Source organism: Snodgrassella sp., from assembly GCF_024103505.1.
GTDB classification, from domain to species: Bacteria; Pseudomonadota; Gammaproteobacteria; order Burkholderiales; family Neisseriaceae; genus Snodgrassella; species Snodgrassella communis.
In genome coordinates, this window is sequence record NZ_JAGGIJ010000002.1 from 1 (window position 1) to 115343 (window position 115343).

Genomic DNA, 115343 nt, shown 5'->3' on the forward strand with positions numbered 1-115343 from the left:
CGAATAACCCGAATAACCCGAATAACCCGAATAACCCGAATAACCCGAATAACCCGAATAACCCAGAAAATGGTCATCATTCATCAAAACCGAAACCTACTTACCGCAAAGAGGTTCCTCTGTATGCTGCTGTTGCTGCGCAACTCCGGCAAACCGATATCATCATGCTGAGCAATATGCACCAAAGAATTGGCATCACACCAACAGCAGATGAACGCATGAGCTGGGGACACATCATTTCCGGTCGAACCGATATGCGGCAAGACGGCACTCCTGATGCTCATTCCACCGGCAACTATGCCGGCGTACAACTGGGCAGCGATATCTGGCACAATCAAGGCTGGCGAATCGGCGGTTATCTAGGTTATATCTACAGTGATATGAATGTTGATGGCTTTGCCAGCGGCATATATGGCAAAGTAGGCAAAAACACATCAAAATCCTACTTCCTCGGAGCCTATAGTAATTATGTTTACGCCAACGGAGCCTATCTTGATATCGTCCTACAAGGCGCACATCATCATGTCGACATCAAACCCAATGGTAATCACAACAGCACCCAGAAAGGCCATGGTTTCACCGCATCAATCGAAACAGGAAAACCATTCACCCTCAGCAACAGCAACTGGGAAATAGAACCACAAGCACAAATAGTGCATCAGTGGCTAAATCTAAACAACACCGACATCAGCGGACGCACCAGCGTCAGCCACAATCATAATAACGCGTGGCTGTTCAGACTAGGTGGCCGCATACAAGGCAACTATCAACTTAACCAAGGAATCTTGCATCCTTATATCCGTGTTAACGTGTTCTACTCACCTGATGGTGCAGACCAAACCACCTACAGCACCAATATCGCAGCAACAACATTGCATTCCGGTGCTGCACACACCAGTACAGAACTGGCTATAGGTGCCACCTATAACATTAATGAGAGAATAAAAATGTACAGCGAAATCGGTCACACCTGGTCCAACGGCGGTAATGCACGAATAAAAGCACCGCTAAGCGGTTCTGTGGGATTGAAAGTTAACTGGTAACCAAGCAAACACACACCATCAAGGTCAAATCCATCAGCAAGGATTTGGCCTTTTACCACTTAACCACACAACCAGAAATACCAAATATATTGAATTATTTAACAACAATTACCCCGTTAAAAACATATTAACTCAGTACCCGAGAATAATTAAACCAACTTAAACTCCCCAAAACAAACTTTAAAACACAAACAGAAAATACCGAATACAAGCCATCATGACTGCTTGCCACCTTCTGCGTAAAAATACATTGCAACAAACAGAGGAAATCACCATGTATCAGCCCCATGAATACCCAACCCGCACAGCAATGAACACCGCACTTGCTGCCGCCATCAGCAACAACCTGCAACAAGCCATTGCCCAGCGCGCTCAAGCATCACTGGCACTTTCCGGAGGGCCTGCTGTTATAGAATTGCTCCAGATATTAAGCCACACAACCCTGCCATGGGAAAAAATCCATATCACCCTAGTAGATGAACGTTGGGTAGACAAAGAGCATGAAGACAGCAACGAACGTCTAATGCGTACGCACTTATTGCAGAATCAGGCCAAAAATGCTCATTTCATCAGCCTGAAAACCATAGCCGATACCCCCGGCGACAGCATCGATGAAATCCACACCCGATTACAGCAAGCCCTGCCCTTACCAATAGATGTACTGGTATTAGGAATGGGTGAAGATGGCCACACAGCATCACTGTTCCCTCATGCAGAAAACCTCAGCAAAGGACTGGATATGCATTCCAACAGAATGGTTATTGATATGCAGCCTCTCACTGCCCCGCATAAGCGTATTTCATTAACCCTACCGGTTATTCTCAATAGTCGTCACCTATATCTCCAGCTAGTAGGAAAAAAACAGCAACAAGTATTTCAGCAGGCATTAGCCGGCAACGATACAGATCAAATGCCCATCCGAGCTGTATTACAGCAGCAACCAAAAATACAGATTTATCTGGCACAATAAAAATGCGCCAGCAAGGCTGGCGCAATACATAAAACCAAATCTACTTTTACCATGAATAACGGTAATTCAGATTAATGCCGAATTTCTGTTCAGTTTTCTGACCATTGGCATAATTAAGCTTAAAATCAGCATGATTATTGTGATCAAAATCCACCCCCAGACCAGCTTCATACAAACCACTGTTACCCGCACCGGCAATACGCAGATTTTCATCATCAACAACAGCATGACCCAGACCACTTTTATCATGCAGCCAATATGCACCTACATAAGGATTCAAACTTACCTTATTCAAAGCAAATGAAGTTTTAACTGCGGCTCCCAGCTTACTGCGATAAAAAGTAGTACTGTTGGTATACTCATCGCCAGATAAGCGTCCAACCGTCATCCCGAACTTCGGCGTAACCACCCACTTATCAGCCAGACTGAAATCCTTGCCTAACTGAGCACTCAGACTATTCGCGTGCCATGTCGCATTATCCATCTTACTGGCAGACGTTTTCAAATGACTGTATCGGTAAGCCGCATCTGCGAACCAACCGCCGGCATTCTGCCAACCAGCATAAATACCAGTAGTTACCGCTTTCAGATTACCGTCTTTATAATTGCCATTAAAATCCACACTTGAATGCCCCTGTCCCACAAAAGCACCCAGATACGTCTGATTATTCTCACCATCACCCAATGGCAAAACATGATCATAACCTAATTGCAAACTATAAGACTTCTGCTTGAAGCCTGCCGTAGCCAGACCATCACTGGTGCCCGTACTATCAAAATGATCATGAGCATAATTACTGTCCAGCCACAAATTATTATTACTACCCCGAGGCTGCGATTTCAGACTAGCGAGGCGCGCATTCAACGGTTCCTGTAGCTGATACACAAACTGATTGGCAGCCTGACGCATACTGATCAAAGAATTGGCAAAATCACTGATTTCATAATCAGATCCATGGGCACCACCAGAAGACACTGCGCCCTTATCATTGCTTAAAACCCATTTATTATCACCGTCCTGATGGAAGAAATAACGGTATTTACCCGCATCTACATAATCTTGCACCATACTAAATGAGCCATCACCACCATTGGATTCTACCAGCGTTATTTTTCCATTCGGCGTTTTTGGTCGTTTACGGCTATCAGCTACACTGATCTTATGCTCTCCATGTACCTTACCTTCAATCACAATCTTATCCGCCTGCTGATCAGCCAGACTAGAATTCAGATTAAACAAACCATTACTGCCACTCAGATCACCATGAATCGTCAGCGTTTTAAATTGACCACCTTTACTAAAAGAAATACTAGAATCGTGAATATTCAGCTCATCCAGCTCACTATTGCCATTAATCAGCCAGGAAGAACCATTCTTCAGATTAAATATTAATTTTGGCGCCGGACGTAACTCCACATATGTCCGTCCTGCAAGTTCAGAATGATCTGCTGTTAATACCAGTGGTTCTTGCGCTGCAACACCAGCATCCGCCAGAGCATCATCCTCAACACTATCATCATTAAAATTACGATGATCATTTACACCCACCAAAGCATCTCTGGCAATCAAACTACTATCTTTAATATTAAAAACGTTTTTATCTCTTACATCGTCTTCAAAGCCTTGACTGCTAATTACACTAATACCATAACCAGCATTAATCGTACTATTATCTACATTGATCTTACCGCCACTATCAATCACAAAGCCAACACTATTCTTATGGCTTAGATTGATTGAAGTATTCCTGATATTCGCCTTCCCCTGTTCAAATGAATCTACGCCCACATTCCACTCACCACTCCCCTGAATATCCACACGATCCAGATTCAATGTACCCTTAAATTGAACTTGACCCGCACTAGAAAGATAGCTGTCTTTACCTAAAGTTATTTTATGGTCATGTGCATCTAGTATCCCCCCATAAACATCATAAGCCTCAGAAACAGGTGCATTAATAATAAAGTCAGCCTGAGAATCAACATGCCCCTCATCTAATCCGATACCAGTAATATTATTATCAGATTCTTTCGGGCCTCCTTTTAGCGTAAACTGCACTCCTTTGGGAATAATAACCTCAATAGGGTCTTCTCCTCCCGCGGATGATCCAATGCCAACACCTGTAAAACCAACACGTTCTTCCTTATCCTTTTCATAACCTGGCCTCTCTAAAAAAGACAGATCCAATATAATATTTGTTCCCGGAGTAAATTCGGCTTTAATAGGAAGGGGATTTTGTGCATTAAAATCATTGCCAATTTTAAACAAAGAACTATCCCAGCCTTCTTGAAATTCTGCAGGAGTAGGCACCGCATTCTGATATTGCCCAGCAGCAATCTTCACATCACTGCCCAAAGCTGTACCCGCCCCGATATCACACCCATTCCAGTCAGTGCAAGTAGTAGCAGCCAAACTATAAGCGGACAATGATCCTAAAACAACCAATAATATCGTTTTAATTTTTGCAGGAGGAGAAATAAATTTCATAATAATCAACCAAATAAAAATAATAACAAATAGTATAATGCATTTTTACAATAACGTACATATATTTCTCAATCAATGTACTAATTTTACAATAACTTATGCACAAACATCATATATTATTATGTTGTATATCACCCTTTTAAATATTTAAATAGAATCATGTTATTTAATGCCTTATAGGGTCTTTTAGTGTTATCAATCGTTAGCCCTTCCTTAGTTACACTCATTATTTTTTCAGATTGCTAAAAGGTATGACTCAAATAATTCTGTGCGTTATATATAATTAAATAATTAAATCGTTCAATATAACTGTTTTGATATGAGCTATCTAATTTAATATAATTAATAGCTATACCGTGTGATTTTGCCCAGTAGATGAACGCTTTTCCGGTAGACACCAGCTTATAATTTATCCATACTTTGAACTAGATTCTTCAATTTTAGAGGTCGACACCAAATTCTAATTAAAGTATTATTAATTATCTAAACAGTCACCAAATTCCAAACAAAACATTCTAAATAAAAAATTATTTTTTAATTTTTTCTATTACAATCTACTTTAATATTAAAATTACTAATAATTAAATTCTTAAAATTATAAGCTTAGATATGTACCTATAAGCAAGATGTCATGATAGCAAATAACAGAATCTTTTTCCTGTTAACTTTTCTAACCCCATCATTAGTAATTCGTCAATAAAATTACTTTTTTATCATATTATAACATATAAACTTTTTATCCAATCATATATTAAATTTATGCCAAATAATTTTAATAGAATAGATAAGGAACTAAATATATGAATATTTTATGTGTGAAAAATCTTGATAAGTCGTTAGAGGCCATAGGTTAAACTAATGAATACTATGAATATCCTTGCTTGATATTAGAGCATTCTGCTAAAGAGTGTCCTAGCACTCATTCCGATTGTCGTATTTTGATGCTTTATCTTTCGCCTTCTCAGTTTGAGTGTATTGGTATTTTTTGATTTAGATTCAGATGTAAAGTTCTTAAATATAAATAGCAGTAAGTAAACTTTAACTAAATTTTCTTACTAATTCGAACCATTTAGATTAGCTAAATTCGCATTATATGACAACTTTACTAATGAATATTGTTTTAATAATAAACCCAAAAATATTATGAATTTATTCATTTGTTTTATACATGATTCAGAATAAGTTAATAAAAAAATTTGTTTAGGACTTGCCCCCCCTTGGAGAACTATAAATAAATTATTGGACAATAGAAAAAACTGAATCAATTACAATATCACAAACCTTTATCTATATTAGTAATAATACAATTTAGAAAGCAAGTATGCAAATAAGACTTAATCTATATATTGTTAATTTAAAAAAACAATAAAATTTAAAACATTTAGGATTTGACATTAATACTATGTTTAATATAATAAATAACTATTCATCTACATGATGATTTTTTGATAAGCACTAACACATATATTTAATGGATTATGAACATCATTGTTACAGGAGGAGCCGGTTTTATCGGTTCGGCCGTTATAAGATATCTTATTAATAATACCCCACATCAAGTATTCAATATTGATAAACTAACTTATGCAAGCAATATAGAATCTCTGGATTCTATAGTTAAAAGCCCACGCTATCATTTTGCCAAAACAGATATCGTAAATCGAAATGAACTATCTTCAATCTTTCAAAATTTTCAACCTAATGCTATCATACATTTAGCAGCAGAATCTCATGTGGATCGGTCATTAATCAATCCAGAAGAATTTATTCAAACTAATATAATTGGCACATTTCAACTACTTCAGCAGAGTTACCAGTACTGGTCAAAACTAGATAAAACAGAAAAAAAATTTTTTCGGTTTCTACATATTTCAACAGATGAAGTTTTTGGAGATATGTATGAATCAAAAAAATTATTTAGCGAAAATTGCCAATATTTACCGAGTTCTCCGTATTCAGCAAGTAAAGCTAGTGCTGATCATCTTGTACGTGCGTGGAATCGAAGCTATGGTTTACCAACTCTCATTACAAATAGTAGCAATAATTATGGACCTTATCAACACCCAGAAAAATTTATACCAAAAATCATAATCAATGCTCTATCAGGGTTATCAATTCCTGTATATGGTAATGGGCAACAGATACGAGACTGGCTATATGTAGAAGATCATGTGCACGCTATATATAAAGTGCTTACCACGGCCACTATAGGACAAAGTTATAACATTGGTGCTGGTAACCAAATTAAAAATATTGATATAGTATATACTATATGCCAATTATTAGAAGAGTTAGCTCCCAAAAAGCCTTCTAACATAAAAAATTATGTTGATCTTATTTCATATATAAAAGATCGACCTGGACATGATAAATGCTATGGTATAAATAATAATAAAATAACAAAAGAACTGCACTGGAAACCACAAGAAAGTTTCAATACGGGACTATATAAGACAGTTCTGTGGTATCTAGATTACATAAAAAAGTATAATCACGCATTTAAAAGTATGTAAAATGAAAGTTAGAGAAACATATATTAAAGATTTACTCATTTTAAGGCCTGAAATCCATAAAGATGAGCGAGGTTGGTTTATGGAAAGTTTCAACCAAAATGCATTTAATCATATATTAAAAAATTTTGGCCACAAACCTCAAAATTTTGTTCAGGATAATCATTCATTATCGAATAAAGGAGTATTAAGAGGTCTTCATTATCAAAAATTTCCTTATGGGCAAGGTAAACTTATCCGAGTAATACAAGGAAAAGTATGGGACGTTGCAGTCGATATCAGACCAAATTCACCAACATTTAAAAAATGGGTTGGGATAGAAATAAGTGGCACGAATCAAGTTCAATTCTGGATTCCTCCTGGATTCGCGCATGGATTCATAGCATTAGAAGATAACACACATTTGGTTTATAAAGTAACAGAATATTACAAACCAGAGTTTGAAGAAATCATTAAGTGGAACGATTCTGAGCTTGCTATAGATTGGCCAGTAATAAATCAAGAATCAATTACACTTTCTATCAAAGACAGAAATGCTTAAATATATAATTCCTTTATATAAGCATTTAATCACTATTAAAAAGTCAATTTTATTTAATTTATGCTATTTTACATATTATTAATTTGTGCAAACACCATAAAATTAGTACAAGATTTAAGTACAAAATTACGCAGCAGGCATGAGTATTTCATAGTCACGTGGTGCCATATTATTTAATGCTTCATGAGGTCTTTCAGTATTATAAATGGTTAGCCATTCTTCGGTTACCTTTCTTGCTTGTTCTAGATTATTAAATAAATATAAATCCAATATTTCCGTGCGATAGGTACGATTAAATCGTTCAATATACCCGTTTTGATATGGACTGCCGGGGTTGATGTAATCTATAGTTATACCATGTGATTTTGCCCAATTAGTAAACGTGTTTCCAGTGAATTCCGGTCCATTATCTACTCGTATTTTTAGTGGATAACCATGATATTCGGCCAGTTTATCCAGATAACGGGTAATCCTGCCAGCTGGTAAACTGACCGCAATATCAATGCCTAGCGCCTCACGATTAAAGTCATCTATCACATTGAAAGTTCTAAAGCGTCGTTGATTGCGACTGCCGTCACTCATAAAATCCATTGACCCGCATTCACCTTGTTTATTGGGTACTGATAGCCTTTCCGGGCTTCGTGGTGGAATACGCTGTTTACGCTTTACCCTGAGATTAAGCTTCAATTCACAATACACCCGATACACACGTTTATGATTCCATTTATAGCCGAGCTTTCTGATGCGATTAAAACACTTGGGAAAGCCCCAGCGTAAATGCTTATCGGTGATCGCACTGAGTACCGACCTAATCACTGAATCATCCGGTAACTTGGGCTGATAATAGTAAGCACAGCGGCTTAAGCCAACAATAGCGCAGCTCATAGCAATAGTAACAAAATGATTTTCTTGTAACTCCAAAGCCCATGCTTTACGTGCCTTGGTAGGCACTATAGCTTTTTTATGATTTCCTCCTGAAGCTGAGATTTTAAACTGAGCTCAGCAAACATCTGCTTAAGCTTGCGGTTTTCAGCCTCCAGCTCCTTTAAACGTTTGATATCGGAGGTTTCCATACCACCGTATTTTTCCCGCCATTTATAGAAAGTCGAATTGCCGATGCCATATTTACGGCAAAGTTCTTTGACAGGAATACCGGCTTCAGCTTCTTTTAAAATAGCTACGATCTGATGTTCAGTCATTTTTTTCATGTATAAATCTTCTGTGGGTTAATAAAGAGAATTTTCTACTTTCACACTGTACTATTTTAGAGGATAGGGCTAATATATAAGTTACATTTAAAATGTATCATTCTTGTAGGCCATTAGACATTAATGATACAATCTTAGCTTTAATTTATTTGGTACTATTAACTTGTATGTTTGATATTATTTCATATGTTTTTGTAAATCAAACCAAACTACTTAAAAATAAAGGATAAGTAGATGGAACTTCAAAATAGACAAACAATAAACATATTTTTATCATCTGATGACAATTATGCCAAATACATACCCGTATTACTCGAATCTATTTATTGCACTGCATCGACAGACTATAATTATAAAGTAACTATTGCTGATGCAAATATATCTGATAACACGAAAGATTCAATAGCGAATAGTTCTAAGGATTATTCAAACTTCATAATTAGTTATGTTGACATAAATAATATTGTAAAAAAATACAAAGATTTATTTGTTACTTTTGCTCATTTTACTGTCTCTACTTATATTCGATTTTTTATACCAGATATTTTATCAGATGTTAGTAAAGCTATATATCTTGATATTGACTTATTAGTTAATTCAGATATATCCAAATTATATGAAATAAATATTGATAATTATATCGTTGCTGCAGCTGTTGATGCATGCTATGCACGAGAGCTTTATTTTAATAAAAATAACGCAATATCTTATTCAGAAAAAATTCTTGGCTTACCTAGAGGTGTACCAGAATTCAATGCCGGTGTATTGTTAATCAATTTAAATAAATGGAGAGAAGAGAATATAACCCAAAAATGTATTGAGAAACTGGCCGATATTGGTAGACCAAGGGTACTAGATCAATGTATTTTAAACGCTGTAATTAAGCAGGATTATATTTATAAGTTACCCGTTGAATGGAATTATGTATGGCATGCTCAGCTAGAAGGATTAAAGCCAATAACTAAATCAAGCTTTTTTAATGAGGTCATAAAAGAATATAATGATAAAATTAATCAAATTAAAATTATTCATTATACATCAAGCGTTAAACCATGGAATATATATAGTTCACATAAAAATATACCTGTAATTAGGTATTTAGCAGAGAACTGGTGGAAAATGGCTTCTAAAACAGGCGTTTTTACTCAATTATTGGCCTCAAACCAAAGTTTTAATAACATGCAAGACAAAAAAGTAAATCTAAATTGTATTAAAAGAATATATATTTGTAATTTAAGAATTTTCAAAATCAAATATTCAGAAAATTGTAAAATATATTATTTATTTAATATGCCAATCTTGAGAATTAAAACCTTTTATTAAAAAAATTAATTAAAATTAAAATATCTAGCAAATTCAGTTTATCAAAATTGAATTTGCACCATCATTAAAATATTATATTAATTAATATAATATTTTTTAGGTTGCTAAATTTTTTAAATAGGGCTTGATTATAATAAAATAAGAAGTATTATAATTCAAGCTCTATAGCTTGAATTTTTGTTTGTTGCTTAAGTAAATGCAATTTTCTACTTAACTAATATTTATTTATTTTAAAATAAATAATAAATTTTAACTATTATATATATTCCATAAGTAGAAATTTTCTCTATTAATCCACACTATAGAGGATTCAAACACAAAAATAACTGAACATTAAATTGTATCAATTCTAGAAAAAGCTGAAGCCAGTATTGCAATTAAGAAACTTTACCGAAAATACGATAATATAGGTAACTTGGCTTTATATATAGCAAGAAAAAACGATAGGATGGAATCCTCGGGTAACGAATGCATAAAGACATTGGAAACTGAAAATCATAAGCTCAAGCATATATATGTTTTCTGGGTTAAATTTAAAATCTCAGCTTCAGGAGGAAATTATCAAAAGCTTAAGTACATAATCAAGTCACATAAAGCTTAGACATTGATACTACAGATCACTTTTTCAATGGAATTTCTGTTATTGGCTTAAGCCACTGTACTTACCATTATCAATCGAAGTTTTAGTGTAAATTCGCATAGATAGTACAAAATTGATGTAGAAAATCAAACTGCTTGTTTTAGTGTTTAATACTCAATCTGAATCATATTATTTAATGCTTCATGAGTTCTTTTGGTGTTATAAATGTTAGCTATTCTGCAATTACTTTCATTTCTTACTTCAAGTTATTAAATAGATGTAAATCCAATACTTTTGTGCGATAAGTACAATTAAATCGTTCAGTATACCTGTTTTGATATAGGCTTGGTTGAATATAATCTATGGTTATATCATGTAACTTTGCCCAATAAGTGAATGTATTTCCGATGAATCCCGCTCCATTATCCACTCGTATTTTGAGTGGATAACCATAATATTCAGCCAGTTTATCCAGATAACGTGATCCTGCTAGTTGGCAAACTGACTGCAATATCACTGCCTCATGATTAAAGTCATCGATGACATTAAAGGTTCTAAACCGACGTTGATTGCAACTGCTGTCACTCATAAAATCTATTAACCAACATTCATCTTGTTTGCTAGGTGTTGATAGCCTTTTTGGGGTTCGTGGAGGAATACGCTGTTTACGCTTTACCCTGACATTAAGCTTTAATTAACAATATACTTGACAAACCCGTTTATGGTTCCATTTATAGCCGAGATTTCTGATGCGATTAAAACATTCGGGAAAGCCACAGCGTAAATGATGCCTATTAGTAATAGTACTGAATACCGACATAATTACTGAATCATCCGGTAACTTAAATTGATAATCGTAGGCAAAGTGGCTTAAACCACCAATAGAGCAATTTATTGTAAAGTAACAGGATGACTTTCTTGTAACTCCACAGCCCAGGCTTTACGCTCCTTGGTAGGCACTAGAGTTTTTTTATGATTCTCTCTCCTGAAGCTGGGATTTTAAACTCAGTTCAGCAAACATCAACTTAAGCTTACGATTTTCAGCTTCCAGTTCCTTTAAACATTTAATATCCGAGGTTTCCATACTACCGTATTTTGTCACGCCATTTATAGAAAGTTGAATTCCCCATGCCATATTTACGGCAGAGCTCTTTGACGGGGTACCGGTTTTGGTTTCTTTATAGATAGGGCTAATACATAAACTGCGCTCTGATGTTCAGTCATTTTTTCATGTTTAAATCCTCTGTGGGTCAATAAAGAGGATTTTTTACTTTTATGCTGTACTATTTTAAGAGATAGTTACAACAGGATGATTTAATGATTATTTGAGTAGTAAGTGCTATCATTATCAAGCATTTATACTAGAGCCTTCTTAAGGCTTTAATCGCATCCAAAAACTCGGCTATAAATGTAATTATAAACGTATTTATCGAGTATATGGCTAATTAAAACTTAATCTCAGAGTAAGGCGTAAAAACGTCTTCCTCCATAAGATTTAGAAAAGTTATTAGTCCCGAATAAGTTTGCTGAATGGCTATCAATGGATTTCATATGTGGCAGCAGGCAAAATAAACACCATCTTAAAAAATTTTAACGTATCAAAAGACTTTAATCATGAGGCATTAGGTATTGATATTGCAGTCAGTTTACCAGTGTAGGCAGAATTACCTTGTTAATAGGATAAACTAGCCAAATATCGTGATTTTCCATTAAAAATACGAGAGGATAATAAACCGAGACTAATCGGAAATGGAATCACTATCACTATTTGGGCAAAATTACATGATATCATTATAGACTATCTTAAACCAAACAACCCATAATTCCATACTCTAGTTTGGCTCTAGTAATATGGTATTTATAATCGATTTGTAGAATTTTCATATTGCGTAGCACTTACCACAAAATTTAATTCTTTATCTTCATCTCACTTATGATTCAATATATTTTTTAATTTATATACTTATTTTAGCCATGTTGCATATTATATAAAGTAGCGTAACGCCCTTTTAGCCGTAATAGATCATTGTGCTTCCCTTGCTCAACAATTTGACCATCATGCATCACAATAATATTATCAGCTTTTTCAATAGTAGAAAGTCTATGAGCAATTATAATTGTGGTTCGATTTTGCATTAACAAATCTAGTGCAGATTGGACAAGGCGTTCAGATTCAGCATCTAGAGCACTGGTGGCTTCATCTAGAATTAATATTGGAGCATTTTTTAATATTGCTCGGGCAATTGCTATACGTTGACGCTGCCCACCAGACAGTTTCATTCCCATATCACCTATCATAGTTTCTAAGCCATCTGGCATTTTTTCAATAAACTGCCATGCATTAGCTGCTTTTGCGGCTTGTATTATTTGTTCTTCTGTGGCATTAGGAAAACCATATTTTATATTGTTAGCTATATTATCATTAAATAAAATTACATCTTGGCTTACAAGAGCCATTTTAGAACGAAGGCTATTAAGTTCATAATTTTGAACATCAATCCCACCAATTTTTAAACTGCCAGTCGTCACATCAAAAAATCGAGGAATGAGATTAACGGTAGAAGTTTTACCACATCCAGACTCTCCAACCAAAGCAACAGCAGTACCCTGTTTGACAACAAGATTTATATGATTTATAGCATTTTTTTCAGTCCCAGAATATTTTAATACAACATTTTGGAATTCAATATCACCAGGTTCATCAGGCATTATTCTGATTCCTTTATTTTCTTCTTCGCGTAGTTTAAGGAATGAAAAAACACCGGTTGCAGCAATGATACCACCTTGAAGCACAGAATTAACGTTAGTAATTCTCTTTAGCGGATCAAACATCATCAGCATTGCTGTTAAAAAAGACATAAAATCGCCAGCAGAAAAACCAGCATGGGCAGCACGTTGGGCAGCAACATATAAAATAATTGATAATGAAGTAGCGATAAGTAATTGTGTTGAAGCACTAGCAATAGAAGTATAAGACTGACGACGTACAGCAATATGGCGAAGATCTTTGTTAATCTTTTCAAAACGAGCTGTTTCATACTTTTGACCACCATATATCCGCACTACACGGGTGCCATCAACAGCCTCAGTTAAGATTTGTATAACTTCTCCCATGCCACTTTGTGCTTTTGAGGCTAAGCGTCGAATACGACCATTAATATTTCTTACTAACAACGCTATTAAAGGTATCGTAGCGAAAGTAATTAAAGTCAATTGCCAATCCAGCCAAAACAACCAACACAATAAACCTATTACAGTTACTCCATCTTTTGCAATTATTGTAATAACATCGAAACCAGCTCCTGTAATATTTCTCGCATCATTGGTAATACGGGAAACCATGTGTCCACGACTGTTTTCACTATAATACTTTACCGGCAGTAACATCATTTTTGCGAATAAATCACGCTGAATATGCTGCACCATAATATTAGAAATATATGCACTAGTATATTCATTTATATAGTTTGCGGTGCCACGTAAGATAAACAAACCAACAATTTCTAGAGGAATCCACTTCATTGCCTCAATATTCTTTTCTACAAACCCATTATCAATAATAGGCTTTAATAAAGCAGCAAACCAAGGCCCAGATACCCCGACAGCAATCATGGCAAGAACTGAAATGAAAAAATAACCCAGTAATCCACGCATATATGGGTATAGATTACGATACAATTCTTTTAAAGAATAAAAATCACTGTTTTTTTTCATCAAGTGCAATCAAGTTTGATTTAATACGATTTTAATTATAGATTAATCTATATTTAGAATGCTATTCTAGCAACTATTTAATAAATATTAATATTTGAAAATTAAATTTAAATTAGTCTAATTTCAACACTGATTATAAATTTATAATCGTATTCGTAAAGACTTTAATTTCGGTAATTTAGCTTTCATTTATTAATTCTGCTTATACATTATTTTCAACATTTATACTTTCTGTTTCATAAAACAAAATTCCATTTTTTAAAGCTCGAATTACAAAATTTTATTAAATTAATTTAAAAAGTATATTAAGCAACCTTATTTACAAATCATCTTGTAAATCGTGAATTTAAACTAATTTAAACATTTGCGCTATCAATTATCTGATCCTTGTATCATGCATGATATTATATATAGATTCTACACTTCTGACAATGGATTAAAAATAAAATGATTGAATTTCATGTATTTGCATGGTTATTGCTAATCATTATAGTATTGATGGCGTTTACAATTTGGTATTCACTCCATAATCTTAAACAATTACAAAACTGTCAGAATCAATTTAATCTTGTACAAAATAAGCTTAATGAGTGCCATATTCAATTAACTACAGCCAGAGCAGAAAATCAGCAAATTATTATTTTTAAGGAGAATAAAGAGAAGCTTGAGCAACAACTGCAATACTCAAATAACCATTTACAAGACATTACTAGTCGTTTTGCTGTTGCTCAGCAACAACTTCTTAATTGGCAACAACAAGAAAATGAATGGCGTTTACGTGAAGAAAAATATATGCAGGTTCAGGAGGAACTGAATCATGTCCGTGTAGAAAATAGTCGTCTGGCTTCACAGCTACAGCATGAACGTGAGGCATATGAAGAAAAACTAGTACTTTTAAATGAAGCTCGTACCAGTCTCAGTGACCAGTTTAAATCACTGGCTAATGATATTCTGGAAGAGAAGAGTAAACGCTTCAGTGAGCAGAATCAGGCCAGTCTTAGCCAATTGCTGAATCCTCTACACGAACGTATGCAAGGATTTAGTCAGCTGGTGCAAAATACCTATGAAAAAGAAGCTAAAGAGCGGACTACTCTGGAAACTGAGCTGAAACACTTACAGCAGTTGAATGCACAATTGCATTATGATGCCAAAGCACTTACTGATGCGTTGTCTGGCACCCAAAATAAGAATCAGGGTAACTGGGGCGAAATGATTCTGGAAAAGGTATTGGAAAATTCTGGTTTGCACAAGGGGCGGGAATATGTTTTACAGGCTTCTTCTACTGTTATTGATGAGTTTGGCCGCCAACGTCGCTTGCAACCGGATGTACTGGTAAATTTACCAGAAAATAAACAGATAGTTATTGATGCTAAAACATCGCTTACTGCTTATGTGCGCTATACTCAGGCAACTGATGCCAGCAGTGCTGACAAGGCTTTAGCCGCACACATTCAGTCGGTACGTCAGCACATCAAAGAGCTGTCGGCCAAATGCTATGATGAAATTGATGGGCTAAATACGCTGGATTTTGTGTTTATGTTTATTCCGGTTGAACCAGCCTATTTACTTGCGCTACAACAGGATAATCAGCTGTTTGATGACTGCTTTCAAAAGCGGATTATGCTGGTTGGACCCAGTACTTTACTGGCTACGCTACGTACAATTGCTCATATCTGGCGTAGTGAACAACAAAATCAGAATGCTTTGACTATCGCAAAGGAAGGCGGCAGGTTGTATGACAAGTTTGTTGGCTTTGTAAATACTCTGGAAGGTGTGGGTAAAAATCTGGATCAGGCACAAGGACAATTTCAGAAAGCCATGGGACAATTGGTAAGTGGTCGTGGAAATCTGGTGAGTAAAGCCAATAAATTGCGTCAACTGGGTGTGCAAAGCAGTAAAAATTTGCCTGAACACTATCAATGTCTGGAAGAGGACGAAGAAGAATTACCTGTGGCCACTACAGATTCTCTCTGATTAGACTCTCCCAATTCAATAGTTAATTATCTGTTGTACATCGATGACTTGGATAGCACCTGATGTAAGCCATGAGTACATGTTGCTTTATGTGATTTCAAACTGGCGTACAATAGCGAGTTCATTACTAGTCTGTTTTCTTTTTTAACAATTTGTGCCAATTGCATAAGAGCTGAGATTTATGCAGGTTTTTCGGGCATATGTGATTTACTGGTGGATTATATCTGTATGACTCAGAATAATACTCAATTAACTACACCTTTATGGCATAAAATTTTCAGTCGCCATATGCTGATTTGTGTGTTTACCGGTTTCAGTTCTGGCCTACCGTTATATTTTCTGATTAATCTGGTACCGGCGTGGCTGCGTAATGAAGGTGTAGATCTCACTACTATTGGTCTGTTTTCAATCGTTGGTTTACCTTTTACTTGGAAGTTTTTATGGTCACCATTGATGGATGCGGTTTATTTTCCATGGCTGGGAAGACGACGTAGCTGGATGTTTATCACACAGGTTGCTCTATTGCTGGCGCTGCTAGGTTATATGGTGCTTAATCCACAGCAGAACATGACGGCGATTAAGATTTTGTCTTTGTTTGTGGCTTTTTTTGCTGCCAGTCAGGATATTGTATTGGATGCTTTCCGGCGTGAAATATTACAGGATAATGAGCTTGGGCTGGGTAATGCGATTCATGTTAATGCCTATCGTATTGCGGCACTGGTTCCGGGCTCTTTAGCACTCATTCTGGCCGATATATATCCATGGCCAACGGTATTTGCTATTACAGCATTATTTATGTTGCCCGGGATGTTGGTGACTCTCTTTCTGGCTCATGAACCAAAGCTACCTGTACTGACATCTAAGTCTTTTAAACAGACTGTTATTGATCCTTTTGAGGAGTTTTTTGCCCGTAAAGGCGTTAAAAGCGCTTTGCTGGTACTATTTTTTATTTTCCTATATAAACTTGGTGACAGTATGGCTACTGCGCTGGCTACACCCTTTTATTTGGATATGGGCTTTAGTAAGAAAGATATTGGTCTGATTGCTAAAAATGCTGGTTTATGGCCAACGATTATTGCTGGAATTCTGGGTGGTATCTGGATGATTAAGCTGGGCATTAATCGTGCTTTATGGTTATTTGGGCTGGTACAGGTTTTTTCTATTCTGGGTTTTGCCTGGCTGGCTAGTCAGGGACCCTTTACAGTTATCGGTACAAAACAGCTGTTGATACTGGCTGCTGTTATTGGATTTGAGGCTGTTGGTGTAGGTTTGGGTACGGCTGCTTTTGTGGCTTATATGGCGCGGGAAACCAATCCCGCCTTTACGGCGACACAACTGGCGCTGTTTACCAGTCTTGCTGCAGTACCAAGAACCTTGATTAACGCAACTACAGGCTATTTGGTTAACTGGTTAGGCTATGTGAGTTTTTTCTGGTTATGTTTTTTTCTAGCCTTACCCGGTATGCTGTTATTGTTGAAAGTTGCGCCATGGAATAAAAGGCTAATCAATGTTTGAATGTTCATTACCCATGATTTGATGATAAGAAATTTACTACACATTTGTCTGTAATCAACTAAGCATGTAGTTATTTTCTAATATTTAAATTTAAGTTCCTTGCAAATAAGTGGTGGTATGATTAACGCAAAAATGGATTATATTCTTTTTCATGACCAATCGTAGTCATCAATCCATGCCCCGGCAAAACTCGAGTTTCATCGGGCAAGGTAAACAATTTACTCTGAATGCCATGAATTAAATCAGCATGATTCCCACCTGGGAAATCAGTACGGCCAATGGATTCCCGAAATAAAACATCGCCAGTAATCAGCAGGCTATTCGCCTGACTGTAGAATACAACGTGACCGGGAGTATGCCCGGGTATGTGATAGACAACAAATGTGTGTTCACCAACAGTTAACTTATCACCATCCTGTAACCAGTGAGTAGGTGTAAACGGCTGACTAAGAGGAAAGCCATAATTAGTGGTAACCTCCGGTAATGCCTGCAACCAGTAATCGTCTGCCTGATGTGGCCCCCATACTGGAACAGCGTGCTGGGCAGTTAAATCTGTCACCCCACCAGCATGATCAAGGTGTCCGTGTGTTAACCAGATGGCCTGTAATTTGAGCTGGTACTTGTCTACCTCACTCAATAAACGTTCGGCTTCACCACCGACATCTGTCAATATTGCCTCTTTGCTAACATCATCCCATAGTAGTGCCGCATTCTGTTGAAACGGGGTTACGGGTATAACTTTCATCTGTAAAGCCATTTTTTTCCTTTATTTTGCTACCCATTTATAATAACAGGGCTTTACTTAAAAAATACATACTCATGAATAATAGTAAACAGGCAAAACATTTTTTCAGCATAGCGGGTGAAAGTCGGTGTGCTACTTTTGCTCCCTGTCTAGCCGTGATAAAGCTCATTATACTGATGCCAATAAATGCATAAATATGCACATAACCAATGGTATGAGCTATATGGATTTGTTCATGCGCACCAAAAAACATGAAACCTAAAGCACCTGTAATTGCAATTGGCAGACCACAGGCAGCAGAAGTACCAACAGCCTGTTGCATAGTTAGCCCGCTGCGACTCAGATAAGGTACGGTTAAGCTGCCGCCACCAATACCAAATAAGGCGGAAGCTATGCCGATAATGGCACCTGCGAACCAGTGCCAGTATGGATTAATTGATTGTCCCTGCTGTAAATTGCTTTTTGTCTGGGCACTGTAAAACATGTTGATTCCAACGAGCAAGGAAAAAATACCAATAATCAGTTGCAGCTTCTGACCTGACAAGGCATCAGCAATAGCAGCACCGCCAAATGAGCCTAGTATAAGCCCGGGAGTTAATTGCCCTACTACCAGCCACAATACTGCATGGTTTTTATTATGAGCCAGTATAGAACTGATGGAAGTAACCATGATGGTAGCCAGAGATGTTCCCAGAGCCAAATGCATACTTACCGCTTCTCCATAACCGGATTGCATAAAGACAATATACAGAACAGGTACCACAATTAATCCACCGCCAACCCCAAACAGGCCGGCGGCAAAACCTGCTACAGTACCTATTAATAAATAAGTAAGCAGTTCCATAGATAAGTCGATTAAACGATAATGCTGGTATGCGCTAGTGGCTAAATTAAAATTGCATTACTTCTGAAAGATAATGGCCTAATTTTAATGGCGGAAGTGACGCACGCCGGTTATTACCATGGCAATATCATGCTCATTGGCAGCAGTAATTACTTCTTCATCACGTACAGAACCACCCGGCTGGATAATAGCCTTAATACCTTGCGCAGCAATCACATCGACCCCGTCTCTAAACGGAAAAAATGCATCTGAAGCAGCACAGGCACCAGCAAGTTCAAAGCCTGCATCTTGAGCTTTACGCGCAGCTATTCGCGTTGAATCAACCCGGCTCATTTGCCCTGCACCTATTCCGTAGGTTTGTCCACCCTTGCCAAATACAATTGCATTAGATTTCACGTATTTGGCTACTTTCCATACGAATAGTAAGTCCTGCATTTCCTGCTCTGTGGGTGTACGCCTTGTTACAACCTTTAATTGATTCATTTCTATCTGATGATTATCTGTAGTCTGTACCAGCAAACCACCGCCAACACGTTTTAATTCAAACTGATTTGCTCCGACTGACACAGAAATTTCTAGCACACGCACATTCTTTTTGGCCGCTATGATGGTTTTTGCTTCAGCAGTAAATTTTGGAGCCATTAGTACTTCAAGAAACTGGCCGGTAACGGCCTCTACTGTTGCGGCATCTACTTCGCAATTAAAAGCAATAATACCGCCAAAAGCGCTGGTAGTATCTGTAGCAAATGCCAGCTGATATGCAGTTAAGGTATCAGCAGCAACTGCAACCCCACACGGATTAGCATGTTTTACGATGACACAGGCAGGCTGGGTAAAAGATTTAACAGCTTCCCAGGCAGCATCAGCATCAGCAATATTGTTATACGATAATTCTTTTCCCTGTAGTTGCTGATAATTAGCCAGACTACCAGCGGCCGGTTGTAAATCACGATAAAAGGCAGCCTGCTGATGCGGATTTTCGCCATAGCGTAAATCCTGTACTTTTAGCCAGCTTTGATTATATTGTTGTGGGAAAGTATGTAAATTCGGTTGCCCAGCCAAATTTTTGTCATCAACACTAGTCAGATAATTGGCAATCATGCCATCGTATTGAGCAGTGTGCGCAAAAGCTTTTCGAGCCAAGCTAAAACGGGTCTGTGCTGACAGGCAACCATGTTGCTTTAACTCGGTAATAATTGCTACATAATCATTACAATCTGTAACAATGGCCACATCTCGCCAGTTCTTAGCGGCAGAGCGCACCATGGACGGGCCACCAATGTCAATATTCTCGATAGCATCTTCTAGTGTACAATCCGGCTTCGCCACTGTTGCAGCAAATGGATACAGATTCACACATACAAGATCTATGGTGCCGATATCATGCTTGGCCATTTGTGCCTTGTGTTCAGGGCAGTCGCGCCGTCCTAGAATCCCACCATGAATTTTTGGATGTAATGTCTTTACCCGCCCATCCAGCATCTCTGGAAAGCCGGTATAGTCGGCCACTTCAGTTACTGCGACACCAGCATCGGCCAATAAACTAGCTGTTCCTCCTGTTGAGAGTAATTCGACACCCAATTGCGTTAGCTGATGTGCAAAATCAATCACACCGGTTTTGTCTGACACACTCAACAGTGCCCATTTGATTACAGCCATGGTTTTTCCCTTAATATACAAATATTACTGATTCAATCCAACAAATGATATTGCGTTAATTTTTTACGTAGTGTATTGCGGTTCAAACCCAGAATCTGTGCTGCACGAGTTTGATTATGCTCACAAACCTCCATCACACAACGTAATAGCGGTAGTTCCATCTGCTGCAACACCATATCATAGACCGCGCAAGGTGTTTCACCATCCAGATCAGCAAAATACTGTCTTATATTTGCCTCTATACATTGTGCGATACTAACTTTAGGTGTTCCACTCATTTACATTTTCCTTATATGGCAGGGAAAACTGTTTACAGCTACCGATAGGCACACGGCCATGCGGTTAATTGTGCAACCTGCCTGTCTAAAAAGTCATTCACCAGTTGTAACTGCAATTGCGCATTATCTACTGTATTAATGTGCCTGCGAAAATGCTCACCTTCCGGTAATGCAGCTACATACCACCCAATATGCTTACGGGCAATACGTACACCCATAACCATGCCATAAAAATCATGCATGGCAACAATATGACGTGTTATCACTTGAGCATGCTCAGCCACAGTCAGCGAAAGCGGCAAACGACCATACTTATGGTAATGCACAAGGTCACGAAACAGCCATGGTTGCCCCTGAGCTGCACGTCCAATCATTACACCATCCGCACCAGTGTCCTGCCATACCCTTAATGCTTTTTGCGGACTGATAATATCCCCATTAACCCACACTGGCAGGTTTACCTGCTGTCGTACCTGTGAAATCAAATCATAACTGGCCTCTCCACGATACATTTGTGTACGTGTACGGCCATGTATTGCAAGAGCAGTAATTCCTGCCTGTTCTGCTATCTGTGCAATAGTCAAAATGTTGCGATGCTCATCATCCCAGCCAAGACGTGTTTTAAGGGTTACCGGTACATCAACAGCATCGACAACTGCCTGTAAAATTGCTTCAACCAGCGATTCATTTTGTAGTAAAGCACTACCTGCCAGCGCATTACATACTTTTTTTGCCGGACAACCCATATTGATATCAATAACCGCTGCACCACGGGCTACATTATAGCGTGCCACATCTGCCAACTGCTTCGGATCACTACCGGCAATCTGCACCACCCTGATACCATTCTCACCCTCATAATTCACTCGCTGTAAAGTCTTGCGTGTTTGCTGCAATTGCGGATTACTGGTAATCATTTCACTCACAGCCCAGCCTGCACCAAATTCACGACATAGCTGGCGAAATGGTTTATCAGTTATTCCTGCCATGGGTGCTAAGGCAAAAGGAGAAACAAGCTGATAACAACCAATATGCATAACAAATAAAAAAGATAAGGGGAAAACAATAGCCGGATATGGCCATTGTACAATTTTTAGGCAGGTACTCCAAACGCAAATACCATCATTTACTAAAAAAATTGATTATAGTAGTACATAATCCAAACTAAACTGAAATAGCTTCCGCCTTTTATCGTTCAATATTAAGACAGTATAGCGTAGTACAATGATTTCGTTTCAAATCTGGAACAATACAACTGAATAAATTTCTTGAATTATCGGAAAAGCACTAGCAACAAACTATGCCCAATACTTACCTGTAAAATCTGCCAGCCATCTGCAAACACATGATTTAATATTGAAACAAAAATTTTATAATGAAAATTTCCCACAATTCAGTTATAAATCATTGAATAATATAATGATATTTACTTACAAATATAACAAAAGATATCGCTTACCTATAACCATTCAGATAAAAGCTTACCCTATCCACTGAAGAATCTGTTGCCGAATCTTGTCAGCACTTAGTCCTATTTGCTCAAGCACTTGTGTTGTATCACCATGTCCGGTAACCACATCAGGTATCCCCAGAGTCAATACCGGTTTATTCTGCTTATGCTGCGCCAGCACTTCAAGGACAGCACTTCCTGCGCCACCAATCTGGCTATTCTCTTCCAATGTAACCAAATAATCATATTCTGCTGCCAGTTGTAGCAATAGCTCCGTATCCAATGGCTTCACAAAACGCATATCTGCCACAGCAGCATCAATTGCATTAGCCACAATAAGGGCTGTTTGCACCATACTGCCAAATGCAATTAAAGCAATTTTGTCTCCTTGACGGCGCAGCACCCCCTTGCCAATCGGTACTGTAGCCAAATCAGCTCCTGCATCAACACCTGCACCTATACCACGAGGATAGCGTACAGCTGCAGGCTGATTAAGCTGATAGCAGCTTGATAGCAACAAACGACATTCACGCTCATCACTTGGCACTGCAATGACCAGATTAGGCACACAGCGCAGATAACTCAAATCATAAACACCAGCATGCGTTGGACCATCTGCCCCAACAATTCCGCCACGATCAATTGCAAACAAAACCGGTAAATTCTGTAATGCCACATCATGAATCAACTGATCGTAAGCCCGTTGCAGGAAAGTGGAGTAAATTGCCACTACCGGCTTCATTTGCTCACAAGCTAAACCAGCTGCAAAAGTTACAGCGTGCTGCTCAGCAATACCGACATCAAAATAACGTTCTGGATATTGCCGTGCAAATTCTACCAGACCACTGCCTTCACGCATGGCCGGTGTAATTGCCAACAAATTTTGATCTACTGCTGCCTGATCCAGTATCCATTGGCCGAAAATTTGGGTATACGTAGGTTTAGACACCGTTACAGACGAATGCAAGCCCTGCTGTGGATCAAACGCACTGACAGCATGAAAACTAACCGGATCATTTTCAGCCAGTTTATAACCATGACCTTTTTTAGTAATGATGTGCAATAGCTGCGGTCCTTTACGATTCCGCATATCCTGCAACACATCTACCAGCTGAATAACATCATGCCCATCAATCGGTCCCGAATAAGTAAAACCGAAATTATCGAATAAAGACAGCGTATCAGTACTGGTACTCTCTTCAATCAGATCTTTGATTTTATTTTCCACCCGCTGCGCTACATCCAGAGCCCCCGGCACTAAACCTAATACTTTTTCTGATTTATGTTTGATTGATTTCACCAACCCTTTAACATCATGCAAAGGATTTTTGGCCAGATATTTGGGCAGTGCACCGACATTTGGTGAAATAGACATCTCATTATCATTAAGAATAACCAGCAAATCAATATCCATATCACCAGCATTATTTAATGCTTCAAACGCCTGCCCCGCAGTCATCGCACCATCACCAATAATAGCAACATTGCGGTTAGTTTTATGCTGTAATTTATCAGCGACAGCCATACCCAGTGCAGCACCAATCGACGTAGAAGAATGACCAACACCAAACACATCGTATTCCGACTCGCTACGCTTGGGGAAACCAGCCAGACCACCACATTGACGCATAGTCGTCATACGTGTTTTACGCCCTGTCAGGATTTTGTGCGGATAACTCTGATGGCCTACATCCCAGATCAGATGATCTTGCGGCGTCTGGTATACATAGTGCAGAGCAACTGTTAATTCAACCGCGCCCAGATTACTGGCAAAATGTCCACCAGTTTTACTTACTGATTCCAGTAAATAAGCGCGTAACTCATTTGCCAGCTGAGGTAACTGGTTCTTTTGCAAACGGCGCACATCCTGTGGTAAATCAATAGTATCAAGCAGAGGGGTAGGATTCATAATCAGACTTTACTTGTTATTAATGCAGAAACGGGTCATATACCAGCCAAACCAAGCGCACAGCAATTATATACTAACATACCCCCTGTACGGGGGTATTCATTTCATGTCAACAAATTATTTTATCCTGATTAATCAGAACAAGCTGTATGCATCAAAACCATGACTAAAACATAAACATATACTCAAATTACTGACATCCATCAAAATCATTCACGATGGTATGGATGATTATGCAAAATCGACTGAGCACGGTAAAGCTGCTCAGTTAACAGTACACGCACCATGCCATGTGGCAAAGTTAGACTGGAAAGGCGCAATAACAAATTTGCCCGCTGCTTTAAACGATCAGTCAGCCCGTCTGCGCCACCGATAACAAAACACAGATTATCACCCTGTTGCTGCCATCGTTTCAACCAATCCGCCAGCTCCATGGAAGTTGGCGCTTTCCCACGTTCATCCAGTACAATCAGATAACTATGTGAGGGAATAGCTGCAACAATACGTTCCTCTTCTGCGGCCATCGCCTGCGCAGCATTAATACCGGCACCACGTTTTTCCGGCTTGATTTCCCTAAGCTGAAACTGAATCTCACGGCCAAACCTTTTACTATAATCGGCTACCGCATAATCCACCCAGTGCGGCATTTTTGTTCCTACCGCCAGTACTGTAATATTCATTTAATCTCAATAAATATATCGTCCAGCAAGCATCAATCTACTGCTTGCCATGGTTTAGCTGCGCCTGCATGGAAAGAAGGCTTCTCTCCACCCCATAAAGCTTCGATATCATAATAATCACGCACCGCAGGCTGCATCACATGAACAACCAGATCACCAGCATCAACCAGTGCCCATTCACCACTATCAAGGCCTTCCGTACTAATAATATCGTAACCAGCCTCTTTTAAATCCACAACAACATTATTTGCCAGAGCCTTTACCTGACGCGTACTGTCACCACTGGCAATAATCATCCGAGAAAACAGCGAAGTTTGTGCCGATGTATCCAGTACAGTAATGTCTTTACCTTTAACATCCTCGAGTGCATTAACGCCAATGGCTACCATATTGTCCCATTGCGCGATAAGATTTTCATCCATACAGTAAATATCCTATTGTGTTAAAAGCATTTCCTGCTCAGAAATACTCTATAAATATATAAATTATGCCTGATAAAGGCGTTCGCGGTCGATATACTCCGCCACACTAGCCGGAACGCAATCATGACTACCCATCGGCCATTGCTTTCGAATATCAGTGGAACTCACCGGTAAGAAAGATGCCTGCAATAACACTGCACGTCCGCCATCATTGCCCTCCGGTGTAGTCAGATTTTTAGCTAATGCTTCAGGTAACCATTGCTGTAATGTCGCAGGCAAAGCTGCTAAGCGTTGCTCGCCACGTTGAGCTATAGCTAGATTAACACCTTGTAATAAAGCCTCATAACGATGCCAGTTCGGTAATTGCAACAATGAATCCATTCCCAGCAACCACCATAACTGTGCCTGCGCAAATACCTGATGAAATAGAGACACAGTATCAATCGTATAAGTAGGTCCTTTACGTACCACATCACAATCAGACACACTAAAGCGTTCATCTACAGCAATCATCTGCTCCACCATAGCCAGACGCTGCGCCGCAGTAGTACAGGTAACAACTTGTTTATGATACGGTTCACCTGCTGGAATAAAAATAACACTTTCGAGTTCTAATTCATCAGCGAAAGCCTGCGCGATATGAATATGGCCATTGTGTGGTGGATCAAAAGTACCACCAAACAAACCGATACGTTTCATATTTTATTTCCGTTAACCACAATATTCAGCTTACCCGTAATCGGGTGAATGACCAGACCATGTACTTTAATCTCACTCGGCATCAATGGATGCTTACGTATCATATTAACCGAATGCATAATCGCATCTTCCACACTATCAAAATCAGTGAGCCATTTATGAAAATCTACGCCCGCATTCTCCAAAATTTCAAGACGCTCATCACTGACACCCCGAGCACGCATTCGATCAAGCATATCGGGGACATGCAATTCCTGCATACCGCAATCATAATGCCCAATTACCATAATTTCATGCACATGCATCTCAAATACAGCCACCAGCAATGAGCGCATCACAGAACCCCATGGGTGAGTGACCAAAGCGCCTGCATTACGAATCACCTTGGCATCTCCATTTTTCAGCCCCAGAGCGCGCGGTAATAAATCCAGAATTCGTGCGTCCATACAGGAAACAATAGCCAGATTTTTTTCTGGATACTTGTCCGTAAAAAACTGCTCATATTCTTCAGCATCAACAAATTTCTGGTTAAAGTCCATAATCTCATCAATTAAAGACATAATTCCTCCCTTTTCATTTATATAATAGCTGCACCCTGCTCAATATATCAGTGCATCAGCGCCCAGAATATATAGCTATAAAGTATTCAGGCAGCCGTAACGGCTGCCTGTTACAAACCGGATTATCTCACGCACCTAGCCAGAGCAGTTTGAATGCCCACAATAAAGCAATAATCCATACCATATAAGATACTTCTTTAACCTTACCACAGAACAACTTAATCAGTGCGTAACTGATAAAACCCATCGCTATGCCATCTGCAATAGAATAAGCAAAAGGCATAAAAATCAGAGTAAAGAATGCAGGTGCTGCCTCAGTAACATCTTTCCAGTCAATTTCTGTCATACTGCGCATCATCAGCACTCCTACATACAGCAATGCAGGGGCAGTAGCATATTCTGGAACACTAGCCGCTAGTTTAGAAAACCATAAACTGGCCAGCATCAAAACACCAACTACTACTGCTGTCAAACCAGTACGACCGCCAACAGCAGCTCCAGCCGCAGATTCCACATAAGCAGTAGTAGAAGAAGTGCCCAAACCAGCACCAACCACAATCGCGGTTGAATCAGCTAACAATGCCTTTTTCACTCGTGGCAACTTACCATCTACCAGCAAACCAGCGCGACCAGCAACACCGATCAGAACACCGGTACTGTCAAATAAATCCACAAAGAAAAATACAAAAATAACACTAACCAGACTCATGGTAAACAAATCATGAAAGTCCAGCTGCAGAAATGTCGGAGCCAACGAAGGAACTGGTGCAAACACGTGTTGAAATTGATTAAGTCCGGTTACAGAAGCAATTGCCGTAATTAATAAAATACCAATAATAATCCCGCCACGCACTCGGAAATGTTCCAATGCAACAATCAGACAGAAGCCGACAATTGCCAAAAGCACCTTTGGAGAATGAATATCACCCAAACTAACCAAAGTAGCTGGATTGGATACCACAATGCCGGCACTTTTCAGCGCCACCAGAGCCAGAAACAACCCGATGCCGCCACCAATGGAATATTTGAGGGAATTTGGTAACGAATTAACAATCGCCTCACGTACTTTAAACAAGCTCAGAATAATAAAAATGATGCCAGAAACAAAAACCGCTCCTAATGCTACCTGCCACGGGATACCCATACCCTTTACCACAGCATAAGTAAAATAAGCATTCAGCCCCATTCCGGGTGCCAGAGCTATCGGATAATTTGCTATCAGCCCCATCATCATACAAGCAAAGGCTGAAGAAATACAGGTAGCCACAAAAACCGCACCGAAATCCATACCGGCATCTTGAAGAATAGTGGGATTAACCACCAAAATATAACTCATTGCCAAAAAAGTGGTCAGACCAGCTAACACTTCAGTGCGTACACTGCTGCCACTTTCTTTAATTTTAAAAAAACGATCCAAAAAAGAAGTAACCGCTAGGCTCATGCCAATTCCTTTTAATACCGAAAAAAGGCCAGATAAAACCAGTTATCACCAAAAATTTTCCTGATAACCGGACAATAAAAAATTTAAATAACTACTACATCAAAATCCGACAACAAGCACAGCCTTTATACCTGTATTAATATGTACATGTACCTGTATTCACACGAGTGAACTAATGCGGTGTTTTTCCTCTATTCTGCAACTGAGTACTTTATTCGGCTAAGACTAACTTTCCGCGCAAAGAAAATGTATATGCTTCAGTAATTTCCAGCTCCACCATTTGATTAATCAAACGAGGATGTCCCGTAAAATTAACTACCCGGTTATTTGCCGAACGCGCTTGTAACTGGTCTGGATCCTTTTTCGACACTCCTTCCACCAGACAACGCTGCACACTACCAACCATAGACTGATTAATTCGAGCCGTTTCAGCTTCAATTACACTATTCAATGCTTCCAGACGACGTACCTTCTCAGCATGTGGCGTATCATCCGGCAAATTTGCTGCCGGTGTACCCGGACGAGGACTATAAATGAAGACAAAGCTTAAATCAAAAGCCAAGTCCTGTACCAACTTCAGAGTCTGCTCAAATTCACGTTCCGTTTCACCAGGAAAACCAACAATAAAGTCTGAGCTTAAACACAAATCCGGCCGGATAGCACGTAATTTGCGAATAATATGTTTATACTCAAGTGCAGTATAACCGCGCTTCATCGCTGTTAAGACACGATCAGAACCAGACTGTACCGGCAAATGCAAATGCGATACCAATTTCGGCAAATCACGATAGCATTCAATAATAGCATCAGAAAATTCACGCGGATGACTTGTCGTAAAGCGCATACGTTCAATACCCGGTATCTCGTGGACTATGCGTAACAAAGTAGCAAAATCACATACTTCACCATCGCCCATATCTCCACGATAGGCATTTACATTCTGTCCGAGCAGATTAATTTCCTTAACACCCTGTTGTGCCAGACCAGCAATTTCAGTTAAAACATCCTCCAGCGGGCGTGAAAACTCCTCACCACGGGTATAAGGCACAACACAAAAACTACAATACTTGGAACAGCCTTCCATAATCGAGACAAATGCTGCACCACCTTCAACCCGTGCAGGTGGCAGATGATCAAACTTTTCAATTTCCGGAAAAGAAATGTCTACTTGAGACAGACCACTGGTTTCCTTATCCTGAATCATCTTCGGCAAACGATGTAAAGTCTGCGGACCAAATACCACATCTACATAAGGCGCACGCTGAATAATTGCTTCACCTTCCTGTGAAGCAACACAACCGCCAACCCCGATAATCAAATCCGGATTCTTAGCTTTTAAAGGCCTGATGCGCCCTAAATCTGAAAATACTTTTTCCTGAGCTTTTTCTCGCACTGAGCAGGTATTAAAAAGAATAATATCCGCATCTTCGGCTCGGTCAGTGCGTTCTAATGGTTGCCCTTCAGCCAGTACAGACAGCATTTTTTCACTGTCATACTCATTCATTTGACAACCAAAAGTTCGTATAAATACTTTTTTCATATCACCTAACAATATTAATCAACCTGAGGGTTATTCGGACGAACCAATGCATCCCGCTCCTCATCCGTCAATATCCAGATTTCCTGAATCTGATTTGCCTTATCAAATCGTACTGCTATAGGTATATTCTTAAACCGATATAAAGTATTGTAAGTAACAAAACGATTACTAGTATCATGTACTCGGACTACTTTGCTTAACTGAAATGTTTTATTACCTTTCATTAAACCCAGACTTAAAGTGCGTAACCAAGCTTTTTTCGCCGTACCCAGCACCACCTGCTGTCCTTCAGCACTCTTCATCACAACAATACGAACATCATTAGGTAAAACACGACTAGCCCATACAAACGAAGAGGTAAAGAAAATCAAACCACATAACGCCAAACGCAAATACTTCATGTTTTCTCCTTAAATAACAATGAAGGTCACCTTACAGGCAATAATTATACGCAGAAGACAAATAACTAACAGCTTACAAAGCAAAAAAGTCTTTTAAAAGCTAGGCAACTAAATAATCAGCATATAAACATCAATTTAAACAAAAGTACCCTGCTAAATTTCAAGAAATACAATTAAATTGAAATCATACTTAGTTTTTAGTTAAAGACAGCTCATAATCAATACTTACAACAAATTTCAACGTAAAATCCACATACTGATATACCTTAAAAGAAAACCCAAACAACAAGCCATCAACTAAACTTTATAAAATTGCGTGCTTTGGCCACCGAATTAAAACTAACGACTACATAACATTTAATATTATTCGCATATATTACTTACCAGCGAATACATTGAATTGATAAAGCAACAATATTAAACATAAGTCCAAATGCACAAATTAAAAAAGAAAAGTATCAAAGCCATCAAGCATAGAGGGAAACAAAACATCAAAATGAAACAAGCCAGCCCAACGGCTGGCTTGTCTGTGTAGCCTGATTACTCAGCTACAGCTTGTGTTTCAGGAGCTTTCTCAACTAACTCAACTAAAGCTAGTGGAGCATTATCACCCTTACGAAAACCATACTTCAATATGCGCAGATAGCCACCATTACGATTAGCAAAGCGCGGGCCTAACTCATTAAAAAGTTTCACCACAACGTCACGATCACGCGTACGATTAAAAGCTAAACGATGATTAGCCAATGAAGGCTTTTTACCTAAAGTAATCAATGGTTCAGCTACACGACGTAACTCTTTTGCTTTAGGCAAGGTAGTTACAATTGCTTCGTGAGTCAACAAAGAATTGGCCATATTACGCAACATAGCAGCACGGTGACTACTGGTGCGGTTTAATTTGCGGTTACCATTACGATGACGCATGTCATTATCCTTTAATCATCAAACTTGAGGCTTTTCCAGACTGGCCGGTGGCCAGGCTTCTAGTTTTGAACCCAACGTCAAACCTTTGGAAGCCAAAACTTCCTTGATTTCGTTCAGAGATTTTCTACCCAAATTCGGGGTTTTCAATAATTCAGTCTCTGTGCGTTGAATCAAATCGCCAATATAGTAAATATCTTCAGCTTTCAAGCAGTTTGCTGAACGAACAGTCAACTCCAGATCATCAACTGGACGAAGCAAAATCGGATCAATTGGTGGTTCTTTTTCTTCCACCACCGCAACCGGAGTACCCTGTAAATCGGCAAAAATTGACATCTGGTCAATTAAAATACAGGCCGCACTGCGAACCGCTTCTTCTGGATCAATAGCACCATTGGTTTCAATATCCAGAACCAAGCGGTCTAAATCAGTACGCTGCTCTACACGAGCGGGTTCCACTTCAAAGCTAACACGACTGATAGGCGAAAAGCTTGCATCTAGTTGAATAGCGCCGATACGTTTGTGGTCGTCTTTATTTCGACGTCCTGACACAGATTCATAACCTCGACCTTGTTCAACCTTAATTTCCATATTAATACTACCACCTTCAGAAAGATGGCAAATAACATAATCAGGGTTAACAATTTCGACATCGTGTGGTAACTCTATATCAGCAGCAGTAACAACACCTGCACCTGATTTTTTCAGACTTAAAGTTACCTCTGTGCGGCCATGCACCTTGAATACTACGCCCTTCAGATTCAGCAGGATATCAACAACATCCTCCTGTACGCTGTCAAGCGTAGAGTATTCATGCAATACGCCTTCAATCGTTACTTCTGTCGACGCATAACCATTCATTGATGACAGTAAGATACGACGCAAAGCATTACCCAACGTATGGCCGAAACCACGTTCAAAAGGCTCCATAGACACTTTGGCACGGGTTGCAGACAAGGTGTCAACGTCAATTTGACGTGGCTTCAAGAATTCGGATGTGTTTTGCATTTAACTGTCCTCACTTAACCAGCTTTATTTAGAGTAAAACTCTACCACCAGCTGTTCATTAATATCGCCACTCAATTCAGTGCGATCTGGCATGTTTTTGAAAACACCTTCCAGTTTGCCCTCTTCAACGGAAACCCAGCTTGGCAAACCAATCTGACTGGCCAAACTGAATGCTTCCTGAATGCGCACCTGTTTTTTGGCTTTTTCGCGAACAGCAACAACATCACCAGCTTTTACCTGAAAAGAAGGAATGTTCACAACCTGACCGTTCACGGTAATGGCTTTGTGAGATACCAACTGACGAGCCTCAGCGCGGGTAGAACCAAAACCCATGCGGTATACCACATTATCTAAACGAGATTCCAACAACTGAAGCAGCAGTTCACCAGTCGAACCTTTACGACGGGCTGCTTCAGCAAAATAACGGCGAAACTGACGTTCTAAAACACCGTAAATACGGCGGATTTTCTGTTTCTCACGCAATTGCAAACCATAACCAGATAAACGCGGTTTTTTCGCACCATGCTGGCCAGGAGCAGAGTCCAATTTACATTTAGAATCCAGAGAGCGACGTGCACTCTTCAGGAACAGATCAGTGCCCTCACGACGGGCTAATTTACATTTCGGGCCGGTATAACGTGCCATACTCAAATACTCCTGTTAGATACGACGTTTTTTTGGTGGCCGACAACCATTGTGTGGCAATGGTGTAACGTCTGTAATACTGGTAATCTTAAAACCAAGAGCGTTGAGCGCACGTACAGAAGATTCGCGACCAGGACCCGGCCCCTTAATACGAACTTCCAGATTTTTTACGCCATACTCTTGGGCAACTTTACCAGCTGCTTCAGCCGCAACCTGAGCGGCAAATGGTGTGCTCTTACGTGAACCTTTAAAACCAGCACCGCCAGAGGTAGCCCAAGATAATGCATTGCCCTGACGATCAGTGATAGTAATGATGGTATTATTAAAAGATGCATGTACATGCACAATACCTTCACTTACAGATTTACGTACTTTCTTGCGCACACGAGCTGTGTTTGCTTTAGCCATTATTGTTCCTTATCAATTATTTCTTGCCTGCAATCGCCTTACGCGGACCTTTACGCGTACGTGCATTGGTACGAGTACGCTGACCACGACAGGGTAAACCACGGCGATGACGCAGACCACGATAACAGCCCATGTCCATCAAACGTTTGATGTTCATGGTCACTTCACGACGCAAATCACCTTCTACATGGTATTTGGCAATCTGTTCACGTAAAGCATCAAGTTGAGCCTCGTCCAAATCTTTTACTTTAGTGCTCGGCACAACGCCGGCAGCTTCGCAAACCAGTTTAGCGCGAGACGAACCAATACCATAAATAGCCTGAAGGCCAATTACGATATGGGCATTGTTAGGGATATTTACCCCTGCAATACGAGCCATATTTTTTCCTTAGGGCAAAAAGTCTGTCACTATAACACAAAGACTTATGGTTATCCAATTAGCCTTGACGTTGTTTATGACGAGGGTCAGTACAAATCACACGTACAACACGGTTGCGACGAATGATTTTACAATTGCGGCAAATTTTTTTTACCGATGGCTGAACGCGCATATTATTTCCTTTCTACTCTTAGCGGGCGCGGAAAACGATGCGAGCACGAGTCAAATCGTACGGAGTCAATTCAACAGTCACTTTATCTCCAGGAGAAATGCGAATATAGTGCATACGCATTTTCCCAGAAATATGACCTAAAACAACGTGATCGTTTTCAAGTTTAACTTTAAAAGTTGCGTTGGGCAGGGTTTCAAGGATTTCACCCTGCATTTGTATGGTATCTTCTTTAGCCATAATACTTAACGACGTGATGATAATGATTTCATCGCAGAACGCTTCATTAAATGTTCGTACTGACTACTCATAACATATGAAGCAATTTGCGTTTTAAAATCCATGGTCACCACCACCAGAATAAGTAGTGAGGTGCCACCTAGGTAGAAAGGTACATTCATCGCAGAAGTTAGTACTTCTGGAATCAGGCACACGATAGCTATATAAATTGCGCCCCAAAAAGTCAAGCGCAATACAACTCTCTCCAGATAACGGCTGGTTTGTTCACCAGGGCGAATACCCGGCACGAAAGCACCACTTTTCTTCAGATTTTCTGCCATTTCTCTTGGATTAAATACAAGAGCCGTATAGAAATAACAAAAGAAGATAATAGTAGCTGCAAATAGCAAAATATAAACAGGCTGACCATGCTGTAACAAACTGGCCAGTTTCTGTAGCCATCCATCCTGATTTGCCGAACCAAACCAGCTTAGCAGAGTAGACGGAAACAAAATAATGCTGGATGCAAAAATCGGCGGAATAACCCCAGCCATATTCAATTTAAATGGTAAATGGGAATTTTGCGCTTGCATAATGCGATTACCAACTTGTCGCTTAGCATATTGCACTGGTACTTTACGCTGTGCACTCTCTATATACACAACTGCATATATTAATGCTAAAGCACCCACGATCAAGGCAACAGCCATCAGATAACTGATAGATCCCTGACTAGTTAATGTTAACAAGCGACCAATACCGGCAGGCAGACTGGCTGCAATACCGGCAGTAATAATCAGCGAAATGCCATTACCAATACCACGTTCAGTAATCTGTTCACCCAACCACATTAAAAACATAGTTCCGGTAACCAGACAGACCATGGTTGAAAAATAAAATTCAAATTGGCTGGATACTACAACATTCTGCTGATAAACAAATGCGGCAGCTCCAAAACTTTGCAAGGTAGCCAGCAAAACGGTGCCATAACGCGTATATTTGGTCAAAGTACGGCGCCCAGCTTCTCCCTCCTTTTTAAGTGCTTTCAAGGCAGGAATAATTTCAGAAGCTAGTTGGACAATAATTGACGCTGAAATATAAGGCATCACACCTATTGCAAAGATACTGAATCGTTGCAACGAACCGCCGGAAAACATATTAAGCATGCTTAATATGCCTCCGCCGGCACTTTCATACAGTTTGGTCAAAGCAGCACCATCCACACCGGGCACTGGTATATGCGAACCGATGCGGAATACAACCAACGCACCAAGTAAAAACATCAGACGATTTTTTAAATCACCGAACTTTGAAAGTCCTGTTGCGGATTGCGGATTAGCCACTTGATTCCTTGCCTTATTCTGCTACTTTACCACCGGCAGCTTCAATGGCCTGTTGCGCACCTTTGGTGGCTTTAATACCATTTAAAGTTACCGCCTTATCAATACTGCCCGATGCAATGATTTTAACATTTAAAGCAGTAGCAGGCACTAGTCCAGCTTGTTTTAGTACCAAAACATCTATTTCGCTAACTGCAACTTTAGCCAGATCATCTAAACGCACTTCAGCATTAAAACCGGCAGTTAAAGATTTAAAGCCACGTTTCGGTAGACGACGCTGCAAAGGCATCTGACCACCTTCGAAACCAACTTTATGATAACCACCTTTACGGCTTTTCTGCCCCTTGTGACCACGGCCACAAGTTTTGCCCAAACCACTGCCGATACCACGACCCACACGGCGAGCCGCATGTTTGGCACCTACAGCTGGTTGAATGGTATTCAAAAGCATGTTACTTCTCCACTTTCAAAAGGTAGCTGATTTTGTTGATCATGCCACGATTTTCGGGGGTATCAAGCACTTCAACGGTATGTTCACGGTGACGTAAACCTAAGCCACGCGCACAGGCACGATGAGCAGCAATAGTACCGATCAGGCTTTTAGCCAATGTAATACGAATGGTTTTTTGCTCACTCATGATCTGCTCCTAAAATTTCTTCTACGGTCAGGCCACGTTTGGCAGCAATCTCAGCAGGCGTATACAGTTTAGACAAACCATCCAACGTTGCACGTACAATATTGTACGGATTAGTTGAACCATGTACTTTAGCTGAAATATTATGAATACCCATAGCATCAAATACTAAGCGCATTGGGCCACCAGCTTTCACACCATTACCTTCTTTGGCAGGTTGCATAAATACGCGAGTAGCGCCATGACGTCCGATTACTTCATGGTGAATAGTACTACCATTCAATGGTACTTTAATCATATTACGACGGGCTTGATCCATAGCTTTCTGTACAGCTACAGGTACTTCTTTGGATTTACCTTTACCCATACCGATACGACCATCGCCGTCACCAACCACGGTTAAAGCCGAGAAAGCCATGATGCGGCCACCTTTAACCACTTTAGTCACACGGTTTACGGCAACCATCTTTTCGATCAGGCCGTCACCGCGTTCTTCAGTTTCGTGTTTTGCCATATTTCTGGTCTCCAGTTTATTAGAAGCTCAAGCCGTTTTCACGGGCTGCCTCAGCCAACGCTTTGACACGACCATGGTATTGAAAACCTGAACGGTCAAATGCTACCGCCTCAATGCCAGCTGCTTTGGCTTTCTCAGCAATGCGTTTACCAACTACTACAGCAGCGTCAACGTTGCTGCCGTATTTGATGCTGGAACGCACATCAGCTTCCAGAGTAGAAGCCTGAGCTAATACTTTGTCACCTTCTGCGCTAATAACCTGGGCATAAATGTGATTATTGGTGCGGAAAACGCACAATCTCACTTTGTTCAGAGCTGCAATTTTGGCACGGGTTTTACGTGCACGACGCAGTCTTGCTACATTTTTATCCATCAGTGAGCCTCAATTATTTTTTCTTGGTTTCTTTGATAACGACACGCTCATCAGCATAACGTACACCTTTACCTTTATAAGGCTCTGGTGGACGGAATCCACGAATTTCAGCGGCCACCTGCCCTACTACCTGCTTATCAGCACCAGCGATAATTACTTCGGTAGCTGAAGGAGTTGTGGCAGTGATGCCTTCTGGCAATTCATAATTAATTGGATGAGAATAACCTAAAGAAAGATTCAATACTTTACCTTGGGCTTGAGCGCGATAACCTACACCAATCAGTTGCAGTTTTTTCTCAAAACCACTGCTTACACCTACGACCATGTTGTGCAATAACGCGCGTACCGTACCAGATAAAGCATTTGCTTTAGAACTGTTGTCATTAGCGGTAACAACCAACTGCCCATCAGTCAATGCCACATTCACTTCTGCATGCTGATGCAAAGATAATTCGCCGTTTTTACCTTTAACAATAATAGCCTCTGGAGAAAACTTAACGTCAACGCCAGCCGGAACTACTACCGGATGTTTTGCAATTCGAGACATGTTTTCCCCTTAGGCAACCACGCACAACAACTCACCACCAATACCATTGGCACGGGCTTTACGGTCAGTCATTACGCCTTTAGAAGTGCTTACAATCACAACGCCCAGACCATTCATTACAGAAGGAATGTCGTTGGAACCCTTATACACACGCAGACCAGGACGTGATACGCGTTGAATGCGCTCAATCACAGGCTGACCAGCATAGTATTTCAATTGTATTTCCAATGTCGCCTTGATTTCAGCAGATACAACGAAGTCTTCTATATAACCTTCTTCTTTCAGAACTTTGGCAATGGCCACTTTTAACTTGGAAGAAGGCATGCTTACAGAAGCTTTATTCGCACGCTGAGCGTTGCGAATACGGGTCAACATATCGGAAATAGGATCATGCATACTCATATTTTATACTCCTATTACCAGCTGGCTTTGATTACGCCCGGAATTTCACCACGCATGGCGATTTCACGGATTTTGGTACGGGCCAAGCCGAATTTACGGAAATTACCACGCGGACGACCAGTCAAAGCGCAGCGACGACGTTGACGAATCGGAGCAGCATTACGCGGAATAGCCTGTAACTTCAGACGTGCCTGAAAATGCTCTTCATCAGTCGCATTGGCATCGTTGATGATAGCGAAAATGGCTTCGCGTTTGGCAGCATATTTTTTTGCCAAAGCTTCACGCTTCAGCTCACGATTAATAAGTGCTTTCTTAGCCATAATTAACCCTTAAACGGAAATTTGAACAGAGACAGCAGTGCTTTTGCTTCTGCATCAGTTTTAGCAGTTGTGGTAATGGTAATATTCAAACCACGCAAAGCATCAATTTTATCGTATTCAATTTCCGGGAAAATAATTTGTTCACGCACACCCATGTTGTAGTTACCACGGCCATCGAATGATTTACCATTCACACCACGAAAGTCACGCACACGTGGCAGGGCAATAGCAATCAGGCGATCCAGAAACTCATACATACGGTCGCGACGTAAGGTTACCTTACAGCCGATTGGGTAGTTATCGCGAATTTTAAAACCAGCGATTGACTTGCGTGCTACAGTTACAACCGGTTTCTGACCTGCAATTTTTTCCAGATCACCAACCGCATGCTCCATTACTTTTTTATCAGCAACCGCTTCACCTACACCCATGTTCAGGGTGATTTTTTCAATACGCGGTACTTCCATGATAGATTTGTAACCGAATTGTTTGGTCAACTCAGGAACAACAGTGGTGTTATAAAAGTCTTTTAAACGAGCCATTGATTACTCCTTAAGCTCCCACGGCGGCACCGGTAGATTTGTATACACGGGTGCGTACTACTTTTCCGTCTACTGTTTCTACCTTGATACCTACGCGGTCAGCTTTTTGGGTTTCCGGATTGAAAATTGCTACATTGGAAATAGCCAATGGCGCATCTTTGGTAATTACACCACCTTCAATCCCACGCATGGGGTTAGGTTTTTGATGACGTTTAACACGGTTAACACCGTCAACGATCACTTTTTCACCCAGAACACGCACTACTTTACCCTGTTTGCCCTTATCTTTACCGGCAATGACGATCACTTGATCACCAGTCTTAATCTTTTTCATTGCAACCTCACACTTACAGTACTTCAGGAGCCAATGAAACGATTTTCATGAATCGCTCAGTACGTAGCTCACGGGTTACCGGGCCAAAAATACGGGTACCAATAGGTTCCAGTTTGGTATTCAACAGCACGGCTGCATTGTTATCAAATTTGATTAGCGCGCCATCGTTCCGGCGCACGCCTTTAGCTGTACGTACTACTACAGCGTTATATACGTCGCCTTTTTTAACGCGGCCACGAGGAGCTGCGTCTTTTACGGCCACTTTGATAATGTCGCCTACAGATGCGTAGCGACGCTTAGATCCACCTAATACTTTGATGCACATTACACGGCGCGCACCAGAGTTGTCAGCCACATCTAAGATGGTCTGCATTTGAATCATGTTATTACCTTTTAAAATCCAACTTAATTTACCGCTTTCAATTAGCCTGATAACACTTAAAGCTATTTGAAACCATTAACGGTTCTAGTAAACCAGTCTTGGGTCCCGAAGGGAGAGCTCCGGCGAGTGCCGGACACTTTCAAGAAACTGAAAGTTAAGGAACGAAGTTTACAGACAATATCTGATTGTCGCAAGACTTCGTTCCCTAATTGAAGCACATTGTTGTGTTAATTACACATTGCGCGCTTTTTCAATCAGCTCTGTTACAACCCAGCTTTTGGTTTTTGACAATGGGCGACCTTCAGAAATGACAACAACGTCACCAATACCATATTGGTTCTGCTCATCGTGTGCATGGATTTTGGTAGAACGGCGAATCACTTTGCCATACAGCGGATGTTTTACCTTACGTTCTACCAATACGGTTACGGTTTTATCCATTTTGTCGCTCACGACTTTGCCCTGCAAAGTACGTACGTTTTTAGCTTCAGTCATCATTCACCATCCTTCTGGTGCAAAATGGTTTTTACACGAGCAATATTACGACGCACTTTTTTCAGCTCACTGTTCTTACCCAGCTGGCCGGTGGCATGCTGCATACGCAATCCAAACTGCGCTTTCAACAGACCAACCAGTTCTTCGTTTAACTGCTCAACAGATTTGTCTTTCAATTCACTGGTTTTCATTATTGACCTACCTGGCGTTTAACAAATACGGTCTGAATCGGCAATTTGGCAGCAGCCAGCTCAAAAGCCTGACGTGCCAAAGTTTCATCTACACCGTCCATTTCGTAGAGCATTTTGCCCGGCTGGATTTCGGCAATGTAATATTCCACATTACCTTTACCGCCACCCATACGCACCTGAATTGGTTTTTCAGTGATAGGTTTATCTGGGAATACACGAATCCAGATACGACCACCACGTTTAATGTGACGTGTCATCGCACGACGTGCTGCCTCAATCTGGCGCGCAGTCAGACGACCACGACCCACAGCTTTCAGACCAAAATCACCAAAGCTAACTTTATTGCCACGAGTAGCAATACCGGTGTTGCGGCCTTTTTGCTGTTTGCGGTATTTCATTCTAGTTGGCTGCAGCATTTCGACCACCTGCCTTTCTGCTGTGTTTCTTGTCCTGTTCCGGCTTAGCCTGAATTTCACCCGGTGTCAATTCACCTTTGTAAACCCAGACTTTGATACCGATGATGCCATATGTAGTTTTGGCTTCGCTAGTTGCGTAGTCAACATTGGCACGCAGGGTATGCAAGGGTACACGACCTTCACGATACCACTCGGTGCGAGCAATTTCGATACCGTTCAAACGACCAGAAGACATGATTTTAATGCCTTTAGCACCAACGCGCATGGCATTTTGCATAGCGCGTTTCATGGCACGGCGAAACATTACACGTTTTTCCAGCTGTGCAGCGATATTGTCGGCAATGATTTGCGCATCGATTTCCGGTTTGCGGATTTCTTCGATGTTGACATGCACCGGTACACCCATGATTTTCTGCAAATCACGTTTTAATACTTCAATGTCTTCGCCTTTTTTACCAATTACAATCCCTGGACGAGCACTATAAATGGTAATACGTGCAGATTTAGCCGGACGTTCAATTACAACACGACCAACAGAAGCATTAGCCAGACGTTTACGCAAAAAATTACGTACGTCGATATCTTCTTTCAGCACTTTGGAAAAGTCGCCACTTTTGGCAAACCACTTGGAAGACCAATCTTTATTCACTGCCAGGCGAAAGCCTGTAGGGTTAATTTTTTGTCCCATCGCTTTTCCTTAGTTGCCCACAATCACGTTGATGTGACAAGTTTGTTTCTCGATGCGATTACCACGACCTTTAGCGCGTGCCTGAAAACGTTTCAGACTTGGGCCTTTGTCGACATAGATGGTAACCACTTTCAATTCGTCGATATCGGCACCTTCGTTATGCTCGGCATTAGCCACAGCAGATTCCAGTACCTTTTTGATCAACTCAGCACCTTTTTTCGGGCTGAATGTCAGAATATTCAACGCTTGGGCAATATCTTTGCCACGCACCAGATCAGCAACCAGACGGGCTTTTTGCGCAGAAATGCGGGCATTTTTATGTTGTGCACTAACTCTCATGTTTTATCCCTTATTTTTTAGCCTTCTTATCAGCCAGATGGCCTTTGAAGGTACGGGTCAATGAGAACTCACCTAATTTGTGGCCAACCATATTGTCGCTGATAAAAACTGGCACGTGGGTACGGCCGTTGTGTACAGCAATGGTCAAACCGATAAAATCAGGCAGAATAGTGGAACGACGTGACCAGGTTTTAATCGGGCGCTTGTCGTTAGTAGCACGAGCCGCATCGACTTTTTTCAGTAAATGCAGGTCGACATATGGGCCTTTTTTTAATGAACGAGCCATATCAGTTAACCTTTATTTGAGTAACGGCGGCGAACAATCATATTGTTCGTGCGTTTATTACGACGAGTACGATAACCTTTGGTCGGTGTACCCCATGGACTAACAGGTTCACGAGCTTCACCAGTACGACCTTCACCACCACCATGTGGGTGATCAACCGGGTTCATTACCACACCACGTACAGTAGGTCGGATACCGCGCCAGCGTTTAGCACCGGCTTTACCCAGTTTTTGCAGGCTTTGTTCTTCGTTGCCTACTTCGCCAATAGTGGCACGGCAGTCAACATGGATTTTACGTACTTCACCAGAACGCAGACGCAGCTGGGCATATACACCTTCTTTAGCCAACAGTACGGCAGATGCGCCAGCTGAGCGGGCAATCTGTGCACCTTTACCTGGTTTCATTTCGATACAGTGGAGCGTTGTACCAACCGGAATATTGCGAATTGGCAGATTATTACCAGCCTTAATCGCAGCTTCAGAACCGGAAACCAGCACAGCACCTACTTGCACATTGCGTGGAGCAATGATGTAACGGCGTTCACCATCTGTAAAGCACAACAGAGCAATGTGTGCAGTACGGTTTGGGTCATACTCAATACGTTCTACTTTGGCAGCAATACCGTCTTTATCGTTACGTTTGAAGTCTACAACACGGTAATGGTGTTTATGGCCACCACCTTTATGACGAGTGGTAATCCGTCCACCGTGGTTACGACCAGCGGTTGAAGATTGTTTTTCCAATAATGGTGCATATGGCGCACCTTTGTGCAAACCTTCTGTTACCACGCGTACCATGCCGCGACGGCCAGCAGAAGTCGGCTTCATTTTAACAATAGCCATAGTGCTTATTCCTTATCTGCAGAAGCGGCAGCAGATTCGATATCCAGCTCCTGACCAGCCGCCAGGCTGACATAAGCTTTTTTCACATCACTGCGCTTACCGATGGTACGGCCAAAACGTTTATTTTTACCTTTAATGATGGTAGTGGCTACAGAATCCACTTTCACATTAAATAACACCTCCACAGCAGCTTTGATTTCCTGCTTGGTGGCATTTGGCAATACTTTAAACGTCATCTGGTTGCGTTTTTCAGCCAGCATGTTGCTTTTTTCAGTCACAACAGGAGCCAAGAGCACTTGCATTAAACGTTGTTGATTCATACCCATTGCTCCTCAAGTTGTGCAACTGCTGCTTTGGTAAGCACTACTTTCTTAAAGCGTAACAGATTGTACGGATCAGTTTGTTGTGCTTCTAAAACCAATACATTCGGCAGGTTGCGGCTAGACAAGTATACGTTTTCATCCAGCTGTTTGGTGATGAACAAGACTTGTTCCATACCCAGATTTTTTACCTGTTCGGCAAATGCCTTGGTTTTCGGCGTAGCAGCAGATAATTCATCAATAACAAACAGGCGTTCGTCACGTACCAGCTGAGACAAGATAGCCGCCATACCTGCACGGTACATCTTACGATTTACTTTCTGGGTAAAATTTTCATCTGGTTTATTTGGGAACGCACGACCACCACTGCGCCACAGCGGAGAAGATGTCATACCAGAACGGGCACGGCCAGTTCCTTTCTGACGCCATGGTTTTTTAGTGGAATGTTTTACTTCGGCACGAGTCAACTGTGAACGGTTACCGGAGCGGGCATTAGCCAGAAAAGCAGTAACCAGCTGGTGAACCAGATCTTCATTGTATTCACGTGCAAACAATGCATCAGAAGCAGCAACAGCACCTGCTACCTGACCTTGGGCATCAATTAATTTCAGTTCCATTACGCACCTACCTTCACGCTCGGACGCACGACAACGTCGCTGTTAACCGCACCGGGCACTGCACCTTTCACCAGCAACAGCTGACGTTCGGTATCTACGCGTACGATTTCCAGATTCTGAATGGTGGATTTAACGTTGCCGTACTGACCAGCCATACGTTTACCTGGGAATACGCGACCCGGATCCTGTGCCATACCGGTTGAACCTGGTACGCGATGAGAACGGGAGTTACCGTGAGAAGCACGTTGAGAACCAAAATTGTGACGTTTGATGGTGCCAGAAAAGCCTTTACCCTTGCTGGTACCAGTGACATCAATCAACTGACCTGCTGCAAAAATGCCGACATTAATTTCAGCACCAACAGACAATTCAGCCAATTTTTCTTCAGAAACAGCAAATTCTACTAAGCCTCGACCAGCTTCAACACCAGCTTTGGCAAAGTGACCTGCCTGCGCCTTGCTTACGCGATTGGCTTTTTTCTGACCGAAAGTCACCTGTACGGCAGTGTAGCCGTCGGTAGCTTCGGATTTGAGTTGAGTGACGCGATTAGCAGACATATCCAGTACAGTTACCGGAACTGAAGCGCCGTTCTCATCGAACACACGCGTCATGCCTACTTTGCGCCCAACCAGACCTAAAGTCATAGTTATTTCCTTTTATAAAGGGACCAATTACGATTGATTGGCCTCGCACAAATAAAGAATCTTGCCGACATAAAATCGGCAAGATGGCGATAGTATCATGTTTATTCTGCATGAATCAATTTTTATGCCAATAAAGCACGGATTTTTAGACAAAAAAACAACGCCTATGCTTTACATATGACGGCTTGTGTATTTTTTAGATATTTCCGCCATTTATATACATTTGATACCAGTTTACTTTTTCTTTTAACAAACTTTTATTTAGTTAATTCATTAGTGATATTTTGCAGAAATTGCAGCCGCTCTGGTTTCAGTTTTCCATCGGCCACAGCCAACTTAAGGGCACAGTCTGGTTCCTGCCGATGAGTGCAGTTATGAAAACGGCACTGCCCAATATATTGGCGCATATCGGGGAAATAATGCAGCAAGTCGCTTACCTGCAAATGATGCAAACCAAATGCCTGCAAACCGGGAGAATCGATAAGCTGGCTGTATGCGTCCAGATCATACAGCTGTGCATGAGTGGTAGTATGACGGCCGGAATCCAGTGCCGCCGAAATGGTACCTACCCGTGCCTGCTCATCGCCCAGCAATGCATTGGTTAATGTCGATTTACCCATACCAGACTGGCCTAACAAAATTGCACATTCCCCCTGCAAATGCTGGCGCAGTGCAGCCACCTCACACAAAGCACTGATATTTATCACCTTATAACCTAGATCTTGATAAAACATCAGTTTTTCCAGCCACTGTGCATTCTGAGGTAAATCTGCCTTGTTTAATACAATTAGCGGTGATATGTTTGCCGCTTCTGCGGCCAGCAATGCACGTTGTAATAATAATTCACTTGGAGTGGGTACAGCAGCCAGTACGATTAACATCAGCGTTACATTGGCAGCAATGAGCTTGCTGCGCGTGGCATCCTGACGATAAAGCAGACTACGTCGTGGCAAACAATCCTCAATCACAGCCTGCTGCTGATTGATATGCCCGATGAGAACTTCATCACCACAGGCAAAATCAATTCTTTTTTTGCGGGTAGTGGCTTCGTAAGTTTTACCAGCAGGTGTACGCACCATAAAGCGCCGCCCAAAACTGGTGATAATCTGCGCCGTCAATAACTCATTCATTTGCTGCACCATACTTAATCTGCCTTTGTGGCTGTCTGCAATGCAGCAATGCGCTCCCGTGCACCCGGATGTGAATCATAAAAGCGCGAATACCAAACATCGCTAACCAGACTGGCTGCATTAGTGCGATAAAGTTTGGTTAAAGCCAGAATTAAATCATTACCATTAGCATGCTTTGCCGCAAATCGATCGGCCTCAAATTCATTTTTGCGCGATAATACACTAGCCAAGGGTGAAAACGGGAAGGTAAAAACAGGCAGCACCAGCATAAATAACAATAAAGCCATAGCATTGCTGGGCTCATGTACACCCAAACCAAGATAAAAGCCTGACTGTGGCAATAACCAGCCTAATACAGCGAATACGATCAACGCCAGTATAAAAGTGACAATCATTTGTTTGAATACATGTTTGTGGGCAAAATGCCCTAACTCATGCGCCAGAACTGCCTCAACTTCGCTTGTTTGCATATCTTTCAGCAAAGTATCAAAAAATACAATGCGTTTGTGTTTCCCCAGACCTGTAAAATAAGCATTACCATGCCCGCTGCGTTTGGAACCATCCATAACGAAAATACCGTCACTATGAAAACCAGTGCGTTGCAACAGGTTTTCGATTCGTGTGCGTAATATCTCATCTTTTAATGGTTCAAATTTATTGAAAAGCGGAGCAATCCATTTGGGAAATGCCCACATCAGTAATAAAGAAAAAATCACCCATACCAGCCACACAGCCAGCCACCAAGCACCGCCAAACCAGTGTGCCGTAATCAGGGTGCACATCAGCAACAGGATAATATACAGTAAAGGTAAACCAACAATAATAGCCAACAGGCAACCTTTGAACTGATCAGCAAAAAACGTGGCCATTGTCATTTTGTTGAAGCCAAATTTAGCTTCCAGACGAAAACTGCGATACCAAGCCATGGGCCAGCCCAGAATCATATTAACCAATACAAACAAACCAATAAGCACCATTCCCTGAGCAATATCATAATGTACCCATACCCGACTTAGCCGCGTTAGCAAATCCAGCCCACCGCCAAGGGTGAACAACAGCAATAACAATGCCTGAAACACAATTTCATAGCGTGCCAGACGTTGTTTGGCCAAAGTATAATCTGCCGCTTTTTGATGCTCTTTCAGTGTTACACTTTGTGCAAAGGCCACTGGTACATGGCCACGATGCGCCAACACAGCCTTGCTCTGGCGCACAGACAAATATAGCTGACCACATGTACTACATACAAAAAAGAGTAAAAACAGCATATAAACTGTTTGGGCAGAAAGATAAAATGCCATATTAAGAATACACTATGCTTGAAAACAATAATTGTAGCGGAGTTTATCCATTACTGGTTAATAAAGCTGTAACCTAATAGTCGATAGTCTGACAAATATCACCACAATTAGCAGTATTAATAATGATGCATTCTGCCTAAATATTGTCTTGTGACAATACTAAATACCGCTTACCTCAAACTGATAAAATAATCTTTGTAGATAGCCTTTATACAAACTCTCCTGTTTTGTCTATTCCAGTTTATCTTCTATTAAAACGATTACAGCAACTTAATTGATGGCATATTTACAGGTAAAAATCAGGTTAAACTATCAGCCACAACAGAAAAAAGCTAAAATGATATTTTATTATTAAGCAGAATTGAGATATGCAAAACGCTAAAAATCTTGCTTGGCTGGACATGGAAATGACTGGGTTAAATCCAGATACTGACCGGATTATAGAAGTTGCCATGATTATTACTGATAGCGATCTGAATGTACTGGCACAGTCTGAAGTACTGGTTGTTCACCAACCTGACAGTATTATTGACCATATGGATAAATGGAATACGGCTACCCATACCCGTACCGGTCTGGTGGACAAAGTAAAAGCATCTACCCTGACCGAAGCCGAGGCTGAAGAAAAACTACTGGCCTTTATCAGCAAATGGATACCAGAAAGAACTTCACCAATGTGTGGCAACTCCATTCATCAGGATCGTCGCTTTATGGTGCGCTACATGCCACGACTGGAAGCTTACTTCCACTATCGTAATCTAGATGTATCAACACTCAAGGAATTGGCAAAACGCTGGAATCCTGCCGTTGCCAAAGGCGTTAGCAAAAAAGGGGCGCATCAGGCTCTGGATGATATCAAAGAAAGTATTGAGGAAATGGCCTATTACCGCGAACATTTCTTAACAATATCCGCCTGATTTTGTATACTGCGTCATTATTTTTTGCTGAAATCCAATCCAGTTATGATGAACCCATCCTGCCCTATTAACCAGACAGCCATTTGGGCACAACTGCATCAACACCAGCGTAGTACCCGTTTTTTGCATATGCGCGATTTATTCCGGCAACAGCCAGATCGTTTTGCACAAATGCATGAACAACTAAACGGTCTATTATTCGATTACAGCAAAAATCGTATCACTGAAGATACTCTGACATTATTAATTGAACTGGCAAATATTGCCGACGTGCGTGGCTGGACAGATAAGATGCGCCGTGGCGATAAAATCAATGTCAGTGAAAACCGTGCAGTACTGCATACAGCCCTCAGATTACCACCACATGCTGTCGTATATGTTGATGATCATAATATCGTACCTGATATTCATCATGAACTTGAACGTGCCTACTGCTTTGCCGAATCAGTGCGCAATGGTGAATACACAGGCGCTCATGGTGAGCGTATTACCGATATTATTAACATTGGCATTGGTGGTTCCCATCTTGGCCCGGAAATGGTCACACTGGCATTGCGTCCTTTCCAGCAGACTGGACTGAATATCCATTATGTTGCCAACGTTGATGGTGCTAATTTAATGCAGGTACTGGATACAGTTAATCCGGCCACAACCGTTTTCATTATTGCCAGCAAATCTTTCACCACACCTGAAACTTTGCTTAATGCGCAGACCGCGCGCAACTGGTTTTTACAGCAAGGGATGAGCGAAGCAGATATCAGCCGTCATTTTATTGCGATTACCAGTGCCGTTGCTAAAGCACAAACCTTTGGCATCATTCCGGAACATATCTTTGCCATGTTCGATTGGGTAGGAGGCCGCTATTCTGTCTGGTCTACTATTGGCCTACCAGTAATTTGTGCCATTGGTAAAGAAAATTTCCAGAATTTTCTGGCAGGTGGGCAAGCAATGGACGAACATTTTTTTCATGCGCCTTTACGACACAATATCCCCGTCCTACTTGGCCTGATTGGCCTGTGGTATCACACTTTTTATACCACCACCAGCCACGCAATTATTCCTTATGATCATGGATTACGCCGTCTGGCTGCACACTTGCAACAACTGGATATGGAAAGCAATGGTAAACAAGTAGGTCGTTATGGTGAACGACTAGATTTTGATACCGGTCCCATTATCTGGGGTGAAGAAGGCGTAAACTGCCAGCACGCCTTTTTCCAGCTGCTTCATCAAGGCCCTCGCCTAATTTCTTCTGATTTTATTGTTCCGATTAACAGCTTTTACCACATCAGTACCCAGCATAAAGTTCTGGCAGCCAATGCCTTTGCCCAAACTGAAGCATTGATGCACGGCAAAACACTGGCAGAAGCATATGCAGAACTTATGCATCTGGACAATAAAAGCCGTGATATTATGGCACCTCAAAAAGTATTTCCCGGCAACCAGCCTTCTAATACACTATTATTAGACGAAATCAACCCATTTAATCTGGGCATGCTACTGGCTATGTATGAACATAAAGTATTTGTACAGGGCATAATTTGGGGCATTAACTCATTTGATCAATGGGGCGTAGAATACGGCAAAGTTCTGGCCAAAAATATTGAACCGGAGTTAAGCACCAACAGCCCGCTACACCATGATGCTTCTACTAACGGCCTCATTGACTATTTTAGAAAACATCACCATGACACAAATCTTACTTGATATCACCTCCAAACTGAACACACTGGGGCATACCGTAACCTGCGCCGAATCGTGTACTAGTGGCCTGCTGGCTGCAGAGTTGACCCGCCTGCCGGGCAGTTCAAACTGGTTTAATATGGGTTATATCACCTACAGTAATCAGGCCAAACAACAACTACTGAACGTTAACGATACAACCTTGCGTCACTATGGGGCTGTTAGTGAAGAATGTGTGCGCGAAATGGCACTGGGCGCACTGATTGATGCCAAGGCAAATTACGCTCTCTCCGTTTCTGGTATTGCCGGCCCAACTGGCGGCAGCGCTGAAAAGCCTGTCGGTACTGTGTGGTTCGGACTGGCAACCAAGCAACGCATCTGGGCAAAGCATCACCAGTTTAACGGTAACAGAGATATGATTCGGGCACAGGCAGTAGAATATGCATTGCGTTTTTTACGTCAATATTTATACCGTTAAAGAGAAATATACTCAGACAGAAGAAATAGAACAGACAAAATAAAACTGGCCGGGCTTGAATAACTGGCCAGTTTTGTTTTAATGAACCTGAAAAATTAGCTGTCTTTATTCAATACGCTCTCCATGAATACTCACATCCATACCTTCACGTTCAGCATCATGATCAATACGCAAACCGCGACAAACGATGGCTACAATCTTAAGAATCAGATAAGTCATCATCACACTGTACCCAATAGTAATAGCCACATCCTTTATCTGTGCCAGCAACTGCGCACCAATCGTAGCTTCTCCGCCGAAAATGGCATTACTGAACAGCACACCAGTTAAAACAGAACCCACAATACCGCCAAAACCATGAATACCAAAAGCATCAAGCGAATCATCATAGCCAAATCTGCGTTTTAAAAACACCGCTGCAAAATAGGCAGCAACAGCCGTTACCACCCCAATCACCAGCGCAGCCTGCGGACCAACAAAACCAGCTGCTGGCGTAATACCCACCAGACCGGATACCGCACCAGAAGCCATACCTAAAGCAGATGGCTTATGTCCAGCCATTTTTTCACACAGCATCCATGTTAGTGCAGCAGAAGCTGCCGCAACCTGAGTAACAGCCATAGCCATACCGGCAGAAGCATCCGCAGCACCGGCCGAACCAGCATTAAAACCAAACCAGCCCACCCATAACATAGCAGCACCAGTTAATGTTAATACCATATTGTGTGGCGCCATCACATCCTTACCAAAACCCAGACGCTTACCAATCACCAAGGCCGCTACCAGACCAGCAACACCGGCATTAATATGCACCACCGTCCCACCGGCAAAATCCAGAACTGGCGTATGCGCATCAGCCATAAAACCGCCGCCCCAGACCCAATGACATACTGGCGCATAAACCAAAATTACCCAGAGACCAGAAAACAATAACAAAGCTGAAAATTTCAAACGCTCAGCAAAAGCACCCGTCACAATAGCAGTAGAAATAATCGCAAAAGTCATTTGAAAAAACATAAACACCGATTCAGGAACAGTACCGTCTCCATTAACAATAGTTGTCATTCCTCGGTTCTGATCCAACCCCATACCATCAAGCATAAAACGATCAAATCCGCCAATAAATGCATTACCAGGCGTAAAAGCAAACGAATAGCCTATTACCATCCACAATACACTTACCAGTGCGGCAACCGTAAAACTATGCATCATTGTGCCCAGTACATTTTTCTTACGCACCATGCCACCATAAAACAAAGCTAAGCCAGGTACCGTCATCAACAGAACCAACACCGCAGAAGTCATTACCCACGCCGTATTGCCTGCGTTTATTTCCGACAATGGCCGCCACCAGCCAGCCAGATCAGCAGCCAGTAGCGGTAATGGCAATAACAGTACCGCGACTATCACCCATTTTCTTATCCGATCCATATTCTCTCTCCTTTCTTGAAGATCAGTTATCGTCTATACAGCTGCCGAACCAGTCTCACCGGTACGGATTCGCACCACTTCCTCCACAGGTAAAACGAAAATCTTGCCATCACCTACCTTACCTGTTCTGCCACTAGCAATAATGGCTTCAACCGCACGCTCTACCAGCTCATCCACCAGCACAATTTCAATTTTAATCTTGGGTAAAAAATCTACTTCATACTCTGCACCGCGATAAATCTCAGTATGCCCCCTTTGTCGCCCAAAGCCTTTCACCTCGCTTACAGTCATTCCCTGTACCCCAATTTCAGCCAAAGCCTCGCGAACATCATCCAGTTTGAAAGGTTTAATCATTGCTGTGATTTTTTTCATATAACACCTCTTTCATCGAAACCCACTATCCACCGTCAACCGCGCATCCCAAAGTAGCAAACTACCCAGATTAATTTAACCATGTAGCACGATTTACACCAATCAACACCAACTCCATGCACCATACATCTTTCCTTTAAATTTGCAAAGATGTATCAAAATTACTGAGGTATCGTTTTCCACTTTACAGTAACCCACTCATTATCTATAGCTGCCCAAATTCCTGCACAAGCCGCAAAACATAGCAAATACAACCAATAAAATAAAAAATCAACAACATCAATAATGGATATTAATTCACAACAACAAATGTTTACCCGTGCCCTATTTCTTCTGCCACGATAACTTAGCTCAGATCACATCAGCCACAAAAAAACGTACAGATGTTACAAAACTACCTATACCCATAAAAAAATATAACCATAATCTGACAATTAGCCTCCATAGCAGACATACATCAACCAGTTACAATCAGGTATAATCACACACTAACAGCAAAATAAACACATACACATTATTCAGACTTTTGTTTCTATCAAGAGGCCAACATGCTAATTTGCAATCCATATGAAATTGTTATTCAGGGCATGACAAATAATAATAAACCTTTTCGCCCCAGTGACTGGGCTGAAAGACTATGCGGTGTTTTGTCTTCTTTTGATCAGGGACACCGTCTGTCTTATCACCAATGGGTACGGCCGATTCTAGTAGACAATATCCGCTGTGTTGCCGTTGATCGCAAACTCGAACAGATCAGCGCCACCGCTTTTAATTTCCTCATGGATTTTGCCCGTGACAATGACTTACGTGTTCTGGATTGCAAAGCCTTATTAGAAGAACAGCAACACACTCAAATTCCATTAAAAAACGCAATCAAACAGGAAAACTCTACACAACAAACAACCGTTACCGACCAGCCGGCGGCCAACACAATCAATACTGCATTACGAGAACTTACACCAGAAGAAGATACCACAGCATTCCCGGCACTCCACCGCCTGCATACTAATATTCGTGGTATCGGACAATTTCAAGAACTGATACAGATTCAGCGAGCGGAAGGCTATCGCCTCTTAGGCATATTTGAAGAAGGCAAACAAAATGCCACCACCATTTGTGGCTTCCGCATCCAAACTACCCTGATAGCAGGAAAACATCTGAATATTGAAGACCTGAGCAGCTATCATCAGCCTATCGACGACAACCATATCCTCACAATCTTAAACGAACTGAAAAAAATTGCTCATCAAGAGCACTGCACCTGCATTCATGCAAACTCCAGCGTAACAACAGACAGCAACAACCTACATCATTTATATCTGAAGCATGGCTTCACATTAAACAGCCACCAATTCACCTATCAACTAACTTAAACAACAGCCGCTCATACATCACCTAAACATAGCAAAGATAAATCCTACTGAGCTTTATCTTTCATAAACCGGCTCAAATCAAAACATTTACCAAAAAGGAAAAACACCTTAGCTGATATAAATCAGCGTGTATGCAAACATCATCAAGCCTTATCATTATTAACTTATATAGTAAGTGCTAGCACAGCAAAACATAATATTAAATCACAAGATTTACTTACCATTATCAAGAAATAAGCAACCAAACCCCATCAATAATAAAATGATTATAGTTACCGCTTTGCTAATACAGTAAGTTATCTATCCCCTAAAAATAGTACAGCTCCGAAGTAGAAAATTTTCTCCGTTAGCCCACAGGGGATTTAAATGTGAAAAAATGACTGAACATCAGATTGTATCTATTTTAAAAGAAGCTGAAGTTGGTATTCTCATTAAAAATTTGCGGTAAATATGGCATGGAGAATTCGGCTTTTTATTAATGGCGCGATAAATACGGTGGCGCTTAAAGGAGCTGGAAACTGAAGGCCGCAAGCTTAAGCAGATGTTTGCTGAGCTGAGTTTAAAAGCTCAGCTTCGGAGAAAACCATAAGAAAACTATAGTGCCTACCAAGGCACATAAAGCTTGGGCTGTGTAACTGCAAGAATCTAATCACCTCATAGTTAGCACAACCATCACATCAGAATCACGCGATGCAGAAAAAAATTGAGAATGTTTCTGCTTTGTCGCCATACCGTTTTAGTATAGAGAACTTACTACCCCAAACGTATCTGTTCTTCTATAAAAAAACTGCATAGACCAGCTAAATCTGATCTATGCAGTTTTTTCATTCAAACTAAATTATTCAGCTTCTGCCAGATAACCGCGTAATTTCTGCATCGCCTTGGCTTCAATCTGGCGAATGCGTTCTGCGGATACCCCATACTCACCAGCAAGATCATGCAAGGTCAAGCCACCATCATCTGCCAGCCAGCGACTTTCAACAATATGGCGACTGCGGTCGTCCAGTTTGGCTAGTGCTTCCTGCAAGCCTTCAGTCTGTAAGGCATAATGTGCCTGTTGTGCCAGCACTTGTGTTGGCTCGTTAGCGCTATCAGTTAACCAGTCTATCGGCGCAAAATTATCTTCATCATCATTTTCTGCCAGCAACGACATGTCTTTGCCGGTCATGCGCTGTTCCATTTCCAGAACTTCAGAGAGCTTTACGCCCAAATCATCGGCAATAGATTGCGCTTCTTTATTACTCAATGCTGCCATGGATTTACGCATACTGCGTAAATTGAAAAACAACTTGCGCTGAGGTTTGGTAGTAGCTACGCGTACCAGACGCCAGTTACGTAAAATAAATTCGTGAATTTCAGCTTTAATCCAATGTACCGCAAACGAAAACAGACGTACGCCACGACTTGGCTGAAAGCGTTTTACCGCTTTCATCAAACCGATATTGCCCTCCTGAATCAAATCCGCCTGATTCAGGCCATAACCATCATAACCACGTGCAATAGAAACCACTACACGCAAATGAGACAAAATCAGTTTTTTAGCAGCCTCTAGATCCCCTTCGGTCTGGCGTACCGCCAAATCCTGTTCTTCCTCGGGGGAAAGCATAGGAATATTGTTTACGGTATGAATGTATTGCTCCAAACTACCATGCCCTGTCGGCACGGGTAATGCAAAAGCGGTATTCATGCCTATCCTTTCTGTGTGTGCCCAGTTATTTTAATTACTCCAGTTACAACACAATAACACGTTGTTTGTTACAGGAAAACCAATTAATCAATAACTAAGCTGATTATTTATCATTGTAATTAAAATATGAATGTACTTCAATTACTATTTATGATTCGTTCATCATGGGTAAAATAATGTATTTTGCAGATTTCAATTATAAAAATTTATTATACACATCAATCCAATTTGTTTAATGGCGATAACGCCCATACACGTTGATTATTAACAATAAAAACAGGCTAATCAAGGCCAAAGGCCAGCTGCTCCCCAGCCACATATAAGGCGTATCCCCCCGATAGCCAGAGATTTTTCCTTCCAATACGGCCGCAGTATCGGGTTTTAGCTGTGCCACAACTTGCCCCTTAGGATTAATAATGGCTGTCATACCCGTATTGGTGGCACGCACCATATAGCGCCCGGTTTCCAGTGCCCGTGCCTGTGATTGCTGTAAATGCTGCTGCATAGCATGTGAGTGCCCATACCAAGCCATATTGCTTACATTAGCCAGCAAATTGGCTTGTTTGGCTGCTGCGATTAATTCATCACCAAAACCATCTTCATAGCAGATATTAAAAGCAACATGCTGATTTGCTAATTGTAATGGCGTCTGAACAGAACCACCTTTGGAGAAGCCTGCCAGTGGCATATCCATCCAGCGATACAGCCAGCCCAGCAATTGCGGTAATGGGATATATTCACCAAACGGAACCAGATGATTTTTAGCATAATAAGGTAAACCGGCTGTAGCAGTATTGGCTGTAAAATTAACCACCGAATTCAGGTAACCATTTCCATCTGCAGTATATTGGGGAATGCCAGCAGCCAATGCCGAACCATGCTCCCGCGCAAGATGAGCAAATATTTCCAATTGTTCTGGCGGCATATCCTGCCGCATCACCGGAATAGCCGTCTCTGGCAGAATAACAATATTAGCGCGTGTACTGGCTATCTGATCGAGATAGCGCTGTAGTGTGGGTTGTAAAGAACGCTCATCCCATTTAAGGGATTGTGGAATATTGCCTTGTGCCAGCGCCACTGTGGCATGAGTACCATCAGCCTGTGTAAAGTTGTACTGTAATAAAACCGCTCCCAGCAACCACACACTTATCAGGCTGACACCACAGCCAATCTTTGCTTTACGTTTTGTTGCCAGCAACAGTTCTGCTAACCATGCACCACTGGCAACAGTAACCAGTGTTACCAGAAAAATACCGCCCACTGGCGCGAAACCAGCTAAAGCTGAATCTGCTATCTGGCTATATCCCCAAATCCCCCAGCCAAAACCAGTTAGCGCGCGTTCGCGTACAAATTCAGCCACTGTCCATAATAGCGGTAATATCACAGCATGACAGGTTGTATTGGAAAATCTGAATTTTCCCAACAACCAGAATACCAAAGCCGGATAAATAGCCAGATAGGCCGGTAACAACATGGTTAGTGGCCATGCTAAAAACTGTGGTAACCCGGCAATATCATGTAAGGCAATGTCTATCCAGTACAATAATGTTGTATATGCCGTTAATGCCCAAAGATAGGCAGAACGAATACGCCATTGTGGACGTGCAGCCTGTAAAAGCAGTAATACGGCCAGCAAAACAGGTAACAGCCAGTAATGATAATAAGGAGCAAAAGCAAATGGCACCAGAGCTGCTGACAATAATAATAGCGGCCAGTACACCCATGCCTTTGCTAAAACAGCATAACATTTCATACCAGAAGAATACTGCACAGACATATCCAGTTTATTAGTCACATAAAGCTCCACAGCCTTTAGTTAGCCGAATTAAATTTGCTGAATCACCATAGCCCACAGCCAGCAAACACTCGCATTTGCAGCCTGAATCTACATTTTCTGCCAGTGCTAAAGCAGTAGTTTCAAAAGCTGAATCAGATCAATGGTATTTCAACATACAACCATAACAGGTATTTAAATATTAGTGAGCATTATTTTTTACAGTTACCATCAAGGTCTGTAAACGCCGTGCATCAGCTTTGGCAACAGTGAAATTCAATTTACCAATGGTAATTTTTTCACCCCGTACCGGCATGTGACCTAATTCTTGAATGACCAGACCACCAATCGTATCTACTTCATCATCAGAATAATCAGTACCGAAAAATACATTGATGTCTTCTATTTCTGTTACGGCATTTACGCGGAAACGTTCAGCCGATACAGCCAAGATATTATCGGCACTATCATCTTCATCAAATTCGTCTTCAATATCGCCGAAAATAGGTTCTATCACATCTTCGAATGTCACCAGTCCCGATGTACCACCATATTCGTCGACAACAATCGCCATATGATTACGTTGCTCACGAAATTCTTTCAGCAGCGTACTCAGAGATTTCCCCTCAGGAACAAACACAGCCGGACGCAGTATCTGTTCTAGCTGAAAATGTTCACCTCTGCCCCAATATTTAAGTAAATCCTTAGCATGCAGGATACCTAGAATTTCATCTTTATCTTCACCAATCACGGGAAAGCGCGAATGAGTTGTATCAATAATATAAGCAATAATTTTATCTAACGGATCTTCTATTTTAAGCACATCCATCTGACTGCGCGTTATCATCGCATCACGCACCTCCAGATCAGCAAAATCCAGTACGTTTTCCAGATACTGTAAAGTATCCGCATCAAAAACCTGCCGTTCATGCGCTTCCCGCAAAGTTTGTAATACTTCCTCTTCAGTATCTGGAGCCTCTCCAGATATACGATTTACCAGTCGCTCAAAAAATCCGGGTTTCGACGAACTCTCGTCCATAATCAATATTCATCCTGTGCATAGGGATTCGCATATCCTAACTGATGCAGTATCCGTATTTCAAGTGCTTCCATTATTTCAGCCTCATCATCTTCAATATGATCATAACCCATCAGATGCAAAGTTCCGTGAACAGTTAAATGAGCATAGTGTGCCATCAATGGTTTATGTTGCGCTATGGCTTCTTTTTCAATTACCTGAGGACAAAACACCAAATCACCATGAAGTCCATCGCTCTCTGGCAAATACATGTCTTCACCCTCATTAAGCGCGAAACTTAACACATTAGTTGCATAATTTTTGTGTCGAAAATCATAATTGAACTGGCATGCTTCTTCTTCATCACATAACAATATAGCAATATTGGCGCGTTTATAACTGTGTTTACACGTTTGCCATATCCACTGCCGCCACTGACTAACAACGGGAACATGATTAGCACTGCTGCGGTTATCAACATCTAAACAGAATATCTGGTTCAAATGCTGTAATACCGGCTTTTTCTTGGCAATTTTCATTTACTTTATTTGTAATCCTGATGATTATATTTTAGCAAGCACAACTGATAAATGCACTAATCACGCCAACTATGCAATCCAATATCATCTATTTTTGTTTTCAATTTCATATTGAGGTTTATGATAAACAACAGTATTTTTTAAAAACAATTAACTTCTCTTTATTCAAACTAATAAGATATGATAATTTGTCATCATGTAGCTGGCAGATATTATTATAATCAATTGAATTGTAATACCTTTCTATTCAGGCGTTGTTAGATATGGCTCGTATAAGAAATAAATTTGGGGTATATGATCAATAATATCCAAAAAACCGATATCCATATCAGAATCTTCAAGGGTAATAGCTTCTATTATTCTATCCACTTCGCTCTATTTGTTTATTAAGAGAAATTCATATTATCTGTTAGCACTTTTATCAAATCAGGATTATCTTCAATAAGTGTATCTATATCTGTTACAAGATATAGCATGTGAATTGAGGATATATTTTTCTATAAATATAGGATGGGTATTTTTATTGATAAAGAAAAAACAATGCCTTATCTATATAAGCAAGCAATATACCTACTTTGCTTGTGACTACATTACTAAAAGCTGGTTTTTAGGTTTTTTGCTACCGGATGACAAACTACTTTATTATTTGGCACGAACATGCTAATTAATTAATTAATTAATTCTATACAAATCCACTTATCTTTTCTTTAATAGCCTGACTAATTTCTGCATTATTTTATTCAGAAAATATTTGAATTATCATTAGTTTATTTTATTAATATATTGTATTTGCATTAAAACAGATGTTACAAAATGTATTCAATACAGCCTTACAGCCTTATTTACCTAATAATAAATTTTTTATGATTGATGCTAATATATTGCTAACCATTTAACCTTCGCCCATTATCAGTATCTGTTTAATCGTATCTGCTTAATCAGACGATTATGCTACAGCTAACTTTGTTATCTTATAATTAGAATACAGTGATCTAAGTAATATGGTTGAATATATCAATAAAAACATACTTAGGAATGTTGCCAGCAAATACACCCAATTTAGACAACAATCAAAGAGTCTGTTTCATCAATAAAACAAAATTCATAAGAAAATTCAGTTTTTATTTAAAAAGCATAAATATTCTTATAGCAAGACACATGTAGTGTATTGATTACCCATTAAAGAAATTATGAATTACATTGTTGCTGAAAAACAGTCATCAATTTAATTCCGGGTACTACAATCCTTTAACCCTGTCCAATTGCTAGAAACAGGGTTTTCTTCAGAAATAATCAGTTAGTGTAAGATATCTACAATACTGCGTGCAGCACGCCGAGCATCCAATAAAATTAGCCCCAGCTTCGCACCCTCATTGGCAGTGACAGCCAATACATTGTTATCTCCAGCCTGAATCAGCAGAATGTAGCCATGCTTACCTTTAACCATAACTTGTTCAAGCTCATCACACTGCAACTCACGAGAAGTACGGTTACCTAAAGCAAGCAGAGCTGCAGCCATTGCACCAACGCGGTCTGGATCAACACCATTTGGTAACAAGGTTGCTACCGGCAGACCATCGGAGGAAATTACAGCAGATGCGGTAATGTCAGCCGAAGAGCTATTTAAATCACTTAATACCGAAACCAGTAATTGTTCTTGCATCTTGATGTCTTTCTATTGATGTTTATTCATTTACTACATGAATGTCTTCACCAGCCAATACAAACAGGCCACGTACCATAGTGACGAAAGCTTCACTGTTAAGTAATGGCAATCCAGCCGTTACCAAAATATTTTTGGTATTCCCAATATATAGGGGGAAGAATGTCAATTCACTCTGGCCAGCAGGATCACAGATCCCGATAGCATTGTTGTAAATATTCAGGTTATTTTTAATCAGCAGACTATGTTTTTCGGTTAGTCGTGTTGCCTCACTGGCTAGATTAGCCACTTCTTCGGCTGTTTCATGATTAAAACCGACATTAGCAAAGTAAAAACCATCCTGATCGACTAGCAGTGCCTTATGGCTGTCTGACAATTGCCCAAGAATATCTTCAAATCCATCAGAAGTTACCTTAACCAGCTGTGAGCTGGGTTTAGTTTCTCCATATAAGAATTCCAGACGTTGCAAACGATATAATAAATTTAAGGCAGTATGAACACCATCTGTCTCAGCCCATTGCCTCAGACGCTCTTCTGTTAGTTTAGCATTAATATCTGCTTGCAGAATATTGGCCAGTAACATACGACTTGCACTGTGACTTGGGCTAGATACGGCATAAAATGCACCCGCAGGCATCACTTTAGGATATAAATCATGATGTAACTGTAATGTAGAATCCATACTGACTATCCTTCCAAACCTGGATCAATAGAATACAGCATAGCAGTAACCAGTTGTTTGACATCGTTTTCATTACGGGCATCAACCTCGAATACAGGCACATTGAGATTGTGTTGCGCCAGATACTGCTGATAAACATCCACTCCTGGCTGTGGATTCAAATCCATTTTGGTGACTCCAACGACTACAGGGGCATCTTCTAGTAAGTCGTGAAAAGAAGTAAGGAAAAATTTCAGGTCTTTCAGTGGATTCTGACGAGTGTTATCCAACAGCAGAATCAAGCCCATACTGCCCTTACTTAGAATACTCCACATGAAATCGAAGCGTTCCTGACCCGGTGTACCATATAAATGGACTTTAGTTTGATCATCCAACCGAATGACACCATAGTCCATAGCGACAGTAGTATGACCTTTTCTGTCTTGTGTCATATCCGATGCGCTGGCATCAGTTTGTACCGGAGGATCATCCGATAATGCAGCGATAGCAGTTGTTTTTCCCACCCCAACTGGGCCGGTAAAGATAATTTTATTTTCAACCATAATTACTCCCTGCTTAAGTATTAATTGCCACGCAAGCGACCCATCAACCGTGCCAGTAAACCTTTCGGTTTATTTTCATCGCTTTCATTATGTTCTGCTGTATGTGCACCAGCCGCTGATTTAGTAGCAGGCTGTGGTGCTTTGCGAGTCAGAACCATCTCTTTTTCCTGTTGCGCAGCAGAATGCGTTAATGGCTGCTCGATAATCAGGGAACCGATTGAATATGTGGCAGCTATATAGTTTAATACATCTTCAAGTGAAACTGGCAACAACTTGTATAAAGTGTTAAGTGCTACAGGCGTGCGCACAAGAAAAGCTGACAAGCGCATAGACTCTGGCAGATAAGCCATACGAGTCATATTTGGCCAAGCCTTCAGTTTGATAACTGTATCGGGTGTAATAGGATCAATCAGGCGACCACGAGCTGTCCAGATTGACAACTGCCATATACAGGACTGTAGCGTTAGTTTAGCTTTGTCATGCAACTGTGCGGTTGGTGCAGATGCAGGTACCGCTTTTGTCTGCCATTCAACATCTGTTTGCATACACAACTGTTGTAAAGCATCACTCTCAACTGCCAACAATACTTTTTCAACACTTGGAAAAACAATCAATACAGGCTTGTTTTCAAATAGGATTGCAGTATCTTCCTTTTGCTTTGCCAGCTTTTGCACCATGCCCAGCAATGTTCCATTCGTTTGGAAACGTACTACAGTTACAGCCTGCTGCAAATGATCCGCAGCATTGTGATCCTGTTGTGTTGTATTGGACACAGTCTTCTCACTGACTGCTTCTTGCTGTGCCCCAGCTTTATTATCAGCCAGCCAGACACCATTGCCCTGTTGCAAATTACGCAGATGCTGAAACAAAGTATCGAATCTGATTGGTTTCATCAGATAAGGTGCGGTGAATGAGGGCGAATTACGACCAAAAAACACGACCACAGCATCAGGATATTTCTTTTTAACCTTTTGCCATACCGCTTCACCATCAGCTGTATCACCATCTACCAGAATCAGCTCAGGTTGTACATTATCCTCAGGCTGAATCAACTGGTAGTTGACACTATTGTACATTTTAAATGCCATGCGCAACATGGCTGTCTGGCGATCATCCACATTGACGAGCAAAACATAGGCAGTTTTTACTTTGGGTATTGAATTGTTCATCATTGATTTTGCACACCACCGTGGTTAATACGTTTCAATAATTGACTCATAGCCAGTACAACTTCTTCAGGTGGCGTCTGAATTTCAGCACGGATTACCTGTAACATTTTTTCCAGACGTGTCCATTCTTCTGCACGTTCATACAAGTCAAATAAAGTAATGTAGAGCTGTGACTCCTGTGGATAAAGCAGGACTGATTTCTCAAGCAAATCCGTTGCTTCGTCAAACTGACCAAATGTAAGTAACGATTCAACATCACGCAATACACGCTCTGCAGGTGTTTCGGCTACGTCATTATCTGAAGATGCCTTATCAACCAAAGACAGGCGTTTGGCCTTAAGTGCACTGCTATTCACAGGTAAATATCCCTGCGTTATCCCAATATCGCGCAGTACAGTTTCATTTGGCTTAGTCTCAAGCAAATCGAACATTGGATGCTGTCCAAGGCTATAACCCCAACCTAGCATACGTTCTTTAATAACATTACCATATTGACCCAATGTGTAATATAAACGCCACAGATGCTGTGCAAATACATTGATATTATTGCGCCGGTAATCCAGTGCTAAAGCATCAATAATCAGCCCAGCAGGTTTTTTAGACGTTTTAATAGCCTTGTTCAGACAGCGGATGGCGGCATCATAGGGCAATTGCTCTTTTAGCAATACATAGCTGTTTTCTGGCTTGGAGAAACTTAATAGGACATCACGCTCGTCGCCACGAATTTTAAAGTTACCCATATTACCTTCAACCAGTAATTCGCGTGGTTGTTCGGTGATATCTGGGGTATTACTGATAGATTCAGCGTCCGGTCTGGTATCTTCTGTTTTCTTATCCTGATTGATACCAACTTCTTTTTCAGTTTCCTTAACGTCCCATTGCAACAAGTCTTCGGCCAATACGCGCAGACCCAGATGATTTGCATCTAGTGCCAAGCCCTGACGAATCAGACTTTCCAGTTCAGGCCGTTGCAGATAACTTCGGTACTGATCAATTACCTCAGCAAGCTTATCTGTATTTTTAGCCTCTATGCACAGCCCAGCCAGCTCATTAACCAAAGTATTGGCCATTGCCGGACTCTGCTGAGCAGCATTCTGCTCTAGATATGAAGCAAGTGAATCAGCTGCTTTTTGGAAGTACCCAAACTGTTTATAAACCTTATATTCAGTTAGGTGATCCACAGTAGCAACAGAAACGGTAGCCCTATCTGGCTGTGCTGGCTGCCAGTCCCAATCTTCTGGCAAAGATTCTGTTGCTTCTTCACCATCTGGTGAAGTCTGAGCGTCTGTACTCTTGCTCCCTGTATCTTTTTTACGTTTAGATGCAGGTTGTTTTTTACGGGCAGCACTTTTGCCTTTGGCATGAGTTCCCGCCTTTTGCCGCTTCTTCAGCACAAGCAGTACAACCAGCAATATGACCAAAAGGGCAATAGGTAAATATAACTCCATAATTTACATCCCTTTTATTGTAGTTAACTGCCAGATGCATGAGCGCATGATTAAATGCATGTTTTTCATTTACGGTAACGCTTCACATACAATTGTCAATACTTTAACTATTTTACCTTAACTTGCATTTGTTCGCCAGATTTTTATTTAATCTGAGGCAAAATTCCATTAGGTAATAGTTGCCATACGTAACCGGGATATTTCATTTTACCGGCCAGCGCACCCGCCTCATCGCCGTAACCCCAGAAATAATCTACTCTTACGGCACCATTTATGGCACTGCCGGTATCCTGCGCCATCAGCAATCTGTTCAATCCATAGCCACTGGCCGGGTGTGTTGTTGCTACAAATATTGGTGCACCAAGGCTAACAAAATGGCTGTCCACGGCAGCAGAATATCCTTTGGTAAGTGGTACACCTAATGCACCAGTGGGTCCGCTGGCGGGTTCTGCTGATGCGCGAAAGAAGACATAACTTGGATTTTGTCCTAATACTTCGGCAAGCTGCTGCGGATGTTGCTGTAACCATGCCTTGATACCTTGCATTGATGTCTGTGCCAAAGGCAGGTAGCCCTTGTTCGCCATGTATTTACCAATTGATACATAAGGATAGTCATTTTTATCAGCAAAACTGAGCCGCAGCATTCGATTATCCGATGTTTTCAGCTGTCCAGATCCCTGCACATGCAAAAAAAACAACTCCACCGGATCATTTGCATAACCCAAAATGGGTGCTTTACCATTGAGCGCTCCGGCATTGATTTGCGCCCGAGTGTAATACGGGACAAGCTGATTACCGCTTATCCGGCCTTTCAGTGCGCGTGTTTTCTCATTCAGGGGAAAAGAGGCCAGATTGGCTGTGTAATTTCCAGTGGGCGTAATGACACCACTGTTTGTGCCGGTTAGGCGAATACGTACAATTCCCTGACGCAACCCTGAGTTAAGTGGCACGACAACAAAATCATTTGGAATACCATAAATAGGAAAGCGCGCCTGTGCTGTCTGTTTGGTATCGCCCAGCAGCATAGGTTCGTAATAGCCTGTTACGGTACCGGCCAGTTGCCCGTTCTGACTAACTTCCCACGGTGTAAAGTAAGTTTCAAAAAATGCTTTAGCCTGATGATTGTGTCTGGTTGTACGTGCTGCCTGTTGACACACGGTTTGCCACGCTGGCTGCATTTGCAGTTTGTTGCAGCTGGTTTTAAATGCTTCCAGACTATCAATAAATGACTGGGTAGACCATTGTGGCAATGCCTGATAGGAAACCACCCGATAGCTGACACCAGCCTTACCCGGCGTATAGACATAGTTTGGCGGCAAGGGTTTGCCCGGTGCCAGTGCACTACTCTCACCAGAAATGATGCTGTCGACCGGTTTATGACTAAAGTGACAGGCTGCCAGAAATAGCACACTGAACCACGCTAGCCAACGGCGAATTGAGCTGAATTTTATTGATGACATAATTTTTGACATAATTATTTAATTGAAAGCGATACGGATACAAACTACATTTTTACATCATTATGGCAGTCATTCACCTCATCGAACAAGAATAACCAGTTTCCAGATTTTTTATCGCTATATCTGCTAGAGAATAAACGGAAACTGAACAGTCTGTTACAATAGCTTTTTAACTAAATCAAATATTTTGCTACGCCATGAGTAAACCCACACTGACACCGATGATGACGCAATATCTGGCTATTAAGGCAGACCATCAGGACAAGCTGCTGTTTTACCGAATGGGCGACTTCTATGAACTGTTTCTAGATGATGCCATTGAAGCTGCACGTTTGCTGGATATTACGTTGACTACTCGTGGACAGATTAATGGGGAACCGATCAAAATGGCTGGGGTGCCCTACCACGCTGTGGAGCAGTATCTGGCTAAGCTGGTAAAACTGGGCAAAAGTGTGGCCATTTGTGAGCAGACTGGTGAGGTGGGCGCGAGTAAGGGACCAGTAGAGCGGCAGGTAGTACGTATTGTTACGCCCGGCACTCTTACAGATACGGCATTGCTGGAAGATAAGGAAATCAACCGTATTGTAGCTATTTCTCTATTAAAGAAACAACTTGGTGTAGCTTGGTTATCGCTGCAAAATGGTGAATTCCGCTGCAAAATCATTGCGCCGGAAGCCTTGCCACATGAACTGGCTCGCTTACAGGCTGCGGAAATCCTGCTTTCTGACCAGACACTGGGCAAGCTGGATTTGGCCGGCCATGACCGGCAATTAACCCGTTTACATGCTTGGCAATTTGCAGCTGATACGGGGGCACGCATGATTCAACGCTATTTCGGTAGCCAGGATTTACGTGCTTTCGGATTACAATCAGGTGAACATGATGCAGCTATCGGGGCAGCAGGTGCGTTGCTGAATTACGTGCAGCAGACACAAATGCAGTTACCTAAACATCTGGATAGTCTGACTCTGGAACAGGAATCGGCTTATATCGGCATGGATGCAGCCACTCGGCACAATCTGGAATTAACTCAGACGTTAAGCGGCCAGAAGGCGCCAACGCTGTTTTCGGTATTGGATCAGTGTGCAACGCATATGGGTAGCCGTCTGCTGGCACAGTGGCTACACCAGCCGTTACGTCAGCACGAGCAAATTATAGCCCGTCAGCAGGCGGTGGCAGCGCTAGCACCACATTGTGCACAAGTCACTGCAATTTTAAATCAGGTGGCCGATATTGAACGTATTGCTGCGCGTATTGCCATTGGCAGCGCCCGCCCGCGTGATTTATCAGCTTTGCGCGATAGTTTAGCGGTTTTGACAGCTTTTCGTTTAGAAGAATCTGCTCAGAGTAGTCTGGTACAGACTTTGCTGGAACAATTACCGCCGGCAGCGCCTATTGCTCAGCAATTGACTATGTCCATTATGCCTGAACCAGCAATATGGTTGCGCGATGGCGGCGTGATTAATGATGGCTTTGATGCCGAGCTGGATGAGTTGCGCCGTTTACAGAATCATGGCGATGAATTTTTGCAGCAACTGGAAAGCAGGGAGCGGGAGCGTACGGGTTTATCCAGTTTAAAAGTTGAATTTAATCGTGTGCATGGTTTTTATATTGAATTGAGCAAGGTGCAGTCTGAACAGGCGCCGGCAGACTATCAGCGACGCCAAACCCTGAAAAATGCTGAACGTTATGTCACACCTGAATTAAAGGCTTTTGAAGAAAAGGTACTGAGTGCGCAGCAAAATGCACTGGCTCGTGAAAAGCAATTATATGATGCTCTGATGCTGCAATTACAGGCCGAGCTACCGGTATTGCAACGATGTGCCCGTGCTGCTGCCAGTTTGGATGTATTAACCACACTTGCCAGCTATGTTGATGCTGCACATTACTGTTTCCCAGAATTGGTGAATTATCCGTGTTTACAGATTAGTAATGGCCGTCATCCTGTAGTAGCAGCACAAGTTAGCCAATTTACGACCAATGACACTCAGCTTGATGATAAACGCCGCCTGATGTTGCTGACTGGTCCGAATATGGGCGGTAAATCGACGTATATGCGACAGGTAGCCTTGATTGTGCTACTGGCGCATATTGGTGCACCAGTGCCGGCAGACAGTTGTACTCTAGGCGAATTTGACCAGATATTTACCCGTATCGGGGCTTCAGATGATCTGGCCGGCAATCGTTCCACTTTTATGGTGGAGATGTCGGAAACAGCCTATATCCTGCATCATGCTACTGAGCGCTCACTGGTATTAATGGATGAAGTTGGCCGCGGTACATCTACTTTTGACGGTTTGGCGCTGGCACAGGCCATTGCTGAACATTTGTTGCAAAAAAATCGCAGCTATACTCTTTTTGCTACTCATTATTTTGAGTTAACCAGATTACCGGAACAGTATACGCATGCATTCAATATGCATCTGGCTGCACTGGAGCAAGGGCAGGATATTATTTTTCTGCATCATATTGAACCCGGACCAGCCAGTAAAAGCTACGGGATAGCGGTGGCCAAACTGGCCGGCCTACCTACACGAGCATTGAACGCTGCTTACCGGCATTTGCAGGCGCTAGAACAACATGCGGCTGATAAGCAACCACAATTAGATATGTTTCAGGCACAATCAGAAGATGCGGTAGAGGCAGACATGGCCAATGCCGATGCAGATACTTTTTCTGCAACCATGATACCGGCGGATTTATGTGCTCAGCTAAATGCCCTTAATCCTGATGAATTGACGCCTAAAGCGGCTTTGGCTGCGGTATATGATTTGGTACGTTGCTGGAAAAATCATCAGCCAAATCAACAGTCATAATAAAACATGTATGGTTATTCTGCTTTTTAGTTGACATTGCGCTGGTTATCCGTATAATGACTTCCTTACCAGACGCGGGGTGGAGCAGCATGGTAGCTCGTCGGGCTCATAACCCGAAGGTCGTAGGTTCGAATCCTGCCCCCGCAACCAGATTTTTAAATGCCCTGTTTTGAAACAGGGCATTTATTTTGGCTAATAGCTTAGTCCATGACATTAATTTGTATCACCATCTGATTTCAATCTAATCATATTATTGTTGTTACATGCCTTTTTATGTGATTTCAATAATTGAAAATTTTAAAAAGCTTGCACTCAAAAAGGTCAATTAAGACTTGTGTGATCTCGTCAAACTTTATTCTGAACAGACTGTGCTGTTTTCTACCGATAACCATCAATATCCTTATTCTGGTTCCTCTCAATATTTACGGTTACTTTTTAAATTGTAGTTTCCTGTCTGAAAACAAGATAACCATTAATTCGTATGCTTTTATCTGGGCAATTTTCAGCACCGCAGCGTATAAAAATAAATTTATTTGTTGCTTCTAGATTTATAGCACATCATTTTTATGTTTATTTCCCCATTGGCACAACATATCTAAAACAGGAACCAGAGATTTGCCCCGTTCAAGCAATCCATACTCTACTTTTGGGGGTATCTGTGGATATTCTTTTCTGAATATCAGTTTGTCCCGTTCCATTTCTTTTAATGTATTGCTTAAGGTTTTAAATGAAATTTTATCAATACAGCGTTTTAGCTCATTGAAACGCATGGCTGGCTGATTTTCATTCAACCAGTAAAGAATGATTACTTTGTATTTTCCTTTAATTATAGAAAGAGTATAGCCAAAACCACTGTTCGCCAGTTTATCAGCACTGCAATGTTCATTTTTCATTTTATACTTTCCTTTTATATAGTATATAACTTTAATTACCGTACTTTACATTATAAACCACCTAAATTATATTGAACCACTTAATTTATATGTTTTATAACAAAATTTTGAAGGTTTTTATTATGAAGGAAACATTGATTGTTGTGGCTCATCCTGACTTAGAGGCTTCTACAGTGAATCGGTACTGGATTAAAGAATTAACTCAGTATGATAATCAGTTAACCATACATGATTTATATGCACGTTATCCATCAAATAAAATAGATGTGCGTTTTGAGCAGAATCTGATTGAAAACCACCATAATCTGATTTTGCAGTTTCCGGTTTACTGGTTTAATTGTCCGCCACTGTTAAAACAATGGCTGGACGAGGTATTTACTTATGGGTGGGCTTATGGCCGCTGTGGAGATAAATTAACAAACAAAAAAGTTGGTTTAGCGGTTTCTGCGGGGATTAAAAAGGGTGATTACACTAAAGATGGACATTATCAGACCTCGCTTGAGGATATTTTAAAGCCGTTTGAATTAACCATGAATTATGTACATGCAGATTATCAGTCTGTATTTGCGGTTTATGGTGCAAATACAGAACCGGAAGCAGATTATAAGATAACATTGGATGAAATTAATGAGAGTGCCAAGAACTATATCTGCTGGATGAAAAAATTACAGATGTTAAAGTAATTTGGTTTCAGAATTAATTTGTCTGTTTGATTAAAGGTTTTTAGAATAGCTGATTAAATACTCTGGTCATAGCGATGAGAATATCAATGCAAATTAGGGGTTTTAACCATATAGGCAGGAATAATTAAGTATCTCTTCTGTATGCTATAAATTAATCAGATGTCTGGTTGAATTTTTATTCATTCTGTATTAATTTCATTAGCTGCTGTCTGCATCTAGACGTATGAAATGATACTGCCGGCTAACTTTGAAGCAGGAATGCTGTGGTAATCTCAGCTAGCTTTTTTGACATCTGGATAAATCCAGAGCTTCTGTTCATGCACTTCGACCAGAAAGACTTCATCCAACTTTTGTCCCAAACGGTTTAGCTCTTTGTCCAGCCATTCTTCATCATGTTCTAACGCTTCCAGACTTGGGTAATTAATTACGCCATTTTCAATCACCACCACGGCCATGAGATGCGCGCATGGGCTCGAAAACAATTTCATCAGACTGCTGCTGAACAGTTGGGTTAAAACAGCAAGCATTGCCTCTGGATAAAATAACACCACCAGACATTGCAAAACGCTGGTGGCTTTGGTATCAAATGCTGTTAGATTAAGCCCAGTATTTCTTTTTCGAGGTTTTACCAATACCGGGATTAAAGCTATTGGTTGGATCAAGTTGGCGATAGAATTTTTTCAGGGCTGGTTTGGCATGATATAAATGGCCGACATTATGTTCTGCTGGATATTGCGCGCCACGTTGATCCAGCAATACCAGCATTTCTTCTTCAACCTTATCGCAGTTGGTACCTTTTTTGGCAATATAGTCCTGATGGAAAACATGGCAGAAGAAATGGCCATAATACATTTTATGAATAAAGTGCTGATTGATGCTTTGTGGCAACGTTTCAAACCATTCGCTGTCATTGCGCCGCAAGGCTACATCCAGTGCAACAATGTTTTCCACCGTATCGCTATGCACATTGCGGTAAGTAGTAGCTGCGCCGGCTGCGGCAAAGCGGTGCAGCATGGCTGCTTCGGCTTCTTTTTCATTACAGCGGAAAAAACTACCGGTTTTTTGCTCAAAGAAAGTTTGCAGAAATTCTTCTGCTTCGTCAATACCATCATCAGCCATTTTTAAGATAAGGTGATGCTCGTACCGGTCGCGATAATCACGGATTGATTTCGGTAAATGCTGAGGCAGGAATTTGCACATAAATACCGCGAAACGGTCTGAAAAATTCTTCGGAAAAAACGGAACTTTTGCCAAGGTACGGTCGACAAAATTCTTGAAAGCAAACAGGCGCGGCATGGCATCAGTACCCAACTTCTGAATGGCAATAAAAATATCCTTGCCATATACCGCAGCAATATCAAAAGCTTCACGGTGCATGTATTCGCCCGATACTGGCAGATTTTTGAATGTACTGAGAATATGACGGCGAATATCATCCAGTTCATGCGTATCATTGCTGCCGATATAGAACACCGCAGAATTCTTTTCTAATGGAAAAGTATCCAGACGCACGGCAAATACCATCAGACGTCCGGCACTGCCGGAAGCTTCATAGTGGCGTGCCGGATCAGCATTAAAACGCGCCGGTGTGTCTGCATCAATCTCGCGCACATGGTCGCGGTATTCGTGATCATGCCCCATGCCGGCATCGTGTTTGATGTCTTTATCACTGTAATGACCATTTTGCAGATTCTGCAAAATGGTTTCCGGATCATCTCCCAGCTCAATGCCAAGATGATTAACCAGATGCAGCTCGCTGTTTTCATCAAGCTGGGCAAAAACGGCCATCTGGGTATAGGCTGGGCCGCGCTGGATAAGCGCACCGCCCGAGTTGTTGCACACACCGCCCATAACCGATGCGCCGATACAAGAGGAACCAATCACGGAATGCGGGCCACGCTGGTATTTTTTCAGCTCTTTTTCCAGATGATACAGAGTACTGCCCGGCAGACAAACTACCTGCTCACCATTTTCAATCACCTGAATACCATCCAGCCGGCGCGTGCTGACAATCACAATCGGCCGGTCATAATCATTACCATCCGGTGTAGAACCACCGGTAAGGCCGGTATTGGCAGACTGAGTGATGACAATTACGTCTGCCTCCACACAGGCTTTTAATACGCGCCACTGCTCAACTAATGTACCCGGAAGCACAACAGCCAGCGCATCGCCCACACCGAAACGTATACCCTGCCGGTAAGACAGAGTATGTGCCGGATCAGTGAGGGTATATTCTTGTCCGACAATTCCCTGTAACGTATGAACGAGGCCTGAATGTGTATTGATACCCATTCTACTTCTCCCTTTTATATCGTTGCTTATTCCTAATCAATACAGGCTATTGTAGAACAGTTATATATTATCGGAAAGGATTTTAACGTGTGCAGTAACACCTCAGGCCTCTGGCAGAAAACCACCACTCTGCCGTTGCCACAGCATGGCATAAACACCATTTTTAGCCAGCAGCTCGCTATGTGTCCCCTGCTCAACAATCTGTCCCTTATCCATCACAATCAACCGATCCATAGCCGCAATCGTAGACAAGCGATGCGCAATAGCTACCACGGTTTTACCCTGCATCAGCCGGGTAAGATTTTCCTGAATGGCCGCCTCCACTTCTGAATCCAGCGCGCTGGTGGCTTCATCCAATAGCAGAATAGGCGCATCTTTCAGAATTACCCGCGCAATGGCAATGCGCTGCCGCTGCCCGCCAGACAGTTTTACCCCGCGTTCGCCAACATGGGCATCATAGCCATGCCGTGCCTTGGCATCACTCAATGCCGGAATAAAGCCATCAGCAGCAGCCTGTTGCGCGGCCTGTATCATCGCTTCTTCTGAGGCATCCGGGCGACCATAGACAATATTGTCACGCACAGAACGATGCAGCAGAGAAGTATCCTGCGTTACCAACCCCAATGCTGCGCGCAGGCTATCCTGCGTCACATCGCGAATATCTTGCCCATCAATCAGAATACGGCCGTCTTTCACATCATAAAAACGCAGCAGCAGATTGGTCAGTGTGGTTTTACCGGCACCACTGCGCCCAACCAGACCAACTTTCTCACCGGCACGGATATGCAGATTAAAATCGCGCAACAGCGGTTTATCGTCGCTATAGGCAAAATTTACATGCTCAAAATCAATTGCGCCCTGATTAACTTTTAACGGCAGAGCTTTAGGCTTGTCCACAATTGCATGAGGACGAGACAGGATTTTCATGCCATCTTCCACTGTGCCGATATTCTCAAACAAACGCGCACTTTCCCACATCACCCAGTGTGATAAACCATTAATCCTAGACGCCATGGCCGTAGCGGTGGCAATTGCACCGACACCAACCTGCCCATTTATCCATAACCAAATACCGAGACCAGCGGAACTGACCACCAGTAAAATATTAATCGCAGTACTCAGGCTATCAAGTAAAGTAGCCAGCCGCATCTGCGCGTTGACTGTCACCAGAAATTCCTGCATAGATGCCTTGGCGTAGGCTGCTTCACGTGCACTGTGGGAAAACAGCTTTACCGTAGCAATATTGGTATAAGCATCAGTAATACGGCCAGTCATCAGACTGCGCGCATCCGCCTGCTGCTGGGCAGTTTTGGACAATTTCGGAATTAAAAAGCGCAGTACCAGCACAAACAGCACAATCCACAGAACAAATGGCAATAATAACCAGCTATCCATACCAGCCAGAATAATGCCGCTGGTTACAAAATATACCAATACATACACCAGCATATTAGCTACCGACATTACTGTATCGCGTACGGCCAGCGCCGTTTGCATTACTTTGGCTGACACACGACCCGCAAACTCATCCTGATAAAAACCCATACTCTGCCCGAGCATCAGACGGTGAAAATTCCAGCGCAATCGCATCGGAAAAGCACCTTGCAGAGTCTGGAACTGCACATTGGAAGCCAGAAACGACCAGAAAATACTGAATATCATGACCGCAGCCATCAGAATCAGCTCATGCCCTTTTTCCGGCCAGAATCTGTCTGGAGTATAAGCACCAAGCCAGTCGATTACCGTGCCGAGGAATCGAAATACCAGAGCTTCCAGAATCCCCGTACCAATGGTCATAATTACCATCACCAGTAACCAAAGCCGCGCACCCTCCAGACAGCTCCAGATAAACGGCAACACACCTTTTCTCGACGGCTGCGACAAAGTTTCAGGATAAGCATCAATACGGTTTTCAAACCAGCTTAACAATCGGTTCAATAACATACTGCGTAAACTTTCTGCATAATTGAGCCATAGCGGCCGCACAAACGATTATTGCAGCCTGAAAAATGATAACCAGAATTATTATACATAATCTGAAATATAAATCAGCTTTCATTGATTTGTGTTAAAATATCGCCGGCACATCAGCATGCCAGACAGTCGCTGTGCACAATACACGTGCATGGAGGAAAGTCCGGGCTCCACAGAGCAGAATGCCGGCTAACAGCCGGGCGTCGTGAGGCGACGGAAAGTGGAACAGAAAGCATAACCGCCGATGACTATGGTTTACCATAGCACAGGTAAGGGTGAAATGGTGCGGTAAGAGCGCACCGTGCCGTTGGCAACAACGTGTAGCAGGCCAAACCCCATTCGGAGCAAGACCAAACAGAATGCGCTGACGTTGCTCGCCGAGCATTCGGGTAGGTTGCTTGAGCGGCACAGTAATGTGTCGCCCAGATGAATGACTGTCCCAGACAGAACCCGGCTTATCGGTTGTCTGATGTGCCTTTCAGCATTGCTTTACTGGCTGGCTGCTTGAACTTCTGCCCGACTGTGCACACCCAGCCTGCTGTACAATTAGGCACAACAAATTACTTAGTGGTTACTTCTCGGTATTAACCTGAAAATTCCTGTATATTATCTTTCCGGCATATCTGTCCGTTCGGTACAAAGCCATCGAATGTAGCAAAACATGTTGGGATTGACTGGCAGCATTAACCGGATAGTGTTTTTAATATACACAAAAAAACTGTTTTTTACCTATAAATCGGCATTTTACAGCCTCGCTTCCTGTACATTGGTAGCTGTTTGATGTCAGGCTTCGCTATTCCTTATTTTTTGGTATCCGCATGCATACGCGCCAGTTTCTGTCTTTATATGGTTCCATTTTTTTCCTGTTTTCCGGTTATGGACTGTTTCTGAATTCGGCCGGGGTAAAGCTGTCCCAAATGGGAATCAGCAATATCACCATCGGTATTTTGAATGCAGCATTTTTTATTGGTGGCACCATCTCTGCCATTGTGTCACATCGCATTATTTCACGCGTTGGGCACATCCGCAGTTTCAGCGTATTTGGTGCCCTATTTGCCATAGCTGCCCTTGCCCATCTGATGGTAGAACAATTGTGGATGTGGGGCGTATTGCGTGCAGTACTGGGTTTTTGCCATTACAGCTTATTAATGGTAGTGGAAAGCTGGTTTACCGCACGCAGCGTCCCACAGACCCGCGCCAAAATTCTGGCACTATATGAAGTCGTGTATTACGTATCATCAGCTACCAGTGTATTGCTGCTGAGCCTGAACATGTCCAGTAACAATATCTTCACACTGGCAGCCATTCTGGTCATCGCCGCCACCTTGCCGGTAGGGCTGACACGTATGCAGCAGCCCGAAATTCCCAAGCGCGAGCGCATCAGCCTGCCACATGTCTTTTCCATTGTTCCGCTGGCGTGGTTAGCCTGTTTTATGGCTGGGATTTTTATTAATGGCTTTTTCACCATGGGTTCCGTATTCATGCTGAAACTGGGCTACAGCCTGCCGCAAGTATCCCTGTTCCTTGGTTCAGCCATGATTGGTGGCTTTACCATTCAACTAATTATCGCCTGGTTGTCAAATGAATTCGGCCGTCCGCGCACCATTTTTGGCTGTGCCTGCGTAGCAGCAGTAGCCGCAATCAGTGGCATGGTGATGCTATTAGTCTTACCGGACAATATCTGGGCACAATGTGCAATTGCACTGGCTATCGGCTGTAGCGGCTTCCCACTGTATGCACTGGGACTGGCGCGCGCCAATGATGTTTTACCCGCCAATATGAATACAGTAGAAGTAAATCGCTGTCTGCTGTTTGTGTATGGATTGGGCTCACTGGTAGCACCGTTACTTCTGGGCGCAGTGATGCAACTGTTCAATCACTATGGCTTTTACAGCGTGTATGCCATTATTGCCACCGTTCTGGCCGTATATGCCTTTATGCAGCCGGCCGTACCGATCTCAGAGCGCAGTGTTTATGTACCCGTATCCGGTAATGTTGGACCGATAGCCCCTGAACTTGACCCGCGCAACAATGATGCTACCGATACACCATATGATGCCGATAGTGCTGAACAACATATTCAGGCAACCCTACAGAATACCGAAAATCAACAGCAAACAGACAATTAGTTATTTCTGAAATAACACCCAGATACCGTATAAAGAAAACTGCCCGGGATAGCGTAACTATTCCGGGCAATATCTTGATAATGTCTGAAACCTACTCTTTCAGCCAAGGAGACTTACGTCGTCCCAAAGCCATAAAAGGCTTTTCAATATACTGATAAGTTAAAGTACAGATAACCAGTAATACAAACATAACTGCGGTAGATACTAATGTGTACTGAGTACGGTTTAAAACCAGATTGTGTACCGCAATATATTTATTCATACCATACCAAGCAAGACCATGCAGCAGATAGATACTGTAACTGGCATCCCCAAGCCGTACAAATCCTTTCTGTCTTAATAAACCAAAAACATCACCACCCATAGTAATAAATATAAATAGCAATGCCATAACCGGCAGATAGACAATATTGTAAACTCTATCGGCAACTGCAAGCATGAAAAGTACAGTTAGTATAATCCCGATATTGCAGATATATTTGGGTATTTGTATTTTTTCAGGTAATTTTCTGGCCAAAGCACCAATAGCAAAATAAGATATGAATACTGCATAATTTTGATTATATTGTGAAATAAAATATATACAGATAAACAGCACAGCCATACTTAAAGACATAACGCCTATTTTGTCTCGTAGTATGCAAATAACCGGCAATGAGAAATAAAATCCCCATTCCCAGAACAACGTCCATGTGACTCCGGCATTAATCAAATGAGCGTTTTCTAAACCAAATAAAGGCGGCTTATTGCCAATAATACCTACATCAAGCCAATAATATAAATTGTTAAATAGCTTATCAGTATTCATATTATCTTTTTGAATACAGTAAGCAATAATCATGCAGAATATTGAAGAGATTAAAAAAACAGGAGCTATACGGCAAAAGCGTTTCTGATAAAACTGCAACCATGAAGAAGGTTGAGTAGAGGCAAACAGATAACCAGAAATCATGAAAAATACAGCTACTCCCAAACCTCCCATGTTTATAATCATCGGATATCCAACACGATTAACATGTTCTGACCAGTCCTGCCCATGAAAATAGGAATAGCACAAGATATAATGAAATAGTGCCACTATAAATGCCAGAAAAAATCTTAACCCATCCAAATGCTCTACTCTGGATTGAGTTTGATTACCTTTGTCCATAAAGGCAAATAACTTTGAACTAAATAATAGCCAGATAAGAAATATCAGCCCGAACATCCATAAGATAAATTTATATTGAATCAACATTTATAAAATTTTTGAGGAAGTTAAAAATTACTTGTGCGCATCTCAATGCACAAACTAAAACCATTTCTAGTTTAATTTATTTTAACATAAGAAAATTATTTTACTTATTCTTATCTTCAAATATGCCCCTTACTCCTACCCAACTGCATAAAAGGTTGCTCAATAAACCGATAGGTTAAGGTGCATACCAGCATTAAACCAATCAATACCACTGTAGCAAGCAGAGTATATTCGACCTTATCCAAATTGATTGCAGTTAACTGAATAACTTTATTCAAACAGAACCAGCCAATGCCGTGTAACAAATAAATGCTGTAACTGGCATCACCAAGCCGTACAAAAGCTTTCAGCCGGAGCAGCCCAAATATATCGCCGCCCAGCGCAATCAGGATAAACAGCAAGGCAAAAAGGGGTAGGAAGTGGATATGGTAGCGGCCAGTGGTGATGCAGAAAATCAGCACCAATAGCAGCACAATTGCGCTGTCACACAGCTTCTTCGGTATCTGAATGGTTTCCGGCACTATTCTGGCCAGTGCGCCCACAGCAAAGCAGGCGATGAAATAGGCTTTTTGCTGATTAAATGGTGCGCCACAATAAACAGCAATAAATATCACACTCATCGCCAAGGGTAGCAAACCGGTTTTCTGACGCACAAAGCACAACAGCGGCAGAGAAAAATAAAAAGCCCATTCCCAGAATAATGTCCACGTTACACCAGCATTAATCAGGCGTGCATCCTGCATCCCAAACAATGGCGGTTTAACACCGGTAATACCAGCATCAAACCAGTAATACAGGTTTAGCAGCATATCGCGGCTTACCAGTGAATGTCGTTGCAGATACAGTGCCAGCAGCACACAACAGCATGAAGACAAATAAAATATCGGGGCAATGCGCAAGAAGCGTTTCAAATAAAAATGCGGCCAAGATACCGGACTGGTTTGGGCAAACAGATAGCCTGAAAGCATGAAAAACAGCGTAACGCCGAATACACCCATGCGCAGGTTGAGCAGATTATGCACAAATACAGCCGGTGTCCATGATTGGCCATGCAGATAATAATAGCTGTAAACATGATGATGCATCACTACACAGAATGCCAGCACAAAGCGCAAGCCATCCAGACGCTCTACCCGCCGTCTATCGAGATTATCCATAAATGCAAACAGCCGCGAACCGAAAACTGCCCAGCACAGTAGTAATAATCCCAGTATCCAGACAAACATCTGATATGATTTAAGCATAATCGATGCAAACAGGCAAAGGTTGGTCACAACCCGATATTACTGGGTTTAGTCAGAGCTTGTGAACCTCGCCTCCATCATAATGCATAGCTATTAGTACACATCCCGCTGATAACGCTGCTGCTGCCGCAGCTCACTCAAGTATTCATCAGCATCTTCAAGACTAAACTGCCCGTAATTAGCAACAATATCCAGCAATGCCTGTTCAACATCGTGCGCCATCTTACTGGCATCGCCACAAACATAAATATGTGCTCCGCGCTGTAACCATGCCCAGATATCCGCGGCCTGTTCACGCAATTTATGCTGAACATAGATTTTTTCCTTGCCCTGCCGGCTCCAGGCAAAATCGTAACGTGTCAGTAGTCCACTTTTACGATATTGCAGCCATTCCGCCTGATAAAGAAAATCATCAGTAAATTTCTGATTACCGAAAACCAGCCAGTTTTCGCCCGCATCACCATTGGCATCACGCTGCTGCATAAATGCGCGAAACGGAGCAATGCCAGTGCCGGCACCAATCATAATGATAGGCGTATTACCGTCTTCGGGTAAGCGAAAGCGGTGGTTCTCTTCCACAAACACCCGTACCGCCTCACCCTCCTGCAAATATTCACCGAGAAAACCGGAAGCACCACCAGTATATTGCTGGCCACGCTGGCTAAAACGCACCACGCCCACCGTTAAATGCACCTCTTCCCCAACCTCGTCCTGACTGGAGGCAATGGAGTACAGGCGTGGTGTTAGCGGGCGGAACAGGTTATGCAGAGTCTGCGCACTGAGTAGCTGCGGATAGGTAGCAAAAACGCTTACCGGCGGTGTGGTAGCAATAAACTGTTTCAAAGCAGCAGCATCAGCAACGATGCCATCCAGCTCGGCAACATGCGCCTGCTGCGCATAAGCCTGTACCAAAGCTGGCGTAGTCTGCGTAATATCCAGCTCATCTAATAATGCCTGTTTAATAGTCACCTCGCGACCATCGGCCAGACGCACCAGTGCATCCTTATCCACCTGCGTATGTTGCAGAATTTCACTAACCAGCATAGGAGCGTTCTGATAAAACACACCCAATGCATCACCGGGCTGATAGCGGATACCGGAACCAGACAGATCAATTTCAATGTGTTCAACGTCTTTGCCGGCATTGGGCGTTGTAATTCTCTGCCGTACACTCAGGCTGGCGGAGAAAGGAGCCTCTTTAGTAAATACAGCCGTCTGAGCAGCAACCACACTTTGCTGTACCTCATTATTTACACCGGCATAACTGCTATTGAGCTCACTAATCAAAGCAACAATTTTATCTTGCCACACTGCTGCACTGCTTTGATAGTCAACATCGCAATCAACCCGCTCAGCAAGGCGCTGGGCGCCTAGTTGTGCCAGTTGGCGGTCAAAATCTTTACCACACTGACAAAATTGCGGATAACTGCTGTCGCCCAGTGCCAACACAGCAAAATGAAGCTGATTAAGAGCTGGAGCCTTCTTCCCAAACAGATATTTATACAGCGGTAAAACCTCTTCCGGCGGTTCGCCCTCCCCCTGAGTGGAGGTAACCAACAACAAAATATCCTCACTGGCAAGCTGCTTGCTTTTATAGTCGCCACTGGCACAAAGAGTAACATCAATACCAGCAGCCTCAAGTTTCAGTTGCAGACTTTCAGCCACACGTCGGGCATTGCCAGTTTGTGAGGCTGATAAAACCAGTACTTTACGTGCCATAACTGGCGCAGCAGTACTGGCTACAGGGACAGCTACAGTAGCAGCACTTCCCTGCTGGCTGGTTGCCCATGCATAGCCGGATAACCAAGCCAGTTGAGTAGGTGATAGCTGGGCAAGTGATTGCAGCAATTCAGAGGATAGAGGTATGGTCATGGCTTGTACTCAATAAAATTATGATTAATTTCATGTTCAGGCTGCTCAAACAATTCAGCCATACTAACAAGCACAAAGATTTTTGAGAAAGAAATGGCACTTATTTAGTTAGAAGCGACAAGCATATATAAACAAGGCAACCCGCAGGTTGCCCAGAAACACATAGTCTGGCTTGTCTCCAGACTAACCGGCTTAACGTTGAATACCAATTTCTGCAAAAGTATTACGCATCACCTCATCCAGCTGGCTGGCTGAGGCACGCATTAAACCCTGCTCTTTTTCATTCAGCGGAATTTCAATTACCTGACGGACACCATGCCGGTTAAGCACCGCCGGCGTACCAATATACATATCCTCAACACCATACTGGCCGTTCAGATAAACAGAAACAGGCAAAATAGTGTTTTCATCATCCAGCAGCGCACGACAGATACGCGCCAGCGCAGCACCAACACCATAATAAGTTGCCCCCTTAAGACGGATAATATCGTAAGCAGCATTGACTACACGGTCGGCAATAATATCCAAATCTGCTTCCGTAAAGCGCGGGTCATTTTTAATCCACTCTGCCATAGTCAAACCACCTACACTCAGATGCGACCAGGCCGGAAATTCAGTATCGCCATGTTCACCAAGCATATAACCACTCACAGTACGCGGGTCAACATTAAACAAATAGCCTACATATTTACATAAACGGGCAGAATCCAGCGAAGTACCAGAACCAATTACCCGTTCTGCCGGAAAGCCGGATAATTTCCATGTAGCATAAGTAAGAATATCCACCGGATTGGACGCCACCAGAAAAATCCCATTAAAGCCGGATTCCACGATTTTAGTCACAATACTTTGCATAATATGCAAATTGCGATTAACCAGATCCAGACGCGATTCGCCCGGCTTCTGTGCAGTACCGGCAGTAATCACCACAATATCCGCATCGGCAGCATCGCTGTAATCGCCAGCATAAATATTCTTCGGGTAAGTAAACAATAAGGCATCGGCAATATCTTTGGCATCACCGTGAGCCTTATCCCGGGCAACGTCAACAATAACCAGCTCCTGACCGATACCTTGAAGAGTAGCAGCATAAGCAAAAGTAGAACCAACGGCACCGGCACCAACTAAAACTATTTTCTGATGGTTTTTGGCATTAGTGGGCTGCAACATAATTCAACCTCATTTCTATGGATAAATGCAAATCTATGCGAATTTATGCATAGATTGTAGCAGCTAACTCCATGACAAATTTATAGTTTATTAATATTCATCATTAATTACATTTTTTGGAGAATCATGGCTTTAAAATATAACTTTGTATAGATTTTTTATGTTTTTTTATTTTTATGTTTAACTTTAAATAAAATTTAATCATCCCCAAAACACCACTACCAATAAACCGGTTATTCTGCAAGGCACATGCTTCAACGGCAAACAATATTCACACCAGCCAAGCTGACAACTGTACTATATTGATACAGGCTCTCGCAGATTTCTAATCAAATAAACTGTCTTGCCGCAGCATGATTTAATATGCATAAGAATAATATCTAACTGGTTTGTGATGGCTTTATCAGAGAAAATTTTTATATATCTGGTACTTCAATTAAATTAAAGCAACATATATAATTTAAAAATCACTAAAAGAAGTTAAGTTAAAAATAATTATAGTTAACCCATCAAACAATTATGGAGGTGATACCAATATGACCAATCAACAATTTTCTGCTGATGCTCCGCTTGAGTCAAAAGAAGAAGATAAATTTTCTCGAAAGAAGTTTGCAGAAAGAGTTGCACAGGTGATAGCGAAAAGAGAGGATCCAAGTGGTCTTGTGATTGGTCTATATGGGGTATGGGGGGATGGAAAAACTTCTGTTCTTAACTTTATAGAGGAATCTCTTAAATTTGAAGAGAAAGTTACTTGCGCCCAGTTTAATCCATGGCGTTATGGTTCTGAAGAGGATTTATTAAAAGGATTCTTTTTTACCATTGCGAAGGCAGCAAATATTAAATTAATTCCATTTATTGATAAATATAAAAATATAACAATAAAATTTATACCATATGTTATAAAATTAACAAATTTAGGTTGTGTAGGTAAAGTAATAAGTGACATAATTAGTGACATAATTAGTCCCTTTATAAAAACAATTAGTACAGATGAGTTGAAAAAAAGGGTTGAAAAAAAATTAGAAAAATCCCAAAAACGAGTTCTTATTTTAATTGATGATGTGGATAGATTGGATAAGGCAGAAATCCAATTATTATTTAAGGTTGTTAAATTAATCGCTGATTTTAAATATACAACCTATATTTTAGCCTTTGATAAAGATATGGTGTCTTCAGCATTACAAGAGAAATATACGGGTACTAATCATCATGCAGGTGAAGCATTTCTAGAGAAAATCATCCAAATACCCTTACATTTACCCGCAGTAGATAAGGAAGTTTTACAACAATTTTGTTTCAATGATATCAATAATGCTTTAGCTGTAGCTGAAATTAAGCTTACCGATGAACAATATCAAACGTTTCGTCACTATTATTTTAATGCCTTTGATGAACAATTATGTACGCCTCGCAGAGCGAAACTCTATGGTAATGCGTTGTTATTTTCTCTTCCTATACTAAAAGAAGAAGTTAATCCTGTTGATTTAATGCTTATAGAGGGCGTTAGAATTTTTTATCCATCTTTATATGAAGCTATTAGAAACCATAAAAATTTTTTCACGACAATATTTCAGCAAGAAAATAGTGAATTAGTAAAAAAGCAAATAAAAGATATTATTAATACCGCATTTGATTTACAACAGAATATTAATAAAGAAAATATTATCACTTTATTAATACAATTATTTCCTAATTTAAATCTGAGATCTAACAAAAGTCTTTTAAATTTTGAATCTTATCAAAAATGGGATTTGGGTCAACGTATTTGTTCAGAAAATTATTTTTCAAAATATTTTTTGTATTCAGTCCCAAATGGCGAAATTGCTGATTCGGCTATATCTTCTTTATTATCAAACTTAGCGTCTTGGCAATACTCTTTTCATGAAGATGAAAATCCATTAAATGGTTTAATAAATACTTATAATGCAGACAATATTATTCAAAAATTGATGAATAAAGCCAAAAGTATTTCAAGTGACATTGCTTATCCCTTGGTAATTGCAATAGCCCAGAAAAGTGAATTAATGCCTAATTCTGAAACATTATTCAGTTTCTTAACACCGTTAGCCCAATCCGCAATTTTATCAAATCAGTTAATCCAAAAGGTTGAACAAGATAAAAGAGCAGAATTAGTTTTTAGATGTATTGATGATGCTTCATCTCTTGCGTTCAAAGTAGCACTTTTCCGTTGGTTACGTAGAGAGGATAAAGAAAGGCCAGAAAAAGAATATTTTTTAAATGAATGTATTAATCAATTTGGCAGATATTTAGGTAAAAATATCATAGAAAAACATATCTCGCATAATGAAGATATTACCACAAGATATTCTGGAACTTTATCTCATATCTTTGATATATTACATATGTATGTTAACACTCATTGTGTTAATGATTATGTTATGCAATTAATTGCCCAAGACCCTACGGCCATTATACGTTTGCTTACCGCATATGCGCCAACAGCATCGGGTGCGGCAGGTCAACATAAAGCTGATTTTACAAAGGAGCAATATAATAGTTTAGCTGAAAAAATAGATATGAGTGCTTATATTAAAAGCATTGAAGATAATTTTTCTCATTTGCTTGATATACCAGATGCTTATCCAAGCAAAAACAAGCAGGAAAATCAGAATGAGGGGGAGCTGTTGATACAACAGGTTTTGTGGCTACATCAGCATCCTGAAAAGGATCCATTACTATAATAAATAATAAAGCCGCAAGCTGGCTTGCGGTTTACCATTTTATTTGTTGTTACATCATTCCGTTTTATTTACCAATCTCTCCATCGCCTTAGGCGTGATTTCTAAAATCTTGGCAATATCTTCAGTTGGTACGCCTTTATCTAATAAAGCAGTTACCGTTGCCCGCATAAGTTTTTCTCGTTTTTCTCTTTCAGCTTTAGTCTTGCCCTTTTCAACCGCCAGTTGTTCTTTGGCGATTTGCTTTTCTTCTTTGCGTATCCGTTCAACCACTTGATAAGGCGGTACGTATTTCAGGCTTTGTTCGAGCTCTTCCATTAGTCTGGTGGTACGAAAACTGATGTAACTTCTCGGGGTGATAATCAGGTGGTCGGTAAGCTCAATATTTAAAATACGCGCAACCTGAATTAAGCGGTCGGTGATATCTTTATCTTCTTCAGAGGGAATCAGTGATCCGGATGGGTGGTTATGCACCAGAATCACGCGTGAAGCGTTTTTCATCACTGCAACACGAAACACGTTCATGGGCTCAATGTTGACTGCTTTATAGGAGCCAAGCGCAATCAGTTCGATATACAGGATATAACCGCGCTGATTCATGCCAATGATCCAAAGATGTTCTTTTTCTTGGTCAATTTTGTTTTCACGCAATAATACGCGCTGCATGATGCTGTATACGTCATCTGTGCTTTCGATATAGCGTTTATCATGCTTGGCCAGTTTAATATCCATCTTATCCCTTTGTAAAATACATTAAAAATAATATAGCATATTTTATATGTGCTAAGCAGTAGTCAATCAATACCGAAAGTTTACGTCGATAAAAAATGCTTGATTTGTGATACAACGCTTTTCAAACCACAGCATCAAAGGGTGCTTGTTTGCTAAATCAAATGCGAGGCGGATAGCCCTACGCTACATGCAACCGTTTATTATTATACCAATAAAAACAAGCTGCGCAGGCATGTTGTCAATGAGGTGTTATTACGAGTTTTCTCCACTCGTGCAAACTTGGTTTGAATGGTTTTAGATGTTGCATCAGCCCTGCATTATCATACCAACATCCTACGCCGTATATATAACGTAAGCCATTCATTTATAAATAGCTGCCAATATTTTTCGGCATAATATGCGAATATATCAATCATTTAAAAATACAAAATTAGATGCAAATATCTCCGTGTACATACTTATCAGTAATAGCACTGAGTAGCGACATCTTCACCAAATCATTTAGTAACTTAGTTTCATAGTAGTAAGCACAACGGTTTAAACCAATCATAGCGCGGCTCATGATAATAGTAGCAGAATAACATCTTGCAGTTGCACAGCCTAAGCTTAACGTGTTTTAGTCGGCACTGGGATTTTTGATAATTGTCTTCTAAACTGTGGTTGTAAACTCTATTGAGTAATCATCAGTTTAAGCTTGCCGTTTTCAGCTTGTAGTTCTTTTAAGCATTTGCTGTCATTCTTCAGTTGCGATGAATTATTCCCTCTTTAATAAATGCAGTTTAAATACTTTTAAATGTTGCTTCTGCCACTGCATTGGCATACGGACAGCCATTTTTACTGAGTGAACGCTGTAGATTAAATGGATTGATATGCTTACTAAGCAACTGTTTAGCAAATGCCTTTCCTTTATCTGAATGAAACAGATGTTATGATGACTGTGGTTGTTTAATCTGGCTTCATGCAGACATTAATCAATCTGCGGTTTTATATTGTCTAACACGATAGCTAGCAATCTGTCGGTTCGATAAATTAAGCAGTGCACATAAGTAATTCTTGTGCTGGTTAACACCAATATAGCTTAAGTCTGCTACTATAATCTGCTGTTTGACGCTGACATTAAACTGGTGTGGTAAATAATTAGCTATGGCTGCGCTATTGCTTGCCGTCTGGTGTTCTTGATAACGTTTAATCGTATATTTGATATCAATGATAGCGATTTCATTACTTGGGTACGGTCACGACGGGAAACACTGATGCCTGTTTGTTGTCTGGTAAAGCGAATGCGTTTGCCTTCATAAGATTGATAGCTGCGTTTCAAAATAGTCAATATTTTATCGGTGTAATGGGTGAATGATTGCCGTTTAATGGCTTGGCACTGATGCATAATGTCTGGATATGCCTAAGCAGCGACATCATGCTGCTACCGCATAACGATGTTGGTTTACTTTCAGGATTTTGTTTTTCGTGCCATTATCAGTGCAGCCCGCTTTAGGATATTGTTTTCCATCGTAGCTGCTTAAGTTCTTTTCGTAAGGCAATCAGTTTATTTTCTTCTGGCGTGCGGTTATTTTGGTCTTAATAGAACCGCTTTTACTTGACTGGCTTATCCAGCAGTTTAAAGTGAAAGATGTCAAATCGTATTGCCATATCAACTCACTGCGCAATTTTCCTGCTCATCAAGTTTAATCATTTGTGCATTGGAATCAGTACTAAAAGTGCATCATGCGCGTTTTTGCTGATTCATTATTTTTGCTTTTTTAGAGTTAAGTTTATCTTACCACTAAAAAGTTGTATGAATGAATGTAGCCTATCCAATCAGCCATTACTTTAACTTCGGATGTTGTTTAAAAAACGCCATCACTTCAGTATATTTAGCGCCAAGACCCATATTATAAATATGTGCTATTTAATTAATGATAGATTGTAGATAAACTTTGCTTATAGAATAAGCTGATAATCAATTAAGAAAGAAGACTTATGCTGTGGAAATTTTCTCATCGAGCACAAGCTCTCAAAAGCTCTACCATTCGTGAAATTCTGAAAGTTACTGAGCATTCTGATGTGATTTCATTTGCTGGTGGGCTGCCCGCTCCGGATGCATTTCCAATAGCCGAAATTCAGGCAGCTGTGAACACTGTTTTAGCAAGCAAAGATATTTATGATGCTTTGCAATACGGTCCAACGGAGGGTTATACTCCATTAAGGCAATGGATTGCCAATTATTTATCAACACGCGATCAAATTGCTATCAGTGCTGATGAAATTCTGATTGTGACGGGTTCGCAACAGGCACTGGATTTAATTGGTAAAGCTCTGATTAATGAAAAGGACAAGGTATTAGTTGAGACACCAACTTATCTGGGTGCTTTACAATCGTTTAATCAGTTCAATCCTGAGTATGTTGCCATTAGCAGTGATGAGAAGGGCTTAATTCCTGAATCTATTGATGATAAGCTGGCCAGCTCGGCAAAATTTCTCTATAGCATTCCTAATTTTCAAAATCCTACCGGACGTCGGTTATCTTTAGAACGGCGGCAAGCTTTGGCTGCAAAAGCTAAACAGAATGATTTGGTACTCATTGAAGATGATCCTTATGGCGATTTGGATTATCAAGGCCAGCGACTGCCTGGTTTATATACATTGGCACCTGAAAACACTGTTTATTTAGGTTCATTTTCCAAAATTTTAACGCCTGGTTTGCGTTTGGGTTATGTAGTTGCTAACAAACAATTTATCGGTAAATTGGTACAATTGAAGCAGGCATCTGATTTGCATACGCCAAGTTTGACGCAATACATCGCTTATCAAATTATCAGCAAAAATAATTTTCTTAATCATCATATTCCGAAAATTCGCCAGTTATACAGTACGCGTTGCCAGTATATGTTGCATTCTTTGGCTCAATATATGCCTAAAGAAGTTAGCTGGAATCAACCGGAGGGCGGTATGTTTATCTGGGTTGAGTTACCGGAAAGTATTAATGCAACTGAGTTACTGAGTGAGGCTATTAGTCGGAAAGTTGTATTTGTCCCCGGTGAAACTTTCTTTGCACATGCTGAGAAAAATAATTGCCTACGGCTGGCTTTTGTTACTGTACCGGAAGAAAAAATTGACTGTGGCATCAAGATTCTGGCCGAAATCATTAATCATCATATTCATCAACCGCAAGAAAAAATTGTCATGGTTTAGATTGTTGCTATGACTCGGTGCTGTGATTACAGACCAATACCTTCAGATTATTGGTGTTGGTTTATTTTCGGCATCTATCAATTTTTATGGGTTTACAAGGAACTTTGAATAACAGTATGTTCCACTGGTCATTTACAGTCATTGAATAATTAGCCCGAACCAGTTTATGAGATTTTGAAATAATATTTTTTAATCAACGAATTTGAAATATAAAATCTTAAAAAAGAGATAATGAGACAATATTATGAGTTTAAAACAAGTGGACTTTTTTAAACCACTTTTTTAATCTCATTTTTTCTTTTTATCCATTTTTGCGCTTTTAAAATCAATAACTAAAAATACAATAAACAAGTAAAAACATTCTGAACAAGTGCAGACAATCTAAAAAATACCTAAATTTTTATTCTCTCGTTATTGAGGCAGATGATAAAAAAAGCCTTTGTAAAACAAAAAAGACTGGATATTATCCAGTCTTTTTTGAGCAAGTTCGATAAATTATTGAACTTTAATTTCTACATCAACACCAGCAGGCAAATCCAGCTTCATCAATGCATCAGTGGTTTTATCAGTCCAGTCGATAATGTCCATCAAACGCAAATGAGTGCGGATTTCCAACTGTTCACGTGAAGTTTTATTCACGTGTGGAGAACGCAGCAGGTTGAAACGTTCAATTTTAGTTGGTAGAGGAATTGGACCTTTTACCACAGCGCCAGTACGTTTGGCAGTATCCACGATTTCCTGAGCAGAACGATCGATCAAGGTGTAGTCGTAAGCTTTAAGGCGAATACGGATTTTCTGGTTTTTCATATCTATATTCTTCCTGATTAAGCGATAACTTTAGCAACCACACCGGCACCAACTGTACGGCCACCTTCGCGAATCGCAAAGCGCAAGCCTTCTTCCATCGCGATCGGGTGAATCAGTTCTACATCGATGGTTACGTTTTCACCCGGCATTACCATTTCTACACCTTCTGCCAGACTTACTGCACCAGTTACGTCTGTAGTACGGAAATAGAATTGTGGGCGGTAGTTCGCGAAGAATGGTGTATGACGTCCACCTTCTTCTTTGCTTAATACGTAAACTTCTGCTTTGAATTTGGTGTGCGGGGTGATGCTGCCCGGTTTTGCCAATACCTGACCACGTTCTACTTCTTCACGTTTGGTACCACGCAACAATACACCTACGTTGTCACCTGCCTGACCTTGATCCAGCAGTTTGCGGAACATTTCCACACCGGTACAAGTGGTTTTCTGGGTCTCTTTCAGACCTACGATTTCAATTTCGTCGCCTACGTTGATTACACCACGTTCTACACGGCCTGTTACTACGGTACCGCGGCCTGAAATTGAGAATACGTCTTCAATCGGCAACAGGAATGGTTTGTCTACTGCACGTTCTGGAGTAGGAATGTAGCTGTCTAATGCATCTGCCAAGGCCAGAATAGAAGCTTCACCGATATCTGATGTATCGCCTTCCAGCGCTTTCAGTGCTGAACCTTTAATCAATGGAACATCGTCGCCTGGGAATTCGTAGCTTGACAATAGGTCACGGATTTCCATTTCTACCAATTCCAACAGCTCTTCGTCGTCTACCATGTCGCATTTGTTCATGTAAACGATGATGTAAGGTACGCCTACCTGACGAGCCAACAGGATGTGTTCGCGTGTTTGTGGCATAGGGCCATCAGCAGCAGAAACAACCAAAATTGCGCCGTCCATCTGGGCTGCACCGGTAATCATGTTTTTTACATAGTCCGCGTGTCCCGGGCAGTCTACGTGTGCATAGTGACGTTCTGCGGTTTCGTATTCTACGTGAGAGGTATTAATGGTAATGCCACGGGCTTTTTCTTCCGGTGCATTGTCAATCTGATCGTAAGCTTTCGCTGCACCACCAAATTTTTTGGACAGAATGGTACAAATTGCAGCGGTCAATGTGGTTTTACCATGGTCAACGTGACCGATGGTGCCAACGTTTACGTGCGGTTTACTCCGCTCGAATTTTTCTTTAGCCATGAGCTAAGTTTCCTTGAATAAAGATCGATTAAAGAACGATGATAACCTGAAAGTACAGGTACTTTCAGGTTATCGGTAAATAAGTTAGCCTTTACGGGCAGCAATAACCTGCTCGGCTACGTTATTTGGTGCTTCTGCGTATTTCTTGAATTCCATGGAGTAGGTAGCACGACCTTGTGTAGCAGAACGCAGATCGGTTGAGTAGCCGAACATTTCTGCCAGCGGTACTTCGGCACGAACTTTCTTGCCGCCGATACCGTCATCGTCCATACCCAGCACGATGCCACGACGACGGTTCAGGTCGCCCATTACATCGCCCATGTAATCTTCAGGTGTTTCTACTTCAACGGCCATGATAGGCTCCAGCAATACTGGAGAAGCTTTACGCATACCGTCTTTGAATGCCATTGAACCGGCTAATTCAAACGCGATTTGTGAAGAGTCCACATCATGGTAAGAACCAAAAGTCAGGCGCACGCGGATATCTACTACTGGATAGCCAGCCAGAATACCGTTAGTCATGGTATCGCGGATACCTTTATCCACAGACGGGATGAATTCGCGTGGAATCACACCACCCTTAATCTCGTCAATGAATTCGTAGTTAACACCACCCGGTTCCAGTGGTTCCATGGTGATTACTACATGACCGTACTGACCTTTACCGCCAGACTGTTTCACGTATTTGGCTTCGGATTCCACAGATTTGCGAATGGTTTCACGATAAGCTACCTGTGGCGCACCTACATTGGCTTCTACGCCAAATTCGCGTTTCATGCGGTCGACAATAATTTCCAGATGCAATTCACCCATACCGGAAATAATGGTCTGTCCAGATTCTTCATCCGTTTTTACGCGGAAAGAAGGGTCTTCTTTAGCCAGACGGTTCAGAGCCAGACCCATTTTTTCTTGGTCTGCTTTGGTTTTTGGTTCAACCGCTACGTGAATTACTGGTTCTGGGAATTCCATACGTTCCAGAATGATTGGTGCATCGCTATCACACAGGGTTTCACCAGTAGTTACGTCTTTCAGACCGATTACGGCTGCAATGTCACCGGCACGTACTTCTTCGATTTCATCACGGTCATTAGCTTTCATCTGTACCAGACGACCAATACGTTCTTTGGTGCCTTTAACAGAATTCACTACGGTATCGCCAGATTTCACTACGCCTGAATACACGCGGATGAAGGTGAGCTGTCCCACGTATTTGTCGTTCATCAGTTTGAACGCCAAAGCGGAGAATTTTTCTTCATCGCTGGCTTTACGGCTGTCTTTTTCGCCATCTGGTTTTTCACCGGCCACAGGCGGAATATCAGTCGGGCTGGGCAAATACTCAACCACGGCATCCAGCAGACGCTGTACACCTTTGTTCTTGAAGGCAGAACCACACAATACCGGCTGTATTTCACCAGCCAGTGTACGGGCACGCAATGCTGCAACAATTTCTTCTTCGTTCAGCTCTTCGCCACCCAGATATTTTTCCATCAGCTCTTCGTTGGCTTCTGCCGCAGCTTCAACCATTTTTTCGCGCCATTCTTCGGCAACGTCTTTCAGATCTGCTGGAATATCTGCATATTCAAATTTTAAACCCTGAGTTGCATCATCCCATACAATCGCGCGCATTTTCAGCAGATCTACTACGCCTTCGAAGCCGTCTTCAGCACCTACCGGAATGACAATCGGTACTGGATTAGCACGCAGACGAGTCTGCATCTGTTCAACCACGCGGAAGAAATTAGCACCCTGACGGTCCATCTTGTTTACAAAGGCCAGACGTGGCACTTTGTATTTGTTGGCCTGACGCCATACAGTTTCAGACTGGGGCTGTACACCGCCCACAGCACAGTAAACCATCACTGCACCATCCAGTACACGCATAGAACGTTCAACCTCAACGGTAAAATCTACGTGTCCCGGGGTATCAATGATATTTAACCGATGTTCTTTGAACTGACCTGCCATACCTTTCCAGAAGGTAGTTACAGCAGCAGAGGTAATGGTAATACCACGTTCCTGTTCCTGTTCCATCCAGTCGGTAGTGGCCGCACCGTCATGAACTTCACCCAGTTTGTGGGTCATGCCGGTGTAAAACAGAATACGTTCTGAAGTGGTGGTTTTACCAGCATCAATGTGTGCAGAAATACCGATATTACGGTATTGTTCAATAGGGGTTTTACGAGCCACAATAATTGCCTTTCTGCATTAGAAGCGGAAGTGAGAGAAGGCTTTGTTGGCTTCAGCCATGCGATGAACTTCCTCACGTTTTTTCAATGCACCGCCGCGGCCTTCGGCCGCATCAATTAATTCACCTGCCAGACGCAAATCCATGGATTTCTCACCGCGTTTACGAGCCGCGTCACGTACCCAGCGCATGGCCAGAGCCAGACGACGAGCAGAACGAACCTCAACAGGAACTTGATAGTTTGCACCACCTACGCGACGGCTTTTTACTTCTACAACCGGTTTAGCGTTGGCAATAGCTTCGTTAAACACTTCAATGGCTTCTTTGCCGGTTTTTTTAGCGATCTGCTCTAAAGCACCATATACAATGCGTTCAGCAACAGATTTTTTACCGTCAATCATCAGCACATTCATGAATTTGGATAATTCGATACTGCCGAATTTTGGATCTGGCAATATGTCACGTTTTGGGACTTCTCTACGTCTTGGCATTTCAATTTCCTTAAACTATTCAGCTGGGCATCGCCCACGAATATTTATGTAAATATTCACTTACTCGACAGTTATCCTGCCGATGCGTCCACTTATTTAGGACGTTTTGCACCGTATTTAGAACGGGACTGTTTGCGGTCTTTCACACCTGCGGTGTCCAAAGAACCACGAACGGTGTGATAACGCACACCCGGCAAGTCTTTTACACGACCGCCGCGAATCAGCACTACGCTGTGCTCCTGCAAGTTGTGGCCTTCACCACCGATATATGAAATCACTTCATAACCATTGGTCAGACGCACTTTGCACACTTTACGCAAAGCTGAGTTAGGTTTTTTCGGGGTAGTGGTGTATACACGAGTACACACACCACGTTTTTGAGGACAAGCCTCTAAAGCTGGTACTTTGTTGACGTAAACTGGAGCTTGACGTCCTTTGCGTACCAATTGGTTGATAGTTGGCATATTTTCTCTTTTCCTGTTGAGTAAATACTTTGCCGACACTATGCCGGCAAAGTGTTCAATTTTAGCACTTCAAGACATTGCCGGTCAAGAAAATCAAGCTTTAATGCTATTTAATCCGCCAGAAAAACAATAATGTAAGGTTCATGTACAAAATAAAACCGCTGATATTTATTCAGCGGTTTTGTTCTGGTTGCTACAGATTTGAATGCTTATTCGGTTTTATCTGCCGCTTCAGCTGCTACCTGCTCCTGCCATTTCTGACGACGGCTGCGATGGTAAGTCAAACCGGTACCGGCCGGAATCAGGCGACCCACAATCACGTTTTCTTTCAGGCCACGCAAATCATCGCGTTTACCCATAATTGCTGCTTCGGTAAGTACGCGCGTGGTTTCCTGGAATGAAGCCGCAGAGATAAAGGAATCGGTAGACAATGATGCTTTGGTAATACCCAATAATACGTTATCAAAACGTACCGGCTCTTTACCTTCGGCCAATAATTTTTCATTGGCAATCATCACATCACCGCGCTCTACTTGCTCACCGGTAATGAAGTGGCTGTCGCCGGCATCGGCAATATTTACGCGACGCAGCATCTGGCGAATAATCACTTCGATGTGCTTATCGGAAATCTTCACACCTTGCAGACGATATACTTCCTGTACTTCCTGCACGATGTAACGCGCCAGTGCTTCAATACCCTGCAAGCGCAGAATGTCGTGTGGATCGACGGCACCATCAACAATAACTTCACCGCGATTGACTACCTGCCCATCGTGTACCAGTACCTGTTTTTCTTTGGAAATCAGGGTTTCATAGGCCACGCCATCGGCATCGGTGATAATCAGACGCTGTTTACCCTTGGTTTCTTTACCAAATGATACGGTACCGGTCACTTCGGCCAGCATACCGACATCTTTCGGGGTACGCGCTTCGAATAATTCGGCCACACGTGGTAAACCACCGGTAATATCGCGGGTTTTAGATGAAGCCTGCGGAATACGCGCCAGTACATCACCTTTACCTACTTCCTGTCCTTCACGCACGGTAATCACTGCACCCACTGGGAAAGCCATGGAAACAGCGGTTTCACTACCAGCCATGCGAATTTCTTCGCCTTTGTCATCCAACAGTTTTACGGTCGGACGCAACAATTTGGACTGAGTAGAGGAACGACGTTTGCCATCAATTACTACTAAGGTAGATAAACCGGTTACATCGTCGGTTTGTTTCGCGACAGTTACACCTTCTTCGATATTTTCGAAGCGCACGCGACCGGCAAATTCGGTAATCATGGGTCGGGTATGCGGATCCCATGTAGCCAATACCTGCCCGGCCTTCACGACACCACCATCTTTAACCTGCAATAAGGCACCGTAAGGTACTTTATGGCGTTCACGCTCACGGCCGATATCATCATGAATGACAATTTCGGAGGAGCGGCCGATTATCACTAATTCGCCCTTATTGTTAGCCACATAACGCATTTGGCTGGAGAAGCGCACGGTACCACCTGATTTGGCTTCTACCTGACTGGCCGCAGCAGCTCGGGAAGCCGCACCACCGATATGGAAAGTACGCATGGTTAACTGGGTACCTGGTTCACCAATGGATTGCGCCGCAATCACGCCTACGGATTCACCGGCGTTCACGAGTTTACCGCGCGCCAGATCGCGACCATAACACTTGGCACACAGACCATGACGGGTTTTACAGGTAATCGGTGTACGTACTTTGATTTCATCCACACCAGAATTATCAATCAGCTCAACCAGACTTTCATTTAATAAAGTTCCAGCATCCACCAATGTTGCGCCGTTAGTTGGATCCACCACATCTTCTGCAGTAACACGACCTAATACTCGATCACGTAAAGATTCAATGATGTCACCACCCTGCACTACGGCTTTCATTACAAAGCCATCGTTGGTACCACAGTCGTTCTCTACGACTACCAAGTCCTGCGTCACATCGACCAGACGACGGGTCAGATAACCGGAGTTAGCGGTTTTCAATGCGGTATCGGCCAGACCTTTACGCGCACCGTGGGTAGAAATAAAGTACTGTAATACTGTCAGCCCTTCACGGAAGTTGGAGGTAATCGGTGTTTCGATAATGGAACCATCTGGTTTTGCCATCAAACCACGCATACCGGACAACTGTTTAATCTGTGCGGCGGAACCACGCGCACCGGAATCGGCCATCATGTAGATGGAGTTAAAGGATTCCTGATCAACCAGATTACCTTCACGGTCAACGACTTTCTGGGTAGACAGGTTATCCATCATCGCTTTGGCGATTTTATCGCCGGTACGACCCCAGATATCCACAACTTTATTGTAACGCTCGCCATTAGTTACCAAGCCTTGACGATACTGATCTTCAATTTCTTTCACTTCAGCATTGGCTTCAGCCAGTAACTGCGGTTTGCTTTCCGGTACCAACATATCATCAACACAGATGGAGATGCCGGCACGAGTGGAGAAAGCATAACCGGTGTACATCAGATGGTCGGCAAAAATGACGGTATCGCGCAATCCACAACGGCGGAATGAGGCATTAATTAGCTTGGAAATTTCTTTTTTCTTCAGCGTTTTATTAATATGCTCGAACGACAGACCTTTTGGCAGGATTTCAGAGAGCAATGCACGGCCAACGGTGGTTTCATAGCGGTTTACTACCGGCACGAACTCATCCTGACCATTTTTTACCCATTCGCGTAAACGTACGGTAATTTTGGTACCCAGTTCTACCTGACGGGTCTGGTAAGCACGATGTACTTCTTTTACGTCGGCAAACAGGCTGCCTTCGCCTTTACCATTAATTTTGTCACGGGTCATGTAGTACAGACCCAATACGATATCCTGTGACGGTACGATAATCGGGTCACCATTGGCTGGTGACAGTACGTTGTTGGAAGCCAGCATCAGGGTGCGCGCTTCCATCTGTGCTTCCAGACTTAACGGCACGTGTACGGCCATCTGGTCACCGTCAAAGTCGGCATTAAATGCAGTACATACTAATGGGTGCAGCTGAATGGCCTTGCCTTCAATCAGAATCGGTTCAAAGGCCTGAATACCCAAACGGTGCAATGTTGGTGCACGGTTGAGCAAAATCGGATGTTCACGAATTACGTCTTCGAGAATATCCCATACAATCGGTTCTTCCTGTTCCACCATTTTTTTGGCTTTTTTAATGGTGGTTACGGTTGGATCGAGTTGTTCCAGTTTATGGAAAATAAACGGTTTGAACAGTTCCAGCGCCATTTTCTTTGGCAAACCGCACTGGTGCAGACGCAGGTAAGGACCTACGGTAATCACTGAACGGCCGGAATAGTCTACACGTTTACCCAGCAGATTCTGACGGAAACGACCGCCTTTACCTTTAATCATATCGGCCAGTGATTTCAGCGGCCGTTTGTTGGCACCGGTCATGGCTTTACCACGACGGCCATTGTCCAGCAGAGAGTCGACTGCTTCCTGCAACATGCGTTTTTCATTGCGGACGATGATATCCGGTGCACGCAATTCCAGCAGGCGTTTCAAGCGGTTGTTACGGTTAATGACGCGACGATACAGATCATTTAAATCAGATGTAGCAAAACGGCCACCATCCAGTGGTACCAGCGGACGTAAATCCGGTGGCAATACTGGCAGTACATCCATAATCATCCACTCCAGTTTCATACCAGAGCGTTGGAATGCTTCCAATACTTTCAATCGTTTAGCAATTTTTTTAATTTTAGTATCGGAACTGGTGGATTCTAGCTCCTGACGCAGTACAGTCACTTCATGCGCGATATCCATAGCACGCAATAAATCGCGAATGCCTTCTGCACCCATCTTGGCTTCAAAATCACCGCCAAATTCTTCATATTTGCTGATGAATTCTTCTTCACTGAGCAATTGACGCGGCTGCAATGAAGTGAGACCGGGATCGGTTACTACATAAGCTTCAAAGTACAGAATGCGCTCGATATCGCGCAAAGTCATATCCAATACCATGCCCAGACGGGATGGCAAAGATTTCAAAAACCAGATATGCGCTACCGGTGCAGCCAGTTCAATATGCCCCATGCGCTCGCGCCGCACTTTGGACAGAGTGACTTCTACACCACATTTTTCACAGGTTACACCACGGAATTTCAGACGTTTGTATTTACCACACAAACATTCATAATCTTTAATCGGGCCAAAAATTTTAGCGCAGAACAGGCCGTCACGTTCCGGTTTAAAGGTACGGTAGTTAATCGTTTCCGGTTTTTTTACTTCACCGTACGACCAAGAACGAATGGTATCCGGCGAAGCAATGCCGATTTTGATGGCGTCAAATTCTTCTTCGGCACTGACATTTTGCAGCGGATTAAATAAGTCTGATAAAGCTTTCATATTTGCTCCTGACGATGCCGCATGCAGTATCTATACACTGCATGCGACCGGTGTCGGTTAGTAACGTTCCAAATCCATATCCAAGCCCAAAGAGCGAATCTCTTTCAATAATACATTGAAAGATTCCGGCATACCGGCGTCAATCTTGTATTCGCCTTTAACGATGTTTTCATACATTTTGGTACGGCCGGTTACGTCATCTGATTTCACAGTCAACATTTCCTGCAAGGTATAAGCAGCACCATAAGCTTCAAGTGCCCACACCTCCATCTCACCAAAACGCTGACCACCAAACTGGGCTTTACCACCTAGTGGCTGCTGTGTTACCAGACTATACGGACCAGTTGAACGAGCATGCATTTTCTCATCAACCAAGTGATGTAGTTTGAGGTAGTGCATCACCCCTACTGTTACCTTACGGTCAAAGGCTTCACCAGTACGACCATCATACAGTGTCATTTGTGTACGAGTATCGTTGAAACCCAGCTTCTGGATTTCCGGATCATCTTCTGGATAGGCCAGCGCCAGCATATTTTTAATTTCGGATTCTTCCGCACCATCAAATACCGGCGTTGCTACCGTCATCCCTTTACGCAGATGTTGTGCCAGATTGATAATCTCTTCATCATTAAACTGCGATAAGTCCTCTTTTTTACCACTGCTGTTGTACACTTTCTCAAGGAAAGCACGAATATCGTCAGCAGCACGTTTTTCCGCCAGCATACGGTCAATCCGTTCACCAATACCCTTGGCTGCCCAGCCTAGATGCACTTCCAGAATCTGTCCGATGTTCATACGACTTGGTACACCCAGCGGGTTCAGTACAATATCCACTGAGCGGCCATCAGCCATATAAGGCATGTCTTCAACCGGCAGGATGCGCGATACCACACCTTTATTACCGTGACGACCAGCCATCTTGTCACCGGCTTTCAGACGACGTTTGATGGCGATAAACACCTTAACCATCTTCTGTACACCCGGCTGCAATTCATCGCCCTGAGTGAGTTTTTTCTTCTTAATTTCATATAGAACATCTGATTCTTCATGTTTGGCCCGCAAACTTTCTTTAATCAGTTCTACCTGTTTGGCGATACTTTCATCGCTCAGACGAATATCAAACCAGTCGTGCCGGCTGGGTAATGATGTCAGATAGTCTTTAGTAACTTCTGCACCTTTAGCCAGTTTTAAAGGACCACCATTCACTTTCTGTCCCAGAATCAGGCGTTCAATGCGATCAAATGCATCATCATTGAAAATGCGCAACTGGTCTGTCAAATTCTGACGATAGCGTTTCAGCTCTGCATCAATAATCGCTTTGGCGCGTTTGTCACGCTCAATGCCTTCGCGGGTGAACACTTGTACGTCAATAACGGTACCACTCATGCCGGTAGGCATACGCAGGGAGGTATCTTTTACATCACTGGCTTTTTCACCAAAAATGGCTCGCAGCAGTTTTTCTTCCGGTGTCAGCTGGGTTTCACCTTTAGGTGTCACTTTGCCTACCAGTACGTCACCTGCTTCTACTTCAGCACCAATATAAACAATACCGGATTCATCCAGACGATTCTGCATGCGCTCAGACAAATTCGGAATATCACGGGTAATTTCTTCCGCACCCAGTTTGGTGTCACGGGATACCACATTTAATTCTTCAATGTGAATGGAAGTATAACGATCACCGGCAACTACCCGTTCAGATATCAGAATCGAGTCTTCATAGTTGTAACCATTCCATGGCATGAAAGCGATGGTCATATTCTGTCCCAGTGCCAGCTCACCTAAATCGGTAGAGGCACCATCAGCAATCACATCGCCACGTGCAATGACATCGCCTTTTTGTACTGCCGGCCGCTGATTGATATTGGTAGATTGGTTGGAACGGGTGAATTTCACCAGATTGTAAATATCCACACCCACTTCACCAGCAGTGGCTTCGTCGTCATTGACGCGTACCACTACACGGTTGGCATCGACATACTCAACCACACCACCACGGCTGGCTGCAATAGCAGTAGCACTATCTATGGCAACTGAACGTTCAATACCGGTACCTACCAGCGGTTTTTCGGCACGCAGACACGGAACGGCCTGACGTTGCATATTGGCACCCATCAAGGCGCGGTTCGCATCATCATGCTCCAAGAACGGAATCAGTGAAGCCGCTACAGAAACCACCTGCCCAGTAGCCACGTCCATATACTGCACGCGGTCTGGTGTTGCCATGATGGTTTCACCTTTTTCACGACAGGTTACTAAATCACCGATAATACGACCTTCTTTATCCAAATCTGCATTAGCCTGAGCAATAACAAAGCGCCCTTCTTCAATGGCAGACAGATAGTCGATATCGTTGGTTACTTTACCATCAACCACACGACGGTAAGGTGTTTCCAGAAAACCGTATTTATTGGTACGGGCATACACAGCCAGTGAGTTAATCAAACCAATATTCGGACCTTCCGGTGTCTCAATCGGGCACACACGGCCATAATGGGTAGGATGTACGTCACGCACTTCAAAACCAGCACGTTCACGCGTTAGACCACCCGGCCCCAAGGCAGATACACGACGTTTATGGGTGACTTCAGACAGTGGGTTAGTCTGGTCCATAAACTGTGATAGCTGGCTGGAACCGAAAAATTCTTTAATGGCAGCTGAAACCGGTTTGGCATTAATCAGGTCATGTGGCATCAGATTTTCGGATTCAGCCTGATTGAGGCGCTCTTTAACAGCGCGCTCTACACGCGACAAACCACTACGGAACTGATTTTCAGCCAGTTCGCCAACCGAACGCACGCGACGATTGCCCAGATGATCAATATCATCTACTTCACCATGACCATTGCGTAATTCAACCAAGGTAGCAATCACAGACACGATATCTGGAATAGTCAGGACATTATTGCCTTCCTTATCAGCATCGGCAAAAGTCTGAGTCATCAGACGGCCATACCAAGATTCCTGTTGTGCCTCTAGCAATTTTTGCTGATAGGTTCGGGTGTTGAATTTCATCCGCCCAACGCGTGACAGGTCATAACTGTCTTCACTAAAGAATAGACGGTTAAACAATGCTTCTACTGCGTCTTCGGTTGGCGGTTCACCCGGACGCATCATGCGATAAATGGCAATGCGCGCAGCCTGCTGACCTTCAATTTCGTCGGTACGCAGGGTGTTGGAAACGTAGCCACCCTGATCCAGATCATTGATATACAGGGTGGAAATCTCTTTCACTGACTGAATATCAAATTGTGCCAATAATTCTTCAGTAATTTCATCATTGGTTTTCGCCAATACTTCACCAGTATCCGGCACAATGACATCAGCAGCCAGCACCTTGCCAATCAGGCTTTCTGGTTCGACTTCCAGCCATTTGATATTAGCAGCAACGATGTCACGGATATTTTTAGCATTAATGCGCTTACCCTTCTGCACCAATACTTTACCGTCTTTATCTACCAGATCAAATTTGGCAGTCTCACCTCTCAAACGTGACGGTATCAGATTAGTGTGCACACCATCTTTAGATAAGAAGTACTGCTCCTTATCATAAAACATATTCAGTATCTGCTCTGGAGTAAAGCCTAATGCTTTCAGCAAAATGGTTACCGGCATTTTACGGCGCCGGTCAATACGGAAATAAAGCAGATCCTTGGGATCAAATTCAAAGTCAAGCCATGATCCACGGTAAGGAATGATACGAGCGGAAAACAGCAATTTACCTGATGAGTGTGATTTACCGCGGTCATGTTCGAAGAATACGCCAGGCGAACGGTGTAACTGTGACACAATCACACGCTCAGTACCATTGATAATGAATGAACCACTAGGTGTCATCAGTGGAATTTCACCCATGTATACTTCATTTTCACGAACTTCTTTAACCACATTTGGTTTGGATGACTCTTTGTCTAAAATCACCAGACGAATTCGTGCCCGTAATGGAGCAGCATAAGTTATGCCGCGTAATTGACACTCAGGAATATCAAAGAGCGGTTCACCTAGCACATAATGGGTAAATTCCAGACGGGCATAACCGTTATGGCTCACAATTGGAAAAATAGACTGGAAAGCTGCCTGAAGACCAGTATCAGCACGTTGGTCAAAGGGTGTTTCCATTTGCAAGAACTGCGTGTAGGAATCCAACTGTGTAGCTAATAGAAACGGTACTTCCAATACATTGGCGCGTTTGGCAAAGCTTTTACGGATACGTTTTTTTTCAGTAAAAGAGTAGGACATGAACAGTCTCCAGTAGGGAGGTTTGGCAAGTAAGGTTTTATAAATACTCGGCAATCAATAAATTAACAAAGGTAATTTATGGAAAAAATTTGCATTTTTTGTAAATATTTATAAAAATTCACTTTAGATAGACAAGCGAAAGCAGGCTGGTAGCCTAAGCTACCAGCCTGTAAAACACAACTGAAATTACTTGATTTCGACAGAAGCGCCGGCTTCTTCCAGTTGTTTTTTAATGTCGTCAGCTTCAGCCTGAGAAACACCTTCTTTAAGGGTTTTAGGAGCGCCGTCAACCAGATCTTTAGCTTCTTTCAGACCCAAGCCAGTGATGGCACGAACAACTTTAATCACGCCAACTTTCTGTGCACCGGCAGAAGTCAATACTACGTCAAACTCAGTTTTTTCTTCAGCGGCAGCAGTACCATTAGTACCAGGACCTGAAACAGCCAAAGCAGCTGCAGAAACGCCAAATTTTTCTTCAAAAGCTTTAACCAGGTCGTTTAATTCCATAACGGTCAGGTTACCAACTGCTTCCAAGATGTCTTCTTTAGTAATAGCCATGCTATTAAACTCCAATAATTGAGAATGAAAATTTAAATATATAAGGGATGAAAATTATGCAGCTTCTTCGCCAGCTTTTTTCTCGGCCAGCGCAGCCAATGCACGGGCAAAGCCAGAAACAGGTGCCTGCATAATACCCAGCAATTTAGCCAGCAATTCGTCACGGCTCGGAATAGAAGCAAGTTCTCCCACCTGAGCAACATCAAGCAGTTCACCATTGTATGAACCTGCTTTCAGTACGATTTTTTCATCTTTTTTCGAGAACTGGTGCAGTACTTTTGCAGCAGCAACCGGGTCTTCAGATACCGCATAAACCAAAGGACCAACCATCTGGTCAGCTAGGCCTGCGAATGAAGTACCTTCAACAGCGCGACGGGCTAATGTGTTTTTCAACACATGCAGGTATACACCTGCTTTACGAGCATTGGCACGCAGTTCGGTCATGCTTGCAACACTGATACCACGATACTCGGCAATAACCATAGTCTGTGCATTAGCGATGGCTGCTGCAATTTCGGCTACGGCTGCTTGCTTGGTTTCAATATTGAGACTCAAGGTCTACCTCCCACTGTTTTTAAACAGAGTAATAAAGTATTACTCCACCCAGCGCGGCAACCCAAAAAGACATCCGTAAGCAAAGCTTACACAAGATTATCTGGGACTACCGTCTGCGTAGGGTTGTCTTTTAAAATCTGTATAACTACCTCAGATTCCCTACGGTCTTGGACATCTACTTATCGCTAAGTAGCCCGACATATAAATGTATCACATTTATATGAATTTTGATGGCAGTCTGTGCTTAAGCCAGACTGCCCGTAGTAATGTAGTTCTTAGCTGTTAACAGAAGAACTGTCAATACGCACACCAATACCCATGGTGCTTGATACTGCAATTTTACGCAGATATTGACCTTTTGCTGCTGCTGGCTTGGCTTTAACAATGGCATCCAGCAATGCATTGAAGTTTTCACGCAAATCAGCAGCTTCGAAAGAAGCGCGACCAATAGTAGCATGCACAATACCAGCTTTATCAGTACGATACTGTACCTGACCTGCTTTGGCATTTTTCACTGCTTCAGCTACATTAGGGGTAACAGTACCTACTTTAGGGTTTGGCATTAAACCACGTGGACCCAAGATGGTACCCAGTTGTCCAACCACGCGCATTGCATCCGGAGAAGCAATAACTACGTCGAAGTTCAGATTACCTGCTTTTACTTCAGCAGCTAAATCATCAAAGCCAACCACATCAGCACCGGCTGCTTTGGCTGCTTCAGCATTAGCTCCCTGAGTAAATACAGCTACACGTACGGTTTTACCGGTACCCTTAGGCAGTACAACTGAACCACGGATTACCTGATCAGATTTACGTGCATCCACACCCAGATTGAAAGATACATCTATAGATTCATCAAATTTAGCTGTTGCATTGGCTTTTACCAGATTCAATGCTTCATCTATAGAGTATAACTTATTGGTTTCTACAGCAGCACGAATTGCCTGCATACGTTTAGAAAGTTTTGCCATTTACACGCCCTCCACATCTAAACCCATTGAGCGGGCACTACCGGCAATGGTGCGCACGGCTGCATCCAAATCCGCAGCAGTTAAATCAGGCTCTTTAGCCTTGGCAATTTCTTCCAATTGTGCACGGGTTACTTTACCCACTTTTTGTGTCAGCGGGTTAGAGCTACCTTTTTGCAGACCAGCTGCTTTTTTCAGCAAAATAGATGCTGGCGGGGTTTTCATCACAAAAGTGAATGATTTATCTGCAAAAGCAGTAATCACCACAGGAACTGGCAAACCTGGCTCTACATTTTGTGTAGCAGCATTGAATGCTTTACAAAATTCCATGATATTCAAACCGCGTTGACCCAAAGCAGGGCCTACCGGAGGAGATGGATTGGCTTTACCTGCAGGAATCTGCAGTTTGATGTAGCCTACAATTTTTTTTGCCACTTGATTTAAACTCCAAATAAACGGGTATGACGCAGCAAAATGCTGCTTCCCAAAAGCAAGACCCGTGATTATAAAGAAAATTTCTTTCCCTTACAAGCACAGGCTAAACTATGTTGCATTTTTGCAGTTAAATTTTTTCTACCTGAGAAAATTCCAGTTCTACTGGTGTTTCACGACCAAAAATCTGTACTGCAACACGCAATTTATTACGTTCGTAGTTGACTTCTTCGACAACGCCATTGAAATCTTTAAACGGCCCTTCATTGACGCGCACTTGTTGACCAATTTCAAACAATACTTTGGGTTTTGGTTTTTCTACACCACTTTGTACCTGATGTAAAATAGCGTCTACTTCACGAGCTGAAATAGGTAATGGTTTATTTGCGGTTCCGCCAATAAAGCCGGTTACACGAGGTGTATTTTTTACCAAATGCCATGACGCGTCTGTCATATCCATCTCAACCAGCACATAGCCAGGAAAAAATTTGCGTTCGGTAATACTACGACGACCATTTTTTATATCTACAACTTCTTCAACCGGTACCAGTATCTGGCCAAAATACTCGCCCATTCCCTCGCGCTCAATGCGCTCTTTCAAGGTTTTCTGGACATTTTTTTCAAAACCGGAATAAGCGTGTACGACGTACCACTGTTTTGCCATGACTAACTCCTCTTCATAAAGATGTCAAATAACAACCATGAAATCAGGCTGTCAACACCCCAAATAAATAACGACAAGACAGCAACAAATATCAGTACAAACAAGGTCATGCGCAAAGCTTCATTGCGCTCAGGCCACACTACTTTTCTGGCTTCGGACACACTGTCACGTACATATGCAGTCAGCTCGCGCCCACCAGCACTCCAGAAAAATACGATTACGATGGCCGCCACCACGCCTACTAATGGAAATAGATAACGGATATAAAGTGGCAATTGCGCATCTAAAGCATAGAATGCCATGATACCGGCAGCAATCAGTATGGCTGAGAAAATATATTTGAGAAAATCAAAATGCTTATTGCGTCTGATTTCTAATTGCTGTTGTTGTTTGGCTTCAGCTTTTAATTGTGCTTTGGTTTTGGTTCCCACATCTTTCGATGTTTTGTTGTCCATATAACCACCTTTTGATTAATACAAAAAAAGACTAACCGACCTATGGCCGATTAGTCTGATTTTTGGCAGGCCAGGAGGGTCTCGAACCCCCAACCCTCGGTTTTGGAGACCGATACTCTACCAATTGAGCTACTGGCCTACAAAACTTTAAGCGATAACTTTAGCAACCACACCGGCACCAACTGTACGGCCACCTTCACGAATCGCAAAGCGCAAGCCTTCTTCCATCGCGATCGGGTGAATCAGTTCTACATCGATGGTTACGTTTTCACCCGGCATTACCATTTCTACACCTTCTGCCAGACTTACTGCACCAGTTACGTCTGTAGTACGGAAATAGAATTGTGGGCGGTAGTTCGCGAAGAATGGTGTATGACGTCCACCTTCTTCTTTGCTTAATACGTAAACTTCTGCTTTGAATTTGGTGTGCGGGGTGATGCTGCCCGGTTTTGCCAATACCTGACCACGTTCTACTTCTTCACGTTTGGTACCACGCAACAATACACCTACGTTGTCACCTGCCTGACCTTGATCCAGCAGTTTGCGGAACATTTCCACACCGGTACAAGTGGTTTTCTGGGTCTCTTTCAGACCTACGATTTCAATTTCGTCGCCTACGTTGATTACACCACGTTCTACACGGCCTGTTACTACGGTACCGCGGCCTGAAATTGAGAATACGTCTTCAATCGGCAACAGGAATGGTTTGTCTACTGCACGTTCTGGAGTAGGAATGTAGCTGTCTAATGCATCTGCCAAGGCCAGAATAGAAGCTTCACCGATATCTGATGTATCGCCTTCCAGCGCTTTCAGTGCTGAACCTTTAATCAATGGAACATCGTCGCCTGGGAATTCGTAGCTTGACAATAGGTCACGGATTTCCATTTCTACCAATTCCAACAGCTCTTCGTCGTCTACCATGTCGCATTTGTTCATGTAAACGATGATGTAAGGTACGCCTACCTGACGAGCCAACAGGATGTGTTCGCGTGTTTGTGGCATAGGGCCATCAGCAGCAGAAACAACCAAAATTGCGCCGTCCATCTGGGCTGCACCGGTAATCATGTTTTTTACATAGTCCGCGTGTCCCGGGCAGTCTACGTGTGCATAGTGACGTTCTGCGGTTTCGTATTCTACGTGAGAGGTATTAATGGTAATGCCACGGGCTTTTTCTTCCGGTGCATTGTCAATCTGATCGTAAGCTTTCGCTGCACCACCAAATTTTTTGGACAGAATGGTACAAATTGCAGCGGTCAATGTGGTTTTACCATGGTCAACGTGACCGATGGTGCCAACGTTTACGTGCGGTTTACTCCGCTCGAATTTTTCTTTAGCCATGGCTACTTCCTATCTAAAGACTATTAAGGTTTATCAACTTAGTGGTGCCCATGGACAGAATTGAACTGTCGGCCTCTCCCTTACCAAGGGAGTGCTCTACCCCTGAGCTACATGGGCATTTGGTAGATATTACTTATCTGGAGCGGGTGAAGGGAATCGAACCCTCACCGTAAGCTTGGAAGGCTTCTGCTCTACCATTGAGCTACACCCGCATACTTACTTAAAAAAAATATTCCAAGTAAGACTGGAATTTTGGTGGAGGGAGAAGGATTCGAACCTTCGAAGCTTTCGCAACAGATTTACAGTCTGCCCCCTTTGGCCGCTCGGGAATCCCTCCAAAAGAGAACGGCATGATAATGTTCATTTGCATCTTAGTCAAGCATATTAAGCATTTTTTTTGCTAAAAATAATAATTAACTGTTTCAAATAAACTTTAACCGAAGTAATTTTACTCTTTTTCCGCCATTAGCTGCTGATATTTTGCTTTTAGCTCTTCTTCGCTTTCTGGATGCTCTTCGTCTATGATGATGCAATCTACCGGACAAACCTGCTGGCATTGCGGTTCATCATAATGTCCAACACATTGAGTACAACGTTCCGGGGTGATTTCATAAATTTCATCGCCCTGATAGATGGCGTTGTTTGGGCACTCAGGCTCACACACATCGCAGTTGATGCACTCATCTGTTATCAAGAGTGACATGTTTTTCCTTTATCGTTAAATTTTACTCAAAACCATTGGGCGCGGATTATAGCATTATTTTGCCTGTACCTTGGTTCACCACTATCTGTTTATGCTATTTCTGCGTTACGATAAGTTAATAATTCAAAACGGCTTATACCCGACTTTCCTTCCCGCAGTTGTTGCCAGCCTGATGGTAATGTGGGTAATGTACTGCTTTCCAGATAAACGCGTGCCTGTGGCCGCAGATGTGGGACGATGGCATTTAAAAGCCCCGGCCATTGCGCCCAGTTATAAGGTGGGTCGAGAAACACTACATCAAATTGTTGCTGGTTACTTGCAAGAAAGTTCTGTGCATCAGTACAGATGAGCGCTACCTGACTAAAATTCAATTGTTGCAGGCTGTTTTTAATTGCTGTAGCTACGTGACGATTTTTTTCGACCAGTGTAACTGTTTCGGCTTTTCTTGAAGCCGCTTCCAACCCCATGACTCCGCTACCGGCAAACAAATCCAGTACAGCCATGCCACTTAAATCCTGTCCCAGCCAGTTAAACAGACGCTCACGCACACTATCGGCAGTTGGGCGCAGGCCATCAGCTGCCGGAAATGTTAATTTACGCCCTCGATGAGTGCCACCAATGATGCGCACTTGATTGCGATGCTGCTGCTGTATTTTTGCCACGTGAGTTGACTCCGATAAAAAGAGACTTTCAGGTATGCTGAAAGTCTCAGTAAATCTATTTACTTTAAGCGACCTATCTTACTCTTTAGGTGCTGGTGGTTCGATCTGTTCTGTATAGCCACATTCTTTTTGCGGACATACTTTTTCGGTGCCGCGTCGCTTGGTGGTTTTAATGGTAAGTATTGGCCAGTGACATTGCGGACATTGCTCATTAATTGGTGGATTCCACACTGCATAATCACAATCCGGATAGGTATTACAGCTGTAAAACAGTTTTCCATAACGGCTTTTACGCTCTATCAGACTGCCTTTATGACACTTCGGACACTCAATGCCAGTGTCTTTAGGTTTTTCCAGTGGTTCAATGTATTTACATTTGGGGTAGTTGGCGCAACCAATGAATTTGCCATAACGTCCACGCTTGTAGACAAGCTGGCCTTGGCACTTCGGACAGCTCCGCCCTTCTACTATGGTAGGCTCTTCTGCCGCCTTGGCTGCTTCTTCGGCAGTTTCATTAACGTTGCGGGTGTAATCACATTCTGGATAACCTGTGCATGCAATAAAGCGACCGCGTTTGCCAAATTTAATCTGTAGCTGGTTCACACCGCATTTAGGGCAGATTTCATCCAGATTTTCGGCGGTAAGCTCTGCACGCGGTATATCTTCTTTGGCCTTAATTTCTTTATCAAAGCCTTTCCAGAATTGTTGCATGACTGGCCTCCACTCCCGTTTACCACCGGCAATGTCGTCCAGCTGGTTTTCCAGTCTGGCGGTAAAGTTGTAATCAACGTACTGACCGAAATGTTCGGTTAGAAATTTATTGACTACTTCGCCTGTATCAGTAGGCAGAAAGCGTTTCTGTTCTAGAGTAACGTATTCCCGTTCTTTTAGGGTGGAAATAATACTGGCATAGGTCGATGGCCGGCCGATGCCATATTCTTCCAATGCTTTTACTAGACTGGCTTCAGAGTAACGTGGTGGTGGCTGGGTAAAATGCTGCTCGCCAAAAATTCTGTCTACTGGCAAGTTGTCGCCTTCATGCAGTTCTGGCAGTTTTTTGGCATTTTCTTCATCTTCGCTGTCGTCCACACCTTCTTCGTATACGCTGAGAAAACCGGCAAAAGTCTGTACCTGACCAGTTACACGGAAGATACCTTTACCAACGACAATATCGACGCTGGTCGTATCAAAGCGGGCGGGTGCCATTTGGCAGGCTACAGCACGCTGCCAGATCATCTGATACAGACGGAACTGGTCAGCAGTCAGGAATGGTTTGACTGCTTCCGGCGTACGGTAGACTGAAGTTGGTCTGATGGCCTCGTGCGCTTCTTGTGCATTTTTAGATTTGGTTTTATAAATTTTAGGTGCAGATGGTAGGTATTCGCTGCCAATCTTATTATCAATATAATGGCGTATTTCAATCACTGCATCATCAGACAGGCTAACTGAGTCAGTACGCATATAGGTAATCAGCCCTACGGCACCCTGCCCGACATCCACACCTTCATACAACTGCTGCGCGGTACGCATGGTACGGTCTGTGGTCATGCCTAGTTTGCGTACTGCTTCCTGTTGCATAGTTGAAGTGGTAAAAGGAGCAGCGGGATTCCGGCTGCGCTTTTTCTTTTCCACTTTGGTCACATGCGCCTGCTGTCCGACCAGTGCGTTTACAATTTCCTGCTGCTGAACTTCATCTGGGATATCAAACTGTTCTAGTTTCTGCCCCTGCCAGTGAGTTAATTTGGCAGTAAATTTGGTACGTGCTTTATGGCTGTCCAGATGTACAGTCCAATATTCTTGAGCAGTAAATTCGCGGATTTCCTGCTCACGCTCACAAATCATGCGTAATGCTGGACTTTGTACTCGCCCAGCAGATAAACCACGGCGAATTTTTTTCCATAATAATGGAGACAGATTAAAACCTACCAGATAATCCAGAGCGCGCCGGGTCTGCTGCGCATCTATCAGTGTTTGCGACAACTCTCGCGGATGGGCAACTGCATCAAGCACGGCTTTTTTGGTCACTTCATGGAATACAACCCGCTTTGGATGCAGGTTTTTCAGCCCCCGCTTGGATTTGAGTATTTCCTGTAAATGCCAAGAAATGGCTTCACCTTCTCTATCCGGGTCGGTAGCCAGATACAGTACATCTGCTTCTTTGGCCGCAGCAACAATGGCATCTAGATGTTTGGCATTGCGGCTGACTAGCTGATACTTCATGGCGAAGTCATTTTCCGGATCTACGGCTCCGCTTTTAGGCACCAGATCGCGCACATGGCCATAGGAAGCCAGAATTTCAAAATCGCTGCCTAAATACTTTTTCAGTGTTTTGGCTTTAGATGGGGATTCAACAATCAACAGGTTTTTTGCCATTCGTTCAGGCTCACAGTCGTAATTTAAGTATTTGTGATATGTTGGTAGTCTGGTTTATTCTAATAAATACACATGGACAAAGCAAAAAGCTTTCAGACATACTAACTGAAAGCTTTCAATAATGTATCGCTGTCAGTATTTTACTGCATGATGGCCTCACCGTTGAGTGCAGCCATTAGTTCATCGCCGATCAGTACCGGTAATTCTGAACGGTGTGCCCATAATACCAATAAAGCTAACACTTTAGCATGGTCTACCGTGATGTCTTCATAGGGTAAGTTCATCAGGGCGTTGAGTACAAATTCTCGCTGCTCTGGCTTAAGTGCACCATTCTGTTCCAGAAAATGTATCAGACCACGCACATCCAGTGGTAGTGTATCCAGTTCTTCAGTATTGTAAATGCGTATTCCTGTACTACTGCGTAATATTTCTGCCGGAATCACTGGTTCAAAACGCAAATAATCCAGACAGGATAATGCGTCGCCAATTTCTTCATCATTGAAACCTACTTCTTCCAGCAATGCACCCAGATCTTTACGAGGAGGGAATGCATCAACGTCTTGAAAGTGCTCAATCAAAAACGCTATTACATCAATCATTTGCTTTCCTTTCAAGATTTAATGCGTTGGTAACAGCCGCCCGGCAGGGCAGTAATCCAGCCACCAAGTTCCAGTGCCATAAGATGAGCATACACATCTGTTGCTGTCATGCCAAGTGTTGTAATCAGTGTATCTGGGTGAACTACACTGTAACCCAGTCCGGCCAGAATCTGCTGTTCGATCGGGCTAAGTGCAGATACAGGTGCACTGGCTAATGATAAATCTTCAGGATTACCGATGCTGGAGGATGGCATACTGATTTGGGATTCTGGTTGGACAGATTGGCTGCTATATGATTGCAAATGCGTTTTTTGCAAGAGCAGAGGACATTCTTGCAGAATATCTGCCAGATTTTCTACCAGTCTGGCGCCCTGTTTGATCAGTGCGTGACAGCCTTTACTTAAGGGATTATCAATTGATCCCGGTATCGCCATGACTTCCCGTCCCATTTCACCTGCTAGACGTGCGGTGATTAATGAACCTGATTCAGTTGCAGCCTCTACTACTAGCGTACCTTGACTAAGTGCCGCAATCAAGCGATTGCGGCGGGGAAAATTCTCGGCCAGCGAACGGGTACCTAACGGAAATTCAGAAATAATACAGCCATGTGCGGCAATCTGTGCAGCCAGTGCCTTGTTGCGTGCCGGATACACACGGTCAATTCCGGTACCCCAGACAGCAATGGTGTTCCCTGTACCCAACAATGCCCCCTGATGGGCAGCAGTATCAATACCATCAGCCATTCCAGAGATAACGGCAATTCCCTTTTGTGCTAGTGCTTTGGCAAAATCACGGGCGATGCGCATTGCCTGTGGTGTTGCATGACGGCTGCCAACTATGGCCAGTGATGGCTGATGCAGACATGAACTGTTACCACGGATAAATAATAATGGCGGTGGTGTTAGTCCTTCAGTTAGCAGTACCGGATAATCATTGTCGGTCAGTAATAATAGTCGGGCATCGGCGTGGGATTGCTCCCATTTTAAAGCGGCTTCTGCTGCCTGTCTGGCCTCGTCACTACGCCAATACCGGCTGGCCTGCACGCGATGCAGAAAAGGTTTGATTTCAGCAATACTTGCAGACAGTATGGTTTGTGCTGAACCAAAATGATTCAGTAGGCGCAGAAATGTTTTACTGCCGATATATGGAGTTAAAGCCAGCTCAATCCATGCGTAGCGCTCTTGCTCATTCATCTACATTATCTTTACATTATATATTTTATTAATTATGACAAAAGTAAGTTTATAGAACAATTGATTATTTAAATGTAGTGACGAAATATTATTTATATTAAATATAGTTTTTAATTAAATTATTAATTTTTCTTTATTTTTAAATAAAATTTAGAATCTCTTTTATTCGATATATAAATTAATACTTTTGTGTGCTAGTTATTATTAATTTGGAAAATATATATAAATTTATTCTTGTTTTTGTAAAATTAGTATGTATACTTAATCAGGCGAACATTAGTGTGGTTTGATGCTGTTTAGACTTTCGGGATAAGAATCAAAGGTACATATATGCTAGCATCACTTAAATTCAAGGATTTTCTGCATCCACGTCCGACTCCTTCTGGAATTGATGTGGACTGTAAGTTAAAACATTTTGCCATTATTACTTATGCGGTTGATGCACATAAGTTTGCTGGATTATTTCCGCCACGTTTCCAGCTAGATAGTGTCATGATTGATGGTCAGGAAAAGGGTTTGTTATCAGTAGTACCATTTATGGACGTGGATTTTACCTCGGCAGTTTATCCTTTTCCTGTTTTCACTATGGGACAAACTAATTATCGGATTTACATCATTGATACCACTACTGGAGAACGTTGTGTCTGGTTTTTGGGTACAACGCTGGATTCGTGGACTATTATGGTACCGCGCCATGTATGGAAGCTACCGTGGCATCCGGGCAAAATCAGTTTTAATTGTGACTTTGATCCGCATTCTGGCTGCTACCGACGCTATGAAATGCATACACAGGCAAATTGGGCGCCCGCTCAGGTACAATTAAGCCAGCAACCTGATCAGGAATTTCATTTTCAGGGTTTTCCTGACAGTGAAACAGCACTGGTTTATCTCACTCACCCGCTGGCAGGTTTTTACTACCGCCGCAATGGTAAATTGGGTACTTACCGAGTTTGGCATGATCGTCTGGATGTGCGACCAGCCAAACTTGAATCGGCGCAATTTGGCCTGTTAAGTCGAATGGAACTGGTTAATGAAGATGAGCAGCAGCACCCATACAGTGTGCTGCTTCAACCAATTAATGAATTTACAATTTATCTGCCACCTACTGCTTTATAAATTTAAAGCATACAGAAATTGGGGTTGATTATTGGCTATTGCCTTGGCTTTCTATGGGAAGAGGTAAGGCAGGATGATTAATTTTGCTTAATGCCCAGACTAACCACCTTAAAAAAGCGGGATGTTGTCTGGCTCATGGCACTTAACGGAAGCGGCCGGATTTAATGGTTAGCCCCTGCTGAATTCTGGAGGCCAGACTATAATTGCGTAATGCATGAGTTAGTGCAACAGCCAGCGCATCCGCAGCATCTGCCTGTGGTGTACCAGACAGGGACAGCATTTGTACTACCATATGCTGTACTTGCTCTTTAGCTGCTTTACCTTTACCCACTACTGCCTGTTTCACTTGCAATGCAGTGTATTCAAACACTGGTAATTCGTCCAACGTTAATGCTGCTATTGCTGCGCCACGAGCCTGTCCCAATACCAGCGTGGCTGCCGGATTAACATTGACAAATACCTGTTCGATAGCAGTTTGTGTTGGCTGATAGGTAGCAATAACTTCTCGTAGGTTATGTACAATCACTCGAATACGCTCAGCCAGCGTAGCACCCACAGTGGTTTTAATACAGCCAGAGGCAACATAGATGTGCTGGCGGCCGATTACATCAATCACTCCGAAGCCGGTAACACGACTTCCGGGATCGATACCTAAGATACGGATTGTGGTTTGCTCAGACTGCTGTGTTTGCATGCTTATACTACTGCTTAATTACGGAAAAATAGAAATAGAATTGATACGGGTAGGAAAATCAAATACTCTGTAAAAGCGGATTTCGCCAGTTGAATAAATAATGTTACTGTATATTGGTCATATGTGTTAGTTATTCGCCACGATTTTTATTAACCCATTGATTGGCCAGATGTAACCTTTCTATTGTCCCGACGTCCAGCCAGTAACCGGTATGATATTCGCCACTAATCTGATTTTTCTGCATGGCGGTACGCAATAAAGGTGCCAGTTTGGCTCGGGTGTGAGGGGGAATATTGTTAAACAAGACCGGATGATATACGCCAATACCACTAAAGGTTAATGTTGGATTATGAGGTTGTTCTATGGTTACGTCCCCTGTCTGAGTGAGGCTAAAATCCCCATCAGGATGGTGCTCTGGGTTATCAACCAGCCATAAATGCGCCAGTTTACCTGTTTGCTCTATTCTTGCACCAATCTTTAAGGCTTGTGCAAAATCAATATCGGTTAATACATCGCCGTTGATAACCAGAAATGGTTTATGTCCAAGTAAGGGTAAGGCTGTGGCAATCCCTCCAGCAGTTTCCAGACCACCTTTTTCTTCCGCGGAATAACAAATATTCACTCCGTAGGTACTTCCTGTGCCCAGAGTAGCTTCAATTTGCTGCCCTAACCAAGCGTGGTTAATCACAATATCGCGAAAACCTGCGGCCTGTAAGCGCTGTAAGTGATGGCCGATTAACGGTATTCCGCCGACATTCAGCAATGGTTTGGGACTGGTATCGGTAAGCGGGCGCATACGTTCACCGCGTCCGGCAGCAAGAATCATGGCTTTCATGGTTATTTATTATTCCATAATACAGTTGATGGGCTGGATTGCTATGCAGCCTATAATACAACAGGCAAAGCCGGTTGCTTTGCCTGAATGATAAGGGAAATGACAAATTAAAGGATTTACATCAGTCTAAACCAGATTTAATTCCGACCCTGTATTAAAGATTGCTGCGCCCTTTTCACCTTGTTCGTACAGATTAATCCGCAAGCGTAAATCGTTAGGTGAATCAGCTTGGCGTAATGCTTCTTCAAAATCAATGATACCATCAGCATATAGCTGGAACAGACACTGATCGAAAGTTTGCATACCATCATTACCTGCTTTGGCCATCAGTTCTTTTATCTGCATTAAT

At 42.2% G+C, this 115343-nt stretch carries 108 protein-coding genes, 5 tRNA genes, 1 other RNA gene and 1 pseudogene (1 of these 115 running past the window's edge); 19 read left to right on the forward strand and 96 right to left on the reverse strand.

Annotation, left to right across the window (positions count from 1 at the left end; genetic code table 11):
- Both J6578_RS02795 and pgl read left to right on the forward strand, forming a co-directional pair.
- Positions 1-1043, forward strand: a 1043-nt coding sequence (locus J6578_RS02795; protein ID WP_287953865.1) for an autotransporter outer membrane beta-barrel domain-containing protein, incomplete at its 5' end; no start/stop codon positions are given.
- Positions 1044-1317: 274 nt separating this feature from the next.
- Positions 1318-2013 carry a 6-phosphogluconolactonase gene (gene pgl, locus J6578_RS02800; protein WP_100101375.1) on the forward strand — a complete coding sequence of 232 codons (696 nt, stop codon included), beginning with the start codon at positions 1318-1320 and terminating at the stop codon, positions 2011-2013.
- A gap of 46 nt (positions 2014-2059) precedes the next feature.
- Here the strand turns inward: pgl and J6578_RS02805 are convergent, their stop codons facing one another.
- Positions 2060-4501 (reverse strand): autotransporter outer membrane beta-barrel domain-containing protein, encoded by a 2442-nt coding sequence (locus J6578_RS02805; RefSeq protein ID WP_287953866.1) that lies wholly within the window; start codon positions 4499-4501, stop codon positions 2060-2062.
- Positions 4502-5979: 1478 nt separating this feature from the next.
- Between J6578_RS02805 and rfbB the strand changes: the two genes are divergently transcribed.
- Together rfbB and rfbC are read left to right on the forward strand one after the other, a co-directional pair.
- Positions 5980-7014: a dTDP-glucose 4,6-dehydratase gene (gene rfbB / locus J6578_RS02810; protein WP_287953867.1), complete on the forward strand. Its 1035-nt coding sequence runs from the start codon at positions 5980-5982 to the stop codon at positions 7012-7014.
- A 1-nt stretch (position 7015) separates the two neighbouring features.
- Positions 7016-7552 carry a dTDP-4-dehydrorhamnose 3,5-epimerase gene (rfbC, locus tag J6578_RS02815; RefSeq protein ID WP_287953868.1) on the forward strand — a complete coding sequence of 179 codons (537 nt, stop codon included), beginning with the start codon at positions 7016-7018 and terminating at the stop codon, positions 7550-7552.
- Positions 7553-7678: 126 nt separating this feature from the next.
- Here rfbC and J6578_RS02820 read toward each other — a convergent pair.
- Positions 7679-8760, reverse strand: a protein-coding gene (locus tag J6578_RS02820; protein WP_502957985.1) for an IS3 family transposase whose coding sequence is annotated in 2 segments (ribosomal slippage) — positions 7679-8517 and positions 8517-8760 — 1083 coding nt in all. Because the reading frame shifts where the segments join, the coding sequence is not laid out codon by codon here.
- Positions 8761-8994: 234 nt separating this feature from the next.
- Between J6578_RS02820 and J6578_RS02825 the strand changes: the two genes are divergently transcribed.
- Complete coding sequence (locus tag J6578_RS02825; RefSeq protein ID WP_287953869.1) at positions 8995-10083, forward strand: glycosyltransferase family 8 protein; 1089 nt, start codon at positions 8995-8997, stop codon at positions 10081-10083.
- An 836-nt stretch (positions 10084-10919) separates the two neighbouring features.
- Here the strand turns inward: J6578_RS02825 and J6578_RS10285 are convergent.
- The 3 genes from J6578_RS10285 to msbA form a co-directional block, all read right to left on the reverse strand.
- Complete coding sequence (locus tag J6578_RS10285) at positions 10920-11321, reverse strand: DDE-type integrase/transposase/recombinase (RefSeq protein WP_353846651.1); 402 nt, start codon at positions 11319-11321, stop codon at positions 10920-10922.
- A gap of 312 nt (positions 11322-11633) precedes the next feature.
- The gene (locus J6578_RS02830; RefSeq protein WP_287953870.1) at positions 11634-11798 is read right to left on the reverse strand and encodes a hypothetical protein; all 165 of its coding nucleotides are present in this window, start codon (positions 11796-11798) and stop codon (positions 11634-11636) included.
- Between the two features lie 833 nt (positions 11799-12631).
- Positions 12632-14377, reverse strand: coding sequence for a lipid A export permease/ATP-binding protein MsbA (msbA, locus tag J6578_RS02835; RefSeq protein ID WP_287953871.1), 1746 nt, complete (start codon positions 14375-14377; stop codon positions 12632-12634).
- Between the two features lie 822 nt (positions 14378-15199).
- Here msbA and J6578_RS02840 point away from each other — a divergent pair.
- Both J6578_RS02840 and J6578_RS02845 read left to right on the forward strand, forming a co-directional pair.
- A pseudogene (locus J6578_RS02840) lies at positions 15200-16351 on the forward strand (DNA recombination protein RmuC); the annotation flags it as partial.
- 228 nt (positions 16352-16579) lie between these two features.
- Entirely contained in the window at positions 16580-17866 is a 1287-nt protein-coding gene (locus tag J6578_RS02845) for an AmpG family muropeptide MFS transporter (RefSeq protein ID WP_287953873.1), read from the forward strand.
- A gap of 121 nt (positions 17867-17987) precedes the next feature.
- On the opposite strand, the gene J6578_RS02850 is transcribed toward J6578_RS02845, so the two are convergent.
- From J6578_RS02850 to J6578_RS03060, 43 genes are all read right to left on the reverse strand, one after another.
- Complete coding sequence (locus J6578_RS02850) at positions 17988-18623, reverse strand: MBL fold metallo-hydrolase (RefSeq protein WP_287953874.1); 636 nt, start codon at positions 18621-18623, stop codon at positions 17988-17990.
- Positions 18624-18648: 25 nt separating this feature from the next.
- Positions 18649-19455 carry a sulfite exporter TauE/SafE family protein gene (locus J6578_RS02855; RefSeq protein ID WP_287953875.1) on the reverse strand — a complete coding sequence of 269 codons (807 nt, stop codon included), beginning with the start codon at positions 19453-19455 and terminating at the stop codon, positions 18649-18651.
- Between the two features lie 84 nt (positions 19456-19539).
- Positions 19540-21114, reverse strand: a complete 1575-nt coding sequence (gene purH, locus J6578_RS02860; RefSeq protein WP_287953876.1) for a bifunctional phosphoribosylaminoimidazolecarboxamide formyltransferase/IMP cyclohydrolase — start codon at positions 21112-21114, stop codon at positions 19540-19542.
- A gap of 32 nt (positions 21115-21146) precedes the next feature.
- Complete coding sequence (locus J6578_RS02865) at positions 21147-21392, reverse strand: helix-turn-helix domain-containing protein (protein WP_037407002.1); 246 nt, start codon at positions 21390-21392, stop codon at positions 21147-21149.
- A 38-nt stretch (positions 21393-21430) separates the two neighbouring features.
- The gene (gene dusB, locus J6578_RS02870) at positions 21431-22429 is read right to left on the reverse strand and encodes a tRNA dihydrouridine synthase DusB (protein WP_287953877.1); all 999 of its coding nucleotides are present in this window, start codon (positions 22427-22429) and stop codon (positions 21431-21433) included.
- A gap of 444 nt (positions 22430-22873) precedes the next feature.
- Complete coding sequence (gene dxs / locus J6578_RS02875) at positions 22874-24751, reverse strand: 1-deoxy-D-xylulose-5-phosphate synthase (RefSeq protein WP_287953878.1); 1878 nt, start codon at positions 24749-24751, stop codon at positions 22874-22876.
- A gap of 209 nt (positions 24752-24960) precedes the next feature.
- The gene (gene rlmH / locus J6578_RS02880; RefSeq protein ID WP_093092393.1) at positions 24961-25431 is read right to left on the reverse strand and encodes a 23S rRNA (pseudouridine(1915)-N(3))-methyltransferase RlmH; all 471 of its coding nucleotides are present in this window, start codon (positions 25429-25431) and stop codon (positions 24961-24963) included.
- 32 nt (positions 25432-25463) lie between these two features.
- A complete protein-coding gene (gene rsfS / locus J6578_RS02885; RefSeq protein ID WP_037406998.1) occupies positions 25464-25853 on the reverse strand; it encodes a ribosome silencing factor in 390 nt (129 codons plus the stop codon).
- Between the two features lie 63 nt (positions 25854-25916).
- Positions 25917-26552: a nicotinate-nucleotide adenylyltransferase gene (nadD, locus tag J6578_RS02890; RefSeq protein WP_239363913.1), complete on the reverse strand. Its 636-nt coding sequence runs from the start codon at positions 26550-26552 to the stop codon at positions 25917-25919.
- Positions 26549-27112 (reverse strand): beta-class carbonic anhydrase, encoded by a 564-nt coding sequence (locus J6578_RS02895; protein WP_037406993.1) that lies wholly within the window; start codon positions 27110-27112, stop codon positions 26549-26551. Before J6578_RS02895 ends, nadD begins: the two co-directional genes overlap by 4 nt.
- Before the next feature lie 127 nt (positions 27113-27239).
- Positions 27240-28553, reverse strand: coding sequence for an NCS2 family permease (locus J6578_RS02900; protein WP_093092397.1), 1314 nt, complete (start codon positions 28551-28553; stop codon positions 27240-27242).
- Positions 28554-28764: 211 nt separating this feature from the next.
- A complete protein-coding gene (miaB, locus tag J6578_RS02905; RefSeq protein WP_093092399.1) occupies positions 28765-30093 on the reverse strand; it encodes a tRNA (N6-isopentenyl adenosine(37)-C2)-methylthiotransferase MiaB in 1329 nt (442 codons plus the stop codon).
- 14 nt (positions 30094-30107) lie between these two features.
- Positions 30108-30494, reverse strand: a complete 387-nt coding sequence (locus J6578_RS02910; protein ID WP_093092401.1) for a hypothetical protein — start codon at positions 30492-30494, stop codon at positions 30108-30110.
- A 540-nt stretch (positions 30495-31034) separates the two neighbouring features.
- Positions 31035-31418: a 50S ribosomal protein L17 gene (gene rplQ / locus J6578_RS02915; protein WP_093092403.1), complete on the reverse strand. Its 384-nt coding sequence runs from the start codon at positions 31416-31418 to the stop codon at positions 31035-31037.
- Between the two features lie 18 nt (positions 31419-31436).
- Entirely contained in the window at positions 31437-32423 is a 987-nt protein-coding gene (locus tag J6578_RS02920) for a DNA-directed RNA polymerase subunit alpha (RefSeq protein WP_093092405.1), read from the reverse strand.
- Positions 32424-32447: 24 nt separating this feature from the next.
- The gene (gene rpsD / locus J6578_RS02925; RefSeq protein WP_025331687.1) at positions 32448-33068 is read right to left on the reverse strand and encodes a 30S ribosomal protein S4; all 621 of its coding nucleotides are present in this window, start codon (positions 33066-33068) and stop codon (positions 32448-32450) included.
- Positions 33069-33083: 15 nt separating this feature from the next.
- The gene (gene rpsK, locus J6578_RS02930; protein ID WP_025331688.1) at positions 33084-33476 is read right to left on the reverse strand and encodes a 30S ribosomal protein S11; all 393 of its coding nucleotides are present in this window, start codon (positions 33474-33476) and stop codon (positions 33084-33086) included.
- A 16-nt stretch (positions 33477-33492) separates the two neighbouring features.
- Positions 33493-33855 (reverse strand): 30S ribosomal protein S13, encoded by a 363-nt coding sequence (gene rpsM, locus J6578_RS02935; protein WP_037406984.1) that lies wholly within the window; start codon positions 33853-33855, stop codon positions 33493-33495.
- Positions 33856-33913: 58 nt separating this feature from the next.
- Positions 33914-34027, reverse strand: coding sequence for a 50S ribosomal protein L36 (rpmJ, locus tag J6578_RS02940; RefSeq protein WP_003697674.1), 114 nt, complete (start codon positions 34025-34027; stop codon positions 33914-33916).
- An 18-nt stretch (positions 34028-34045) separates the two neighbouring features.
- The gene (gene infA, locus J6578_RS02945; protein WP_003684714.1) at positions 34046-34264 is read right to left on the reverse strand and encodes a translation initiation factor IF-1; all 219 of its coding nucleotides are present in this window, start codon (positions 34262-34264) and stop codon (positions 34046-34048) included.
- A 5-nt stretch (positions 34265-34269) separates the two neighbouring features.
- Entirely contained in the window at positions 34270-35586 is a 1317-nt protein-coding gene (gene secY, locus J6578_RS02950) for a preprotein translocase subunit SecY (RefSeq protein WP_287953879.1), read from the reverse strand.
- A gap of 13 nt (positions 35587-35599) precedes the next feature.
- Entirely contained in the window at positions 35600-36034 is a 435-nt protein-coding gene (gene rplO / locus J6578_RS02955; RefSeq protein WP_093092410.1) for a 50S ribosomal protein L15, read from the reverse strand.
- Between the two features lies 1 nt (position 36035).
- Complete coding sequence (rpmD, locus tag J6578_RS02960) at positions 36036-36221, reverse strand: 50S ribosomal protein L30 (protein WP_037406978.1); 186 nt, start codon at positions 36219-36221, stop codon at positions 36036-36038.
- Complete coding sequence (rpsE, locus tag J6578_RS02965; protein WP_093092412.1) at positions 36214-36732, reverse strand: 30S ribosomal protein S5; 519 nt, start codon at positions 36730-36732, stop codon at positions 36214-36216. The genes rpmD and rpsE overlap by 8 nt, the downstream gene beginning before the upstream one ends.
- Positions 36733-36751: 19 nt before the next feature.
- Complete coding sequence (gene rplR / locus J6578_RS02970) at positions 36752-37105, reverse strand: 50S ribosomal protein L18 (RefSeq protein WP_037406974.1); 354 nt, start codon at positions 37103-37105, stop codon at positions 36752-36754.
- Positions 37106-37118: 13 nt separating this feature from the next.
- Entirely contained in the window at positions 37119-37652 is a 534-nt protein-coding gene (gene rplF / locus J6578_RS02975) for a 50S ribosomal protein L6 (RefSeq protein ID WP_037406972.1), read from the reverse strand.
- A 9-nt stretch (positions 37653-37661) separates the two neighbouring features.
- The gene (rpsH, locus tag J6578_RS02980; RefSeq protein WP_037406970.1) at positions 37662-38054 is read right to left on the reverse strand and encodes a 30S ribosomal protein S8; all 393 of its coding nucleotides are present in this window, start codon (positions 38052-38054) and stop codon (positions 37662-37664) included.
- A 14-nt stretch (positions 38055-38068) separates the two neighbouring features.
- Positions 38069-38374, reverse strand: a complete 306-nt coding sequence (rpsN, locus tag J6578_RS02985) for a 30S ribosomal protein S14 (protein ID WP_025331697.1) — start codon at positions 38372-38374, stop codon at positions 38069-38071.
- 2 nt (positions 38375-38376) lie between these two features.
- Positions 38377-38916 (reverse strand): 50S ribosomal protein L5, encoded by a 540-nt coding sequence (rplE, locus tag J6578_RS02990; protein ID WP_025331698.1) that lies wholly within the window; start codon positions 38914-38916, stop codon positions 38377-38379.
- Positions 38917-38926: 10 nt separating this feature from the next.
- The gene (gene rplX, locus J6578_RS02995) at positions 38927-39250 is read right to left on the reverse strand and encodes a 50S ribosomal protein L24 (RefSeq protein WP_037406968.1); all 324 of its coding nucleotides are present in this window, start codon (positions 39248-39250) and stop codon (positions 38927-38929) included.
- 13 nt (positions 39251-39263) lie between these two features.
- The gene (gene rplN / locus J6578_RS03000; protein WP_025331700.1) at positions 39264-39632 is read right to left on the reverse strand and encodes a 50S ribosomal protein L14; all 369 of its coding nucleotides are present in this window, start codon (positions 39630-39632) and stop codon (positions 39264-39266) included.
- Between the two features lie 231 nt (positions 39633-39863).
- The gene (gene rpsQ, locus J6578_RS03005) at positions 39864-40127 is read right to left on the reverse strand and encodes a 30S ribosomal protein S17 (RefSeq protein ID WP_025331701.1); all 264 of its coding nucleotides are present in this window, start codon (positions 40125-40127) and stop codon (positions 39864-39866) included.
- Positions 40127-40318 carry a 50S ribosomal protein L29 gene (gene rpmC, locus J6578_RS03010; protein ID WP_025331702.1) on the reverse strand — a complete coding sequence of 64 codons (192 nt, stop codon included), beginning with the start codon at positions 40316-40318 and terminating at the stop codon, positions 40127-40129. Before rpmC ends, rpsQ begins: the two co-directional genes overlap by 1 nt.
- Positions 40318-40734 (reverse strand): 50S ribosomal protein L16, encoded by a 417-nt coding sequence (gene rplP, locus J6578_RS03015; protein ID WP_037394618.1) that lies wholly within the window; start codon positions 40732-40734, stop codon positions 40318-40320. The genes rpmC and rplP overlap by 1 nt, the downstream gene beginning before the upstream one ends.
- Positions 40718-41422, reverse strand: coding sequence for a 30S ribosomal protein S3 (rpsC, locus tag J6578_RS03020; RefSeq protein WP_093092414.1), 705 nt, complete (start codon positions 41420-41422; stop codon positions 40718-40720). Before rpsC ends, rplP begins: the two co-directional genes overlap by 17 nt.
- Positions 41423-41431: 9 nt before the next feature.
- Entirely contained in the window at positions 41432-41761 is a 330-nt protein-coding gene (gene rplV, locus J6578_RS03025; RefSeq protein ID WP_037406961.1) for a 50S ribosomal protein L22, read from the reverse strand.
- A 10-nt stretch (positions 41762-41771) separates the two neighbouring features.
- On the reverse strand, positions 41772-42047 hold the full coding sequence (gene rpsS / locus J6578_RS03030; protein WP_037406960.1) for a 30S ribosomal protein S19: 276 nt from the start codon (positions 42045-42047) through the stop codon (positions 41772-41774).
- A 5-nt stretch (positions 42048-42052) separates the two neighbouring features.
- Entirely contained in the window at positions 42053-42889 is an 837-nt protein-coding gene (gene rplB / locus J6578_RS03035) for a 50S ribosomal protein L2 (protein ID WP_037406958.1), read from the reverse strand.
- A gap of 5 nt (positions 42890-42894) precedes the next feature.
- Entirely contained in the window at positions 42895-43209 is a 315-nt protein-coding gene (gene rplW / locus J6578_RS03040; protein WP_176715075.1) for a 50S ribosomal protein L23, read from the reverse strand.
- Positions 43206-43826, reverse strand: a complete 621-nt coding sequence (gene rplD, locus J6578_RS03045; RefSeq protein ID WP_025331819.1) for a 50S ribosomal protein L4 — start codon at positions 43824-43826, stop codon at positions 43206-43208. The genes rplW and rplD overlap by 4 nt, the downstream gene beginning before the upstream one ends.
- The gene (rplC, locus tag J6578_RS03050; RefSeq protein WP_037406952.1) at positions 43826-44470 is read right to left on the reverse strand and encodes a 50S ribosomal protein L3; all 645 of its coding nucleotides are present in this window, start codon (positions 44468-44470) and stop codon (positions 43826-43828) included. Before rplC ends, rplD begins: the two co-directional genes overlap by 1 nt.
- Before the next feature lie 257 nt (positions 44471-44727).
- Complete coding sequence (gene rsgA / locus J6578_RS03055; RefSeq protein WP_287950556.1) at positions 44728-45600, reverse strand: ribosome small subunit-dependent GTPase A; 873 nt, start codon at positions 45598-45600, stop codon at positions 44728-44730.
- Between the two features lie 14 nt (positions 45601-45614).
- Positions 45615-46868 carry a M48 family metallopeptidase gene (locus tag J6578_RS03060; protein WP_287953880.1) on the reverse strand — a complete coding sequence of 418 codons (1254 nt, stop codon included), beginning with the start codon at positions 46866-46868 and terminating at the stop codon, positions 45615-45617.
- A gap of 401 nt (positions 46869-47269) precedes the next feature.
- On the opposite strand from J6578_RS03060, the gene orn reads away from it, so the two are divergent.
- From orn to J6578_RS03075, 3 genes are read left to right on the forward strand one after another with little or no spacing between them, the layout of a single operon-like run.
- Positions 47270-47818, forward strand: a complete 549-nt coding sequence (gene orn, locus J6578_RS03065) for an oligoribonuclease (protein ID WP_287953881.1) — start codon at positions 47270-47272, stop codon at positions 47816-47818.
- Between the two features lie 48 nt (positions 47819-47866).
- Positions 47867-49525, forward strand: coding sequence for a glucose-6-phosphate isomerase (gene pgi, locus J6578_RS03070; RefSeq protein ID WP_287953962.1), 1659 nt, complete (start codon positions 47867-47869; stop codon positions 49523-49525).
- Positions 49506-49979 carry a CinA family protein gene (locus J6578_RS03075; RefSeq protein WP_093092420.1) on the forward strand — a complete coding sequence of 158 codons (474 nt, stop codon included), beginning with the start codon at positions 49506-49508 and terminating at the stop codon, positions 49977-49979. Before pgi ends, J6578_RS03075 begins: the two co-directional genes overlap by 20 nt.
- A 105-nt stretch (positions 49980-50084) precedes the next feature.
- Here the strand turns inward: J6578_RS03075 and J6578_RS03080 are convergent, their stop codons facing one another.
- Together J6578_RS03080 and J6578_RS03085 are read right to left on the reverse strand one after the other, a co-directional pair.
- Positions 50085-51410, reverse strand: a complete 1326-nt coding sequence (locus J6578_RS03080) for an ammonium transporter (RefSeq protein WP_100150745.1) — start codon at positions 51408-51410, stop codon at positions 50085-50087.
- Between the two features lie 33 nt (positions 51411-51443).
- Positions 51444-51782, reverse strand: a complete 339-nt coding sequence (locus tag J6578_RS03085; RefSeq protein WP_037406940.1) for a P-II family nitrogen regulator — start codon at positions 51780-51782, stop codon at positions 51444-51446.
- Positions 51783-52330: 548 nt separating this feature from the next.
- Between J6578_RS03085 and J6578_RS03090 the strand changes: the two genes are divergently transcribed.
- Positions 52331-53155, forward strand: coding sequence for a DUF3579 domain-containing protein (locus J6578_RS03090; RefSeq protein ID WP_239363902.1), 825 nt, complete (start codon positions 52331-52333; stop codon positions 53153-53155).
- 838 nt (positions 53156-53993) lie between these two features.
- Here J6578_RS03090 and rpoH read toward each other — a convergent pair.
- The 10 genes from rpoH to mltA all read right to left on the reverse strand — a co-directional run bounded on the left by rpoH (position 53994) and on the right by mltA (position 65128).
- Positions 53994-54842 (reverse strand): RNA polymerase sigma factor RpoH, encoded by an 849-nt coding sequence (rpoH, locus tag J6578_RS03095; RefSeq protein ID WP_093092426.1) that lies wholly within the window; start codon positions 54840-54842, stop codon positions 53994-53996.
- A 232-nt stretch (positions 54843-55074) separates the two neighbouring features.
- On the reverse strand, positions 55075-56595 hold the full coding sequence (gene lnt, locus J6578_RS03100) for an apolipoprotein N-acyltransferase (protein WP_287953963.1): 1521 nt from the start codon (positions 56593-56595) through the stop codon (positions 55075-55077).
- Positions 56596-56818: 223 nt separating this feature from the next.
- Positions 56819-57655, reverse strand: coding sequence for a CorC family transporter (locus J6578_RS03105; protein WP_093092428.1), 837 nt, complete (start codon positions 57653-57655; stop codon positions 56819-56821).
- 2 nt (positions 57656-57657) lie between these two features.
- Positions 57658-58173 (reverse strand): rRNA maturation RNase YbeY, encoded by a 516-nt coding sequence (gene ybeY / locus J6578_RS03110; protein ID WP_287953882.1) that lies wholly within the window; start codon positions 58171-58173, stop codon positions 57658-57660.
- A gap of 1297 nt (positions 58174-59470) precedes the next feature.
- A complete protein-coding gene (locus J6578_RS03115) occupies positions 59471-59836 on the reverse strand; it encodes a roadblock/LC7 domain-containing protein (RefSeq protein ID WP_037406921.1) in 366 nt (121 codons plus the stop codon).
- A 22-nt stretch (positions 59837-59858) separates the two neighbouring features.
- Entirely contained in the window at positions 59859-60518 is a 660-nt protein-coding gene (locus J6578_RS03120; protein WP_093092432.1) for a peptidase M23, read from the reverse strand.
- Between the two features lie 5 nt (positions 60519-60523).
- Entirely contained in the window at positions 60524-61060 is a 537-nt protein-coding gene (locus J6578_RS03125; protein WP_093092434.1) for a GTP-binding protein, read from the reverse strand.
- A 20-nt stretch (positions 61061-61080) separates the two neighbouring features.
- Positions 61081-62232, reverse strand: coding sequence for a hypothetical protein (locus J6578_RS03130; protein WP_093092436.1), 1152 nt, complete (start codon positions 62230-62232; stop codon positions 61081-61083).
- Positions 62229-63677: a hypothetical protein gene (locus J6578_RS03135; RefSeq protein WP_287952267.1), complete on the reverse strand. Its 1449-nt coding sequence runs from the start codon at positions 63675-63677 to the stop codon at positions 62229-62231. Before J6578_RS03135 ends, J6578_RS03130 begins: the two co-directional genes overlap by 4 nt.
- A 143-nt stretch (positions 63678-63820) precedes the next feature.
- Positions 63821-65128: a murein transglycosylase A gene (gene mltA, locus J6578_RS03140; protein WP_502957686.1), complete on the reverse strand. Its 1308-nt coding sequence runs from the start codon at positions 65126-65128 to the stop codon at positions 63821-63823.
- A gap of 206 nt (positions 65129-65334) precedes the next feature.
- Here mltA and mutS point away from each other — a divergent pair, with 206 nt between their 5' ends.
- Positions 65335-67953, forward strand: a complete 2619-nt coding sequence (gene mutS / locus J6578_RS03145; protein WP_287953884.1) for a DNA mismatch repair protein MutS — start codon at positions 65335-65337, stop codon at positions 67951-67953.
- Positions 67954-68026: 73 nt separating this feature from the next.
- Positions 68027-68103 (forward strand) — tRNA-Met (locus J6578_RS03150).
- A gap of 398 nt (positions 68104-68501) precedes the next feature.
- On the opposite strand, the gene J6578_RS03155 is transcribed toward J6578_RS03150, so the two are convergent.
- Positions 68502-68846, reverse strand: coding sequence for a winged helix-turn-helix transcriptional regulator (locus tag J6578_RS03155; protein WP_093092444.1), 345 nt, complete (start codon positions 68844-68846; stop codon positions 68502-68504).
- 122 nt (positions 68847-68968) lie between these two features.
- Between J6578_RS03155 and J6578_RS03160 the strand changes: the two genes are divergently transcribed.
- Entirely contained in the window at positions 68969-69529 is a 561-nt protein-coding gene (locus J6578_RS03160; RefSeq protein ID WP_287953885.1) for an NAD(P)H-dependent oxidoreductase, read from the forward strand.
- Positions 69530-69801: 272 nt separating this feature from the next.
- Here the strand turns inward: J6578_RS03160 and J6578_RS03165 are convergent, their stop codons facing one another.
- The 3 genes from J6578_RS03165 to J6578_RS03175 all read right to left on the reverse strand — a co-directional run bounded on the left by J6578_RS03165 (position 69802) and on the right by J6578_RS03175 (position 73768).
- Positions 69802-70161 carry a YetF domain-containing protein gene (locus J6578_RS03165; RefSeq protein WP_287953886.1) on the reverse strand — a complete coding sequence of 120 codons (360 nt, stop codon included), beginning with the start codon at positions 70159-70161 and terminating at the stop codon, positions 69802-69804.
- Complete coding sequence (dld, locus tag J6578_RS03170) at positions 70127-71824, reverse strand: D-lactate dehydrogenase (RefSeq protein WP_287952263.1); 1698 nt, start codon at positions 71822-71824, stop codon at positions 70127-70129. Before dld ends, J6578_RS03165 begins: the two co-directional genes overlap by 35 nt.
- A gap of 102 nt (positions 71825-71926) precedes the next feature.
- Complete coding sequence (locus tag J6578_RS03175; protein ID WP_239363844.1) at positions 71927-73768, reverse strand: ABC transporter ATP-binding protein; 1842 nt, start codon at positions 73766-73768, stop codon at positions 71927-71929.
- A gap of 143 nt (positions 73769-73911) precedes the next feature.
- Between J6578_RS03175 and rnpB the strand changes: the two genes are divergently transcribed.
- Positions 73912-74272, forward strand: an RNA gene (gene rnpB / locus J6578_RS03180) — RNase P RNA component class A.
- A 344-nt stretch (positions 74273-74616) separates the two neighbouring features.
- Positions 74617-75927, forward strand: a complete 1311-nt coding sequence (locus tag J6578_RS03185; RefSeq protein WP_093092452.1) for an MFS transporter — start codon at positions 74617-74619, stop codon at positions 75925-75927.
- 91 nt (positions 75928-76018) lie between these two features.
- Here J6578_RS03185 and J6578_RS03190 read toward each other — a convergent pair whose 3' ends face one another.
- The 4 genes from J6578_RS03190 to J6578_RS03205 all read right to left on the reverse strand — a co-directional run bounded on the left by J6578_RS03190 (position 76019) and on the right by J6578_RS03205 (position 81450).
- Positions 76019-77164, reverse strand: coding sequence for an acyltransferase family protein (locus J6578_RS03190; protein ID WP_353846647.1), 1146 nt, complete (start codon positions 77162-77164; stop codon positions 76019-76021).
- 116 nt (positions 77165-77280) lie between these two features.
- Positions 77281-78408 carry an acyltransferase family protein gene (locus J6578_RS03195; protein WP_287953887.1) on the reverse strand — a complete coding sequence of 376 codons (1128 nt, stop codon included), beginning with the start codon at positions 78406-78408 and terminating at the stop codon, positions 77281-77283.
- Between the two features lie 93 nt (positions 78409-78501).
- Positions 78502-80280 (reverse strand): assimilatory sulfite reductase (NADPH) flavoprotein subunit, encoded by a 1779-nt coding sequence (locus tag J6578_RS03200; protein ID WP_287953888.1) that lies wholly within the window; start codon positions 80278-80280, stop codon positions 78502-78504.
- Positions 80281-80472: 192 nt separating this feature from the next.
- The gene (locus J6578_RS03205) at positions 80473-81450 is read right to left on the reverse strand and encodes an L-lactate dehydrogenase (RefSeq protein WP_037406910.1); all 978 of its coding nucleotides are present in this window, start codon (positions 81448-81450) and stop codon (positions 80473-80475) included.
- Positions 81451-81986: 536 nt separating this feature from the next.
- Here J6578_RS03205 and J6578_RS03210 point away from each other — a divergent pair.
- A complete protein-coding gene (locus J6578_RS03210; RefSeq protein ID WP_287953889.1) occupies positions 81987-84152 on the forward strand; it encodes a KAP family P-loop NTPase fold protein in 2166 nt (721 codons plus the stop codon).
- A 54-nt stretch (positions 84153-84206) separates the two neighbouring features.
- Here the strand turns inward: J6578_RS03210 and J6578_RS03215 are convergent, their stop codons facing one another.
- On the reverse strand, positions 84207-84881 hold the full coding sequence (locus J6578_RS03215) for a JAB domain-containing protein (RefSeq protein WP_287953890.1): 675 nt from the start codon (positions 84879-84881) through the stop codon (positions 84207-84209).
- Positions 84882-86022: 1141 nt separating this feature from the next.
- Entirely contained in the window at positions 86023-86265 is a 243-nt protein-coding gene (locus tag J6578_RS03220; RefSeq protein ID WP_287953891.1) for a hypothetical protein, read from the reverse strand.
- Positions 86266-86858: 593 nt separating this feature from the next.
- Here J6578_RS03220 and J6578_RS03225 point away from each other — a divergent pair.
- Positions 86859-88070, forward strand: a complete 1212-nt coding sequence (locus J6578_RS03225; RefSeq protein ID WP_051608188.1) for an aminotransferase-like domain-containing protein — start codon at positions 86859-86861, stop codon at positions 88068-88070.
- 495 nt (positions 88071-88565) lie between these two features.
- Here the strand turns inward: J6578_RS03225 and rpsJ are convergent, their stop codons facing one another.
- The 23 genes from rpsJ to dprA form a co-directional block, all read right to left on the reverse strand.
- Positions 88566-88877: a 30S ribosomal protein S10 gene (rpsJ, locus tag J6578_RS03230; RefSeq protein ID WP_037406906.1), complete on the reverse strand. Its 312-nt coding sequence runs from the start codon at positions 88875-88877 to the stop codon at positions 88566-88568.
- A gap of 17 nt (positions 88878-88894) precedes the next feature.
- On the reverse strand, positions 88895-90085 hold the full coding sequence (gene tuf, locus J6578_RS03235; RefSeq protein WP_287953892.1) for an elongation factor Tu: 1191 nt from the start codon (positions 90083-90085) through the stop codon (positions 88895-88897).
- An 84-nt stretch (positions 90086-90169) separates the two neighbouring features.
- A complete protein-coding gene (gene fusA, locus J6578_RS03240) occupies positions 90170-92272 on the reverse strand; it encodes an elongation factor G (RefSeq protein WP_093093861.1) in 2103 nt (700 codons plus the stop codon).
- An 18-nt stretch (positions 92273-92290) separates the two neighbouring features.
- Positions 92291-92761 (reverse strand): 30S ribosomal protein S7, encoded by a 471-nt coding sequence (gene rpsG / locus J6578_RS03245; protein ID WP_037490973.1) that lies wholly within the window; start codon positions 92759-92761, stop codon positions 92291-92293.
- Positions 92762-92853: 92 nt separating this feature from the next.
- Positions 92854-93225, reverse strand: coding sequence for a 30S ribosomal protein S12 (rpsL, locus tag J6578_RS03250; protein ID WP_025329900.1), 372 nt, complete (start codon positions 93223-93225; stop codon positions 92854-92856).
- 209 nt (positions 93226-93434) lie between these two features.
- A complete protein-coding gene (rpoC, locus tag J6578_RS03255) occupies positions 93435-97610 on the reverse strand; it encodes a DNA-directed RNA polymerase subunit beta' (RefSeq protein WP_100121044.1) in 4176 nt (1391 codons plus the stop codon).
- Positions 97611-97667: 57 nt separating this feature from the next.
- Positions 97668-101849: a DNA-directed RNA polymerase subunit beta gene (gene rpoB / locus J6578_RS03260; protein ID WP_287953893.1), complete on the reverse strand. Its 4182-nt coding sequence runs from the start codon at positions 101847-101849 to the stop codon at positions 97668-97670.
- A gap of 186 nt (positions 101850-102035) precedes the next feature.
- On the reverse strand, positions 102036-102407 hold the full coding sequence (gene rplL / locus J6578_RS03265) for a 50S ribosomal protein L7/L12 (RefSeq protein WP_287953894.1): 372 nt from the start codon (positions 102405-102407) through the stop codon (positions 102036-102038).
- Positions 102408-102461: 54 nt separating this feature from the next.
- Positions 102462-102962 (reverse strand): 50S ribosomal protein L10, encoded by a 501-nt coding sequence (gene rplJ / locus J6578_RS03270; RefSeq protein ID WP_037406895.1) that lies wholly within the window; start codon positions 102960-102962, stop codon positions 102462-102464.
- A gap of 275 nt (positions 102963-103237) precedes the next feature.
- A complete protein-coding gene (rplA, locus tag J6578_RS03275; RefSeq protein ID WP_037406893.1) occupies positions 103238-103933 on the reverse strand; it encodes a 50S ribosomal protein L1 in 696 nt (231 codons plus the stop codon).
- Complete coding sequence (gene rplK / locus J6578_RS03280; protein ID WP_037406890.1) at positions 103934-104365, reverse strand: 50S ribosomal protein L11; 432 nt, start codon at positions 104363-104365, stop codon at positions 103934-103936.
- A gap of 127 nt (positions 104366-104492) precedes the next feature.
- Positions 104493-105026, reverse strand: a complete 534-nt coding sequence (gene nusG, locus J6578_RS03285) for a transcription termination/antitermination protein NusG (RefSeq protein WP_037490979.1) — start codon at positions 105024-105026, stop codon at positions 104493-104495.
- A 2-nt stretch (positions 105027-105028) separates the two neighbouring features.
- Entirely contained in the window at positions 105029-105481 is a 453-nt protein-coding gene (gene secE, locus J6578_RS03290; RefSeq protein WP_141683468.1) for a preprotein translocase subunit SecE, read from the reverse strand.
- Between the two features lie 63 nt (positions 105482-105544).
- A tRNA-Trp gene (locus J6578_RS03295) sits at positions 105545-105620 on the reverse strand.
- A gap of 8 nt (positions 105621-105628) precedes the next feature.
- Positions 105629-106819: an elongation factor Tu gene (gene tuf, locus J6578_RS03300; RefSeq protein WP_287953892.1), complete on the reverse strand. Its 1191-nt coding sequence runs from the start codon at positions 106817-106819 to the stop codon at positions 105629-105631.
- A gap of 42 nt (positions 106820-106861) precedes the next feature.
- Positions 106862-106936, reverse strand: a tRNA-Thr gene (locus J6578_RS03305).
- A 21-nt stretch (positions 106937-106957) separates the two neighbouring features.
- Positions 106958-107031, reverse strand: a tRNA-Gly gene (locus J6578_RS03310).
- A gap of 41 nt (positions 107032-107072) precedes the next feature.
- Positions 107073-107156 (reverse strand) — tRNA-Tyr (locus J6578_RS03315).
- Between the two features lie 111 nt (positions 107157-107267).
- Complete coding sequence (locus tag J6578_RS03320) at positions 107268-107522, reverse strand: YfhL family 4Fe-4S dicluster ferredoxin (RefSeq protein ID WP_037406885.1); 255 nt, start codon at positions 107520-107522, stop codon at positions 107268-107270.
- Between the two features lie 89 nt (positions 107523-107611).
- Positions 107612-108184: a 16S rRNA (guanine(966)-N(2))-methyltransferase RsmD gene (gene rsmD / locus J6578_RS03325; protein ID WP_093092690.1), complete on the reverse strand. Its 573-nt coding sequence runs from the start codon at positions 108182-108184 to the stop codon at positions 107612-107614.
- A gap of 78 nt (positions 108185-108262) precedes the next feature.
- On the reverse strand, positions 108263-110557 hold the full coding sequence (topA, locus tag J6578_RS03330; protein WP_100150841.1) for a type I DNA topoisomerase: 2295 nt from the start codon (positions 110555-110557) through the stop codon (positions 108263-108265).
- A gap of 140 nt (positions 110558-110697) precedes the next feature.
- On the reverse strand, positions 110698-111156 hold the full coding sequence (locus J6578_RS03335) for a Smg family protein (RefSeq protein WP_037490987.1): 459 nt from the start codon (positions 111154-111156) through the stop codon (positions 110698-110700).
- An 11-nt stretch (positions 111157-111167) separates the two neighbouring features.
- Positions 111168-112349, reverse strand: a complete 1182-nt coding sequence (gene dprA, locus J6578_RS03340; RefSeq protein ID WP_287953895.1) for a DNA-processing protein DprA — start codon at positions 112347-112349, stop codon at positions 111168-111170.
- Positions 112350-112679: 330 nt separating this feature from the next.
- Between dprA and J6578_RS03345 the strand changes: the two genes are divergently transcribed.
- Positions 112680-113465: a YqjF family protein gene (locus J6578_RS03345; protein WP_093092687.1), complete on the forward strand. Its 786-nt coding sequence runs from the start codon at positions 112680-112682 to the stop codon at positions 113463-113465.
- Positions 113466-113607: 142 nt separating this feature from the next.
- Here the strand turns inward: J6578_RS03345 and ruvC are convergent, their stop codons facing one another.
- From ruvC to J6578_RS03360, 3 genes are all read right to left on the reverse strand, one after another.
- A complete protein-coding gene (gene ruvC, locus J6578_RS03350) occupies positions 113608-114159 on the reverse strand; it encodes a crossover junction endodeoxyribonuclease RuvC (RefSeq protein WP_037490993.1) in 552 nt (183 codons plus the stop codon).
- 130 nt (positions 114160-114289) lie between these two features.
- Entirely contained in the window at positions 114290-114994 is a 705-nt protein-coding gene (murU, locus tag J6578_RS03355) for an N-acetylmuramate alpha-1-phosphate uridylyltransferase MurU (protein ID WP_287953896.1), read from the reverse strand.
- Between the two features lie 126 nt (positions 114995-115120).
- Positions 115121-115343, reverse strand: partial view of a PilT/PilU family type 4a pilus ATPase gene (locus J6578_RS03360; RefSeq protein WP_287952245.1) — the end only. It continues 1259 nt past the right edge of the window; the window shows 223 of its 1482 coding nt (coding positions 1260-1482); the start codon falls outside the window, past its right edge; its stop codon occupies positions 115121-115123.

What these genes read in the sequence shown, in the direction of transcription:
- pgl (WP_100101375.1), top strand. Translation starts at nt 1,318, where the DNA reads ATGTATCAGCCCCATGAATACCCAACCCGCACAGCAATGAACACCGCA.
- J6578_RS02805 (WP_287953866.1), bottom strand. Translation starts at nt 4,501, where the DNA reads ATGAAATTTATTTCTCCTCCTGCAAAAATTAAAACGATATTATTGGTT.
- rfbB (WP_287953867.1), top strand. Translation starts at nt 5,980, where the DNA reads ATGAACATCATTGTTACAGGAGGAGCCGGTTTTATCGGTTCGGCCGTT.
- rfbC (WP_287953868.1), top strand. Translation starts at nt 7,016, where the DNA reads ATGAAAGTTAGAGAAACATATATTAAAGATTTACTCATTTTAAGGCCT.
- J6578_RS02825 (WP_287953869.1), top strand. Translation starts at nt 8,995, where the DNA reads ATGGAACTTCAAAATAGACAAACAATAAACATATTTTTATCATCTGAT.
- J6578_RS02830 (WP_287953870.1), bottom strand. Translation starts at nt 11,798, where the DNA reads ATGGCATGGGGAATTCAACTTTCTATAAATGGCGTGACAAAATACGGT.
- msbA (WP_287953871.1), bottom strand. Translation starts at nt 14,377, where the DNA reads ATGAAAAAAAACAGTGATTTTTATTCTTTAAAAGAATTGTATCGTAAT.
- J6578_RS02845 (WP_287953873.1), top strand. Translation starts at nt 16,580, where the DNA reads ATGACTCAGAATAATACTCAATTAACTACACCTTTATGGCATAAAATT.
- J6578_RS02850 (WP_287953874.1), bottom strand. Translation starts at nt 18,623, where the DNA reads ATGGCTTTACAGATGAAAGTTATACCCGTAACCCCGTTTCAACAGAAT.
- J6578_RS02855 (WP_287953875.1), bottom strand. Translation starts at nt 19,455, where the DNA reads ATGGAACTGCTTACTTATTTATTAATAGGTACTGTAGCAGGTTTTGCC.
- purH (WP_287953876.1), bottom strand. Translation starts at nt 21,114, where the DNA reads ATGGCTGTAATCAAATGGGCACTGTTGAGTGTGTCAGACAAAACCGGT.
- J6578_RS02865 (WP_037407002.1), bottom strand. Translation starts at nt 21,392, where the DNA reads ATGAGTGGAACACCTAAAGTTAGTATCGCACAATGTATAGAGGCAAAT.
- dusB (WP_287953877.1), bottom strand. Translation starts at nt 22,429, where the DNA reads ATGCATATTGGTTGTTATCAGCTTGTTTCTCCTTTTGCCTTAGCACCC.
- dxs (WP_287953878.1), bottom strand. Translation starts at nt 24,751, where the DNA reads ATGAATCCTACCCCTCTGCTTGATACTATTGATTTACCACAGGATGTG.
- rlmH (WP_093092393.1), bottom strand. Translation starts at nt 25,431, where the DNA reads ATGAATATTACAGTACTGGCGGTAGGAACAAAAATGCCGCACTGGGTG.
- rsfS (WP_037406998.1), bottom strand. Translation starts at nt 25,853, where the DNA reads ATGGATGAAAATCTTATCGCGCAATGGGACAATATGGTAGCCATTGGC.
- nadD (WP_239363913.1), bottom strand. Translation starts at nt 26,552, where the DNA reads ATGAAACGTATCGGTTTGTTTGGTGGTACTTTTGATCCACCACACAAT.
- J6578_RS02895 (WP_037406993.1), bottom strand. Translation starts at nt 27,112, where the DNA reads ATGTCTTTAATTGATGAGATTATGGACTTTAACCAGAAATTTGTTGAT.
- J6578_RS02900 (WP_093092397.1), bottom strand. Translation starts at nt 28,553, where the DNA reads ATGAGCCTAGCGGTTACTTCTTTTTTGGATCGTTTTTTTAAAATTAAA.
- miaB (WP_093092399.1), bottom strand. Translation starts at nt 30,093, where the DNA reads ATGAAAAAAGTATTTATACGAACTTTTGGTTGTCAAATGAATGAGTAT.
- J6578_RS02910 (WP_093092401.1), bottom strand. Translation starts at nt 30,494, where the DNA reads ATGAAGTATTTGCGTTTGGCGTTATGTGGTTTGATTTTCTTTACCTCT.
- rplQ (WP_093092403.1), bottom strand. Translation starts at nt 31,418, where the DNA reads ATGCGTCATCGTAATGGTAACCGCAAATTAAACCGCACCAGTAGTCAC.
- J6578_RS02920 (WP_093092405.1), bottom strand. Translation starts at nt 32,423, where the DNA reads ATGCAAAACACATCCGAATTCTTGAAGCCACGTCAAATTGACGTTGAC.
- rpsD (WP_025331687.1), bottom strand. Translation starts at nt 33,068, where the DNA reads ATGGCACGTTATACCGGCCCGAAATGTAAATTAGCCCGTCGTGAGGGC.
- rpsK (WP_025331688.1), bottom strand. Translation starts at nt 33,476, where the DNA reads ATGGCTAAAGCAAACACAGCTCGTGTGCGCAAGAAAGTACGTAAATCT.
- rpsM (WP_037406984.1), bottom strand. Translation starts at nt 33,855, where the DNA reads ATGGCTCGTATTGCAGGGGTAAATATCCCTAACAATGCCCATATCGTA.
- rpmJ (WP_003697674.1), bottom strand. Translation starts at nt 34,027, where the DNA reads ATGCGCGTTCAGCCATCGGTAAAAAAAATTTGCCGCAATTGTAAAATC.
- infA (WP_003684714.1), bottom strand. Translation starts at nt 34,264, where the DNA reads ATGGCTAAAGAAGATACCATACAAATGCAGGGTGAAATCCTTGAAACC.
- rplO (WP_093092410.1), bottom strand. Translation starts at nt 36,034, where the DNA reads ATGCTTTTGAATACCATTCAACCAGCTGTAGGTGCCAAACATGCGGCT.
- rpmD (WP_037406978.1), bottom strand. Translation starts at nt 36,221, where the DNA reads ATGAGTGAGCAAAAAACCATTCGTATTACATTGGCTAAAAGCCTGATC.
- rpsE (WP_093092412.1), bottom strand. Translation starts at nt 36,732, where the DNA reads ATGGCAAAACACGAAACTGAAGAACGCGGTGACGGCCTGATCGAAAAG.
- rplR (WP_037406974.1), bottom strand. Translation starts at nt 37,105, where the DNA reads ATGGATAAAAATGTAGCAAGACTGCGTCGTGCACGTAAAACCCGTGCC.
- rplF (WP_037406972.1), bottom strand. Translation starts at nt 37,652, where the DNA reads ATGTCTCGAATTGCAAAACATCCGGTAGTAGTTCCGGCTGGCGTTGAC.
- rpsH (WP_037406970.1), bottom strand. Translation starts at nt 38,054, where the DNA reads ATGAGTATGCATGATCCTATTTCCGATATGTTGACCCGTATTCGCAAC.
- rpsN (WP_025331697.1), bottom strand. Translation starts at nt 38,374, where the DNA reads ATGGCTAAGAAAGCACTTATTAATCGTGAGCTGAAGCGTGAAGCTTTG.
- rplE (WP_025331698.1), bottom strand. Translation starts at nt 38,916, where the DNA reads ATGGCTCGTTTAAAAGACTTTTATAACACCACTGTTGTTCCTGAGTTG.
- rplX (WP_037406968.1), bottom strand. Translation starts at nt 39,250, where the DNA reads ATGAAAAAGATTAAGACTGGTGATCAAGTGATCGTCATTGCCGGTAAA.
- rplN (WP_025331700.1), bottom strand. Translation starts at nt 39,632, where the DNA reads ATGATTCAAATGCAGACCATCTTAGATGTGGCTGACAACTCTGGTGCG.
- rpsQ (WP_025331701.1), bottom strand. Translation starts at nt 40,127, where the DNA reads ATGACTGAAGCTAAAAACGTACGTACTTTGCAGGGCAAAGTCGTGAGC.
- rpmC (WP_025331702.1), bottom strand. Translation starts at nt 40,318, where the DNA reads ATGAAAACCAGTGAATTGAAAGACAAATCTGTTGAGCAGTTAAACGAA.
- rplP (WP_037394618.1), bottom strand. Translation starts at nt 40,734, where the DNA reads ATGCTGCAGCCAACTAGAATGAAATACCGCAAACAGCAAAAAGGCCGC.
- rpsC (WP_093092414.1), bottom strand. Translation starts at nt 41,422, where the DNA reads ATGGGACAAAAAATTAACCCTACAGGCTTTCGCCTGGCAGTGAATAAA.
- rplV (WP_037406961.1), bottom strand. Translation starts at nt 41,761, where the DNA reads ATGAGAGTTAGTGCACAACATAAAAATGCCCGCATTTCTGCGCAAAAA.
- rpsS (WP_037406960.1), bottom strand. Translation starts at nt 42,047, where the DNA reads ATGGCTCGTTCATTAAAAAAAGGCCCATATGTCGACCTGCATTTACTG.
- rplB (WP_037406958.1), bottom strand. Translation starts at nt 42,889, where the DNA reads ATGGCTATTGTTAAAATGAAGCCGACTTCTGCTGGCCGTCGCGGCATG.
- rplW (WP_176715075.1), bottom strand. Translation starts at nt 43,209, where the DNA reads ATGAATCAACAACGTTTAATGCAAGTGCTCTTGGCTCCTGTTGTGACT.
- rplD (WP_025331819.1), bottom strand. Translation starts at nt 43,826, where the DNA reads ATGGAACTGAAATTAATTGATGCCCAAGGTCAGGTAGCAGGTGCTGTT.
- rplC (WP_037406952.1), bottom strand. Translation starts at nt 44,470, where the DNA reads ATGACTTTAGGTCTGGTTGGGCGCAAAGTAGGCATGACGCGTGTGTTC.
- rsgA (WP_287950556.1), bottom strand. Translation starts at nt 45,600, where the DNA reads ATGAATGAGTTATTGACGGCGCAGATTATCACCAGTTTTGGGCGGCGC.
- J6578_RS03060 (WP_287953880.1), bottom strand. Translation starts at nt 46,868, where the DNA reads ATGCTGTTTTTACTCTTTTTTGTATGTAGTACATGTGGTCAGCTATAT.
- orn (WP_287953881.1), top strand. Translation starts at nt 47,270, where the DNA reads ATGCAAAACGCTAAAAATCTTGCTTGGCTGGACATGGAAATGACTGGG.
- pgi (WP_287953962.1), top strand. Translation starts at nt 47,867, where the DNA reads ATGAACCCATCCTGCCCTATTAACCAGACAGCCATTTGGGCACAACTG.
- J6578_RS03075 (WP_093092420.1), top strand. Translation starts at nt 49,506, where the DNA reads ATGACACAAATCTTACTTGATATCACCTCCAAACTGAACACACTGGGG.
- J6578_RS03080 (WP_100150745.1), bottom strand. Translation starts at nt 51,410, where the DNA reads ATGGATCGGATAAGAAAATGGGTGATAGTCGCGGTACTGTTATTGCCA.
- J6578_RS03085 (WP_037406940.1), bottom strand. Translation starts at nt 51,782, where the DNA reads ATGAAAAAAATCACAGCAATGATTAAACCTTTCAAACTGGATGATGTT.
- J6578_RS03090 (WP_239363902.1), top strand. Translation starts at nt 52,331, where the DNA reads ATGCTAATTTGCAATCCATATGAAATTGTTATTCAGGGCATGACAAAT.
- rpoH (WP_093092426.1), bottom strand. Translation starts at nt 54,842, where the DNA reads ATGAATACCGCTTTTGCATTACCCGTGCCGACAGGGCATGGTAGTTTG.
- lnt (WP_287953963.1), bottom strand. Translation starts at nt 56,595, where the DNA reads ATGAAATGTTATGCTGTTTTAGCAAAGGCATGGGTGTACTGGCCGCTA.
- J6578_RS03105 (WP_093092428.1), bottom strand. Translation starts at nt 57,655, where the DNA reads ATGGACGAGAGTTCGTCGAAACCCGGATTTTTTGAGCGACTGGTAAAT.
- ybeY (WP_287953882.1), bottom strand. Translation starts at nt 58,173, where the DNA reads ATGAAAATTGCCAAGAAAAAGCCGGTATTACAGCATTTGAACCAGATA.
- J6578_RS03115 (WP_037406921.1), bottom strand. Translation starts at nt 59,836, where the DNA reads ATGCAAGAACAATTACTGGTTTCGGTATTAAGTGATTTAAATAGCTCT.
- J6578_RS03120 (WP_093092432.1), bottom strand. Translation starts at nt 60,518, where the DNA reads ATGGATTCTACATTACAGTTACATCATGATTTATATCCTAAAGTGATG.
- J6578_RS03125 (WP_093092434.1), bottom strand. Translation starts at nt 61,060, where the DNA reads ATGGTTGAAAATAAAATTATCTTTACCGGCCCAGTTGGGGTGGGAAAA.
- J6578_RS03130 (WP_093092436.1), bottom strand. Translation starts at nt 62,232, where the DNA reads ATGATGAACAATTCAATACCCAAAGTAAAAACTGCCTATGTTTTGCTC.
- J6578_RS03135 (WP_287952267.1), bottom strand. Translation starts at nt 63,677, where the DNA reads ATGGAGTTATATTTACCTATTGCCCTTTTGGTCATATTGCTGGTTGTA.
- mutS (WP_287953884.1), top strand. Translation starts at nt 65,335, where the DNA reads ATGAGTAAACCCACACTGACACCGATGATGACGCAATATCTGGCTATT.
- J6578_RS03155 (WP_093092444.1), bottom strand. Translation starts at nt 68,846, where the DNA reads ATGAAAAATGAACATTGCAGTGCTGATAAACTGGCGAACAGTGGTTTT.
- J6578_RS03160 (WP_287953885.1), top strand. Translation starts at nt 68,969, where the DNA reads ATGAAGGAAACATTGATTGTTGTGGCTCATCCTGACTTAGAGGCTTCT.
- dld (WP_287952263.1), bottom strand. Translation starts at nt 71,824, where the DNA reads ATGGGTATCAATACACATTCAGGCCTCGTTCATACGTTACAGGGAATT.
- J6578_RS03175 (WP_239363844.1), bottom strand. Translation starts at nt 73,768, where the DNA reads ATGTTATTGAACCGATTGTTAAGCTGGTTTGAAAACCGTATTGATGCT.
- J6578_RS03185 (WP_093092452.1), top strand. Translation starts at nt 74,617, where the DNA reads ATGCATACGCGCCAGTTTCTGTCTTTATATGGTTCCATTTTTTTCCTG.
- J6578_RS03190 (WP_353846647.1), bottom strand. Translation starts at nt 77,164, where the DNA reads ATGTTGATTCAATATAAATTTATCTTATGGATGTTCGGGCTGATATTT.
- J6578_RS03195 (WP_287953887.1), bottom strand. Translation starts at nt 78,408, where the DNA reads ATGCTTAAATCATATCAGATGTTTGTCTGGATACTGGGATTATTACTA.
- J6578_RS03200 (WP_287953888.1), bottom strand. Translation starts at nt 80,280, where the DNA reads ATGACCATACCTCTATCCTCTGAATTGCTGCAATCACTTGCCCAGCTA.
- J6578_RS03205 (WP_037406910.1), bottom strand. Translation starts at nt 81,450, where the DNA reads ATGTTGCAGCCCACTAATGCCAAAAACCATCAGAAAATAGTTTTAGTT.
- J6578_RS03210 (WP_287953889.1), top strand. Translation starts at nt 81,987, where the DNA reads ATGACCAATCAACAATTTTCTGCTGATGCTCCGCTTGAGTCAAAAGAA.
- J6578_RS03215 (WP_287953890.1), bottom strand. Translation starts at nt 84,881, where the DNA reads ATGGATATTAAACTGGCCAAGCATGATAAACGCTATATCGAAAGCACA.
- J6578_RS03220 (WP_287953891.1), bottom strand. Translation starts at nt 86,265, where the DNA reads ATGCATCAGTGCCAAGCCATTAAACGGCAATCATTCACCCATTACACC.
- J6578_RS03225 (WP_051608188.1), top strand. Translation starts at nt 86,859, where the DNA reads ATGCTGTGGAAATTTTCTCATCGAGCACAAGCTCTCAAAAGCTCTACC.
- rpsJ (WP_037406906.1), bottom strand. Translation starts at nt 88,877, where the DNA reads ATGAAAAACCAGAAAATCCGTATTCGCCTTAAAGCTTACGACTACACC.
- tuf (WP_287953892.1), bottom strand. Translation starts at nt 90,085, where the DNA reads ATGGCTAAAGAAAAATTCGAGCGGAGTAAACCGCACGTAAACGTTGGC.
- rpsG (WP_037490973.1), bottom strand. Translation starts at nt 92,761, where the DNA reads ATGCCAAGACGTAGAGAAGTCCCAAAACGTGACATATTGCCAGATCCA.
- rpsL (WP_025329900.1), bottom strand. Translation starts at nt 93,225, where the DNA reads ATGCCAACTATCAACCAATTGGTACGCAAAGGACGTCAAGCTCCAGTT.
- rpoC (WP_100121044.1), bottom strand. Translation starts at nt 97,610, where the DNA reads ATGAAAGCTTTATCAGACTTATTTAATCCGCTGCAAAATGTCAGTGCC.
- rpoB (WP_287953893.1), bottom strand. Translation starts at nt 101,849, where the DNA reads ATGTCCTACTCTTTTACTGAAAAAAAACGTATCCGTAAAAGCTTTGCC.
- rplL (WP_287953894.1), bottom strand. Translation starts at nt 102,407, where the DNA reads ATGGCTATTACTAAAGAAGACATCTTGGAAGCAGTTGGTAACCTGACC.
- rplA (WP_037406893.1), bottom strand. Translation starts at nt 103,933, where the DNA reads ATGGCAAAACTTTCTAAACGTATGCAGGCAATTCGTGCTGCTGTAGAA.
- nusG (WP_037490979.1), bottom strand. Translation starts at nt 105,026, where the DNA reads ATGGCAAAACAGTGGTACGTCGTACACGCTTATTCCGGTTTTGAAAAA.
- secE (WP_141683468.1), bottom strand. Translation starts at nt 105,481, where the DNA reads ATGGACAACAAAACATCGAAAGATGTGGGAACCAAAACCAAAGCACAA.
- tuf (WP_287953892.1), bottom strand. Translation starts at nt 106,819, where the DNA reads ATGGCTAAAGAAAAATTCGAGCGGAGTAAACCGCACGTAAACGTTGGC.
- J6578_RS03320 (WP_037406885.1), bottom strand. Translation starts at nt 107,522, where the DNA reads ATGTCACTCTTGATAACAGATGAGTGCATCAACTGCGATGTGTGTGAG.
- topA (WP_100150841.1), bottom strand. Translation starts at nt 110,557, where the DNA reads ATGGCAAAAAACCTGTTGATTGTTGAATCCCCATCTAAAGCCAAAACA.
- J6578_RS03335 (WP_037490987.1), bottom strand. Translation starts at nt 111,156, where the DNA reads ATGATTGATGTAATAGCGTTTTTGATTGAGCACTTTCAAGACGTTGAT.
- dprA (WP_287953895.1), bottom strand. Translation starts at nt 112,349, where the DNA reads ATGAATGAGCAAGAGCGCTACGCATGGATTGAGCTGGCTTTAACTCCA.
- J6578_RS03345 (WP_093092687.1), top strand. Translation starts at nt 112,680, where the DNA reads ATGCTAGCATCACTTAAATTCAAGGATTTTCTGCATCCACGTCCGACT.
- ruvC (WP_037490993.1), bottom strand. Translation starts at nt 114,159, where the DNA reads ATGCAAACACAGCAGTCTGAGCAAACCACAATCCGTATCTTAGGTATC.
- murU (WP_287953896.1), bottom strand. Translation starts at nt 114,994, where the DNA reads ATGAAAGCCATGATTCTTGCTGCCGGACGCGGTGAACGTATGCGCCCG.